Consider the following 115,343-nt stretch of genomic DNA (forward strand, 5'->3'; position numbering starts at 1 on the left):
TCTAACTTCGATGGCTGGGACTTAAAAGCAAGGCCAGACGTCAACAAGGCCACTTTGACCATATCACCATTAACTGCATACAAGAACTGCCCCAGCTGCAAACCGCCAAGATATGGGTCGACAATCAAGACCCGCGACCGTGCTTTTCTGATTTCACCTTGGACAAAACGCATAGCTTCTTCGCGGGAGCCATTTGAGAACCAACGTTGACCGTACTGTTTGGCGCTCGCTAATTTTTCGCGTCGAGACGCGGCAATGGCCACCCGAGCATTGACATTGGGAGAGCTTGGCTCCTCTCCTACAATACTGTTGGTTGAAAACTGCGAACGATTCGCTGCCGGATACTCCATGCGCGCCGAGTCTGGCGAATCGCCAGTGTGCACACTGACTGTGGCACCGCCGCTACCAACAGCATGGCTGCTGAAGTGTATTGTTCGCAGGAACCCGGTTAGGGGCATGTATGCCAGTATCCCATGTTCTGGATGCGTTACCACATAGCCATACGCCCCCAAGCAACTCCCCTTGTCCACGTCCAAAATGCCGTCAGCAGGTATGTCCTGTGTTTCAAAACTGGTGAGCAAATGGGCTTGTTCATCAAACGTCGTAATCTGCAAACCTTCAAGCGTCTGACAGGGTCTGGGGACAAAGCGGTAAAAAATCCGTTCGCCTCTCTCATTACTAGCGGGAATCATGAAGTTGTCAATTTGCTTGATGATGGGGTCGGGAACAACTAATGCGATGCTACCTAAATATTCGGGGTATTGTCGCAAGTCAATATGCAAGCGTCTGGCAACAAAAGCCAAGGCATCGTCATCGGCAAGCAATGCGTCAAACCCCTCATGACTGCCAAAACGGCGATGGATACGGGCAGGTACGCTGCCCATAAAAGGCGCAGGGTGACTATGCCCTGTGGGCTGGGAAAGCAATCCCTCTCCCATTGGCAGACCAATATGTGGCCAAATCGGGTCGTCAATCAAGTTGGAAACAGCGATCTTTACGCCATCGATTTTTTCAATATCTTCTGGGCGTGACGGCGTCGGCGTTTTTTCATCTCCGTTTCCAAGCGAGCGATACCAATCAATCGCAGCTTGTTTAGCCAACACTGTTCTACGAAAGAAAATGGTTGCGCCGCTTTTGCCAACTGCACGTCTGTCAGCAGAGTTCATTTTGGGTGGCGGTGGCCTGTCAGGCGAAAGCAGCGTTACCGTGGCAAATAGCAAACGCCCTGCTTGTCCCCTTTGTTGCAAGGTTGCCAGTCGTATAATGGCCCATTCATGGTGATCGATTGTTGTCATGAGTTTAAAATTTTATCGAATTGTCGCGGCTATACTGATTAAATTGCCACCGAGATTCTACAAGACTACCTCTGGTGTCTGCTAAGGGCGAAAATCGTTCACGTGGGTGATCTCTACAACTGACAGCGTCGGGTCGATAGCTATTCGTAGCTATTCAAATTTTTTCACTATTAGCGTTACAGATTCCGATATTTTTCATTATATGAAAAGCAACAGCGCGAAGGATGGGTAGAGCGGTAGCGACTCGTAAGAGCACGAAGTGAAACCCATCGAACAGAGCCTAATCATGATGGGTTTCGCGTTGCTCTACCTATCCACGGTCTTCGCGGTAAGAAACTTTTCTTTATTTACGAATCATCAACCTGATCGGCCAGCGCGGCCAGTTTCTTGACCAACTCCGATAATTGCTCAGGGCTTTCCGCCCGTACCGTAGCATGAGCCACTTTCCGCCCTTTGCGCGGGGATTTGTCGTAAAGATGCAAATGCGCATGGGGAATTGCCAATAGTTCTTCAGTCTTAGGCAGGCCGCCGATGAAATTCACCATGGCCGCGTTGCCTACCGGCGCTGTTGAGCCTAACGGCAGATCCAGGATCGCCCGCAGGTGATTTTCAAACTGGCTGGTTTCTGCGCCTTCTATCGTCCAGTGGCCGGAGTTATGCACTCGTGGCGCGAACTCGTTGGCAACCAGTTGGCCGCCCACTTCAAATAATTCCAGGGCCAGCACGCCGACGTAATCCAGCGCTTCCAGCAAGCGGGAAATATAGGTTTCGGCCTGTTGTTGCATCGGGTCATCGGCTCGGCATTCGGAAACGCGCAAGATGCCGCCGCGATGCAGGTTTTCCGATAACGGGTAGAAAACAACTTCCCCTGAAACACTGCGCACGGCGATGATGGACACTTCGCGGTTAAACGGAACGAAGGCTTCGACGACCGCCGGTACGCCTTGCAACAATTCCCAGGCTTCTTTTAAATCGTCCGGCGACTTGAGCAGCGATTGGCCCTTACCGTCGTAGCCTTGGGTGCAGCTTTTTAAAATAGCGGGATAGCCGAGGGTGATCATGGCTTGTTCCAGGCTTTCGAAGCTGTCTATGGCCGCATAATCCGGCGTAGGAATGCCGAGTCCAAAGAAAAAGCTTTTTTCGACTAACCGATCCTGGGCAACAGCCAGAGCTTTCGGGCAGGGATGCACTTGGGTGTGAGAGGCCAGAAACTCTGCGACTTCAGACGGAACATTCTCGAACTCGTAGGTGACCACATCGGCGCGCTCCGCCAGTTGCGCCAGCAAATTCGGATCGTTGTAGTCGCCGATCAAAGGTTCGCCCAGCTTGTTGGCACAGGCATCGGCGGAGGGATCGAGAAAAATAAAGTCCAGCCCCAAAGGTATGCCTGCCAATGCGATCATTCTGGCAAGCTGGCCTGCGCCCAATACACCAACTATCATAAATCGTCCTCGGCAACTGCTCCCTGCGTTGCTCTACCTCCTGCATCCATGCAGTCGTCTGTTCGTGGGTCCGAGTGCGCAAGTACCGATTCGGTTTGCTCACTCCTGAAATTTTGTAATGCGTCCTTATATTGGACATGTTTGTTACTGATGATGGCCGCAGCCAGCAAGGCCGCGTTGATTGCCCCCGCCTTGCCTATCGCCAAGGTGCCGACCGGAATTCCGGCGGGCATTTGTACGATCGACAATAAGGAATCCATGCCGTTCAGGGCTTTGGACTGCACCGGCACGCCCAACACAGGCACGGCGGTTTTGGCCGCGGTCATGCCCGGTAAATGAGCGGCTCCGCCTGCTCCGGCGATGATCACTTCCAGGCCTTTGGCCTCGGCCGTTTCGGCATAATGGAACAATTTATCCGGGGTACGGTGCGCCGAGACTACTTCTACTTCGTGCGGAATGCCGAGTCGTTCCAGCGTTTCCGCTGCAAAGCGCATGGTTTCCCAGTCAGAGGTCGAGCCCATGATGATGCCAACCAGTGCGGTCATGTGTTACTCCTAATTAAGCAGGTAATCATAAATGTCTAATGAATTGTAGGTTGGGTTAGTCATGTTGGCCGGAATAAGTCTGTTTGAGCGGGAGCGAAAACAGACGTTTCCGGCATATTGCATAACAAGCCGGAAACGCCTCCCTTGCGCTACGCTTGGGGAGGCCTTATTCCGGCCTACTGTTCTTATCAAAAAACCGGCCAACAAAACGGCGTAGTATCGCATAAATATTGGGGAAATGTTTCTTAAGATGCCGGTAAAAGCCGATAGTTTCTAGCTCTCGTCGCTATCGAGCCCCGCCCGTTCGGTGATAGTCTTAGGAAAGGCCTTTTTGACTTTAACGCCCAGCTCAACAAAACTGCCGGCCTGGCGGATCAGGTTGCCGTTGCCTTGGGTTAATTTGTTCATCACGCCGTCATACGTGGTGTTGACGGTGCTTAACTGTTTGCCCAGTTTATCCAGGTCATCGACAAAGCCCCGTATTTTGTCGTAAACGATTCCTGCCTTATCGGCGATAGCGCGGGCATTTTCGTTTTGACGTTCATAGCGCCAGATGTTTTCGATAGTGCGTAGCGTCGCCAGTAAGGTGGTCGGGGTGACCACGATGATCTTATGCTCAAAGGCATCGGTAAATAAGCGTTCGTCCGCCTGAAAAGCGGCGATGAAGGCCGATTCAATCGGCATGAATAACAGTACAAAATCCAGCGATCTTAGACCTTTTAAAGCGGAATAATCCTTGTTGCTCAAACCCTTGATATGCTCCCGCACCGCTTCGGTATGTTGTCTTAATGCGGTGACACGTTCCAGGTCGTCTTCGGTTGAGCAATAGCGCTCATAAGCGAGCAAGGAGACTTTGGAGTCAATCACCACATCCTTGTCCTCGGGCAAACGAACGATTACATCCGGCTTGAACAGCCTGTTATCTTCATCCCGGAACGCGCCCTGCGTTTCATACTCGATGCCTTTACGCAGCCCTGATTTTTCCAGCACTTTTTCCAGGATCATTTCGCCCCAGTTACCCTGAGCTTTCTTGTCGCCTTTTAAGGCGCGGGTCAGGTTAAGGGCTTCCTGATTCATTTGCGCGGTATCGCGCCGTAACGAAACAATTTCTTCGCGCAGGGAAATACGGTCCTTGTTTTCGTTATCATAAACCGTTTCTATGCGCTGTTTGAACTCGCCGAGCTGTTCCCGTAACGGCGTGACGATATGATCCAGGCTGGTTTTATGGTGTTCGGTGAATTGCTTGCTGCGGTCATCGAAAATCTTGCCTGCCAGATTTTCAAACTGGGTGTTCAGGCGCAGTTCCGCATCCAGCAATAATTTTAATTTTTCTGCGGTATTTTTGGCTTGTTCATCTATGCGGGTTTGCAATTCGGTATTTTGGGTTTTGGTATCTATAAACAGCTGTTGCAACCGATTAAATTCGGTTTCGCGGTTTTGAAATTGCTTTAGTTTTTCCTCCAAAACCGCCAGATCGGTTGAGAGTTGCCGGATCAGGATTTTATCCTTACCGTTCAGAAGGCGCGTTAGGAATGCGCCGATCAGAAGACCTGTTAACGCCCATATCAGCGGAGGAATGTTATTGATAAAATTCATGTGTATTAATTCAGATTTGATCTTCCGGCTTTAAAAAATAGTCTCAAGTGCCTGATGACCGGTTTCGACCCGCTCGTGCAAGTGGCGGTATGTTAAATCCTGTTTTATTAATATATAAACCGATAAAATTAATCAACAAAATTATAGGTATGCTACAGAAGCGTGTATTTTACTTTGGACAAAAGGCTATAACATGCAATCGTATTTGGGGAACAAGTGTGAGTAAATTATCGCTTGATTTAGCAGCGCTGCCCATCATTTAAGATCTTAAGAAAGCCACGCATAGCATCTGTGAAAACCTTCGATTGAACCACTTCTTTACGACGCTGGCTCCGCAGTTCCATAATTTGCTCAAACTCCACAGCATCGTTGCGGGCAATGACTCCCATAGACCAACCCACGAAGATTCGTTTGTCTGTCGGCGTGATGTAAATAATTTGAGAGTTTTTGTGCCTTTGATCGTCCAAGATCTTCACATACATACGGAGCGCTGCTTGTTCAGGCCCTTCCAGAACCTGCATAAATAGACCTCCACCGTGAACAAGAACGCCAGTAATGCCGATGGCTGGATTATTTCGTCGCGACGACTCCATAATGTTCCGCACTTGCTCATCAGATATTACATCCGTGGACTGGCTAAAGTAGAGAAGTCTAATCATGTAGTGTACCGTTTGGTCAGGGTAAACGCATTGTACCACTCATCCAAAAGGTCTCACTTGAACGGCCCCTAATGGTTGATAAACGGACAATTTATCGTTTCGGTTATTGTCCTGTAGAAAGCTGAACACTCAGGGCGCGCTCCAGCAACAAAAGAGCGTTTTAATAATGATCAAAATGTTGCTGCCTCAGCCAAAGGTTACAAGCGCTTGAATATGGCTTCTGCAATATCCAGTGTTTTTTCCAGGTCTTCATCGCTGTGCGCGGCCGAAACAAAACCGGCTTCAAACGCTGAAGGCGCCAAATAAACGCCCTGTTCCAGCATGGCATGAAAAAAGCGTTTAAACAGGCTTTGATCGCACTGCATGACTTGGGCGAAGCCGGTCACTTGCCTTTCTGTACTAAAAAACAGCCCGAACATGCCGCCGACGCTGTTGGTGGTCATCGCGATACCGGCCTGACCGGCGCGTTCTTTCAGGCCTGAAGTCAGCTTTTCGGTTTTTGCGGTTAACGTCTCGTAAAAACCGGGCTGAGCGATCAATTCCAGGGTTTTTAAACCGGCAGCCATCGCGACCGGGTTGCCGGACAGCGTACCGGCCTGATAAACCGGACCGAGCGGCGCAAGACATTCCATGATTTTACGCGAGCCGCCGAATGCGCCGACCGGCATGCCGCCGCCGATGATTTTGCCCAGCGTGGTTAAATCGGGATTAACATTATAAAGCCCCTGCGCGCCGGTTAAGCCAACCCTAAAACCGGTCATCACCTCATCAAAAATCAGTACACTATTATATTGGTCGCAAACTTGGCGCAAGCTTTCCAGAAAGCCGGGCACAGGCGGAATACAGTTCATATTGCCGGCGACCGGCTCGACGATAATGCAGGCGATTTGTTCACCTATTCCGGCAAACAGCGCTTTGACCGAATCGCTATCGTTGTAGGCCAGGGTGATGGTGTTTTCAGCGACTGAAGCCGGTACGCCGGGAGAACTAGGTACGCCGAACGTCAACGCGCCGGAACCGGCCTTGACCAATAAGGCATCGGAATGGCCATGATAACAGCCTTCGAATTTAACGATTTTATCCCGGCCGGTATAGCCTCTGGCCAAGCGAATGGCGCTCATGGTCGCCTCGGTGCCGGAACTGACCATTCGGACCAGTTCGATCGACGGCATCAGCTCGCAAACCCGTTTGGCCATCAGCGTTTCAATTTCGGTCGGCGCACCGAAGCTCAGGCCTTTTTCGGCAGCCTGCTTGACCGCTGCAATGACTTCCGGATGGGCATGGCCCAAGATCATCGGCCCCCAGGAGCCGACATAATCGATATAGCTATTGCCGGAACTGTCGTAGATATAAGCCCCCAGGGCATGATCGATAAAAACCGGTGTGCCGCCCACGCCGCTAAAGGATCGTACCGGCGAATTCACGCCGCCTGGAATTACAAGTTTTGCATCGGAAAATAACGCGGTTGCTTCAGTCATGGTTTTTTTTATCGCCAAGGAGGTTGTGTATGCCGTAAGCCTGCCGAGAGCGGGCGGGGCGTGAGTTAAATTTATCGCGTAAAGGATAGGATAACTTTGCAATGATTGAAAGTTTATCGTTTCCTATTCAACAATCGTCTTGAAAAATAACGCTTTTAAAGTTACGCTCTGATTTGAGTAGCGGATAATATCGAGTCGGTGGAAAACCGGTCATTATCCGATGACTGCCGGGATGATGTTTGCCCTCGTTTCACACCGGATCGACACAGACATTCAAGTTTAGTAACAGACAGAAAATAGCCGCTTTATCGCCGTCCGAAAAGAATGGTGATACCCTGCTAATCAGGCTATTATCCATGACCTCTATAGTGATAAACAGATAAAATCAAATCAGAGATTTATGTCAACTCCATTGTCGCCGCCGGAATACCCGAAATGTAATTTTCTGTTCTCGTTAGGGATCATCATTGCAGTCATTGGTGTTTGCGAAACGCTGGTTATATGGCTGCTTGATGCGACTCGGCAATGGGGAATTGTATTGTCACCATGGCAGGATAACGTTTTTAACATCACCTTGCTGACGGTACTCAGTTCACCGCTGTTGTGGTTTCTGGCGGTACGGCCGCTGGCCTTGCAGATCGTTCGGGACCAGACGACGTCCAATAGAGAGTTGCTGGAGGCTCTGGAGAATCACGTCCTGGTCAGTATTGCCGACGTTCAGGGGCGTATTGTCTATGCGAATGACATGTTCTGCAAAGTCTCCGGTTATACCCGGAATGAACTGGCCGGACAAGATCATCGTGTTGTGAACTCAGGCCATCATGATCGGGATTACATCCGCAACATGTGGAATACTATCGCCGGCGGCCAAGTATGGCGCGGGGAATTTTGCAATCGCAGTAAAGACGGGGAATTGTATTGGGTGGACAGCACTATCGCGCCTCTGCTGGATAACACCGGCAAGCCTAAGCAATATATTTCGATACGCCGGGATACGACCAAGCGAAAAGCGAATGAATTAAAGCTGACGGCGCTTAAACACGCGCTGGACGCCAGCAGCGAGATGATTCTTATCACCAATGCGGAGGGACTCATTCAATACGCCAATCCGGCGCTGTGCCTGTTCACCGGCTGGCCTGAGGATGCGCTGATGGGGCAAAAACCCTATGTGCTGGATAGTTCTACCGCCGATCGGCAAGCCCTGTCCGATATGCAAAGCAGGCTTCATTGTCGCGAGCCTTGGTCAGGTCGGCTGTTGTGTCGCCGTCGAGGCACCGCTTCCGCTCCTGACCTATATCCTGTAAGCAATGTTTCCGTAGTGGCGCGCGAAAATGATAACTGTAACTCCGGGCAAGCCGTTGACGACGCGCTGGAATACTGGGCCAAGACCAATATTACCCCGATTCTGGCCGCAAACGGCACACTGTCCGGCTACGTACAGATTCAGCATGATGTCAGCAAGCAGGTCGAAGAAGAAGCGGCTTTGCAAATCGAAAGCGACGATACCGCCGCCCGTCTCGCAATCTCCGAGGTGCTGCATCAACCCTTGGCGCTGGAACAACGATTCGTTCAGGTTCTGGATATTCTGTTCGGTCTCAAGTCTTTCGACCTGCAACGCAAGGGCTGCGTGTTTCTACGGGCGCCGGACGATGATTGTTTGGAGAAGTTCGTTGTGCACGGCAACTTTGACTGCATGGAACAGCGCATAGATTTTGGCGACGGCCTGTGTGGGCAAGTCGCGGTTTCAAGAAAATTTATTGTTTCCGATCATTGCTGCCTACAGGATATGGGTAAGCGTGAGCTTTGTTGCGACCATCAGCCCCACGGCCACTACATTGTGCCCATCGCTTCCGGCGAGGACATTCTCGGCGTATTGTTTGTTTTTACTGATGTCTACCCTGTGCAAAACGAGCCCCGAGTCGCAATGCTCAAGGAAGTAGGCGAAATGATGGCGCTCGCGTTGCTCCAGAATCAGGCCAATGCCTCGCTGGAAGCTGCGCGTGATGCCGCCTTGCAGGTCGCGCATACCAAGACCGAGTTTCTGGCCAATATGAGCCATGAGATTCGCACGCCGATGAACGGCGTATTGGGCATGCTGGATCTTTTACAGGATACGCAGCTGTCTCGCGAGCAATGGGACCTGATCGATATTGCGTCAAATTCGGCGGAATCCCTGTTAACCATCATCAACGATATTCTCGATTTTTCCAAACTGGAGGCCGGTAAAATCGAGTTGGAGCAGATTGAGTTTAATCTGCCCGATTTAGTGGAAGAAGTTTGTACCTTGCTGTCCAGTCGCGCCCACAGCAAGGGCTTGGAATTAAACTGCTTTCTGCCGACGAATTTACCGTTGCGTTGGCAGGGCGATCCCACCCGAATCCGTCAAGTGCTCACCAACCTGATTGGCAATGCCGTTAAATTTACCGAGCAGGGAGAAGTTTCCGTAACAGTGTGCGCGCCGAAAAATGACGATACCGGCGCCGCAGCTGTTTCCGATAAGTGCTCGACAGACACGCCATCCTTATTGCGTTTTGAAGTGGTCGATACCGGTATCGGCATTACCGCAGAGGCGCAAGCGCGCCTGTTTCAGGCTTTTTCACAGGCCGACAGTTCCACCTCCCGGCGTTATGGCGGTACCGGCCTTGGTCTGTCCATCAGCAAAGACTTGGTTGTGCTCATGGACGGCAACATCGGTGTTGAAAGCGTTTTGGGACAAGGGGCAAACTTTTGGTTTACCTTGCCTTTGGCGGCGGTGGATAACGAGGCTCCGGCCCCGCAGGCTAATTTTTGCGACAAGCGTGTTTTGATAGTCGACGATAACGCTACCAATCGCATGATTTTGACGCATTACTTAAGCAACTGGGGCTTTACTTTAAGCGAAGCAGACAACGGGCCCGCGGCGCTCGCTGAACTCGAAGCCGCCGCTTTGCGAAACGAACCTTATGATTTGTTGCTGTCGGATATGCAAATGCCGGACATGGACGGCTTCGCCCTGGCTCGGGCCATCATCGGGAAGCCCGCCATTGCCGATACGCCGCGCATTCTTTTATCCTCAGGCAGTATCGGCTCGCAAGTCGAAAGACTCGCGTCGGGATTTACGCAAAGCCTGTTAAAACCGGTACGACAATCGCAGCTTTTTGATGCCGTTATCGATGCATTACAGCTTCCCGGCCAGAAAACCGCTACAGCGGCCAAGATTCAAGAGGTTCTGCCCAATTACAGCGGCAAACGGGTGCTGGTGGTGGAAGATAACAAGGTCAACCAAAGAGTGATACTTTCTCAGCTCGCCAAGTTTCAGCTTAAGCCTGATTTGGCCAATAACGGGCAAGTGGCGCTGGATCAGCTGGAGCGTAAAGCTTACGATCTGGTGTTTATGGACTGTCAAATGCCGATCATGGATGGGTACGAAGCCACACGCATTCTGCGTGAGCGGGAAATAGCCGCAGATGACGGCAAACCAGGAACGTCAATCATCGCGCTCACCGCTCATGCATCGGCAGGAGAACGCGAAAAATGCCTGTCCGCGGGCATGACCGATTATCTTAGCAAACCCGCCAGTCGATCCGATTTGGCAGTGGTTTTGGCGCGCTGGCTGGGTGAACCATCCGCACCTGAAGTCCCGTCGATGGCGATGGATAATCCTGATCAAAGGGAAATCTCCCTCAGTCCCCCTTTGGCAAAGGGGGACGCCGGAGAAGACAGGGAGATTTCAACAGCCTGTTGGGATGAATTTTCAGCGCTCAAACGGCTGGATGACGACCATGATTTATTGTTCGAGATGATAGATTTATTTCTCGAGGAAGCGCCTGTGTTTATGGCGGAATTGGCTGACGCCCTGTCTCAAACCGATCTCCTCGCGTTGGCCGACGCCGCTCACGCTATTAAAGGCATGGCCGGACATTTTTGCGCTGAAAAAATAATCAGCCTTGCGGTAAAGCTGGAACACGCTGCCCGTAAAGCGTCCGCTCCTCGGCAATTGCCCCTGCATGGCTCTACCTCCTGCATCGATGACAGTCGTGCTCACGCCACTTACCTACATCCTGTAGGCAACGCCGCAGATACCGATTTTCAATTGATGGTTAATGACTTGACCCGGTCTACGGTAAATTTAGTCGAGATTCTGCTACAAAGAAAAGAACAAAATCAATGAATACCGAATTCAATCTTAATGAATTAAAAGCCGCCGACCGCTTGCCTTCCCCTTCGGGAACGGCATTAGCTATCATGCAGCTTGTGCAGCAAAGCGATGCCACCGTACAGCAGGTGAGCCAGCTGGTTAAAGTCGATCCTGCCCTGAGCGGGCGTATTTTGCGCTTCGCCAATTCGGCAGCTTTCGGGGCCAGGCGACCCATCGCCGATGTTCAAACGGCAGTCATGATGATGGGCATGCAGACAGTGCGCAACTTTGCGTTGAGCCTTTCGTTGATCGGCAGCAACAGTAAGGGGCATTGCCCGGAGTTTGATTATGAAGCTTACTGGTCGCGATCCCTGGCGATGTCGGTGTCGATCGCAGCGATCACTGCCAGGGAAGTCACCGTGGTTCCTGCAGAATCGTTTACGCTGGGACTGCTTAGCGATATAGGCGGTCTCGCTCTGGCAACCGCCTGGTCGGAGATCTATGGCGAATGTCTTAGTATGGCAGAGGGCAAACAGCTTCTTGCTTTGGAGCGCGAACGTTTCGCCATCGATCATAACGCCTTGAGCTTAATGTTGCTGGCCGACTGGGGGTTCCCGACGGTATTTCTGGACGCGCTGAAACTGAGCTTTGAGATGAAAGTAGCAGGACTTACTCGAACCGACCAGTTTGCCCGACAACTGATTTTCGCCCGACTGATCGGAAACTACTGTGTGGCCGATGAAGCCCATCGCGCCGGGTTGTTGCCGTATTTAACAGAGGAGGCCGATCTTCATGACCTGGACGAACCTGCTTTGCTTGCGTTTATCGACGAAACAATAGAACTTTGGCATGAGTGGGGAAAGTTAATTGACGTAAAAACGGATGCGCGCCAGCCTATGCTAAAAACCGTTGATACCGTGGAAGCGGAGTTGTTGGGTTTAAACCTGTTGCTGGTCGATGACGACCCGATGATGCTGGCGCGGCTTTCCAAGCAGCTTGCCGCGGCGGGGAATCAGGTTGCGGTGTGTCGCAACGGGGAATCCGCGCTAAAGTATGTCATTGAGCACAAGCCACAATTGGTGATTACCGATTGGCGCATGAAACCGATGGATGGTTTAGCCCTTTGCAAGGCGCTACGCGCGTCGGTTTTTGGTAAAAACATTTACCTGATTATGCTCACCTCCACGGAAGATGAAGATGCCCTGGTTGAAGCTTTTGATGCCGGTATCGACGATTATGTGACCAAGCCGATCAGCCTGCGCGTGTTGCTGGCGCGGCTCCGGGCCGGGCAGCGCATCATCACACTGCAAAATGAACTGGAAAAAGAGAGCCGGGATATCCAACGCTATACGGCCGAGCTGGCAGCAGCGAACCGGCGGCTTAAGTCTATGGCGAATACTGACGTACTGACCGGCCTGCCCAACCGGCGCTATGCGCTTAATCGGCTGGAACAGGAGGCGGCGACTGCGCTACGCTTCAAGCAGCCTTTGAGTGTTTTAATGCTGGATTTGGATCATTTCAAATCAGTCAATGATACCTTGGGTCACGACGTCGGCGATCAGGTACTGATCCATGCGGCCAACCTGATGCGAGCCACTGCACGTACCAACGATATAGCCTGTCGTTTGGGTGGCGAAGAGTTTCTGATCATCGCCCCCAACACCGATGGCAGCACAGCCTTATTGTTGGCCGAGCGCATCCGCAATTCCATCCAAAAAAACCAGCCTGATGGCGTCGTACTGCGTTATCCGGTTACCGTCAGTATTGGTGTGGCAGGCTCTATGGGAGCCAAGCCAAGTTGGAAAGAATTGATGAAAAGAGCGGATAATGCTTTATATCTCGTCAAACAAGGCAAGCGCAACGGCGTGCGGCTGGATTCATCGCCCTAAGCTGGCGATAAGGCGACAATGCAGGGCGAGGGTAGTCGGTAATGCATCCATTATGCAAAACCGGCTTGTCTTGCCAATAGTAGTGGTTGAGTTATCGTGACTTCAACCTTATTAGGATCAACACGGGACTATACAATGAATGTATTAGCTGTCTATAGCATCAAGGGTGGTGTCGGAAAAACTTCGAGCACGGTTAATCTGGCGCATACAGCCGCCCGTAGCGGTCACCGTATCCTGGTTTGGGATCTTGATCCGCAGGGAGCCAGCAGTTACTATTTTCGTGTCAAGCCCAAGATCAAAGGCGGCAGTAAAGACTTAATCGCCGGAAAACGCGAATTGGACGGCCTGATTAAAGGCACCGATTTTGAAAATCTGGATTTATTACCGGCCGATTTTTCTTTCAGAAATCTGGATTTGGTTCTTGATGCCAAGAAAAAGCCAACCCGACAACTTAAAAAACTCCTGAAGCCCTTGGCAGAAGAATACGATTTTATTTTTCTCGACTGCCCCCCCAATATTTCCTTATTATCCGAAGCCGTTTTTGAGGCCGCCGATATATTATTGTCGCCGATCATTCCTACCACGCTGTCGTTAAGGACACTTGAACAACTGGAAAAGTTTATCGAGGATAATGACTTGCATAAGCTAGAGCTCATTCCGTTTTTTTCGATGGTCGACCGGCGCAAAAAAATGCACCGGGACATTATGGTCAATCTGCTTGAGACGCATCCCGGGATTTTAACTACTGCCATTCCCTATGCCAGCGATATTGAACGTATGGGGCTGGAGCGTATGCCACTGGGAGGCTATACCAAAAAAAGCCAATCCACGGTCGCTTACGATGCATTGTGGCAAGAAATTCTGATTCGCGTTACCCACTCGAAAAGTAAAATATAACGGCAATAATGAAGCCCGCTTACACTACCTTATTCGCATCAACCTCTTGGAGTAAACCATGCCTGATAAACGATTTGTTATGAGCAAGCCTAAATCTTCAATCACTGATGTCGCTACGTTGGGAGTCATAAAAGAGGATTTTATTAATGATTTTAAACGGTATTATGTTCATTCATTGGGGCGGGACGAGAATTTCCGTTCATCGCCTTTCTATGCCTGCGAGGCGTTGTCGCTATCTATCCGCGACCGGTTGATGGAGCGCTGGAAAACCACTTATAAAACCTATAACAAAATGGACAGCAGGCGGGTTTATTACCTTTCAATGGAATTTTTGATGGGTAGAACCTTGAGTAATGCCATGCTTAATCTGGGGGTAACGGATGAAGCCACTCAGGCTATGCATGATTTGGGCATTGAAATCGAAGAGCTGGTGGACAGGGAGCTCGATGCCGGCCTGGGTAATGGCGGGTTGGGGCGATTGGCGGCCTGCTTTATCGACAGTTGTGCGACACTGCAATTGCCGGTTGTAGGTTACGGTTTGCGTTATGAATACGGCATGTTTACGCAAACTATCGTCAATGGCGAACAGGTCGAAAAGCCGGACCACTGGCTGCGCTACGGCAATGTCTGGGAAGTTGAGCGGCTGGAATATTCGCTACGTATCAAGCTTGGCGGTCATACCGAGATACAGACCGATGAACAAGGCAATCAGCGGGTATGCTGGATCAGCACTAATGATGTATTGGCCGTCCCCTTTGACACACCGATACCCGGGTTTAAAAACAATACCGTCAATACCTTGCGATTATGGAAAGCCGTAGCGACTGAGGAATTTAACCTGGACGAATTTAATGCGGGTGATTATGCCGAATCGGTGGCCGCAAAGGTCACCGCAGAGCACATTACCATGGTGCTGTATCCCAATGACGCCAACGAAAACGGCAAGGAATTGAGGCTGCGCCAGCAGTATTTTTTGGCCTCTGCCAGCTTACAGGACGTTTTCTCCCATTGGGTCAGGCAGCATGGGCATGATTTTAGCAATTTTGCCAAGAAAAGCTGTTTCCAGTTAAACGATACCCATCCGAGCATCGCCATTGCCGAACTGATGCGGCTGTTAATGGATGTGCATGGCCTGTCATGGACCGAAGCCTGGGGAATTACCCGGCAAACCATGGCTTATACCAATCATACCCTGCTTCCTGAAGCACTGGAGAAATGGTCGGTCAAACTGATGCAAAGCTTGTTGCCGAGATTGATGGAGATTATCTTTGAAATCAACGCCCATTTTATGTCGGAAGTTGCCGCGCATTGGCCCGGTGATAGAGCCAGATTGAGTAGAATGTCGATTATAGAGGAAGGCCCTGAACAGCAGGTGCGTATGGCTTATCTTGCCATCGTCGGCAGTTTTTCGGTCAATGGCGTAGCTCAATTGCATTCCCAGTTATTGCAACAAGGCCTGTTTCGCGATTTTTATGAATTGTGGCCGAACAAGTTTAACAATAAAACCAACGGCGTAACCCCGCGCCGCTGGCTGGCCTCTTGTAATCCCGAGTTAGCCGCATTAATAACCGAAACCATCGGAGACGGCTGGATAACTCATCTGGACGAATTAAAAAAGCTGGAGCCTTTTGCCGAAGATGTCGAGTTCAGGAATCGCTGGCGAGCCATAAAACAACGTGCCAAGCAGCGTCTGATTGAACACAAAAAACAATATCTGGACATCCATTTAAATCCCGATGCGTTGTTTGATATACAGGTTAAACGTATCCATGAATACAAGCGGCAGATTTTAAATGTCCTGCATGTGATTCATCTTTACGACCGTATTAAACGCGGTGAGACACTCGACTGGGTTACGCGTTGCGTGTTGATTGGCGGCAAGGCGGCGCCGGGTTATGCGATGGCAAAAAGAACCATTAAACTGATTAATAACGTCGCCCATGTTATCAACTCGGATCCCGATGTCGGCGACAAATTGACGCTGTTTTTTCTGCCCGACTACCGGGTTTCAGGCATGGAAATAATTTGCCCTGCGGCCGATCTTTCCGAGCAGATTTCTACTGCAGGAAAAGAGGCATCCGGCACCGGCAATATGAAACTGATGATGAACGGTGCATTAACTATAGGAACACTGGATGGCGCTAATATTGAAATAAGGGAAGAAGTCGGCGATGAAAATTTCTTTTTGTTCGGCCTGACCGAAGAGCAGATCGAGGCAAGGCGGGAGCATTACGACCCTTATGCCATCATTGATCAGGATGAAGATTTGCAACGAGTGATGAATCTACTGGAAAGCGGACATTTTAATCAGTTTGAACCGGGAATTTTCGACGACCTTATCGCATCGATTAAAAGCAAGTTCGATCCGTGGATGACCATCGCGGATTTTAGAAGCTATATCGACGCGCAAAAACGTGTGGAATCCGCCTATCAGGATAAAGACCACTGGGCCCGGATAAGCATATTAAATTGCGCAAACAGCGGCAAATTTTCCACGGACAGAACCATCAGCGACTATAACCGGGACATCTGGAAATTGGAGCCGGTGCCAGTACAATATCCCTAAGCCGGAACCAAAATTAAAAGCTTTTATTTACCACGAAGGCACGAAGAACACGAAGTTTTTATCTTTGCTTTTTCTTCGTGCCTCGGCAATTGCTCCTGCATTGCTCTACCTCCTGCATAACCCACAGGGATGTGGGGAATGCAGAGAAATGACTGGATCATTTCCTGTCCGTGCAGTCGTTCGTGGTGAATTAATCAACCTGTTTACATTCATATTATTGTTGATGACAGCCAAGCTCACGCTGTACTATGCAGATCCCGATTAACTACCTGTAGCCATCATGAAGCCAGACAGCATCGCCATTAGAAAACGATACGACCGGATCGCCCCGTATTTTGAGGGCATGGAGGCGGTCATGGAAGGGCTGTTTTTTAAAAACTGGCGGAAAAGACTATGGGCCAAGGTTGAGGGCCATCATATCCTGGAAGTGGGCGTAGGGACGGGCAAGAATTTCGACTATTATCCCAAGGATGCCAGAATAACCGCGATTGATTTTAGCGAACAGATGCTAAAGCAGGCGGCGCAGAAACGGGACAGGAAAAATGTCAATGTTGAGCTGGAGCTGATGGATATCCAGTCGTTATGCTTTGCCGATAACAGTTTCGATACGGTTATTTGTTCCTTTGTTTTTTGCTCGGTGCCGTCGGCGGTCAAGGGATTGAAAGAGCTTTACCGGGTCTGCAAACCGGGCGGACAGGTTTTATTACTGGAACATGTATTAAGCTCAAACCCTGTCATTGCCGCTGTCATGAATCTGCTTAACCCTGTCGTTGTCGCACTGGTTGGGGCAAACATTAACCGGAACACCGTTAAAAACGTTAAAGCCTGCGCTTTTACCTCCGTGCATGTCGATGAACGCAGCAGTGATATTATCAAGCTGATTGAAGCCAGAAAATAACGGACATTTGCAGCATTCGTTTTGTCAGCAATCAGAGTTCCAAAAAACCGGCATGAAACTTTTTAACTGGATAGCCGTTGAATTGGGTAAAATAGAATGAATTTTTGGATTAGTCATATTTAAGTGAAGCCACAATTAGAAAACCTGGTACAGACGCCGATCCCGACCAAACACGGCGAGTTTATCCTGCATTATTACAGCAATACCATTGATGACAAGGAGCATGTCGCCCTGGTTAAAGGCGATGTTGCGGACAAGGAAAATGTACCGGTACGTATTCATTCCGAGTGCTTTACCGGCGACGTATTAGGCTCAAGGCGCTGCGATTGCGGCGAACAGCTGGATATGGCGCTGCAAATTATTGATAAAGCCGGTTTCGGCGTATTGATTTATCTGCGTCAGGAAGGACGCGGTATCGGCTTGTTGAAAAAGTTACAGGCTTATAATTTGCAGGATCAGGGTATGGATACGGTTGATGCCAATATCCATTTGGGTCATCTTGCCGACGAAAGGGAATACAGCATTGCCGCTTTAATGCTGGAAAACCTGAGCATAAAGTCCATAGAATTGATTACCAATAACCCCAACAAGATAGAAGAGTTGAAAAAACTCGGCATTATCGTGGCAGGCCGCATTCCGGTCGAGGCCCTGGCTCACGATGACAATGTCGGTTATTTGAAAACCAAGGCAAAAAAAATGGCGCACATGCTGTTTGAGTCAAAAAAAGAGTAGGCTCCACTCCTACAGATTAGCCCAACACTGTTTCAACCAGTTTCACCCAGTAAGCGGTGCCGACCGGCAATATCTCATCGTTAAAATCATAATGCGGATTATGCAACAGGCAGCTGTTTTCGGAAGAGCCGTTGCCAATCCAGACATAGCAGCCCGGCTTTTCCTGCAACATAAACGCAAAGTCTTCCGAACCCATGCAGGGCGCCGGTTGTCGATCGACACAGCCTTCTCCGGCCACGGCTATCGCCGCTTGTAGCGCCAGTTCCGTTTCAGCTTCCGCATTAAAAGTCACAGGATAGCCGGGGTTTTCCGGGTTGAATTTGATTTTTGCACTGACTTCAAAACCCTCGCAGACCGCATTCACCAATCGGGCGATTTTATCGGCAATGGTTTTTTGAGTCGCACCGTTAAAGCAACGGAAAGTGCCTCTCAACACAACCGATTCCGGCAGCGCATTCCAGGTATTGCCCGCATGGATCTGGGTAATACTGACCACGGCCGGGTCGATGGGATTAACCGTTCGGCTGACAATAGTCTGCAACGCGGTAATCAGCTGGGCCGAGGCGACTATCGCGTCATTGCCCAAATGCGGCATTGCGGCATGCGTTGCCTGTCCGTCGATAATGATCTCAAAGCAGTCGAATGAGGCCATCATCGCACCGGCTTTAACCGCAAAATGTCCTGCCGGAATATCGGGAAAATTATGCAGCCCGAATACGCAATCGGCCGGAAATTTTTCAAACAAGCCGTCATCAATCATCCGCCCGGCTCCGGCGCGCCCTTCTTCGGCAGGTTGAAAAATAAAATACACCGTGCCGTTAAAGTTGCGATGCTCGGCTAAATAGCAGGCCGCGCCCAGCAACATCGCCGAATGACCGTCATGACCGCAGGCATGCATTTTCCCGTCGTGGCAGGATTTATGGGCAAAAGTGTTTTGCTCCTGAATGAACAAGGCATCCATGTCGGCGCGCAAAGCTATTTTTTTGTCACCGTTCCCGCCAGTAAGCGTAGCGACAACGCCGGTTCCGCCTAATCCCTGATGAACGTCCAGGCCGAAACTCGCCAACTTCCCGGCAATAAATTCAGCTGTTTGTATTTCCTCAAACGCGGTTTCAGGAAACCGGTGCAGATGCTGCCGCCACTCGCGCATTTGGGCGTGCAGCTGCGGTATATCGTTTGCTATAGACATAAAAACTCGCATGAATTTGATGATGATTACTATGCTACAACTAAGTTTTGATAAACAGTAAGCATTTTTACAGGGTGCTTGGTGACGAATAAATTCGACACTGGATGCCCCGGATGCTGCGTCTTATGGTTGATAAACGCAGTCCGGAAAACTGTTCTCTTTAAATTTCAACTTAAGTTTAGGCTTATATCTCCGAGCAAGTTTTTACGCAAGAGTATGGCGTTATTTTCTCGTACAATACTGTGTGGAGCAGGGTGTTTACCGGGTTAACTGCTGTCATTTTGGCGATTTCAGTATTCATGCAAGCAAATGACTCAAACGATGTACCTCGTTATTCAGAATATTCTGTGCGGACAGCATTTGATAATCGTGATGGGTTGTAGGGACGAGCATCATGACCGCGATGAAAAAGGGGGCGGATGCTACTGTCGCTATTCCGGCGGCCGAGGTTCAAGCCGCTCTTGAGTTGATTTTGGCAAGTAGTGTGTTTGTTAACGCACCGCGCATGTGCCGTTTGCTGCGGTTTCTCGGTGAGAAGGCACTCTTTGGGGAAGCTCAGAATACCAGCGAATATTTTATCGGTATCGAAGTCTTTGATCGCGACCCTTCCGCTTATCGCGCCGGTGACGATCCTGTGGTCCGGGTTCAGGTCGGTCGCTTGCGTGAAAAACTTAAAACGTATTATGCGACGTTGGGTGCCGGCGCCGACATTGAAATATTAATTCCGACAGGCAGTTACATGCCGGTTATTCAACGCAAAAGTGTTGCGGATATCGACCCCAAGCAGTCGGGTATGTTGGCAATCCATCCCTTTAAATGTATTTCGCATCATCGAGATGGCGTACATTTCACGCAGGGTTTGAATGAGGAACTTATGCATCAGCTGTTTAAAGCATTTGGAAAAATAATTGTAGCGCATTCATTTTTCACGTCAGGCAATGTCGATAACGAAAGCTGGACTTTAAAAGATATTTCCAGTGCTGGAGTAAACCACTTGCTTGAAGGAAGCGTCCAAATTGACGCAGAACGCATTCGAGTTTCAATCCGCCTGGTTGATGTTTCAGTTGGGTGTATCGCTTGGTCAGAACAATTTGATCGACGTGTTTTTTTTGCCATCTCGCATCAGGAAGAACTTGCCTCATCTATTTGCAGTGCATTGCAGCGTTTTTTTTGTCGCAAGTAACGGCGTCTGCGGGCATTGTATTTTAAATCACGCCGCCGTGTCCCATGCTACATCAAGGTTGATCAAACAGTTGTTACCGTAACACTGATGAAGGGTTACGGTAACGATACTTACGTTAGACGCCATTATAGCGTTATTGTTTGGCGCGTGATTTTAATTACTAACGTTTCTAAGGTCATTGTTTATTATAAGTTATTGTAAATAAACAACTAAAATCTGCATTTCATGCGCGCGTTACGTGTTTTGACTTGAAATGACGATATTTGCTTATACGCCTCTTAAATAAGCCGGGATAACTAATCAGCTTATTTTTTATTAAACCAATCAATATTCATGAGAATTAGTCATATTGTTTTAAAACAGCATGTCAAATTTAATGGCTTACTCAAATGAATTCCAAAATTTTAGATAATTATTGAATACACTAATTATGGGTATCGTATTTAGAAGTATGAAAGAACGTTCAAGTCTGCATTTCATAAACGTGATGGGCCGGTAATGAACATCATGACTGCGGTGAAAAATGGGAAGGATGATGTCGATGCTGTTCCAGCGGTTGATGTTCGGACAGCCCTTGAGACGATTCTGGCAAGTAGTGTATTTATTAATGCGCCACGCATGTGCCGTTTGTTGCGATTTCTTGTCGAGAAGGCGATCTCCGGGGCTGTTCGCGACACCAGCGAGTATGCCATCGGCATAGAGGTTTTTGATAGAGATCCTTCTTCTTATAGTGTCAGTGAAGATCCTGTGGTCCGGGTTCAGATCGGTCGCTTGCGTGAAAAGCTTAAAGTTTATTACGCGACGTTGGGGTTTGGCTCAGGCATCAAAATATTAATTCCAATAGGCAGTTACATGCCGGTTATCCAGAGCATGAAAGCAGTGGACATTGATTTCAAGCAGTGTTGCATGTTGGTAATCCACCCCTTTAAGTGTATTTCGCATCGTGGAGATAGCGTCCATTTCACGCAAGGCTTGAATGAGGAGCTTATGCATCAGCTGTTTAAAGCATTTGGAAAAATAATTGTACCGTATTCTTTTTTCACGTCAGGCGATGCCGACACTGGAAGCAGGACTTTAAGAAATGGTGCCAACACTGGAGCAAACCATCGACTTGAAGGCAGCATCCAAATTGACGCAGAAAGCATTAGAGCCTCAATCCGCGTGGTAGATGTCTCGGTGGGCTGCATTACTTGGTCAGAACAATTTGATCGGGATGCTTTTTTTGCCATTACGCTTCAGGAAGAGCTCGCCTCCTCTATTTGCGGCTCATTAAAGAGCTTCTTCGGTCATGAATAACGGTATTTTCGCGGATGCTGTGCTGCTTTATCCAGGGGCAGTCCGGCACAGCATGCTTGTTTGATAAAGCGGCTGATGCCTAATGTTACTGTAACGATACTTATGTTAGAGTCGGCAAGGTTTTATTGTTTAGCCGTGTGATTTTAATTACTAGATACGGTAACGATGTCGCACAGTAAGTTGACCTGGATAGCTTGAAAATAAACGCATACCGATCCTGCTTAGTCTGGTTCCATCAACAACAGGCAAAGTAACTAATAATTTTTCGTTAGGAAAAATATGACGGCATACGTTATCAAACGCTTTCAAAATAAAGGCTTAGCTTACAAATTTATTTGGTTTTTTATAATAATTACTTCGCCGTTATATTTGGCTGACCTTGAGCACTTGCCGGCCACCTGTGAATATTAGCGACATTAATGAAGTAAAACTCAACTTTAATTTTGGAGATAACAATGGCAACACCTTACGGCGTCACAATCACTATGAGTGCAAGCACCGTTACAAATCTTATAAACGGTACTTTCAACCTATACGGCTTCAAAGCCGTACAAACTACACAATCGGGGGGCGCGCCGCTCGTTTGGTTTAAAACGTTAAATTATTCAACAACTACTGCTGTTTCCTGGCAGGAGCAGTACCAAGCCTACACGTCCAACAGCAGTATCATTGCAAATGGCCAAATTATAGCGAGCAACTCCAACAATATTAACCTTGGCCAAACCATGAATGTTGCTACGGGCGGGATAGGTACCGTGGTTAATGACGGCACTGATTTGGCTATTTCAATTTTAAACCAAACAACAACTCAATACACATGCGGTATTTCACAAACAGCGACCGACGGCTCAATGAATCCTCTTTGTGCATTTCCGCTGTATGGCGGTAACATGGATGTTATAGCACCCATCGAGAAAATTTTACTTATGTTCTCCTCTAACCAGATCAACACCGGAACGGTAATCCAAAAAGCTTACAGCCCCGGTATTTTTATCGATCTGACGGCTAATAATAATGTAAATGTGGCATACGATCTTAACTCGGGTTGGTCGTGGGGCGGATATTCATGGGCGCAGTCAGTTACGGCTAACGCATCTATGTCTCCATTACTCATCCAATCATCGTAGACTGGTTATGCAAAAAACCTCTTTAATTTAGTACAAACGCTGAAGAGAATCATTCGGCTATGTTGAAGTAAGAAATCGAGCCAGATTATAAATCCAGCTCGATTGATTTTGCTCCTCTGGTGCTTATTGTAGATGTTATTTCAGAGTTGCCTATGTCCTCAGCCCCCTCATGGCGTAAGCCATGAGGGGGCTTCCTTATTCGGTTTTATCGCGCAAAATACATGCCCATAACCATTCTCTGCGTAGGTTGCAATCGGCTGGCGCGTTAATTTAATTTATTTTTAATGCGTTACATCAAACGGTTGCACAACCTGGCTTGGCGGATATTTGCGGATACGGCGAGTGCCGTGGCGGCAGGAGGAAACCGTTGTTTTTGTAAAAGCCCGCGTTGGACAACCCGGCTAAAAACCACGCAGCCGGTAATGCTTACGACGTCCCAGTCGTCCGGCTTCCACAACATTGACGACCCATTAACCCGACGCGATTTCGTAAAGCTTTGCATTTTAGCGACGCAAAAAACCCTACGTGTTAACTCTCAGTCTTATCTCTTCTGGGGACTGCTCGATTCCAGTCCGGTAGAGAGTGCCATGTCGAACTCGCCATATAATGTGACGATTAATATAAACATGAATGCGGATAGCATTCAAAAGCTACTAGCCAGCCAATACACTTTATACGGGTATAAAGCAGTACAAAGCACCGATAAAGCGGGTAGGCCGTTGGTATGGTTTGGCACCCAAAGCTACTCAACGACAACTGTCGTCAGCTGTTCTGATGCGTATCAGGTTTACACCTCCAGTAGCCCTATCGTGTCGGGAGAGCAAATAACCGTCGGCTTTTCAACGGGTATCTTGTGCGGACAAACATTGCAAGTTCTTGATGGCGGGGTTGGACCCGTTGTTAACACGGGAAATCCTGGCGATGTCTCTATTGCCAACCAAACGACAACAGAATTTACCTGCGGCATAATGCAGGAACAAATTATCAATGGGAATCCTTCGGCTTTTGTACCCTATTGCGCCTTTCCATTGAATGGGTTAAATCTCCAGGAAATCAGACCTCTTAATAAAATTCTTTTGATGTTTGCTACGGCAAAGACAAATACCGGCACGGTGGTCGCAGACAATGCAGAAAGTACAACGCCTCCCGGTGCTAATGGGCCGGGGATAATAATAGATTTTAGCGCGATGTCCTCGTGCACGGTAACGTACGATGTGAATCTGGGCTGGGACTGGGACGACTATGCCTGGGCACAACAGATTCCTGCAAATGAGAACCTTACCCCGTGGCTAATCGAATAGCATCGCACAGCTGCTTAAACCAACTTAAAGCGGGCAGGCTCTTTGATAGCTTGCAGCGGTTGATTATGGTTGTGGTGGGTTTCGGCCATTGCCTCTACCCACTCTACACGCCATCAAAATCGGTTGATGACCCCGGAAGACAGGCAACTAAGATTATTTACGCGGGTATTAGCACACCGGGCGCTAAAGGATTCATTTGCCATGGAAACGCATAAAAGCCCGCGCCGGCAATGAGTTGAGCCGCAAGCGTCGCAGAACATGCACTTAGGAACGCTTCTATTTCGGCAGCATTATTCGGATTATTTATGACGTTCTGTATGGCTACCAGACACGCAGGGTCGGCTAAATTATGCGCATTCAAATAATTGAATACCTGTACGTCAACTGCATTACCGGGATAGTTGCCTCGTTGCGCATCTACAGGCGCTCTACAGATATTAACCGGATTCCAGGTCATGATTGAAAAGAAGCCTCCGACTCTCGCTTCCGCATTAACCGCATTATTGAGTATAACTGGCGTCCCCCAGTCAAAAAAGGCGGCTTCCGGCGCGGCAACAGGATTAGCTTGAAGAGCATTGGCATAATCCAGGACCTGCTGAAGCCAAGGCCGAGGAGGGATTTGGTTGTTAATGAAATTAACGACATCGCCAACATTGTTACATGCTTCTGACATTGCAATCATTAAAGGATCCAACACGATATTCAGTATGTTTTGAGGAACGATGTGACCTTGATGATCTAATACATTAGTTCCTTCTACCAGTCTGTAATTAAAATTACCCGGTCGACCGTGATTAAACAAAAATGAATCGAAATTGTTTCCTGGTAGCGGATACGGATCCCTATCGCGGTAAAGCGGATTCCATCCGTGTATGTTGTCAGTATTGCCAGCCATAATTTAAGCCTCCAAAAAGTTTTAATATGTAATGAAAATGAGCGTCAGATACGGGAATATGGAAAGTGGGCTACTCTGCCATCTTGCCCCGTCCGAGCTGCCCCCAATCTCGCCTTAAACAATATTGCCTTACCGGCTTTAAAGTAAGTATCGTTACGGTAACAGTCTTTTTCCGCGATCAGGGCCGCCGTCCGACAAGCCAAGCTTGGCTGCCTAACCTGAACACTATTCTATTGCCGGTGGCTGGCGTGTTGCTCATTGCTCTGGTCGGAGGCAAGTTTATGCTGGAGTTTTTCGGTATCGGTAGTCCCTCGTTTCGGATTGCTGGCGGTATCGTCTGCCGTTACTCATTTTGATTTTCAAGGTTATCTATTTTTTTATAAAATTGAGCTTAGCGTTTACAGCTTTCTTAAGGCAATTTTTATTAACATGCAGTTAATTGCTTGATAACCGGTTTTACATGAGCGGCCGCTGTTGAAATCAATATAGCGCCGATTGAGCCGGGATTAATTCAAGCGTTTCCCCTGTAAGTTTTTACGAGGTGCTTTTATGAATAGTAAGTTTATTAGGTTGGTTATGATCTTGGTGTCGAGCCTTATGGCTCAGGCTGCATTTTCAAACACCTTTCATTCAGTGGATGCGCTATCGAAATTGGCGATTTATAAGGAGGTTGCCAGCGCGGATGCGAACATTGACGATCGCTATGCGTTGCCACCCAATAAGGTTTACATCGAATCTTGCCAACGGGAAGGGCTGCTTCGGCATCCTGGAGTGATTGAGAAACAGCAAATATTACGTCGGTACGGGGCTTTTTGGGTGGGGTTTGAGATACAGGCGCGTCGCGGCGGCGGTTCGGAGTGGTTTGCGCTGTGCAACTTGGAAACCGGGAAAATCATCCGTGAACACAAGCTGGTCGATGCTACATCCTGATGGGTTGGCACTGTTGAGTCACAGAATTCCCATCGTAGCTGATGCCGAACGGAGGACTTGATATTGCAATTAATCGAATAACAAACTAAAGAAGAGAGCAAAATAGATGTGTTGGGTAGCCGTTGGCTATAAGAACCTTAGGTGTCAGCTCGATAATATGATGACTATTTGGCGCGACGACTTAGCGGAGGGCATCTGCAACACTTAAACTCTAATTGAGCTTTCCGAACATTACCATTGCCAAATAACGGGGGACGCTTTTGACTGAAAAAATCGACAACAGTATGGTCATGAAATGCGTGGCCTATCAAAACGGCGTCAGTATCGGCGACGTGACCATCGAAGATATCAGCGACGTATTAAAACGGGAACATACCTTTGTATGGCTGGGGTTGCGCGAGGCAAACACCGAGTTGTTAGCCAAAATCCAGCAGGAATTCGGGCTGCATGAGCTGGCTATCGAAGATGCCTGCACGGCGCATCAGCGTCCGAAAATCGAGGAATACGGAGAATCACTGTTTATGGTGTTGCACACCGCCCATCTTGCGGAAAACCAGGTCGAGTTCGGTGAAACTCATGTTTTCCTCGGACCGCGTTTTCTGGTGACAGTCAGGCACGGCGCTTCGCATAGTCTCAGTAAAGTCAGGGAGCGTTGCGAGGCCATGCCGCAGCAATTGACCAAAGGGCCGGGATTCGCGTTGTACTCGATCATGGATTTTATCGTCGATAACTATGTGCCGATTATCGATGGCTTACAGGAACGGTTCGAGGTGCTGGAGTCGGCGATATTTGAATACCGTCCCAGTCGTCAGACCATAGAAGGCCTTTACGAACTAAAACGCGAACTGTTGCAGCTGGAAAGCGCCATTAATCCGGTCATCGACATCTGCAACGAGCTGATGCGCTTTCATAACGAAGTCATTCCCAAGGATGTGCGTGTTTATTTCCGCGATGTTGCCGATCACATCAAACGCATCGATCAGGCGATTCACGGCATGCGCGAGATGTTGTTAGCGGCAATGCAGGTGCATCTGACCTTTGAAACGGTGCGACAGAACGAAGTCGTCAAACGCTTGGCCGGTTGGGGGGCGATTCTGGCGATACCCACCATGGTATTCAGCTGGTATGGAATGAATTTCAGGCACATGCCGGAGCTGGATTGGGAATACAGCTATCCGCTGGTGGTCGGCGGTGTGACATTGTGCAGTATGCTGCTGTATTTGCGCCTGAAAAGGGCCGGTTGGCTATAGTTAAGATGCACACACGATGTCGTTAGACAATCATAAAGCCCCTTCCGATTAACCGCTAGCCGGCGGCCAGTATTAAGTGTTGCGTCTCTCTGGAACGTTGTTAGCGGTCACGACCGTGGAAGGAGCAACTTTCGAAGAAAGTTCCCCGCTCTCCCCGTCCTATAAACCATCGATGGCTTTAGCGGGATGACTTTGTCCGCAAATAAGTGAGGCACTATTTGCGACAAAACCATAACCTATTCACACAACAGCCATAGATTCAGGTGTATTGATGCGGATGCCGGAAAAATTTATCGCTGATTCACATCGCCGACGATTTCCCTGCAAATCATTAAAAACGGGTATTTGTACGAATTTATCATCGTTCGCAAACAGGCAATACTTCATGGCGCTACGATTGTTTGACCAGACTCCTGAGCGTAGCCGAAGGAGTCTCGCCAGCTTAGTTAGTGTTCGTTCGTGATGAGCCCTTTGTTCGCTCAGAAGCCCCCTGTCAAAGCAGGGGCATAACCAATTTCAAAGCAAATGCTACACAACAACCGAATTTGATGATCTGGGCGCTGTAAAGAGAGACCGCGATTTTTACAGTTTTTTTATAACAACAACGTTACATTAACCACTCGGAACATCCATAAAAAGAGGTAACCATGACCATTATCTACGGCTTGAGCGGCTTGCTCGCATTCGCATTATTCATTTATCTGCTGGTGGCGTTATTTTACCCGGAGAAATTCTGATGACCGCAAACGGCTTGTCGCAAATCACTTTATATTTTGTCGTCCTGTTGCTGTTGGCTAAGCCTTTGGGTGTTTATATGGCGGCGGTGTATGAAAATCGCCCGTTACTTCTTAAGCGCATCTTGGGGCCATTGGAAGCAGGGTTTTATCGTTTGAGCGGTGTTAACCCGGAACAAGAGATGGGCTGGAAAAGTTACGCCGCCGCTTTGCTCTGGTTCAATCTGTTCGGCGGGCTGGCGGTATTCGCATTGCAAATGCTGCAAGCCCATTTGCCGCTGAACTCGCAACAGATGGCTAACGTCACTATCGATTCGGCATTCAATACCGCGGTCAGTTTTGCCACTAACACCAATTGGCAGGGTTACGGCGGCGAAACGACGATGAGTTATCTGACCCAGATGCTGGGTTTGAGTGTGCAAAACTTCGTCTCGGCGGCCACCGGCATGGCGGTTTTGGTTGCGATGATACGCGGTTTTCAGCGCGCTCATGCGGACGGCATCGGCAACTTTTGGGCCGATTTGACCCGCGGCACTTTATATATCCTGTTGCCGCTGTCGTTGGTACTGGCGTTGGTATTGACCGGGCAAGGCGTGGTGCAAACCTTCAAACCTTACCAAACCATACCGTTGGTCGAACAAGTCAGTACCGCAACGGAAACTGCTACGCAAACCTTGGCCGTAGGGCCTGCCGCCTCGCAAATCGCCATTAAGCAATTGGGCACCAACGGCGGCGGCTTTTTTAACGCCAATTCGGCGCACCCTTTCGAAAACCCGACGCCGTTGTCCAATTTCCTGGAAATGCTGGCTATCTTGCTGATACCTGCGGCACTGTGCCATACCTTTGGCACGATGGTCGGCGACCCGCGTCAGGGCTGGGCCATTTTGTCTGCGATGACGCTGGTGCTGGTCAGCTTATTATTCGTCACGGTGGGTTATGAGCAAGGCGGCAATCCGGCGCTGACTGCGCTTGGCGTTGAACAAAGCGTTAGCGTTGACCAGTCAGGCGGCAACATGGAAGGCAAAGAAACGCGTTTCGGCATTGTCAATTCGGCGATATGGGCGACTGCGACGACAGCGGCATCCAACGGTTCGGTCAATTCCATGCACGATTCCTATACGCCGCTGGGCGGAATGATTCCGATGTGGCTGATTCAACTCGGTGAAGTCATTTTCGGCGGGGTCGGTTCCGGGCTTTACGGGATGCTGATTTTTGTACTGATTGCAGTGTTTGTCGCCGGTCTGATGATAGGCCGCACGCCGGAGTATCTCGGCAAAAAAATTGAAGCTTTCGAGATAAAAATGGCGGCTATCGTCATTTTAATTCCGGCTTTCTTTATTCTGGGTGGAACATCGTTGGCGATCATGGTGGAGGCAGGAAAATCAGCGGTTGCCAATCCCGGCGCGCATGGGTTTAGCGAAATTCTTTATGCATTTTCCTCCGCCGCAGGCAACAACGGCAGCGCTTTTGCCGGTCTTAGCGCCAATTCTCCGTTCTATAACACGGCGTTGGGTATCACGATGCTGGTCGGGCGCTATGGGATCATGATCCCGGTACTCGCTATTGCCGGTTCATTGGCGGCAAAAAAGACGGTGCCAACCACTGTAGGTACCTTGTCTACGCATACGCCGTTGTTTGTGATGCTGCTAATCGGCACCGTGGTTCTGGTCGGTGCGTTGACTTTCGTGCCCGCTTTGGCATTAGGGCCGGTGGTCGAGCATTTGGTCATGAATAGGGCTCATTAGGGAATAGAACGCGGATGACGCGGATTTGGCTGATAAACGCGGATAAAAAAGAAAGAATGGTATATGCGATTCTAAAGCCGGACGGGGTATGTTACCCCGTCCGCAGGGTTTCTCGCATGACTCAAAGATAGATAGCGGCGGCGTCAAAACGTTTGGGGCGGGGTTACAAACCCCGTTCCGCCTGGATGTAGGCCGGAATAAGACCACCCAAGCAGGCCCTGAGCTTGTCGAAGGGCGTAGCGCGAGGTGGCGTTTCCGGCCTACGACTGCGTTCCATTATATTAAAGCGAGAAATAATCAATGAGCACAAAAAGTCATAAGCAACAGCTATTTAGCAGCCAGATCCTGTGGGCTGCGTTAGGCGATACCCTGCGCAAACTGGCGCCTCAACAACAATGGAAAAATCCGGTGATGTTCGTGGTCTATATCGGCAGTTTACTGACCACCGGGCTATGGCTGTGGGAATTGTTTTCCGGAGACCACACGCAAACCGGCTTCATGTTCGCCGTGACCTTCTGGCTGTGGTTCACGGTGCTGTTCGCCAACTTCGCGGAAAGCGTCGCCGAAGGCCGCAGCAAGGCGCAAGCGGCGTCATTGCGCAGCGCCAAGCGCGATATCATGGCCAAGAAATTGGACGAACCGCATTACAGCACCGATTACGCCAAAGTCACCAGCGCATCATTGCGGCGCGGCGACATTCTGCTGATTGAAGCGGGCGACTTTGTTCCCGCCGACGGCGAAGTCATCGAAGGTGCGGCCAGCGTCGACGAAAGCGCCATCACCGGCGAAAGCGCGCCGGTGATTCGCGAGTCGGGCGGGGATTTCAATTCGGTAACCGGCGGTACGCGGGTATTGTCCGACTGGCTGGTGGTGCGGGTCGTGGTCAATCCCGGCGAAGCCTTTCTGGATCGGATGATTGCGATGGTGGAAAGCGCATCGCGGCAAAAAACGCCCAACGAAATCGCCCTGACTATCTTGCTGGTGGCATTGACGCTGATTTTCCTGCTGACCACCGTAACGTTGCTGCCGTTTTCGCTGTACAGCGTCGAAATCGCCCAATCCGGTACGCCGGTTTCGATTACCGTACTGGTGGCGTTGCTGGTTTGCCTGATTCCTACCACCATCGGCGGCTTGCTGTCCGCGATCGGGGTTGCGGGCATAGGGCGCATGATGCAGAAAAACGTCATCGCCACCTCGGGCAGGGCCATTGAAGCGGCGGGCGACGTGGACGTGTTGCTGCTGGACAAAACCGGCACGATTACGCTGGGCAACCGCCAAGCCTCGGCTTTTTTACCGATTGGTCTGACCACCGAAAAAGAACTGGCCGATGCCGCGCAACTGGCGACACTGGCTGACGAAACGCCGGAAGGCCGCAGCATCATTGTGCTTGCCAAGCAGAAATTCGCGATCCGGGAGCGCAATATTCACGAGTTGAATGCGACGTTTGTCGCCTTTAGCGCACAAACCCGGATGAGCGGCGTCAATATCGGCGAGCGCCAGATTCGCAAAGGCGCTGCCGATGCCATTCGCGGCTATGTCGAAGAGCAACAGGTGAAATTTCCGGAGGAAGCGACGCGCATCGCCGATATAGTCGCGCGCCGCGGTAGCACGCCGCTGCTGGTTGTCGACGGTGGACAGGTATTGGGCGTTATTGAGCTGAAAGACACGGTCAAGGGCGGGATCAAGGAGCGTTTTGTCGAGCTGCGCAATATGGGCATTAAAACGATCATGATCACCGGCGATAACCGATTGACGGCGGCGGCGATTGCGGCCGAAGCGGGCGTCGATGATTTCCTGGCCGAGGCGACGCCGGAAGCAAAACTCAAGCTGATCCGCGAACAACAAGCCGAAGGCCGTCTGGTGGCAATGACCGGTGACGGTACCAACGATGCTCCGGCATTGGCCCAGGCCGATGTGGCGGTGGCGATGAATTCGGGCACGCAGGCAGCAAAAGAAGCCTGCAACATGGTCGATCTCGACTCCAATCCCACCAAGCTGATCGAAATCGTTGAAACCGGCAAGCAAATGCTGATGACGCGCGGCGCGTTGACAACGTTCAGTCTGGCTAATGACCTGGCCAAGTATTTCGCCATTGTTCCGGCCGCGTTTGCGAGTACTTACCCGGAACTTGGCGCACTTAATATCATGGGGCTTAGCAGCCCTAACAACGCGATACTTTCGGCGGTTATTTTTAACGCCCTGATTATTGTCGTGTTGATTCCTTTGGCGTTGAAAGGCGTGACTTACAGGTCGCAAAGCGCGGAGGCATTGCTGCGCAAGAATTTGCTGGTTTACGGTGGCGGCGGTGTTATCGTGCCGTTTATAGGTATCAAATTGATCGATCTTGGCTTAACTGCGTTACCGTTCTGATTAAAGAAAGCCCTCTCCAGTGGGAGAGGGTTGGGTGAGGGGAATCAAAATAAGGGAAAAAGCTTATTTATCCCCTCATCCCAGCCTTCTCCCTGAGGGAGAAGGAGCGCACCATCATCATCAAAAGTACGCGAGACAAATAAAGGAGTCATCAATGACCAACCACATTAAACCCGCAATACTGATGCTATTGTTTTTTACCGTTCTGACCGGTGTCGTCTATCCATTGGCGGTCACGCTCTGCGCACAAATCGTATTCCCCAATCAGGCAAACGGCAGTTTGCTCGGCAGTAACGAACAGCCGCTCGGTTCCGAATTAATCGGCCAAGCGTTCAATCGTCCCGAGTACTTTTGGGGACGGCCTTCGGCGACTTCGCCTGTTCCCTATAACGGCGGAGCCTCCGGCGGTTCCAACCAAGGGCCGACCAATCCTGCATTGATAGATGCCGTTCAGGCGCGCATCAAAGCGTTGCGCGATGCAGACCCTAGCCATTCGGAAGCGGTCCCCGTGGATTTGGTGACCGCCTCGGCCAGCGGGCTTGATCCTCACATCAGCCCCGCGGCCGCCAGCTATCAAATCGGCCGCGTTGCCAAAGCTAGGCATATGTCGCCGGACAGTGTGGATGAACTGGTTGAGCGTTATACGGAGCCTCGGCAATGGGGCGTGTTGGGAGAGCCCCGGGTTAATGTGCTGAAATTAAATTTGGCGTTGGATCAGCGCTATGAATGATGGATTGGTATCGTTCCGGGGCTCTAGCGTGGGAACGCAGCTCGGGGCGCTCCAGCGTCGCGTTTGGCAACACGGGAGTGCGCTCTCGTTCCCACGCGCTGCGTGGGAATGCAGTCAAGGCGCGCTGCGCCGCAAGTTACGAACAACATATTACGTATACGGGACGCAGCGCGTCCAGCACTGCGTTCCCACGCGGCGCGTGGGAACGAGTAAACCCAGATTTATAGTTCCCACGCTCCCGCGCGGGAATTCAGTTTGCAACGCTCAAGCGTTGGGGGACGTTGGAGCGTCTACCACCGCATCCCCACGCCGGAGCGTGGGAACGATAAAGCAAACCGACCGGACTCACGCATGAACGACATCCGACCAGACCCCGACGCCCTGCTTGCCCGCGTAGAGCGCGAAGAAAACCGTCGACAACGCGGGCGACTCAAGGTTTTTTTCGGCGCGGCAGCGGGTGTCGGAAAAACCTATGCGATGCTGCTGGCCGCTCAAGCCAAACGGGCTGAAGGCGTCGATGTGGTGGTTGGGTTGGTGGAAACGCATGATCGGCAAGAAACCGTAGCGGTATTACAAGGCCTGGATGTGCTGCCGCCCAAACTGGTGACGCATCGGGGCACGGTGTTGCGGGAGTTCGATCTGGACGGCACATTGAAACGCCGCCCGACCCTGGTCTTGGTAGACGAGTTGGCGCACAGCAACGCCCCCGGCTGCCGTCACCCCAAACGCTGGCAGGATGTAGAGGAATTACTGAATGCCGGTATCGATGTGTACAGCACGCTCAACGTCCAACATCTGGAAAGCCTCAATGACGATGTCAGTCAGGTAACCGGGGTGCAGGTTAGGGAAACCGTGCCGGATACGGTATTCGAGCTGGCGGACGAAGTCGAATTGATTGATTTGCCGCCCGATGAATTATTGCTGCGGCTCAAGGAGGGCAAAGTTTATGTGCCGCAACAGGCGGAACGGGCGATGCATAATTTCTTCCGCAAAGGCAACCTGATTGCCTTGCGCGAGTTATCCTTGCGCCTGACCGCCGATCGGGTCGATGCGCAAATGCAAGACTACCGGGACGACCACGCGATACAAGACGTTTGGCCGGTCGGCGACCGGATATTGGTCTGCATAGGTCCTAACAGTATCGCCGAGCGGCTGGTGCGCGCCGCCAAGCGACTTGCTACCAGTCTTCATGCGCAATGGATCGTGACCTATGTGGAAACGCCGGAGCTGCAACGCCTGCCTGCCGAACGTCGCGATGAGGTATTGCGGGTACTGCGTTTTGCCGAACAATTGGGCGCAGAAACGGTGACCTTGTCAGGTCCCGATATGAGCAAAGAAATCCTGGGATTCGCCAAAAGCCGCAATGTCACCAAAATCGTGTTGGGCAAACCCCATCGCCGTGGATGGAAGCGCTGGCTGCTGGGTTCGGTCGTCGATACCCTGATTACCGAAGCGCATAACATTAATGTCTATTTGCTGGGAAGCCCGCGCGGCGAAGACACCTTGGAGCAAAAAGCGCCTAAAGCACGGGCAGGGGAAAAAGCGCTGCGTCCCGGTTATCCTTGGGGCCGCGTCAGGCGGCGCTGGTTAAATTGGGGGCGGGCGGCGGGTATGACCTGCTGCACGAGCTTGCTTGCCTGGGTAATGTCCGGGAAATTCGAATTGGCTAATCTGGTCATGGTCTATTTGCTGGGCGTGGTTTTTATGGCGGCCCGCTTCGGTCGCGAGGCATCCATTCTGACCTCGGTGCTGAGCGTTGCCGCGTTCGATTTTCTGTTTGTAAATCCGGTTCATACCTTTGCGGTTGCGGATGTCCAGTATCTAGTGACGTTCCTGATTATGCTGGTGGTAGGGTTGATTATCAGTCATCTGACCAGCAATATGCGTTCTCAGGCGAAAGTTGCCTCACATCGGGAACGGCGCGCCAATGTCCTTTACGCATTGAGTGAAGACTTGGCGGCCAGCCGTACCGTAGCGGATACCGCCAGAGTCGCTGCGCGGCATATTCAGGATGAGTTCGGCGGCGCCAGCGTCTTGTTGTTTCCCGACGATGACGGCCGGATAGCCTATCCTTTAGATCCGCCCGTCCCCGAGTCTTTGCGCGATTGCGATCTCAGCGTGGCGCAGTGGGTTTTCGATCATAACCAGATAGCCGGACAAGGCACCGATACCTTGCCCGGAGCCAATGCGGTGTTTTTTCCGATGTCCGGTTTTCGCGGCGTTATCGGTGTGCTGGTTTTACGCGCCGCCAATTTGCGCCGGGTGTTTCTACCCGAACAGCGTCGGCTATTGGACACCTTTATCAGCCAGATTGCCCAGACTATTGAACGGGTGCGTCTGGCCGAAGAGGCGCAACAGGCGCAGTTGCGCATGGAATCCGAGACCTTGCGCAATTCCTTGCTCAGTGCCATTTCCCATGACTTACGCACGCCTTTGGCATCCATCGTCGGTGCAGCCAGCACCTTGGTGGAAGAGGACGCCCAGCTTGCCCCTCAGGATCGGCACGAATTGAGCCTGACCATTTATGACGAAGCGTTGCGCATGTCGAACCTGACCAATAATATTCTGGACATGGCCCGTCTGGATGCAGGGCAAGCGTCGCTGAACCGGCAATGGTATCCGCTGGATGAAATTGTCGGCGGAACCTTGACGCGAATGCACAAGCGCCTTAAAGGACGTGTCGTCAAAGCTAAACTGCCGGATGAGCTTTGTTGGGTGCGCGTCGATGCGGTGCTGATCGAACAGGTGTTGGTCAATCTGCTGGAAAATGCCTGCAAATACACGCCGCCGGGCAGCCCCATCGACATCAGCACCGAACTCTCCGCCCATATGCTAAAGGTGACGGTAGCGGATCGCGGCCCCGGCATACCGCCGGGAGAAGAGGAAAAACTGTTCGATAAATTCTATCGGGTGCATCGGGAAGGTACGCAAAGCGGCGTCGGTCTGGGCTTGGCCATTTGCAAGGCTATTATTATCGCGCACGGCGGCGTTATCGGCGCCGCTAACCGGCAGGGCGGCGGGGCGCAATTCTTTTTTCTGCTGCCGGTAGACGAAGCACCGCCGCAACTGGCCGCGGAGCAGTTGCAAGATGAATAACGCCAAGGATGGTGTGTATGCCGCAAGACTGTCGGGAACAGGCGCGGCAAACGCCAAGCCTGTCATTGTGGTTATCGAGGATGATCCGCAAATCTGCCGGTTTTTGCGTACCAGCCTGAGCGTACAGGGGTTTCAGGTGATTGAGGCGGGAACCGGCGAGCGCGGCGTAGTGGAAATCGGCACCCGCAAACCGGAGCTGGTCATTCTTGATCTGGGTTTGCCGGGCATGGACGGCATTGCGGTGATCCGCAAGGTTCGCGAGTGGTCCGCGGTGCCGATCATCGTGCTGTCGGCCCGAAGCCAGGAAAGCAACAAGATTGCCGCGCTGGATGCCGGAGCGGACGATTACCTGACCAAACCGTTCAGCATCGGCGAACTGCTGGCGCGCATCCGCGTGTCGCTGCGCCACGCCGCACAGCTTGCAGGTGACGGCGTCGAAACGCTGTTTTGCGTCGGCGAATTGCAGGTTGATTTATCCCGTCGCAGCGTCCATATCGGCGAACAGGAAATTCATTTGACCCCGATCGAATACCGGCTGCTGACCGTCTTGATCCATCATGCTGGCAAGGTGCTGACGCATCGACAGTTATTATTGGACGTTTGGGGGCCTGCCTACGTGGAGCACGCCCACTATGTGCGGATTTATATGGGACAACTGCGGCGGAAACTTGAAGTTGATCCCGCTCAGCCGCGTTATCTGCTGACCGAAGCGGGCGTGGGGTATCGGTTGGCGGGCGGGGAGTGAATTGAAAAAAATTGGGAGTGCAATTACGCCGCGCAATTTATCCGGTTTTAAAGAAGGAAGCATTGCGGATAGTCATGTTTACAGTAGCCTGAAATGACATATCAAAAAGCAACACACATTCCCCTTGTCGGCATATAATCTTACTTCCTTACTTTGGAGGTTGGCATGTTAGCGAAATTAACCAGTAAAAACCAATTAACCTTGCCTAAATCGGTGGTGCAGTCGGTAGGCAAGGCGGAATACTATGACGTCTCGGTGGAATCGGGGCGGATTGTCTTGACGCCAGTTCGGATTCAGCAGGCGGATGCAGTTCGGGCTAAGTTGGAAGCCTTGGGTATTGATGAGCAGGATGTGAATGATGCGATTGCGTGGGCAAGGCGCGAATGAGCCGACGGGTTGTGCTGGACACCAATTGCGTGATTTCGGCGTTGTTATTTTCTCAACAAAAAATGGCGTGGTTACGGCATAGTTGGCAAAACGAACAGATTATTCCGTTGGCAAGCAAAGACACGGTAAGCGAGTTGATGCGTGTGTTGGCTTATCCTAAATTCAAGCTCAGTAAAGCGGAACAGGGCTTATTGCTTGCGGATTTCCTGCCTTATGCGGAAACCGTAGTGATTGGGCAAGTTCCCGATGGTTTACCGATCATTCGCGATACAGCGGATCAGATGTTTTTAATTCTCGCTGTCGTTGGCCGGGCTGAGGCGTTGGTAACCGGCGATGCCGATATTCTTGAGATTAAGGCAGATTTTCATACGCCACCGATTATGACGCTGGCGGAGTGCAGGGATTGGTTGAAATCAGCGGGAATTTAAATTTGCGTCTAAAGGCGTGTTGATTAACCCGTTACCGGCGAGCGATTGTGGCTCACAACAAGCCGCTTTTCAATTGAGCAATCACATCCACTGAAATACGATAGCCGACCTGATTAAGTTCAGCGATCAAAGCCTCGGCATCGGCAAGCAATCCTTTCCGTTGCGTGGCAAACAACAGCGCAGCCGTGCCGACAAGGGTCAACTCCCTGCGCAAGGCCTGTTTACGCGCTAACGCATCATCCAAAATGAACAAGGTTTTAGCGTCTGATTGTAAGGCATATTCAATGCTGGATTGTTCGCCCAGTCCCAGACTTCTTGATAAAGGGTGCTTAAAAACCGGGTTGTCCACACACTTCAACCAACCGGATTCCAAAGCTTGGTTGATTAAAACTGCATCGCTGGTTTGACTGCGCAAACACTCATCCGCTACGGCCTGGGTGATGGCGACGGTGGTAAACAGGGCGGACAATAAATGCAGCTGATTGATTTTCGCCAACGCGATTAAAGGCCCCGCATCGGCTATTACGACAGCCATGAATCCAGCGTTTCCAGTTCCTTAGGGGTTTGCCGGTCAGCAACCACCAAATCAATATCTAGTTGGGTTAAATGATCAATAAATTCGGACAGGCTTAAGCCGCTGATTTGCGCAGCCGCACCTAGTGACAACACTCTGTCTTTAAATAAACTGGCCGCCAAAGCGGGTTTTAATTGCTCGCCCATATCACCCAGTGAGCTTTTTAAATTTAAAATGATGGCATTCGGTTGATTGCCTTTTAGAATCAATACGGGTTCTTGTTCGGCATGTCTAAGTGCTTCTGAAGGGTTGCGCTTTAAATTTCTGACATTGGTTGCATACATGGTCAATCCCCGCAGTTAAAAAACTAAAGTGTAGTCCACGCTAAGGGTGAACGCAATGGTTTTCCTGCGGGATGAGTTCGGTATTTTATGGTTTCCAGTTGCTTAGCGTAGCCCGATTTCCTGTACTGCGTCTGCAATAAGGAATTCGAGGTTAAGTAACGGGTGTGTTTACGTTCGCCGCGAATGTAAAGCTGGAAGCCTGATGGGCGGGAAACGAAACCCAACATTGATGACATTGATTGTGGCGTTATTTTAGTCAAGCAAGCCGGTAAAAACTGTAATAAGATAGCCGCAGTTTTTATTTTTAAAAGAGTCACGTTATGCGACGTTTTATCCTACTGAGTTTATTGGCCTTTCCGGTCTATGCTGTCGATGCTGTCGATGCTGTCGATGAGCGGCCGCCGGAGCTGGAGGCTGTTCCGGAGGTTCCTGAGCCGCCTTTGCCGGTGCAAAACGGTGAAACCATGGAGCCGGACATTACCATTATTCGTAAAGGTAAGGAAACCATTCAGGAATACCGGCGCGGCGGCAGGCTTTATATGATAAAAGTCGTACCGGCTGTGGGGCCCCCGTATTATTTTCTTGATACCAACGGAGATGGCAAAATGGATGAACGCCGCAACAATATAGATAGAGAACTCGATATCAATATGTGGAAGTTGCTGGAATGGTAGTCGCTTAAAACCAGTGTCGGTATTTACTCGTATAACCCGCCAGCAACTCGATCAATTCTTTAGTGCTTATAGCCTCGGTGAAGTCGTCAGTTTTGAAGGAATAACGGACGGCATAGACAATACCAATTATTTCGTAACTACCCTGCAGGGCAGTTTCGTCTTAACACTATTTGAGTCGCTGACTGCCGATGAATTGCCGCATTTTTTAAAATTACTGGCGCACCTGGGCAAAAACAACTTGCCTTGCCCCAGACCTCAAAGCGACCGGCAGGAAAATTCGTTGCGTCAGCTTAATGGTAAACCGGCGGCGATATTCAAGCGTTTATCCGGCGCCGCAATGGTGTCGCCATCGATTTTACATTGTCAGGAAATCGGCTTGCAGCTGGCGAGTTTGCATCGCTGCACGCAAGATTACGTTTTTCCGGTAAAAAGCGGCAATGATTTGAGTTGGTGCAAAACGGCGCTGAGTAAAATAGGAGCTCATTTATCGGCAACCGATCGTGAGCTGATTAATGATGAGCTGGCTTTCCAGGCGGAAAACAATCCGGTTCATTTGCCCCGAGGCGTCATTCACGCCGACCTGTTCAGGGATAACGTATTGTTTGTTGATGACCGGCTCAGCGGGTTGTTGGACTTTTACAGCGCTTGCACCGATACCTTGTTGCTTGATGTTGCGATAACGGCTAACGATTGGTGTTGTGATAACGGCACGGTTAATGCCGAAAAGTTCACGGCGTTGTTAGCGGCTTATGAAAGCCTGAGATCATTGGAGCCGCTGGAAAAACAACACTGGCCGACGTTGCTCAGGGCTGCGGCGTTGCGTTTCTGGCTATCGCGCCTGGAGCATCAATGTTATCCCCGCCCCGGCGAAATAACCCAGCAAAAAGATCCGCTGATTTTTCGGCGTATACTGCTGCAGCATCGGCAACAGACATATTTATCGAGTAATGAAAATATTTTTAACCTTAGGAGCACAGCATGATTAAGTTTTTTCACATGATCTTTATTTTATTGTCCATCTCCAGTTTTATCGGCAGGGTTTATCTGGCGGAAAAGCGTCCGGGAATGCTGGAACAAAAATGGATAAAAATCGGGCCGCATATTGTCAATACCCTCTTACTGATTACCGGTTTTACGCTGGTTTTTCAAGGTCAATGGTTGTCAGGCGAATACGGCTGGATTATCGCTAAAATAATAGCTCTTTTGGGATATATCGGCTTGGGTATGGTGGCTATCAAGAGTCAGGGTACTCTGCGCTGGCAAGCCTTTGCCGGTGCGCTTGCCTGCTTTGTTTATATCGGGATAGTCGCGGTCAGCAAGAACGCATTTTTCTTTTTATAGCGGTTTGAAAAACGTTACAAGCAAAACTCAACTTTACTGATCTGTTGCTCCAGCCGGCATAAAACATCCTTGCCTTTTTGAAATCGCGTTTCGTCAAGATCAAGGACTTGGTTGCCGGTTAATATCACCCAGCGGGACAGCTGATTTTTTAACTGTCCCTGTTCGCTGACCGTAAAATGATAGCGTTGTATCAGCTGTTCAAACAGCTTGGATTGTTCCTGTGCCGTTATCAGCTTGGCCAGGCGGCTTAATTCTGTCAGTAGGGTTTCAATCATTGCACTATGCGCGGCTATTAATGCCGCAACCTGCTTGGGCTGAATGTTGTCGGCAGGCGATGACTCGTTATCGGAAATAACTTTCAGGCAGTGAATTAATTCACCCGACGAAAATCGCACAGCGGTTTCATAAAATGCAGACGCTTCCATATCGCAAAGATGTTGCTGATCATAGCCAAGCTGCGGCCTGGATACCGTTTGGATATTTGCAGTAGGACAGGGCGGCGTGAAAATCAGCGGCGGATAATAGTTTTTCCGACTGTCAAAATCGGTAATTTTGTCGATTAAAAACAGGCTGCCGATTGGATGGTCTTTATGTCCGGCGATACCGATATTAATCAGCACCGGATGTTCAGCTGAAGCAAACAAAGCCTGGGTGTAAGCCACACCGGCCGCCATCGCGCTTTTCCCCAGTCCGGTTACCGTCAGACAGATGTCCTGATTAAAATAAACCGCAAACGGCTGGATCGCAGTCGCTTTTTTTAAGCTGAAATATTCGACCAGCGGCTTGGCCTCGCAGGGCAGCGCGGCGTAGATAAAAATTCGGGGCGGGTTTGGTTGATTCATAAGGTCGATTGTCGCTTGCGATAAAGCAACATTGCCTTGTTGCAAGCTTGCTTATTTATTGCCCTGCAGCACATGAAACGCGTCTGTGTAAATATCAGCCATGGATGCGCCTTTCATAAATGCCATTTTTTTGGTCTGATTGACCATTTCCGGGTGACCGCACAGGAAAACGCGCCATCCGTTTAAGGTTTCAGTGGATGATAAGGCAATGTCATGGGCGCGGCCCCGGATATGGTCCGATTCAATATCTTCCCCTGAAAGACAGGGTGTGTAATGAAAATTATCGAACTGCTCGGCGAGTTCACGCATTTCATCAATAAAATACAGGCCGTTAAGATCGCGGCTACCATGAAACAAGTGGATCGGCCCAGAGTGCTCTTGCGCCAACGCGTCGGCAATAATGCCGTAAAGCGGCGCCAGACCGCTGCCGGTTCCGACCAGCATCAAGGGCTGTTCGGCACGTCCGGGCAGATAATGACAAGAACCTTGCGCTTCCGAGAGAGTTAATTGAGCGCCTAGCTCTAATTCATCATAGACCCAACTGCTGAATTGACCATTCGGTAAACGACGAATATGAAATTCCAGGGTGTTTTCATCATGCGGGATATTCGCAATCGAATAGCTGCGGGTTAAGCCATCGGGTCGTTTTAAATTAACAAACTGACCGGCGAAAAAATTAAACCGGGTTTGATATTCCAAAACCAAATGGACGATATCGGGCGTTAACAGCTGCTTTTTGACAACAACGGCTTCAATTGAAGCGCCTTGCCGGTTAGGCAAGGCAACAGTCATATCCTGCTCAGGATGGCAAACGCAAGCCAGAAAATAATTCTGCTTTTGCAAGGTATCTTTAAGGCCGGCTTGAGCGGAGACAGGTGGAGGGTTATCAAGGCTGCGCATCATGCAGGCTTGGCAAAGGCCTTGGCGGCAACCGTTAGGCACCTGCATGTTTTCCCTTAACAGGGTTTCCAGTACAGTCTCATCCGGTTGGCAGGAAAATGTTGATTCGCCAATAGTTATGCTTCGCATGGTCTCCACCTGCTATTTCAGTTATTTGCCCAATACGTCGTTGCGTGTGCTTTCCGCAATGGCTGCTGCTTGGGCGATCAGTTCTGCCGGTACATTTAGCTCAGTTAATGTCGCGCCAAGGTGCTCCATTACGGCATCGAAATGACTGGCATTTAAGCCCATTTTGACCAGATGCGCATGAGCATTGCGCATATCTTGGCCGCTATAGTTATTTGGACCGCCGAATGCCATAGTCAAAAAGGCTTTTTGTTTGGCGGCTTGCTTTTCCATGTCGGAATTGTCGAAAAAACGGTTAATGCGGTAATCCGCCAATACTTTACGGTAAAAAATATCTACAGCAGCATCAACAGCCGCTTCGCCGCCGAGTTTTTCATAGAGTGTTTGGCTTGAAGTTGTTTCTTGTGAATCGCTCATTATTGTCTCCAGTATGATTGTAGTGTCATTATTCTTATTTTAAGCAAACGTGCTCACACGGAAGTTTATAACAACAGGCGATTTTTTGCTATATAAAACTTTTACAAGTCATATGTGTCATAATTAGCTATTATCTGTATACTTAATAACAAAGTCATGACGAAAGGATGAATCCGCTAATGCTTCAAAAGATAAGTTCCCGCCAACATCAGATACTTGAACACTTGCTTGAAAGCAGGAATGGTTTGAGCGTTGATGAGCTGGCTAAAGCACTGGATATTTCCAGAACAGGTGTGCAGCAGCACTTTGTTGTTCTTGAGCGGGATGGCTATATCAAGAAAAGCACTCTTAATAAAACAGCCGGGCGGCCGGTGACTATTTACGTGATAACCGACAAAGGCAACAATTATTTTCCGAAGCAATATGCCTGGTTTTCAGAATTAATTCTTAGCGATTTGCAGCAGGAAATCGGTCCTGAACGATTTAAAGCCTATATGCAAAAACTGGGCAGCAAGCTGGCTGATAAACTGCGTGGCAAATTTGAAGGGAAAAATCTAACAGAACGCGTTGATGAACTGGTTATGGTCATGACAGATCTTGGTTTTCAAGTAAAAGTGGGCATGGAATCCGAAACTGAAAGCCCGAATATGCAAGCTTATAATTGTATTTATCATGATCTGGCCCAGAAACATCATGAGATTTGCGAGTTCGATTTGGCGCTTATGTCGTCATTGCTGGATAAAGAAGTCGAGCAGTTAAGCTGTATGGCCAAGGGCGATTGCAACTGTAGCTTTAGAGTCAAATAACTTAAGCAGCGTCTATTACATAGCGCTTGATGAGTTGTCGGTAATAATTGATTTCATCGGTTTTCCCGCGTTTTGTAACGCCGGCGAGATAAATATGGGCTTTTTTTACCAGCATAGTTATCGCCGCCTGCTGATTTTGCTCAGACAATTGATCGCTAGCTATGATTTTTTGCAAGGCGCTGATCCGGAACCGGTCCATACCCCAGAATGCCATAGATAACTGGTCTTCATGGCCGCCATGCTTGTTTATTTGCGCGTGTTCAATCAATAAAACCGGGTAATTGGCGGCGATTCTGAGCCACAGGTCATAGTCTTCGCAGGCTGGCAGCTGGGGGTCAAACAGGCCGATGTCGGTAAATACCGAGCGGTGTATCAGGACGGTAGACGGCGATATCGCGCATAACGGTAAGCAATGGGTAAAGATCCAGCCGCCTGTCTTCGCGTATTTTTTGGGTACATCAACCTGAGTGCCATTGCGTATCCAGTTTTCTTCGGTGTGGCAAACCTTGTATTCAGGGTTGGTCGCCAGTGCCGCTTTCTGGTTGGCCAGTTTTTCAGGCAGCCATTCATCATCAGAATCCAGAAAAGCCAGCCAGTCGCCGGTCGCTTGTTGTATGCCAAGATTACGTGCCGCACTGACTCCGAGGTTTTCCTGATGAAAATAACGGACCTGGGGAAATTCCCGGCGGAGCATGACTCCGGTATCATCGGTTGAACCGTCATCAATGACTACAACTTCTGCCGGTAATAAGGTTTGAGAATACACGGATAACAGCGTCCGTTTGAGCAGATCGCGGCGGTTGTAGCTGGGAATAATGACTGAAATATTTATAAAAATACCTTAGGTTTAATGGGTGTTGGGCTTTCCTGGTTCTGATAATCGACATCAATTAAAGCCGCTAACCAAACCCGGCACCCGGTCATTTTAATGATGGCGGATAAACGGCAGGTACGGTATCTGTCGGGTTGGAGCGGCGTCAGCAACAGCAGGCGCTTTAGGCGACGCAGGGAGCCGTTGCCGAGGCAACCGTAGCTTTGCTTAAACGGTCATTGATCGCCCGCCATGACTCTGTTTGAGGAGGCTGTTCCACCAGAATCAGATCCAGCTGCAAGCTATCCAGCTCGCGAAGCGCGGCATACAGCCGTTGGGCATAATCGCTGGCTTGTTTGGGTAAGCGCAACACGCGGATTTGGCCGGTTTCCGGTATTTGCAGTTGATAGCTCAACAGGCCAATCCTTTTGCCGTCGGCGACCAATTTCTGCATCCTATCCGGCAACTGTTCTGCCGGGCAACGCATAGCGGGCGTTGTCGGCGCATAATGTACGGCCATCATGCCCGGCGCGCGAATTTCCGCTGGTTTTGATGCCGGCGGAATCAGGAGCTCGGTCTGTAAAACGGCTTCAATCTCCTGACGGGTGATATGTCCCGGTCTGAGCAACCTCGGCTTACTGCCGCTTAAATCGATAATGGTTGATTCCACGCCGACCTGACAGGTACCTCCATCAAGGATCATATCAACCGCATCGCCCAGCTCCTCGCTGACATGGACGGCCTGAGTAGGACTAATCCGGCAAAAACGATTAGCCGATGGTGCCGCAACCCCGCCGCCAAAGCTTTTTAACAAAGCCAGCGCTACCGGATGATCGGGCATGCGCAAACCGACCGTTTGCTGGCCGCCGGTAACCGCCAGCGGTACTTCAGGTTTTTTGTTCAATATCATCGCCAACGGGCCGGGCCAGAAACGATGCGCCAGCGTTAACGCGGCATCAGGCACGGTGCTTGCCCAATCGTAAAGGCTGTCAATATCGGCGATATGCACAATTAACGGATGATCGGCCGGCCGACCTTTGGCTTTAAATATAGCCGCTACTGCAACAGGGTTACTGGCGTCCGCACCCAGGCCGTAAACCGTCTCGGTGGGGAAAGCGACCAGTCGGCCTTGGCGCAATAAATCAGCCGCATGGCTAATGGCGTCAGCGTCTGCAACAATCGGTTTCATATTTTTTCAATCAAGCAGAGGGTACGATTTCAATTAATACTTCATCCGGGTTAGCCGGTTCGCCTTTTACTATATGCACGGCTTTAACGGTTCCGGCTATCGGGGCAGTCACTTCCGTTTCCATCTTCATGGCTTCAGTAATCAAAACGGCTTGCCCCGCCGCCACATGCTGACCCACTTTAACCAAAACATCAAGAATATTACACGGCATACTCACCACCACGTCGCCTTCTGCTGAAGGCTTGGCGCGTTTGCTGGCAATGGTGCTTTTAACTGCACCCTGGGTACCGCCGTCCAGGACTATTTCATCCAGGGTTTCAACAACAATGTCCTCGGGAACGCCATCGACCATGAAATAAAAATGCCGCAGCGTCTGGTTTTTCGGGCCGGCGCCGGTGACTTTGACATGATAAGACTCGCCATGTAGCGCGACATTAAACTCGGTAGGCGCTTTTTTAACGGCGTCAGTCGCTCTTGATTCAAGTTCTAAAGGTTCAGGCACCAAGGTGTTGTTCGAGCGCTGCTCTAAAAACAGTCTGCCCACCTCGGGAAACATCGCATAACTCAGCACGTCTTCATCATCAAGCGCCAGCGCTCCGATGTCCTGGCGAAGACTATCAAATTCCGGTTTAAGCAAATCGGCAGGGCGGCAGTCGATGACCTCTTCCTTGCCAATCGCACGTTTTTGCAAATCCCTGTCAACCGCTGCCGGGGCTTTACCGTAGCCGCCTTGCAGGTAACGTTTCACCTCATTGGTAATGGTTTCATAACGTTTACCGGTTAACACATTCAGCACGGCTTGCGTTCCTACAATTTGCGACGTCGGCGTCACCAGCGGCGGATAGCCAAGGTCTTTACGAACCAGCGGGATTTCCTTATACACTTCGCCGATGCGATCCAGCGCATTGCGTTCTTTCAATTGGTTGGCCAGATTGGAAATCATGCCGCCGGGTACTTGAAATACATGCACCTGGGTATCGATACCGGTGAACTCGCTCTCATAGCGATGATATTTTTTCCGAACTTCGGCAAAATAACCGTTGACTGCCTGTAACTTATCCAAATCCAGGCCGGTGTCGTAAACCGTGCCGCGCAATGCCGTCACCATGCTTTCGGTCGGCGGGTGGCTGGTGCCGCCCGCCCACGATGATAAAGCGGTATCGATATGCTGACAGCCTGCTTCGATGGCTTTGATCTGGCACATTTCCGCTAACCCGGAGGTCGCATGGCAATGCAGATGCAGCGGCAGATCGACCGTATCTTTAAGCGCCTTTACCAGTTCGCTGGTCGCGTAGGGAGTCAGTAATCCGGCCATGTCTTTAATGGCAATCGAATCGCAACCCATTTCAGCCAAGCCTTTGCCCAGCGCGACAAAACCGGCCACATCATGCACCGGACTGGTGGTATAGCAAATAGTGCCTTGTGCGTGTTTACCTGCGGCCTTGGTCGCTTCGATAGCGGTTTTAAGATTGCGACTATCGTTAAGCGCATCAAAGATCCGAAACACATCCATGCCGTTTTCGGCGGCCTTGGTAATAAACGCCCGCACCACATCGTCGGAGTAATGGCGGTAGCCGAGCAGATTCTGCCCGCGCACCAGCATTTGTAAGCGGGTAAGCGGCAGGGCTGCTTTCAGTTTTGTTAAGCGCTCCCAGGGATCTTCTTTCAGAAAGCGCAAGCAGGCGTCAAAAGTAGCGCCGCCCCAGCATTCCAGCGACCAATAGCCGATATCGTCGAGCATGGCGCAGGCCGGTAACATGTCTTCGGTACGTAAACGGGTCGCGATCAAAGATTGATGGGCGTCTCGAAGAATAACGTCGGTAATATGAATTTTTTGCATCTGTTTTCCTTTAATTACAAGCCGGTATGTGCTGCCATGACGGCGGCGATAACGCTGGCCAGCTCTTCGGGCCGGAGTTTGTTGGAATAATTGACAAGTTCGGGATATTTATCAACAAAGCCGGTATTAAAGGTCGCGGCCCGAAACTCGGGATGTTTGAGAATTTCCAGATAATAAGGAATGGTGGTTTTAATGCCGAACAAGCCCATGTCTTTCAAAGCGCGTTCGCCGCGCTTGATCGTATCTTCCCAGGTCATCGCGCTAACGATCACTTTAGCCAGCATCGAATCGTAAAAAGGCGGGATTTCATAACCGGTATAAATCGCGGTATCGGTACGCACGCCGGGGCCGCCGGGCGCATAATAACGCGAAATCCGGCCAAAACTGGGCAAGAAACTGTTTTGGGGATCTTCGGCATTAATCCGGAACTGCATGGCATAACCGCGCCTGACAATCTCGTGTTGCTTGAAGCGCAAGGTCAATCCGGCCGCCACCCGTATCTGTTCTTCGACAATATCCACACCGGTCACCGTTTCGGTAATGGTATGCTCGACCTGTATGCGGGTATTCATTTCCATGAAATAAAAACGATCTTTATCATCCAGCAGAAATTCCACGGTACCGGCATTGGTATAGCCGACGGCTTTGGCGGCAAGCACCGCAAGACCGCCTATATATTGGCGCTGCGCCTCATCCAGTTGCGGGGACGGAGCTATTTCGATCAGCTTTTGATTGCGTCGCTGAATGGAACAGTCGCGTTCGTAAAGATGGATGGTATTGCCGTGATGGTCAGCCAATACCTGAACTTCAATATGCTTGGGATTAACCACGCATTTTTCTAAAAATACCTCGGCGCTGCCGAAGGCTTTAGTGGCTTCGGAAATAACCCGTTGATAATTTCGCTGCAAATCATCGGCATTATCGCAGCGCCGGATACCCCGGCCGCCGCCCCCCGAAGTTGCTTTAAGCATAATCGGATAACCAATGGTTTCAGCCACGGCAAGCGCGTGTTCAACACTATCCAGATTACCGTCCGAGCCAGGGGTTACCGGAATGCCTGCTGCAATCATGGCTTTTCTGGCCTCGGTTTTATCGCCCATGCGATGAATCACATCGGCATCGGGGCCGATGAAAATAATGCCGCGCTCTTTGCAGACTCGGGCAAACTGGGCATTTTCGGATAAAAAGCCATAGCCGGGATGAATGGCGTCACAGCCGGTCGCAGCCGCCAAATCGACCAAGCCATAGACATTGAGATAACCGGCTAGAGGTTCGCTACCGATGCAATAAGATTCATCTGCTTTTTTGACATGCAAGGCAAAACGGTCTGCATCCGAATAAATAGCGACCGAGCGTATGCCCATCTCGGCACAGGCGCGAATAATGCGCACCGCAATCTCGCCTCGATTGGCAATGAGGATTTTACGTAACATAAGTATTTATTTCTCTTCGTGGCTTATCGATTGCACTTATGAGTTATGTAAGCTGGAAAATACCAAATCTTCCAGAAACCTTACAATCTCTCCCTCATCTTTATTTTTACCAAAGTCAGTCAGCGACGGCAGATTATTCATAAAAAAATTCTGGAAATGCGCCATTTCAATAATGGTGGACGCTAATGATTTCGGGTATTTGTATTTGGGGTTACACTCCAAAATCATATTTCCGATAACGGCGCAAAGGTCTTTGTAAGGTTTAAACAAGTGGTCCTTGTTATCTTCGGATACCCGTTTGGTCAGATAGGCTTTGGAGCCTTCTGTAATAATGATTTGATGAAGGATGCTTTCATCGACATAACTGGTCCTAATATCGTCCTCGACGGTGGTGGCTAATAATTTAATGACCATTTTGAGTTTAACAACAGGGTCTTTAATATTATTGATCTTAAAAGTAACCCGATATTCAAGCCAGCTCCAATACCAGGCAGTAATATAGATCAGCAACCGGTGCTTGTTTTCAAAATATCGGTAAATACCGGCCTCGGTTGTGCCGATAGCTTCCGCCAGTTTTTTAAACGTGAACGCTTCAAACCCGTTAAGGTGAATTAACTGAATACTGTGCAGAATGATTTTTTTGCCCAGCTCGGATTGTTCCGGATCCCTGAGAAATAATTTTTCATTCATTTTAATTTGTAACTGTATTTCCATAACTTTATGATTTGGCTTTCTATCTGAATATTAATGCATTTGAACCGCTTGCTTTAACAAGGACTACCGCATGTCATGATAAAAATGATAACTGAAAGTATTACAACATGTAAAGATAGTGTTACTATTTTTTGTAAATATTTTTACTATTTTTAAAATTTATTCTAAAAGCATCCGATTATGGAAATAAAAAATATGTTTCAAGAACTAAAAAGCGATCTGCCGGCCAGTATTGTGGTGTTTTTTGTGGCTGTTCCGTTATGCCTTGGTATCGCGTTGGCATCGGGCGCGCCTTTGTTCGCAGGCATTATAGCGGGCATGATTGGCGGTATTGTGGTGGGTATTGCCAGTGGTTCACCTCTGGGGGTAAGCGGTCCTGCTGCCGGGTTAGCCGTCATTGTGTTAACCGCTATCGATACCCTGGGGTCCTGGCCTGCCTTTTTAACAGCCCTAGTTTTGGCCGGCATTATTCAGCTTGTCATGGGCTTTGCCAAGGCGGGTTTTATCGCTTACTTCTTCCCTTCCTCTGTTATTAAAGGGATGCTTACCGGTATCGGACTTTTGATTATTTTGAAACAGATACCCCATGCGCTAGGTTACGATAAAGATGTTGAAGGCGATCTTTCGTACTTTCAAACCGACGGAGAGACCACCTTCTCGTCGATTGTCAGTGCGTTTGATGCTTTTACATTAGGCGCTGTAATAATTGCAGCGTTATCAATTGCGATCCTTATATTATGGGATACGGTTTTAACCAAAAAACATAAAATCTTTCAATTGATACAAGGCCCGATTGTGGTTGTCGTTTTGGGCATGGTAATGAATTACTGTTATCAACAAGGGCTATTGAATTTTAGTTTGGCTGCTGATCAGGTGGTTAATATTCCCGTTCCTGAAAATTTAGTCGGCTTTTTCCGCCAGTTCACCTTTCCCGATTTTTCTGCAATAACAAACTTTGAAGTCTGGAAAACAGCTTTTGTAATGGCGATTATTGCAAGTTTGGAAACATTGCTTTGTGTTGAAGCCACCGACAAACTTGACCCATACAAAAGAGTTACGCCCACTAACAGAGAATTAAAGGCTCAGGGATTGGGCAATATTCTTTCAGGATTAATTGGCGGGTTACCTATTACGCAGGTTATTGTTCGCAGTTCTGCCAACATTTCATTTGGCGGTAAAACCAAACTGTCCGCAATACTTCATGGCGTATTTATATTAATCAGCGCTATTACCATTGCCGAATTGCTGAATATGATCCCGCTTGCCAGTTTAGCGGCTATATTGATTATGGTGGGATATAAGCTGGCCAAACCTGCTCTTTTTATACAGATGTACAAACTGGGCGGGGAGCAGTTTGTACCTTTTGCGGCTACTGTGGTCGGTATATTGTTAACTGACTTGCTAAGAGGAATTGCCATAGGCATGGCGTTCGGCATCTTTTACACTTTACACCACAGTTACTGCAACGCTTACTCAATGAAAGATGTAATGACTACAGAAGCGGGACATGAAGTTCATCATCTTGTTTTGGCAGAGGAAGTTTCATTTTTTAATAAGGCCAGCATAATGCAGGCTTTGGACGCTATTCCGGCCAATTCAACAGTGATTATCGATTGTGCTAAATCAAAATCAATTGCCTACGATGTCGTTGAATTCATACAGGATTACAGGAGTAACGCAAAACTGAAAAACATTACCGTTGAAACCATAGGATTCGTTGAGCCCGCCTAAATAAGAATTGATCTGGAAGAGCGGCTATACAAACTGGTGCAGCACAACGTGATGTGTTAAAGGCGATTAAGACCGGATCAGCGCGGCATAAACTCCGCTGATCCGGCGAAAGTCCGGCCTCTTAGTTCTTTATCCGTTCGATAGCGGGTTTGGGCGTTCCTGTTCCGTTACTTTCAGCGGCGCTTTTGATATAAATTTGTTTCAAGCGGTTAAAAGCGGACCATAAGGTTTTATCCATAACCACCTCGTTGCCGATAGAAACAATGACCCTGATTAATTGGGGTATTTTGTTTTTGGTTGAGACGATATAAACCGGTTGTACGTACAGAACATTGTTGCCCATCGGCAGAATAATCATACGTCCCATTTCAATTCGCGAACCGCTCTGATCCCATAAGGTAAATTGTTCGGAAATTAACGAATCCTGGTGAATCAGGGCTTCAACCTGTGCCGGGCCATTGACCTGAACATCCTTGCCAAACTTGTAAACGGTAATGCCGGGCTTGTAAGCTGCGCCGCAATTGGCGTTATCGAGTGTCCCTGCTACGCCTATCATGCTGAGATTGCCTCTGTTAAAGGGCGTCATCGGGTTAATCATGACAAACTCTTCGGCATCGTTACAGTTGCCAAAGTCCATGGTCTGGTAATAAGGCAATACCGGCTGTCCACGGACATTGGCGAACTGCCAGGTTTCTGCCTGCTCATAGAATAATGCAGGGTCAAGCTGATGATATTTGGCATACACTTTCATTTGCAGATAATAAAGATCGCGGGGATAGCGCAAGTGTTTCTTTAGTTCCGCGGGCATTTCCTCCAGATTTTTAAATACCCCTGGATACGCGCTGCTGTATGCCTGAATAATGGCGTCCGATGGGTCGGAAATATAAAAATCAACATCGCCGTCAAAGGCATCGACAACAATCTTAACCGAGTTGCGGATGTAGTTGAAGTCCTGTTTGCCTTCCAGGAAATCATCGGCAGCGGGTTTGGATACCGGGTACTTGTTAGACAGGGTGTAGGCATCTTGTATCCAGTAGAACCGGTCCTGGGTTATCACCAGATAAGGGTCTTTATCCAGGTGCAGGAACGGGGTCAGCGTATTAATGCGCTCGGTTAAATTCCTGCGCATCTTGAGCTTGCTTTCTCTGCTGATGCCGGTTGAAAAGAATATTTTTTCGTCTTTGAAATAAAAGGCAAATAATGCTTTTCTGAACAGCGATGGGATGGGTATCCCCCCCTCGCCGTGGTAAGGCTCTGCTAATTCGGGTTCGGTACGGGCAATGCCTACGACGTTTAACTTATTAGGTACTATGGCAAAGTGGAATTGTTCCTCACCGTAGTAGATGTCCGGGTGCTTGACACTGAAGCCGACATCGGAACTCATATTCAGATCGCGAAGATACCAAGCCAGCTGTTTATCGGCATCCTGCGCGGCGGGATTTGCAACAGCGCCATAGCCATGGGTATAGCGCAAGTGGATGTTTTCCCAGTTTTGCGCTTCGGACGGTAGCTTCGAAACATTGATTTCCCGTGCCGCAAGATTAACCTGCCGGATATGGTCGAGAATGAAATAACGGTCTTCATCGACAGACGAGAATTGGTAATAAGGTCTTATCTCCTGTAACTGCTTATAGTTGTCAATGATAAATTCTCTATCCCATACCGGAATATTATCGAAATGTTTTTGCGTGCTCCAGGTTTCAATGTCCTCGGTCGCATCCAGCTTGATAGTCATATCAACTGTCTTGATATTTTTTAAATCATAAGCCGCCAGGGTTGCATCGATATTGTGCTGCATCGGCGACTTATTGGTTTTGACCGGATTCGGGTTGACGATATATTTTTGGATTAAATCCGGGATAAATTGGATTTTCGGCAAACCTGTAACGCAGAGGAACAGCGCCAGCGATATTAAAAACGGCGATTTTACCCGATGCTTTTCCGAAAAAATAAACAGGCCTGCCGTTATTGCAGTCGCTACGAAAGTAACAATTTGCAGCCAGATCAGCGGCAAGTGGTAGCGTAATTCCACGAAACCGGGGCCGTAAAATACCGGCTCGTGCGAATCGGTGTACAGCAGGGTATAGCGATCCAGCATGAAACCCCAGACTACAAACGCAACGACAAAGCCGATTAAAATAGTTAAATGAATCTTGGCGCCCAACGGGAATTCCGAGCTTTCATCCGGTATAAAAACATGTTCCAGCCAATATAAAATGCCGACCATGCAGAAGATCAGCGAAGCGGTGGTCAGCAGTTCCTGCTGGATCAGCATGTAGGTCGGGTAGGACAGCATATAAAAACTGACATCATTGCCGTAAACCGTTTCGGTTACGCCCGAGTTGCGGCCGAAAAAATACAGCAGTGTCGATTCCCATTGATTATAAAAGGGGATGGCGATAAATATGGCCAAAATCAGGGAGATTGGCGTATACACGGCAGCCGAACCATTCATAAAGGTGTCGGCAAAACGCTGGAAGCGTCGGCGTTTATCGAGGTTGTTAAGCAGCTCGTCAGCCGGATTGATGCCCAGATAACGCGAGGCGATCCAGAAGTGAAAAAAGAAAATCGTAAAGAACGCCAGCGTTACTCCGCCGGAAAGAAAAAACTTGTAGAGCAGTCTTAGCCAGAAATAGGCTTCAAGTTTTAATGATTGGTACCACCATAAGTCGACAAACAGATCAAGAAATATGAAATAGAAAGCGACATATAAAGTGATAGCGATGACAAGTGTCGCTCCAATCAGCGCGGGTAGAAGCTTCAGGTTCGGCATAGCGTCCTCTTTAGAAAATGTTTTTAGCGTATTCTAACACCCAATAATAGGTTCGTAATGATTTAGACATTATGACTCATAAACAACAATGGTATGCAGGCCACTAAAGTGAATGGGCGGCTTACCATGACCATGAACCCAAAAAAGCTTGGGATCATAAAAATCATGAAAATATTCAGCGAGATACCAAGCAGTAGAGCAGCGTCTAAAGGGTGAATAGCAGTGCTTGGTCTATTTCGTGGCCCCTACTTTCGGCTTTCGTGCTTTTCGTGGACCAAACGCCAACTTTTTTAGTTGGCCGGCCTGATGCCTGCGGGCAATAACATGCTAATGACCTTGCGGCTCATGTCGGTAAATCCAGCCTCGGCGGCGCATCCACTTTTCGATTTCCACCACAAAGAACACGACTGAGGAAAGCGCCAGACAGAACAACAGCTCATCGCGGCTTAAGGCCTCGGTCTTGAAGATGGGTTGCAAAACCGGGACATACAACACCGCCATTTGCAGGCCGAATGTCAACAGTACCGCACCCAACAGCGGCTTGTTGGAAAACAGTCCCTGACTGAACAGCGATTCCCGTTCCGATCGGATCGCCAGCACATGCCCCATCTGCGAAAGGGTCAGCACGGTGAATACCATGCTCTGCCAATGGGCTGAACCCGTAAAATAAGCCCAGCCTTGAGCGAATAAGGAAACGCCGCCCATCAACAGGCCGATCCACAGAATGTGTTGCCACATGCCTTGCGCAAAGATACTTTCCTGGGGTGCTCGGGGCGGACGTTGCATGATGCCCCGCTCTTCCGGTTCGACGGCCAGAGCCAGTCCCGGCAGGCCGTCGGTGACCAGATTGATCCAGAGGATATGGATGGGCAGCAGCGGGATCGGCAAGCCCAGAAAAGGCGCAAGAAACAGCGTCCAGATTTCCGCCGAGTTGCTGGTCATCGTATATTTAATGAATTTGCGGATGTTGTCGAAAATCCGCCGCCCCTCGCGCACAGCCCTGACGATGGTGGCGAAGTTATCATCCAGCAGCACCATGTGCGCCGCCTCCCTCGCCACGTCCGTGCCGATCTTGCCCATCGCGATACCGATATTGGCGGTTCTCAGCGCCGGCGCATCGTTGACGCCATCTCCGGTCATCGCTACGAACTCGCCCTTATCCTGCAGTGCCTTGACGATTTTGATCTTCTGTTCCGGTGCCATGCGGGCATAAATACGAACGTCTTCGACTTCTTTCTCGAATTCCGCAAGACTCATCCGCGCCAGTTCCGACCCGGTCAGCACCTTACAGCCGTCATTGGCGATACCGAGCCGGATAGCGATTGCGAGTGCTGTTGCCGGGTGATCGCCAGTGATCATGACCGGCGTGATTCCGGCGGTTTTGCAAAGCGCCACCGCTTCCTTGGCTTCCGGGCGCGGTGGGTCCATCAGTCCTACCAAACCCAGAAAACACAGACCGGTTTCGACCGAGTCGGCGCTCAGCGGTTGCGGACGTTCAGAAAACTGTCGGTACGCTAAGGCCAGTACCCGCAAACCCTCCGCAGCCATTTTGTCGGCAGCGGCCAGTATCTTTTCCTTCGACAGAGGCTGCGGGCCGGCACCGGCCCATAAGTTAACGCAGCAGGACAGCACGCTCTCCGGCGCGCCTTTAGTGTAAGCGACAAGTTCGCCGTTTTCCTGATGCAACGTGGTCATCAGTTTGCGCTCGGAGTCGAAAGGAATCTCGTCCATTCTCGGTGCGTTTTTGGTTAGATCGGCTCCGACGTAGCCGGCGCTTTCGGCCGCTTCGTACAGGGCGATTTCGGTAGGGTCGCCCAGCAGTTGCCCGTCGTGGTTGCGGCGGGCGTCGTTGTTCAGGGCGAGCGCACGCAAAAACGGGACCGGAAAATCATCGGCTATGCTTTCCCTCAAGCTCTCCTCGACGTAAAACGCTTCGGCATGCATGCGGTTTTGCGTCAGCGTACCGGTCTTGTCCGAACAGATGAAAGTCACCGAGCCTAAAGTTTCCACGGCAGGCAGGCGGCGGATCAGTGCGTTTTTCGTGACCAGCTTGCGCGCGCCTATGGCTAAGGTCACCGTGGCCACAGCGGGCAGGGCCTCCGGGATAGCGGCCACCGCCAAGCTAACGGCGGTCATAAACATCAGCACGGGCGGTTCACCTCGGAGCAAACCCACCACGAAAATGATTGCGCAGATGGCTAAAACCAAAAGGGCCAGGCGCATGCCGAAGCTGGCAAGGCGTTGTTGTAGAGGGGTTTTGGTCTCTTTTCCCTGGCGCAGGAGTTCGGCGATTTTACCGAGTTCGGTGTCCATCCCCGTGGCGATGACTATTCCGACGCCACGGCCGTAAGTTGCGATGGTTCCCTTGTAAGCCATGTTAAGCCGGTCGCCGAGAGGCAAATCCAGCTCCCGTATCAGCGCTCCCGATTTTTCGACCGGCAGCGATTCGCCGGTCAGTGTGGCCTCTTCCACCTTGAGCCGCGCCACATCCAATAGTTTAAGGTCGGCCGGGACGATATTGCCGGCCTCAAGCATGACCATATCGCCGGGAACCAGCTCATGCGCCGCTATAGTATGGGATTTTCCCTCGCGCAGCACCTGTGCGGTAGGACTGGACAAGCGTTTGAGCGCGGCCACGGCTTTCTCCGCGCGGTACTCCTGGATAAAGCCGATGATCGCGTTCAACACGATGATCACGACGATGGCAATCGTATCCGTTAAGTCGCCGACCAAACCGGAAACGATACAGGCCAAAATCAGCACGATAATCATGAAATCGGCGAATTGCCCCAAAAACATCCGGACCGGCCCCCGGCGGCTTTGCTCCTTGATGGCGTTCGGACCGTAGGTTTCGAGACGTTCTTTTGCCTCCTGATCCGTGAGGCCCTTTTCGGGATCGACCTTGAGCCATGCGGTAGTCTGCCAAGACTCAAGGAGATGCCACGGAGGCGAGGAAGGTTGGTGTTTTTGAATCTTTGGTTGCTTGGTCAAAGTTTAACCTCCTGTAAATCAGACGCTACAAGTATCTCAATTTATATAATGATTGCAATATCGCTTAAAAAATGAAAATAAGATAGCGCAAACACATTAGGCGGCATTGGGTGTCGAAACCCAAGGGGAGATACCGTCTTTGAGGGGCTTAGAGCTGAAGGATAAAACAGGAGGCTAGTCCGATAATTCCGCCTGGAACCATTGGACTAGCCTCCTGTCTTGGGTGTTTCGCTTTGCGGCTGTATTTGCTTTTATCGCAAAAAGTTTGTGCTTTATTAAACAGGTGCGCGTACTTCGCAACCGGGTTTTGGGTAGAAACAATTTCTGTTCCTTTCGGATTTTTACGTTTTTTCATCATTTACCTCTTATAATAAGATAAGTTTGTGTGGCTTCACACATTAATAATATACCATTTTTTAAGAGTACATAGCGCTAGTGAAATTTAGAAGAGACTTTGATGTCATCGTAGTTGGCGGCGGTCACGCGGGTACGGAAGCCGCGCTGGCATCGGCCCGATGCGGTGCAAATACATTATTGCTGACGCAAAATATCGACACTCTGGGGCAAATGAGCTGCAATCCTGCCATTGGCGGGATAGGCAAGGGGCATTTAGTTAAAGAGGTTGATGCGTTAGGCGGGGCGATGGCTCAGGCTATTGACCATGGCGGCATTCAGTTTCGCACCCTGAATGCCAGCAAAGGCCCGGCAGTCAGGGCGACTCGGGCTCAGGCGGATCGTCAGCTTTACAAACAAGCGGTAAGAAGTGTGCTGGAAAATCAGCCTAATCTGGCTTTATTTCAGCAAACCGTGTCTGATTTGATTGTTGAAGGCGACAGGGTTGCCGGTGTTAAAACTCAAATGGGCTTGAGCTTTACGGCAAGAGCTGTGGTTTTAACCACAGGCACTTTCTTGGGCGGCAAAATACATATCGGTCTGGAAAACTACAGCGGCGGTCGAGCAGGCGATCCGGCTTCTATCGCCCTGGCTGAGCGCTTAAGGGAATTGCCGTTTAGAATTGACCGCTTAAAAACCGGCACGCCGCCGCGTATCGACGGTCGAACCATCGATTTTAGCAAGTTGGAAGAGCAGCATGGCGATGATCCGGTGCCGGTGTTTTCGTTTATCGGCAAACGGGAACATCATCCCCGACAAATTCCGTGTCATATAACCCGCACTAACAATAAAACTCACGATATTATCCGCTCCGGCTTGGATCGGTCGCCGCTGTATTCGGGGATTATTGAAGGCATCGGACCGCGTTATTGTCCGTCCATTGAAGATAAGGTCGTACGCTTTGCCGACCGGGATTCGCACCAGATTTTTGTCGAACCGGAAGGCTTGAATACCCATGAGATTTATCCTAACGGTATATCAACCAGTCTGCCTTTTGATGTGCAGTATGAGTTCGTACGTTCGATGTTGGGTTTTGAAAACGCTGAGATCGTGCGCCCCGGTTATGCGATCGAGTATGACTTTTTTGATCCCAGAGACCTGAAATCATCACTGGAAACCAAGCACATGGCTGCGCTGTTTTTTGCCGGGCAAGTGAATGGCACGACCGGTTATGAAGAAGCGGCGGCGCAGGGCTTAATCGCGGGACTTAATGCGGCGCGTTTGGTTCAGGGTTTGGACAGTTGGTGTCCGGGGCGCGATGAGGCTTATATCGGCGTGATGATTGACGACCTGATTACGCGCGGTACCCAAGAGCCGTATCGTATGTTCACCAGTCGAGCGGAATACAGATTACTTTTAAGGGAAGACAATGCTGATTTACGTCTGACCGAAAAAGGCCGGGAATTGGGCTTGGTTAATGATCAACGCTGGCAGGCATTTGAGACTAAACGGGCCGCCATTTCTCAATTGCAGGACGACTTGAAAAAGAAATGGGTCAGGACGGAAACGGAAGAGGCAGGTCAAGTTGAGCAATATTGGGGAAAGCCGCTAATGCGTGAAGCCAATTTGATGGATTTACTGCGTCGCCCGGAAGTGGATGTTAAGCAACTGCTGTCGTTTATGAATGATGTTGAAGATATGGATCCTCAGGTGGCCGAACAGGTTGAAATTCAGGCCAAATATGCAGGCTATATAGACAGGCAGCAAACCGAGATAGACAAGGCTTTGCGCTATGACCACCTGCGCTTGCCTGAAGTTATTGATTATAAGGGTATTCCCGGACTTTCTAATGAAGTCAGTGAAAAACTTAAAAAACAGCGGCCGGAAACACTGGGACAGGCATCGCGAATCCCTGGCATTACCCCGGCCGCCATTTCCCTGTTGCTGGTTTATTTAAAGAAGAAAAGCGCCTGATGGAAGCATGTCGAGAAATCCTGGTTTCCGGGATAGCATCATTAAATTTAAGCGTAACTGATGATCAAGTGGATCAGTTGCTTAGCTTTATAAAGCTGATTGAGAAATGGAATAAAGCTTATAATCTGACCGCGATACGGGGCAGGGAGGAGATGGCGCGGCTGCATATACTGGACAGCTTGGCGATTGTTCCTCATATTGAAGGCAAGCGGGTCATCGATATTGGCACCGGCGCAGGTTTGCCGGGTATCCCGTTGGCGATATGTCTGCCCGAGATTGACTTTACCTTGCTTGATAGCAATGCCAAAAAGACCCGGTTTGTGCAACAGGTCGTCCTGGAATTAAAGCTTAAAAACGTGGAGGTTCTCCACAGTCGCGTGGAAAATTATCATCCTGAAAAAGCGTATGACGCAGTTCTTACCCGAGCATTTTCCGGCTTGTCCGATATAGTGAAGCTGACTGCGCATTTGCTGGCCAAGGATGGCGTATTACTGGCAATGAAGGGCCAGAATCTGGATGCGGAACTGGCAGAGCTGACAGAGATCGCAGCAAAGAAATCTGTCATATCGGTTAGCGTTCCGGGAACTGATGTTGAGAGATGTCTGGTACGAATACAATTGCCTGAACAGGCCGAGGTAAGCTAGTGGGAAAAGTAATTGCCATAACCAATCAAAAAGGCGGTGTAGGAAAAACTACAACCAGCGTAAATCTGGCTGCCTCGCTGGCGGCGGCTAACCGGCGTGTGTTGCTAGTGGATCTTGATCCTCAGGGTAATGCGGCCATGGGCTGTGGTATCGATAAGCAGGAAGTAAAATACTCCAGTTACGATTTATTGATGGAGGAAGTGCCTGCGTCAGAAACGGTCATTAAAATGCCTGATATCGGTTTTTCGGTGATTCCCGGTAATTCCGATTTGACTGCGGCTGAAGTGGAATTGATGCATGCAGATCATAAGGAGCGGCGGCTGGCTGATGCCTTAATCCCGATAAAAGCGGAGTATGATTTTATTTTGATCGATTGTCCGCCTTCTTTGAATATGCTGACCTTAAATGCGATGGTTGCAGCCAACAGCCTGTTGATACCCATGCAATGCGAGTATTATGCGCTTGAAGGGCTATCCGCGTTAATGAGTACATTGAAGAATATTCAGGACTCCGTCAACCCGGAACTGCATTTGGAAGGTATCCTGCGAACCATGTATGACGACAGAAACCGCTTGACCAAAGACGTATCGGAGCAGTTGATCCGCTATTTCGGTGACAAGGTGTTTCGAACCTGTATTCCAAGAAATATTCGTTTGGCGGAGGCCCCGAGTCATGGTCTGCCTGTACTGAGTTACGATAAATCATCGCGAGGGTCTGTAGCCTATATTACATTGGCGGGTGAAATGATCAGAAAAGAAAAACATAACAGCACATGAATTTAAGAAAACGTGGGTTAGGTCGGGGGCTTGAAGCCTTGTTAGCTGATGAGTCGGCTAAAGAGCAAAAACAGCAGTCGCAAACTGTGCAATCGGTTGAATATCAGTCCTCTAAAGCTGTGAGTCAGGATGAAGCACAGGTCATCGAGGCGGTAGATGATCGTGCGGCAATAGTGGGCGCGTTATTTAAAAATATTCAAAAAGAGAATCTGTTACTGCTTGAAGAGGCAGAGACTTTAAGAAAATTGATAGCAGAATTTGAAGCAATAGTCCGCGCTGATCTGGCATAAATTAGCGGAATGGGCGGGTGAAATGACTAAATAAAGAGAAAATTAAAAGTTATGGCTGTGAAAAAGCGGGGATTAAATCGAGGGCTGGATGCTTTATTGGGCAACGTTGCCGGTAAAGACGATCACGGCGAGAGCGGGGAAGGTCATCAGTTGCAAACCCTGCCGATCGAACATCTGCAGCGGGGCAAGTATCAGCCAAGAAAAGATATGAACCCCGAGAAACTGCAGGAACTGGCCGACTCCATTAAAGCGCAAGGAATCATCCAGCCGGTTGTGGTGCGTAAGATTACGCCGGAAAAATATGAGATAGTGGCTGGAGAGCGGCGCTGGCGTGCTGCGCAATTGGCCGGGTTGCAGCAGGTACCGGTGGTTATCAAGGATATAGACGATCGTACCGCAATGGCGATAGCGCTGATTGAAAATATTCAACGAGAAGACCTGAATCCTTTGGAAGAAGCGGACGCATTAAGACGGCTGTTGGACGAGTTTGATATGACCCATCAACAAGTTGCAGATGCGGTTGGCAAATCGCGAGCTACGGTGACTAATCTATTAAGATTGATAGATTTGCATCCGGACGTGAAAAAGTTATTGATCAGCAGGCAGCTGGAAATGGGTCATGCACGAGCACTGCTGTCTCTGGATGGTCCAAAGCAAGTGGCTGCGGCTAATAAGATTGTCAAAGAGGGTTTAACGGTAAGAGCGGCAGAGCGTCTGGTTAAAGACAGTCAGGCAGAGCCTAAAATAGCTAAAATCAAGGAAATAGACAAAGACACCTTGCGTTTACAGGAAGACTTGACCGCAAAACTAGGTGCAAAAGTGTTGATTGAGCATAAAGAAAATGGTACCGGTAAGCTGGTCATCGCATATTCCAGTTTAGAAGAGTTGGACGGAATTCTCGGGCAAATTAAATAGTGTAATTAGGTAATGAGCCGGCAGATAAAAAACAATAAAAAATGTAAGTTAAATTTAATCTTCCTTGATTTAATGGAGGTCGATAGATATAATTCCCGAGCTGTTGAGTATGGAGTTGAGTGTGACAGTTAGAAATTACTCTGCTGTCAGTAAAATTATAAGTTATCAGATTCTTACGATAATAATAATGACAGCCGGGTTTGCCCTGATGGCAGGCAGATCTTACGCCTTATCGGCGGCTTTAGGTGGGGCTGCGGCATTTATTCCCAATCTGTATTTCGCGTTGAGAGTATATAAATCGGCCGGGCAGGAAGCAAGAAAGATTGTAAGGTCTTTTTACGCAGGGGAATCAGGCAAATTATTGTTAACAGCCGCACTGTTTTTTATGATTTTTCAGCTTCCCAACATAGAAATATTACCGCTACTGGCAGTATACATAGTAGCATTATCAGTTTTTTGGTTTGCGTTGTTAATGCGCTGACATTATTAATATTTAGAGAGGAACGATGGCTACCGAAGCTCATGCTGCCGAAGGTGCAACCGGTTATATTATTCACCATTTAACTCCGCTGACCGTGGGCGAGGGTTTCTGGGCATTAAATCTGGATACGTTGTTTTTCTCAGCAGTCTTGGGTGGCCTGTTTGTCTGGTTTTTTAAAAGGGCAGCAGAAAAAGCTACGGCAGGCGTTCCAGGTTTGGTTCAAAATTTCGCTGAAATGCTGATTGAATTTGTCGATAATCAGGTTAAGGATAGTTTTCATGGTAAAAATGAATTAATTGCTCCTCTGGCATTAACTATCTTTTGCTGGGTGTTCCTGTGGAACTTCATGGATTTATTTCCGGTTGATATATTGCCGTTGATTGGTTCACTGATGGGTATTGAATATCTGCGCGTCGTTCCAAGTACGGATTTAAATGCAACATTTGCGATGTCCATCTCTGTTTTCTGTTTGATTATTTTCTACAGCATCAAAATAAAAGGTCCTTGGGGCTTTGCCAAAGAGCTGATGTTTCAACCGTTTGGCCCTTGGTTGCTACCTTTCAACCTGCTGTTGAAATTAGTAGAGGAAATTGCAAAGCCAATCTCATTGGCGCTTCGTTTATTCGGAAACCTGTATGCAGGTGAGTTGATCTTTATTTTGATTGCTTTATTGCCTTGGTATATTCAGCCGGTGCTGAGTTTTCCCTGGGCAATCTTTCATATTTTAATTATCACGCTTCAAGCATTTATATTCATGGTACTAACCATTGTGTATCTGGGTATGGCACACGAAGATCATTAATGATTTTTTAACTTTTTATAATTAACTAACCGTTTGGAGGTTTCATGGAAATTGCAAAATTAATTGCTGATGTGCAAGGCATGACTGCTATTGCAGTAGGTCTGGTTCTAGGTATGGGCGCTTTAGGAACAGCGATAGGTTTCGGTCTGCTAGGTGGAAAATTCCTGGAAGGCGCTGCCCGTCAGCCAGAAATGGTACCGATGCTGCAAGTAAAAATGTTTGTTGTTGCGGGTCTGTTAGACGCGGTAACAATGATCGGTGTTGGTTTGGCGCTGTTCTTTACTTTTGCTAACCCATTCCTGTCTGCTGTACAAGCTGCGGCAGCGGGTTAATAAGCTGTTTAACTTTACTAGCAACAAGAGGAACGCATCGTGAGTATCAATGCTACTCTGATTGGGCAAATGATTACCTTTGCACTTCTGGTATGGTTTACCATGAAGTACATCTGGCCGCCTTTATTTGACTCTTTAGAAGAACGTAAGAAGAAGATTTCTGATGGTTTGGCTGCGGCTGAAAAAGGTCAGGAAGAAATGCATTTGGCAGAAAAAAAGGCCAAGGGCGTTTTAAAAGAAGCTAAAGAACAGTCTTCAGAGATTGTAAATCTGGCTCAAAAACGTGCCAATGAAATTGTTGAAGCATCAAAAGATACCGCCAAGAAAGAAGGCGAGCGTTTGATTCTTGTGGCAAAAGCGCAGATTGAGCAAGAAAAGCAACAGGCTAAAGAAAGTTTACGTAAAGAAGTGTCAGCCTTGGCTTTGCGAGCTGCAGAACAGATTCTGAGTGCGGAAATCGATAAAACCAAGCACCAGGACCTCCTGAGCAAAATCTCTAATCAATTGGGTTAAGCAAAATGAGCGAACTGGCAACATTGGCAAGGCCCTATTCAGCGGCGGTGTTCAAGCGATCCAAAGAAACCGGTACGACTGAACAGTGGTCGAAAAGTTTGGCGTTTGTGTCCGCTGTCCTGAATGATAAAGAAATTTCTGCGATAGTCGCTAATCCTAAAGTCAGCAAGGAGCGGTTATCGGCGCTGATGCTCGATATTTGTCAGGGACAGGTAGATGAAGAAGGGGCAAACTTTCTGAAATTACTTGTTCAAAACAACCGGCTAACCCTGGCGCCGACTATTGCTGAGCTGTTCGAAGCCTTAAAGGCGGAAAGTGAAGGTTATGTCGATGTTGAAGTTGCTACTGCTTATGCCTTCTCCAAAGAAGAAAAGCAAAGTTTTACTTCAACGCTGGAAAAAACGCTAAGCAAAAAAGTCCATATGAATGTGACCGTGGATAAATCATTAATCGGTGGCGTACTGGTACGTGCAGGCGATAGAGTGATTGACGGATCCATAAAAGGCCAGCTTCAACAATTAGCAAAACGACTCTAAACCAGAGCGAGAAACAGAATATGCAATTAAACCCATCTGAAATAAGCGATCTGATTAAAAAGAAGATCGAAAACTTCGACTTGAGCGCCGAGTCTCATACGGAAGGTACCGTAGTCAGTGTGACTGACGGTATTGTACGTGTACACGGTCTTTCGGAAGCGATGCAAGGCGAAATGCTGGAATTTCCCGGTAACACCTTTGGCATGGCGCTTAACCTTGAAAGAGATTCTGTGGGTGTGGTGGTATTAGGCGCATACCAACACATCTCTGAAGGCGACACCGTAAAATGTACCGGAAAGATTCTGGAAGTACCTGTCGGCGAAGCATTGCTAGGCCGCGTCGTTGACGCGCTGGGTAATCCTATTGACGGGAAAGGTGCTATTGAAACCACCGAAACTTCGCCGATTGAAAAAATTGCACCGGGTGTAATTGCCCGTCAATCAGTCGATCAACCCGTGCAATTGGGCTTGAAATCTATTGATGCGATGATTCCGGTTGGTCGCGGTCAACGGGAATTGATCATTGGCGATAGACAAACCGGTAAAACGGCTATCGCGATTGATGCGATTATCAATCAAAAAGGTACAGGCATTAAATGTATCTATGTCGCTATCGGCCAAAAGCGCGCTTCGATTGCCAACGTAGTTCGCAAGCTCGAAGAACATGGCGCAATGGCTCACACTATTGTTGTTTCAGCATCTGCATCAGAATCGGCAGCGCTGCAATTTATCGCGCCTTATACCGGCTGCTCGATGGGCGAGTTCTTTAGAGATCGCGGCGAAGATGCCCTGATTATCTATGACGATTTAACCAAGCAAGCTTGGGCTTATCGTCAGATTTCCCTATTGTTGCGTCGTCCACCAGGTCGTGAAGCATATCCAGGGGACGTGTTCTATTTACATTCCCGTTTGCTTGAAAGAGCTTCGCGCATTAATGCGGCAGAAGTTGAGAAGTTAACTGGCGGCAAGGTAAAAGGGAAAACAGGGTCATTGACAGCATTACCTATTATTGAAACCCAAGGTGGCGACGTATCAGCTTTCGTACCGACTAACGTAATCTCTATTACTGATGGTCAGATCTTTTTGGAAAGTAACTTGTTTAACTCCGGCATACGCCCGGCGGTGAATGCAGGTTTATCGGTATCGCGCGTAGGTGGTGCTGCTCAAACCAAGATCATCAAGAAATTAGGTGGCGGTACGCGTCTTGATTTGGCGCAATACCGTGAGTTGGCGGCTTTCGCACAGTTTGCATCGGATTTGGATGAAAACACTCGCAAGCAGATTGAACGCGGTCAACGCGTAACCGAATTGATGAAACAGAATCAATATTCACCAATGTCGGTCGCGCAAATGGCGGTTTCATTGTTTGCTGCTAACGAAGGTTTCCTTGACAGCTTGGAAGTGAACAAAGTACTTGATTTTGAGGCTGCCTTACAGTCGTACATGACGTCAGAGCATTCTGAATTAATGAACAACATTAATGCAACAGGCGATTTCAGTGATGACATAAGAAAGGGGATGCTGACTGCAATCCAGACTTTCGTCAAAACTCATAGCTGGTAAAAGGGTCTTAAGATGGCTGTTGGTAAAGAAATACGCAGCAAGATCGGGAGTATTAAAAATACTCAGAAAATTACTCGTGCAATGGAAATGGTTGCTGCGAGTAAAATGCGCAAAACAAAAGACAGAATGTTGGCAACACGTCCATACTCCAAAAAAATTGGCCAGATTATCAAACATCTGGCTCATGCCAATCCAGAGTATAAACATTCTTTTCTGGTTGAACGTCCGGTCAAGCGGGTCGGTATTATTGTGATTAGTTCTGATCGGGGGTTGTGCGGAGGACTGAATTCAAATTTATTCAGAAAAACGCTGACTCAAATAATGCAATGGGAAAAAGCAAATATTGAAGTCGATATTTGTACGATAGGTACCAAGGCGTTCGGTTTTTTTGGCAATCTGAAAACAAATTTGGTCGGACATGTTTCTAAATTGGGTGACACGCCGCATCAGCATGACATTATCGGCATCATTAAAATCATGTTGGATGCTTATGCGGAAAGTAGAATCGATGAATTGCATGTCGTTTACAATGAATTCGTTAATACCATGACCCAGAAGCCTACTATCGATAAATTACTGCCAGTCGTAGCCGGTGAGCTTGAGGAAGGTCTAAACGGTCATTGGGATTATATCTATGAGCCTGATGCCAAAGAAGTTTTGGATCATCTGTTAACTCGTTATACCGAGTCTATCGTCTATCAGGGTCTGGTTGAAAATAATGCCTGTGAGCAGGCTGCCAGAATGGTAGCGATGAAGAGTGCTTCGGATAATGCCGGGAATATTATCAGCGAGTTACAGCTGATTTATAACAAAGCCCGGCAAGCCGCTATCACTCAGGAAATTTCAGAAATTGTTGCCGGTGCCGCAGCTGTTTAAGCCCAAGTTAAAATGACACAACACAAGAGGACAACTCAATGAGTTCGGGTAAAATCGTTCAGATTATCGGCGCGGTCGTTGACGTGGAATTTTCACGTGCAGACCTGCCCAAAGTATATGATGCCTTAAATGTAGAAGGCAAAGGCTTGGTGCTGGAAGTTCAGCAGCAATTAGGTGACGGTGTGGTCAGAACGATTGCGATGGGTACAACCGATGGATTAAGCCGAGGCTTGGACGTCAGTAATACCAACGCACCTATTGCGGTACCGGTCGGACAGGAAACCCTGGGTCGCATTATGAATGTTCTGGGTGAGCCTATCGACGAAAAAGGTCCTATCGGCGAAAAAGTAAAATGGGGCATACACCGTGAAGCGCCAAGCTATGCTGAGCAAGCTGCGGCGACCGAACTGCTGGAAACCGGTATCAAGGTTATCGATTTGGTTTGCCCGTTTACCAAGGGTGGTAAAGTTGGCTTATTCGGTGGTGCGGGTGTAGGTAAAACCGTCAACATGATGGAACTGATCCGTAATATCGCGATTGAACACAGTGGTTACTCAGTATTTGCCGGTGTAGGTGAGCGTACTCGTGAAGGAAACGACTTCTACCACGAAATGACCGATTCAAACGTAATCGACAAAGTATCGTTGGTTTACGGTCAGATGAACGAGCCGCCAGGAAACAGATTGCGCGTTGCGTTGACCGGATTGACTATGGCGGAGTTCTTCCGTGATGAAGGTCGTGACGTTTTATTCTTTGTTGATAACATCTATCGTTACACATTGGCAGGTACCGAAGTATCTGCGTTATTAGGCCGTATGCCTTCTGCGGTAGGATACCAACCTACACTGGCTGAAGAAATGGGCGTATTACAAGAACGTATTACCTCAACCAAGACCGGTTCTATTACGTCTATTCAGGCGGTTTACGTGCCTGCGGATGACTTGACTGATCCGTCACCAGCAACAACTTTTGCTCATTTGGATGCGACTGTTGTACTGTCGCGTCAGATTGCCGAGTTAGGTATCTACCCTGCGATTGATCCTTTGGATTCTACCAGCCGTCAGTTGGATCCATTGGTAATTGGACAGGAACACTATGATGTGGCTCGTAAAGTTCAGGGTATCCTGCAACGTTACAAAGAATTGCGCGATATTATAGCGATCTTAGGCATGGATGAATTATCTGAAGAAGATAAATTAACCGTATCAAGAGCGCGTAAAATGCAACGGTTCTTGTCTCAGCCTTTCTTCGTTGCTGAAGTGTTTACCGGTTCACCCGGTAAGTATGTATCATTAAAAGATACGATTGCCGGTTTTAAAGGCATTATCGACGGTGAATACGATGCCATTCCTGAGCAGGCTTTTTATATGGTAGGTACCATAGACGAAGCGCTTGAGAAAGCAAAAGGCATGAAATAAGTTATAAAATTGGCAGGTAATAAATATGACCATGACCGTACATGTAGACATCGTTAGCGCAGAAAAGGAAATATTTTCCGGATTAGCGGAAATGGTATTTGCTCCTGCTGAACTCGGCGAAGTAGGCATTTCACCTCGGCATGCACCATTAATATCAAAACTTAAGCCCGGCGAAGTCCGGGTAAAAGTCAGCGATAAGGAAATTTATCCGTTTTATGTGTCGGGAGGTATGCTGGAAATACAGCCGCATCTGATTACCATCCTGGCTGATACGGCTATAAGAGCAAAAGATATTGATGAGGCAGCCGCAATTGAAGCGAAGGCCAGAGCAGAAGAAGCATTGACAGATAAGTCGGGCAAAATTGATTTTGCAACTGCTCAGGCACAATTGCAGGAAGCTGTTATGCAATTAAGAACATTAGATAGATTTAGAAAACGCGGCGGGTAGTTGGGATATCGCACGATATGCCTCTACCCTTGTTGAAAGCCCGATAACGTGTTAATACGCTGTCGGGCTTTTTTGGTTTAACGGGATATCATATGAAAATAACGACCATTATTCTAGCTGCGGGCAAAGGAACGCGTATGCGTTCAGAATTGCCCAAAATTTTACATAAAATTGCCAATAGATCTTTACTGCAGCATGTCTACGACATGAGCAGACAATTGGAAAACAATACCATCAAGATTATTGTAGGCCATGGTGCAGAGCAGGTTACAGAAGCCTTAAAAAATCTGGATGCCGACTGGGTAGAGCAAAGGCAGCAGTTAGGCACAGGACATGCTGTGCAACAGGTTAGCGATCAAATTGCCGATTCCGGTACTGTCTTGATACTGTATGGCGATGTGCCTTTGTTGAAATTAGCAACTGTCAAGCTGCTAATAAACAATGCCAATGACCAGTCTTTGGCTTTACTCACGGTGAATCTTGCCAATCCGAGTGGTTACGGCAGAATAATTCGAAATGCTACCGGCCAGGTTACAAAAATTGTTGAAGAAAAAGATGCGACATCCAATGAAAAGCAGATCAATGAAGTCAATACCGGCATTATGGCGGTGCAAGGCAAACAATTAAAAAAATGGTTGAGTCAGTTAAATAACAACAACGTCCAGGGCGAATACTATTTGACTGATGTGATTGAGATGGCGGTTGCCGATCAAGTCAGTATCATTACAAGCCAACCGGAGACTGAGGATGAGGTGCTGGGTGTTAATAATCGCATACAACTTAGTCACTTGGAGCGCGTTTATCAGTATGAGCAGGCCACTAGCTTGATGGAACAGGGTGTTACCTTAAAAGACCCGATGCGCTTCGATCAAAGAGGTTCAATTGAAAGCCTGGGTCAAGACATTGAAATCGATATTAACGTGATTTTAGAGGGGAAAAACAGTATCGGTAGCAATGTCAAAATAGGTGCTAATACTAATATAAAAAATTCCATTATTGGCGATAATGTAAAAATATTTGCAAACTGCATTATTGAGGATGCGGTGATAGGACAAAGCAGTAGAATTGGCCCCTATGCCAGGTTAAGGCCGGAAAGTGTGCTGGCCAATGATGTCCATATCGGTAATTTTGTAGAAATTAAAAAATCATCGGTAGCGGCAGGCAGCAAAATAAATCATTTAAGTTATATCGGTGATACTACAGTGGGTAGTAAAGTCAATATTGGGGCAGGAACGATTACCTGTAATTATGATGGCGTCAATAAGTTCAGAACTATTATTGAAGACGGCGCTTTTATAGGCTCAAACAGTCAGTTGGTAGCTCCGGTTACTATAGGTAAAAACGCTACGATAGGGGCAGGATCAACCATCACCAAAGACAGTCCTGAGAATCAGTTGACTTTAAGCAGAGCCAAGCAGATGTCCCTTGCAGGATGGCAACGACCCGTTAAGCACGACTGCATGGATGCAGGAGGTAGTGTAATGTCGGGAACAATTACCGAGGAGAAATAAATGTGTGGAATTGTAGGCGGTATCGCGCAACGAAATGTAGTACCAATTTTGCTTGAGGGGTTGAAGCGACTGGAATATCGCGGCTATGATTCGGCAGGCCTCGCGGTTATAAATAATCGGCAAATCTATCGGAAACGAGAACTGGGCAAAGTAAAAGGCCTGGAAACTCTGTTGGAGGCCGATCCCATTTCAGGACACATCGGTATAGCTCATACCCGGTGGGCTACCCACGGTAAACCCAGCACAGCTAATGCGCATCCGCATATTTGTCGACATAAAGTGGCTGTAGTCCATAACGGTATTATAGAAAACCATGAGCATCTAAAAGAAGTACTGGTGCAACAGGGTTACGAGTTCACTTCAGAAACCGATACTGAAGTTATCGTGCATGAAATTTATCACGCCTTGGAGTCTACTGACGGATTACTGAACGCCGTTAAAAAAGCCATCAAAAAACTGGATGGCGCCTATGCGCTGGGGATAATGAGTGTTGATAATCCAGATACTCTTATAGCGTGCAGAAAAGGCAGTCCGCTGGTTATCGGTGTTGGGATAGGCGAATATTTTATCGCCTCGGATGTAGCGGCATTGCTTCCGGTCACGCAACGCTTTATTTTTCTGGAAGATGGAGACATAGCTGAGATTACCATAAAGGGGTTAGTTATTTATGACGTGAATGACAAAGCAGTGAATCGTTTGATCATAGAGAGCCAGTTGACAGCAGATGCTGTCGATAAAGGCGACTATCGTCATTACATGCTGAAAGAAATTTATGAGCAACCTTTTGCTATCTCACAAACCCTGGAAGGCCGATTCATCAACAACCGCTTACAGGAAAATGCCTTCGGGCATAACGCCGCCAAAATATTTGATAGCATAAAAGTTATTCAGATTTTAGCCTGCGGAACGAGTTACCATGCAGGGTTGGTGGCACGGTACTGGTTTGAAGCGCTAGCCCATGTTCCTTGTAATATCGAAGTAGCCAGTGAATTTCGCTATAGAAGTCCGGTGTTAGCGCCGGACACCCTGATTGTCACCATTTCGCAATCCGGCGAAACTGCCGATACACTGGCAGCATTACTGGAAGCCAAGAAGCTGGGGGCAAAATATTCATTAGCCATTTGCAACGTACCGGAAAGCTCGCTGGTTAGAGAATCCGATCTGGTATTAATGACCCGCGCCGGCCCTGAAATTGGCGTTGCATCAACCAAAGCATTCACTACGCAACTGGTAACATTAATGCTGCTAGTCATCGCTATCGGCAGACGTTTTCAGATGGACGAAATAGTGGAGCAAAAAATCACCTCGGAATTATTCAGCTTGCCGAGCAAAATTGAAAAAGCTTTACAGATGGATGATGAAGTTAAGGATCTGTCCGAGCAATTTGCCGAAAAACAGCATGCCTTGTTTTTAGGCCGAGGTACCCATTATCCGATAGCCATGGAAGGCGCATTAAAACTAAAGGAAATTTCTTATATTCATGCCGAGGCCTACCCGGCAGGCGAGTTAAAACACGGCCCCTTGGCATTAATCGATGCCGACATGCCGGTTGTGACGGTGGCGCCAAACAACAGCCTGTTGGAGAAACTAAAATCGAATATGCAGGAAGTAAGCGCTAGGGGAGGGCAACTGATTGTTTTTATGGATGAAACACTAGCTACCGCAAATAATGAAAATGTACAAATCGTAAAAGTACCTCAAGTCGGTAATGAGATTTCGCCTATTGTGTACACCATCCCATTGCAGTTGTTGGCTTATCATGTCGCTGTTTTAAAGGGTACGGATGTTGATCAGCCCAGAAATCTTGCGAAATCAGTTACGGTGGAATAGTTGTGGCAAAATTATCACTACAAGTGTGGGAGAGTAATAAACTTATAAACTAAGTAATAAAGTCCTATACTAAGTAACAAAGTTGTATACCGAAGTCGGCTGGTCTAGACTCTTTTTGAGAGCAATGACTGGGCGACTTTTTTAATGGCGAGAAAAAATTATTCGAGATCGAAAATAAAGATCCAAAAATGGTTAAAAGATGGGCGCGGTACCGGACGGGGCTGTGAATACAAACCTTGGTTAACTGTTAGAGATGTGCCGTCGGAAGGCCGTTCGCATCGCATTTTTGGACACAAGACTCAGCGCACCCACCACTTTCTTTCTGACCTTGAGTTAGCTGTATTCTTTGCACTTGAGTGGCATTCGGATACCGAGGACATACGGGAGCAATTTCCGTTACGAATAGAGGATACCCTGGCACTGTCTGATGAATTAGGAATCTTGCATCCGTCTTACCAAGGCATACCGCAGATTATGACCTCCGATTTTCTGGTTAATACTAGAAATGCCCAACGTCCTAAATTTGTTCTGCAGGCCAAGTATTCGGAAGCATTACAAGATGCCAGGACTATTGAAAAATTGGAGCTTGAGCGTCGGTACTGGGTGCAAAAGTCAATACCGTGGATGTTGGTTACCGAAAAAGATATTCCTAACGTAATTTTCCAAAATATTAGTTGGCTATATTCAGCTCAGAGAGATGAATTAGATGCCGAGACTATTCAGGAACGCGTTGCAATGTATACGCATCATTTCAATCAAGCATCTGATAAATCTCTGATCGATATTGCCAAGCAATTAGATGCAGCTTATACGCTGTCGGCAGGACAATCTTTACTGGAAATAAGGCAACTAATGGCTAGACGCTGTTTCTTATTCGATATTTTCAAACCCTATACTGTATTAAAAGCCGGCGAATTGCGGGCAGAAAATATAATTGCTTTGACGGGGGGGCTTCGTGTTTCGAATCAATGAGGTGCTTTCGTTAGATAATCAGCTCTACCGCATTTTGGCAGACCTGTCGGAAGAGTTGGTATGGATATCCATAGAGGATAAAGCCGCACTTCCGTCAGTCGTTTCAAAAACCAATTTGGTGAATGCGATTGAGAGGGAGATATTAACGCGCGCTGAAGATCCTTTTCAAATATTGTCCTTTAGGGTGTTGGAAGACGATTCGTCTGCCAAAGTGATAAGAGATAAAAACTACGAGCTGATTAAACCGATTGTATTAGAGCCGAGATTTTATGTGCCAAAGGTAAGATCTTCTATTATCAACCGTGTCATTCTAGAGCAAGGAACAACCAAAAAGACGCTTTATTTTCTACTACGCAGATATTGGCAAAGAGGTCAGACGCCAAATGCTTTAATCCGTGACTACAAAAACTCGGGTGGCAAAGGTAAGGTCCGAGTTGCAAAAAATAAAAAATTGGGGCGCCCGAGATTACACAGTCCAGGCATAGGGGTCACTGTTAATGCGGGGGTTGAAAAATTGTTCCGAATCGCAATTGATCGGTACCTGCTCACCGAGAAAAAGCATTCATTTTCGTATGCTCACCGACGATTTCAGTCTTTATACGCAAATTATTACCCGGATAGTGAAGAATCAGCGATACCGACTAAGTGGCAGATGCTCCATTTTTTCAAACGCGAATACAGTCAGATAGAGAAAATCCAAAAGCGAAGTAACAAAATCGAATATAAAAAAGATGTTCAGCCTCTAAATGGAACCGCGAATATTCAGACGCTGGGACCCGGGTCTCGGTTCGAAATTGACGCTACGATCGCAGACATTTATTTGGTTTCGGATAGCGATCGGAAAAACATCGTGGGCAGACCTATCGTTTATATTGTTATTGATGTATTTAGCCGCATGATTGCCGGTTTGTACATAGGCTTCGAAAACCCTTCTTATGCCGCAGCCATGCAAGCGTTAGCAATGGCATTGACAGATAAGGTGGCCTATTGCAAACAATATGATTTCGATATTGAGGCACCAGATTGGCCGGCCACAGGTTTGCCTGACGCAGTTCTAGCGGATCGAGGCGAATTATTGGGTCATCAGATTGAATCACTGGAGCGCAGTTTTTCTGTTCGTATCGAAAATACACCCCCTTATCGAGGCGATGCTAAAGGCGTGGTGGAGCGCTATTTTCGAACGGTTCAAGCGGATTTCAAACCGTTTGCACCTGGCGTCGTTACAGAAAATAAGGTTAAAAAAAGGGGAGGCCGCGACTATCGATTGGATGCAGTGCTGACAGTTCGTGAGTTCAATGAAATAATTCTCGAATCTGTGCTTTTTCACAACCGTTTTCACGTGCTAAAAAAATATGATCGAAGTATAGATATGCCTGCCGATTTGGAGATGACGCCTTTGTCGTTATGGAACTGGGGCGTACAACATAGAACTGGACGGTTACGTACTGCCTCGGAAGATGCATTAAGAGTGAGTTTATTTCCTCGGGTAAAAGGCACATTATCCGAATTAGGGCTTTGCGTTTTTGGTCTCTATTACACATCGCAAGAAATACTCAAGCAGGGTTGGCTGCATCGCGGTAAAGGTATATCGAAACCGGAAGCTTTCGAGGTGGCTTATGATCCTGCTGTTGCTGATGTTGTTTATCTGCTGCCCACGAAAAACAGTATCGAGTATTGGCTCTGCAGTCTTACCGATCGATCACGAGAGTTTAGGGAATGTTCTTTTTGGGATGTTTGGCAAATACAAGCTATTCAGAAGTCGACTATCGCAAAAAGTAAGTTGGTTGCCGACGTAAAAAAACGTGAGCTTGAAGATAGGATTGCTGAAAAAATTAAAAATGCTCAAATACAGGCGCCTGAAACGGATACACTGTCGAAGTCAGAACGAATTACTGCCATTCGTAAGAATCGGCAACAGGCTAAGGACCAAGAGCGACAAACAGCAAAGGACTTACAACAACAGTCCAGTAAAGAAAAGAAATCTGCGAATATTATTCCCTTGACTCAACAGCCGGACGATTATAGTTATCCAGATTTTATCGACGAGCTTTTTGGAGATGACTGATGGGGTTACCCACTAATATGGCTAATGCCATTTATCGTGATCCAGGTGTCGAACATTATCGTGGCAATCCTTTGATAGAGGCTCTACCACCGATCATGACTACCAAGCAAATAAAACAAGCTTTGAGTGGTTCAATCAAGTTCGATCTTGGCGATATTTATACCGATGGTACTCACCGTGTTCACATCATCTCGCAATTGTTGGATGATTTTTTCCAGCCCTTAGCGAATCATCTGCAACTCGAGTCCAAAATATCCATCATGATACGGCAAGGGTATGTTGGGCGAAATTTGGGGGATGGATCGCTCAATACCCATTTGCAGAATGGCTACGAGCGGGTGATGACTGGCGAATTAGAGGTATTTCGATTTGAACATGTCAGATCCACTGCTCGTAGCCTTTCATTAATCGGATGTTCGGGATCTGGAAAAAGCAGTACGCTTAATCGCATTCTAGCCACCTATCCGCAGGTAATTTTCCACGAAAAATATAATTTCACCCAAATTGTTTATCTGAAATTAGATTGCCCGCTCGATGGGTCGCTCAAGAATCTATGCAATCATTTTTTTCGGGCTGTTGATATAGCATTAAATACAGATTATGAGAAAAAGTATGCATTGAAACGTCATACTGTCGAGACGTTGATGGCTTTAATGAGTCAGATTGCTAATGTCCACTCTATTGGAGTGTTGGCCATCGACGAAATTCAGCATCTGAGTACAAGCAAATCCGGTGGTATAGAGAAAATGCTGAATTTCTTCGTCACCCTGGTGAATGTGATCGGTTTGCCGGTCGTCATGGTCGGTACGCCCAAAGCGAGAGCTATTTTTGAGATGGATTTGCGGTCCGCCAGACGCAGTGCTGGTTTTGGTTCATTGTTTTGGGAGCCTATGAAAGCGCCCAGTCCTAATGCCGACAAAGATCAAATCAAGAAGGCTGAATGGGGAGCGTTTACCGATAAGCTGTGGCAATACCAATGGTTGCAAAAGCGTGATGAAGTACTGACGGAAGAAATGCGTAACTGCTGGTACGACTTATCTCAGGGTGTATTGGATATTGTCGTAAAGCTGTTTGTACTCGCGCAATTGCGGGCTATTGTTACTCGCACCGAGCGAGTTACGCCTAAATTGATGAAGAAGGTTTACGATGATGAGTTGAAGCCAGTCCATCCCATGCTTGCTGCGCTAAGGTCTGGAGATCCGGAGATGATTGTTAAATATTCGGATTTAAGCATTCCTGATATTGACAAAAAGATACTCGAGTTGAGTGCCAAAATTGATTCGGTGCAGGCCGGTGCTGAATTACAGCGATATAGCAGTAACGAACAAGCCATGCGACTATATAATTTATTGGTTGCAATGGATTGTGACTCTGATCTAATCGAACCTCTGATAGAAAGGGCTTTCAGTTTATACCCTAAAATTTCAGTTAGAGAGCTTATGCCAATTGTTCTGGAATGGTATGGTCTTGAAGAAAAAGAGCCTAAGAAGCCGCAAAACAAGCCAACGGTTATTAAACCGCCGGAGTGGCACACGTTGGACTCCGGTGATCTCAGGTTCAAATTTTCTCAATGTGGGAAGGGACAATCGGTCTATCATGAGCTTAAGCGTTCTGAAGTAATTTTCGATGTCGTCTTTTGGCTGAGAAATGCGAGTTAAACATGCTCAACTTTCCGCTACCTTATAAGGATGAGCTGATTTACAGTGTGGTAGCAAGAGCCGGAACACATATGGGAATCACTAGCCCAAAACAGCTGCTGGATACTGTTTTCGGAAGCCGATTGGTAATCGCGACGGTGGATTTGCCGAATCATCTTGATAGGCTTCGCAGTTTATATCAACCAAGTTTGGGGTATAGCGTCGAAAAATTAGCGTATGAGCATACCTTGTTTCCAGTTTATTCACCGTTCACCACCGAATGTCATCGAGAACAATGTTTGCAAAAAATGGCTGGAAACTCCCGTGGCGCTATTCATCTAATGCTGGGTGTGGCGGCGTCAAGACTCAAACAGCCGAAGTATTTGCGCTACTGTCCACTATGTTTACAACGACAGTTAATTGATCATGGTGAATATTACTGGAAGCGGCAGTGGCAAGTCGTTGGTGCCGACTGTTGTTTAGAACATGGCCATTTGAACGAAGCTAGCATTAATCGACACGAGTATCATCGCCACCAATTTTTTGCGGCGTCACCTTCAATTTGCCCCATTTCTTCGCAGCGTCGGGCAGAGCCGTCAGCCATTAAAGTTGCACGGCAGGTTAATCGCCTATTACATCATTACAATAAAAGTGCTGCATCCTTCGCGCAATGGGGTCTTTACTATCGCCAATTGGGCGGTAAAGCGAGTTGCCTAGCGGGGCGGAATATTCGACATGAAGCAGTCCGAGAGCGGGTATTGGCTCGTTGGCCTGTGAGTTGGCTGAATGAGCATGGATTAACGATCCCCGAAACAGACACTTCCTGGTTGCGTGCCATTTTTCGAAAACACCGAAAATCGTTCAGTTATCTCGAACATATCGTGGCGTTGGATAGCTTGTTGCCGGATAGCTGGCAAATAGATGATGTGCTAGCTGAAGTTATATCGATAAGGACTAGCCGGTATTTGCCGAATACCGATATGCCAATTTCTGACGAACATATAACCGAGCAACTAGCCGATAAAAGAGCGCAATGGTTGGCATTGATTAAAGGAGAGAATATCAAACGCGTACGATTGAAAAACGGAGCGCTGTATGCTTGGCTATATCGCCATGATAGAGTATGGCTTTTATCTATGAATCGCCAGTTTTACTTGCCAGCGGTTAGACAAAATCATCGTGTCGATTGGCGACAGCGAGATCTTTGCACCTGCCGGCAGCTGATCAAAATTCGCAATGCCTGTAAATCTTTACTTAATTGTCCTAGGCGGTCGAGAAACTGGTATTTATCGAAGCTCGACAAGAGCGCTACAGTTGAGAAAAACATTCGAAAGATGCCGTTATCAGCATCGTTTTTTAAAAGGCATTGCGAAGAGGTTTCAGATTATCAAATTCGTCGTCTGAACTTGGCATTACAATGCCTTGGGACGGAGTGTAATCAGAAATGGCGGTTGCTGAGGTTTGCGGGATTAAGCGAAGAGCGCTTGTCGCATGAAGCTAGAAGTTGGTTGGATAACATATTGGAGAACTAATTGATGGGGAACATTCATTTTGACGGATTGTCCGGCGATACTAAAATCCTGTCCGTCGGTTCGCTATTCAGAAAACTGAATGGCTCTCAGTGGGGAATCAATTTAGATTTTTCTCCCTCGCAAAATAAAACATCGTTGGGACTGTCCAACGCACCTGTTTTAGCTCGAAGGCGTGTTTTGAATCCATCGGCTGAAACGAAACCGGCGGGGTATCCTCTTTCCTTTACCATTGCGGACACCGAACACTGGCAGAACAAAATACTGGAAGATTATCCAATCCCAAAGGCTGTGGGAACCGTGGAGAGAAAAGAGTGGTGCTTTTATTTTCTGACGGACAAAGGCGTGCAGATTTTTCTTCCCCAGTTTGAGCTGGCTCGTGCTTTGTTTTTTCATAATGCCTATTTATCTCGCACGGCGTTGGAACCGGATTGCCTTAACGCTGAATTCGATATCCAAAGGTTCAACTCGGCGGCAGCTCGGATTAATATCCTTCCGTCATCCGGCTATTCGCCCAACTTGCTGAATGACTATGGATCCCGGCGACTGTTAAGCTGGCTGCTGATGGACCAAGATGCTAGAGCCTCATTCGAAAGCATTGGGATATACCAGAAGCTGAATGGGTATGATAAAAACGGTTATCGCTCCTGGCATTTTCAATTTGAACCGCCCAAACTGTTTGGTGCCCAATTCGAGGTCAGAGGACACTTCGACCGAGAGCAGAAATGTATGTTCGTCTACGAAATCGCCGGTATCCGTGATATTAAAGCGGATATTCCTGAGGTAGTTGAAATCTACCATCCGGATTTCAAGGAAAGCGTTCGTGGTCAAGGAACAGGTGGAGCGAGGTCTTTTTCCGAAAGACCGCCTGAACACACGGTTCATGATGACGCGGAAGCCAATGCCGACCATCACCCCGTACCGTTATCTGTGCCGTCCGTTGTTTTTGAATTTGCAAAAGCGTTCGAGGCACGTAAGGTGGCAAACAAGAAGCAACAAGCCGCTTCAGGTAAAGCAGACCAAGAGGCTGGCAATACGGCGTCCAACCACGTTAGCGTCGACGAGATGACCGTTTTCGGCGATTTTCCTGGTGCCGATTGGGACACAGTAGTGGACGAAACTGATGATGTGCATCTTTATGCCAATAAATTTGAATGCTTTCAAAACATGTTAAATGAGCTTAGCGCTCGATATGGATGGGTTATAGAATCAAAGCAGCTCAGAAAACTACCACAGCTGTCGCGTTGTAAAAAGCATCTTCTGAACAATGGCGACCCTAGATGTATGGCCGTCGTTAAGCTTATATCCAAGAGTAAGTCTTACCATATCCTTGAAGTGGATACTTCGGACGCTAGGAATTTACTATCGACACAAATATTACGGTTCAAGTCGCAACACAAGTTGGAGGACCAACTGCAGAGGTTGGAAATAAAACTATTGAAAGGCTCATTACGTTGGCCAAACAGTTTATTGGCGGAGCTGTGTGGCGAAGATGGCGTCGTAGGTGTGCCCCACCCCAAAACCGATTCGGCGGATAAAGGCTGCTTAAGGCCTGATTCCATATCGCATTGGGCAGCAAGGATTCATGCTAGGCTTATTGCGATGTAGTATTGTAAGTTGATTAAATCAAATTGAGATGTGGTTTGGTATTTTGTCTCGTAAGGTTTTGAAAAACATGAGCTTTATCAGCGAAGAGGAATTAAAAGATGTTATTGAGACTTTTATTAAGCGACACAATCAAATGGCTAAACCACTTGTGGCTCCGACGCGAAAGCCATTGTTAGCCAAATTTGATATGGTTTTGAAAGGTTTGAAAATCAAGGTCGACTTTCCTTTGTTAGCATTGTCAGTAATTCGTACCCTGGATCAAATCGTCGAGTGGCGTGGTCAACCGACTGTTCTCCTGCAACAATGGACAGAAATACTGCAGCTCCGATTTTCGCGATTGGGGTGGGGGATGCAACGGGGCATGTGTATTGAGCGCATCCTAACGGGTAAATCATATTAAAACGCCTATTTTAAACACTAGAGACGAACCATTTGCTATAATCGCTCGGCGTAGTATTTGCTTGAGTCGATTCAGTAGGTTCAGGATTGCCAACCTGCTGGTTATAGTCACAAGCATCAAGCTCAAAGAAATTAGCCTTGGCTGTTTAAGCTCTACTTCTGAGCTTGGTTAAAAAAGGGCGATTGCCCCATGTGAGATTGAAATAAGCGGCTGCTTTTAAGAGCCGACTCTGGGCGCGAATACGCAGTAACGGCTCTACTCTCAATTTCAACAGACTGATACAAACATATCTTCAAATATGACTGCGACAAACACACCTTGCGCCAACTCCGAAAAAAAAATAGGCATCTTCCAAGTTTTTGGTTACGCGAAAGATGAAAAGACGGTTTTTTTGTTGGCAGATATTGCCTTAGGAACCTCTGCATTATGGCTCCCTCTGCTGCTAGGCACCATTTTTTATACCAAGACTACTTTTTGCGCTGAATTAGTAAAACTCTTGGATGCCGGAAGCGGCTACACCTTTGCATTACCTTTCTTAGCCACTTCAAGTTCATTTCTGTACCTTGAGCGAAGAAAGAGAAATGTGAATGACCTTAGAAGTAGAGTAGCACCAAGCATTCTCACAGAGTGCATTGTGCTCGCCATTCTTGGTCTCATATTCGCAGGAGCTCACTTTACCGCCTTAATATTTGACAAGGACGCTGGCAGTTTCATTTTGAACTACATCCAATTTTCGTTTGTTGTCGCCACGATATTTACGGGCATACAGCTCTTTTGTTTAAGAAACATAAATAAGTTGCCTGACGAATTAACGAAATACAGATCAGGAGAGCAGGAAAAAGCAGCTCAAATTCGAAACCAAGCAAAGCAAAATGATTCTTTCTGATTCGGCATACAATATGAGCAACTTTACACTTAAGAGCATATCCATCACCCAAGCGATTGGTACCTTCTATGTCGCATCAATACCTGCTGGTACCTTATTGGCCTTAGTAGACATTCTCAGCCGTGACATGAGCGAGGAAGGTCGGCAACGTGTACAACGTGAGTACAATGAAGACCGAGGGAAGCAGATTGCGAAGTACTCTGCGGAAGACAACGCGACTTTTCCGACCTCAATTATTATCGCAACCTATCCAGACAAAGTCCGTGTTGAAGAAAATGGCTTGGCGTTTGGTCAGCTTGCTGATGGTTTAGATTGGCGGCCGATGACACAAGACGAACCTTTTAAAATAGGTGAGGTCATAGATGGACAGCACCGACTGCTCGGTTTAAAGCATGCTATCGAAACAGACGGTATTGAAAGACTAAGAGATTTTGAGTTGCCCGTTGTATTTATGCTGGATCTCGACCAGGGCGATAAAGCGTATGTTTTTTCGATTATCAATAGCAAACAACGCTCTGTTTCATCGTCACTCATCATGGATCTTTTCGGACTTCAAGAACAACGAAGCCCGTACAAAACCTGCCATGAGATCGCCCAAGCGTTTTATGATTGGGCGGATGATCAGAATGAAGGGACAGCCCCCCCCCAAGGTCCTTTTTATAAGGGACTGAAAATGTTAGGCAAGAAAGTCGCCGATGGGGAAATGCTCTCGCAAGGAAGCTTCGGAAAATATGTCCTGAGGTTAATCAGCAAAAATCCAGATGAAGATGCTAGAAGACTACGCGAAAATAAAATCCCGTTAGTTGATTACCCTAAGTGTGTACTTCGCTACCTTTTTATTGATGAAAAGGACTTTGCAATTGCTCGTATCCTGCATGAATATTTTTCCGCAATTCGCAACGAATTCCACGAAGAATGGGATGTAGAGCCTGAAAAATATCTCTTAAGAAAAACCGTAGGTTTTTCTGCCCTTATCACTGTTTTTGAAAAAATATGGAATAAGGACATCCGCAAGCCCGATGAAGCTGCGGATTACTTTGCTAAAAAGGCGGTTGAGTTTAAGAAAAATTTAAACGGAAAGCCATTAACAAGCGATTATTTTCCTTCAAGCGAAAAGGGAGCCTCTAAAATTGCCGCGATTATGCTAAATGGAGAACGGCCTGAAGAGCCGGTTACTCCATCAGGGGTGAACAACAAATGACTGAGCTAACAATCCAATATCTGCCCGTTTCCCAGATCATACTAGACCAGCGCAACCCGCGAGTTGCTCCGGCTTTAGAGTCAATCGAGGGCGATCCTCCTCAGAATTTCATCGAACTGGCACTGGGCCAGTTCGCTCCAGACGATGAAGATAAAGGTGCCTCCACTACTTTTTCGAGCCTGAAGGCTTCGATCCGAGCCTATAAGGGCTTGATTAATCCTATTGTGGTTACACCGCAAGCTGACGGCATGTACGTGGTTATTGAAGGAAACACGCGTGTTTCGATCTATCGTCAGCTTGCCGAAGAGAAGGCTCTTGGAGCTTGGGAGACGATTCCCTCAATCGTTCGGCATGATCTCGAAGAGAATGGCGAACACGCTATTCGACTTCAAGCTCATCTCGTCGGACCACGTCAGTGGCGTCCTTACGCGAAGGCCAAATATCTGCATTCGCTCTACATGGAGCAAAAGCTTTCCATCAACGAAATACTGGACTACTGCGGCGGCAATGCCAGAAAGCGAGAAATCGAAGAGTACATTGCTGCATACAACGATATGCAGAGCCATTACATGCCACTTGTGGGGCAGAACCAACCTGATTACACGCGTTTTAGTGCGTTCGTAGAGTTACAAAAGCCTCAAGTCAAACAGGCTGTTGTGAGGGCGGGTTTCACTATGGATGATTTTGCTGAGTGGGTAAATGATTCGAAGATCAGTCCCTCGAATACGGTTCGTCAGTTACCGCGCATTCTAGGAAATACAGAAGCTAAGAAAAAATTCTTATCTCTTAATGCAAGGGAAGCGATGAAGGTTCTGGAACAACCAAGCGCTAACGCCGCCATCAAGGAGGCTTCGCTTGAGCAACTAGCCAATGCGCTGGCCAGCAAGATTAGAAGTCTTAATTGGCCTGACGTAAAAGATCTCAGTGAGACACATGATTCTCAGCGCGCCCAAGCCCTTTCAGATTGTTTCGAGGAGCTACATGATCTCTGCAAGCAGACGGGCTTGCTTGCCGAGAATGAGTGAAAGTGACCACCATCGGCGTCTTGTTCAAGCATTGGCACGGGAGATTTCAGCTGATGCTATCTGGTGCAACCCTCCAATCGTCTATTGCGATATACAGAATGGTATTGCTTTAGACGTGCCCCCGATTATTGGAAACAATCGGCCAGATGTATTCGCACGTGACCTTGCCACCGCAGCATTGATTATCGGCGAGGCCAAAACTGCAAATGATATTGATAACCAACACACTTTTGACCAACTCGCATCGTTTTTTGATTATTTGCGCAGCCAGCAACAAGGAGAGCTTTGGATGGGCGTTCCATGGCTGAATGCAGGTACAGCTATTCGCGTATGTGCGCATATGCGTAAGAAAACAGCAGCACAGCATGTTCCCATCCGAGTGTTGTCTTTCATGATTGGCGATACCCACATAAGGAGAGCATGGCGTGAGTGATTTCCGATTCCGTCTACGAGTCGAACCTGTACTAGAACCTAAGTACAAAGCATTTCCTTATCAGGAAGAGGCGACCGATTTTGTTGCCTCACGTCAATATGCTGCCATCTTCCATGAACAGGGCCTCGGCAAGACAAAGATTGCTATCGATGTCATGCTACGCTGGCTCGAGCAAGAAGAAGTCGATACGGTGCTCGTATTCACCAAGAAGGGACTAGTCGCAAATTGGGTTCGCGAGTTTAATATGCACTGCCAATTAACGCCATTGGTGGTTAGCGAAAACTCAACAAATAATTACTATGTTTTCACAACGCCTACTCGTTTGGTGCTGAGCCATTTCGAAGCCGCGAAAAAGGAGATTCGTCGATTCAAGGCCTGGCTGTCCTCCAGGCGAGTCGGCGTGATCATTGATGAGTCAGCCAAAATCAAGAATCCTGAAGCCGAATTGACCCAGGCTTTTTTTGAATTGTCCCCTTTTTTCGAAAAGCGCGTCATCATGACCGGTACACCTGTTGCCAATCGTCCCTACGATCTCTGGGCACAGGTATATTTTCTGGATGGTGGTGCGTCTCTTGGCACCGACTTCAAAGGATTCAAGCGTGAGACAGACCTTACTGCTGATCTTCGACATGACTCACAAGCTTTTGAAACATATCAACGCCGTCTTGAGGGGATTAACGAAAGAATAAAATCGTTCTCGATTCGAGAAACTAAGGATGGAGGGCGTATCGTCTTACCCTCCAAAGAATTTAGGCGCATTGAATGTGACTGGGAGCCTGCACAGTTTGAGTTGTACCGACAAGTGCGCGAAGAGCTTCGTGCTTTAGTTGTTCGTGATGGGCAACTGATCGAAGACGATCAGGAATCGATTCTCAAACGTCTATTGCGGCTGGTTCAAATCGCATCTAATCCAGGGATCATTGACGAAAGTTATACGGCCGAACCAGGTAAATTCGAACCACTCTACGACTTAATTACTGATATTACACGTGCTGGTGAAAAGGCGATTGTCTGGACGAACTTCAACGATAACTGTGACTGGCTGGTCAAGAAATTAAAATCGTTTGGAGCTCATCCTCTTAATGGAAAAATGTCGATGGAGCGCCGTAATGCTGTTATAAAGTGGTTCTTGGAAAATCCGGAAGATCAAGTGCTGGTTGCAACACCTGGAGCAGCTAAAGAAGGATTGACTCTGACCGTAGCGAATCACGTTATCTTCTATGACCGTACCTATAGCCTAGATGATTACTTGCAGGCGCAAGATCGCATACATCGGGTTTCGCAAACGAGAACATGTTACGTGTACAACATGCTAATGGTCGACTCGGTTGATGAATGGGTAGACTGCTTACTTGAAGAAAAACGACTTGCTGCACAATTAACGCAAGGAGATATCGATGCTAGGGCTTATTCTGAAAGAGCTACGCTCGGTTTCTTTGAAATACTAAAAAGGGTACTTGGGGAGAATTAGGAATAATGGATTCGATATTTCAGGAAGACACGATCACGCTACGCAAGCGTGAGATCAAGGTAAAGACTGGATTTATTTCTCATGCCAATCTGTTGTTTTACGCAGAGAATCCTCGCATCTATTCGATAGTGTGGAAGGACAATGGGGCTGAGCCCTCACAGGAAGAGATTTTCGGTGCATTATCAAAGACGGATCATGTGCGCGAAACCCTGGTTCCGAGTATCAAGAGCAATGGTGGCCTGATAGAACCCGTTTTAGTTCGCAACAATGTTGTACTTGAGGGCAACAGTCGTCTGGCTGCCTATCGAGTTCTCGCCCAAAAGGATCCCAAAACTTGGGAGAATATTCGTGTCCGTATTCTCCCGCAGTCGATTTCAGACAGTGAGGTTTTCTCGCTGCTAGGCGAGTTCCATATCGTTGGTAAGAAGGACTGGGTGCCCTTCGAACAGGCGGGTTATCTATACCGTAGATTCAATACTCACGGTGTTGATGAAAAGCTGCTACACGTCGAGGTAGGACTTTCTTTAGCGAGGATTAGGCATCTAATTCGCGTATACGGTTACATGCTTAAAGTAGATGATCGTAACCCAGAGCGGTGGAGCTACTACGATGAACTTCTTAAAGGTCGTCGTTTCAACCATACGCGCGAACTCTATCCAGAGTTCGATAAAAAAATTACCGAGATGATCCAGAATGAAGAAATCGAGCGAGCAGTTGATGTGCGCGACGGACTTCCGAAGATTGTAAAAGCAGGGGGCAATACGCTCAAGAAATTTATGAATGGCGCACTCTCATTCCATAACGCTTTGCAGGAAGCGCACCAACGAGGAGCTGGCAATTTCTATACAAAGAAGTTTACAGACTTCAAAAATTTTTTGGCGGATGATCAGGTGGATGTTGAAATCATGAATGTTTCCGCCGATGAAAAAAAACAGCTTATCTATCTCATTAAAAGAATCGAAGTTCGGATCGGGCAGATATCAAAGAAGGTCAATGGGAAGTGCTAACTGCGGTGACAATATCTAGTGCTGTCTTGTTCCCAACTTTCGCTGAGCGTGCATTTGACAGCACAACCTTCAGGGCTTTAAGTAGCGCTGTTTCGGTTGCATCAGAGAACAGTGCTGTTTCTGAGTTATCAGTTTCTTGAATTTCTATCCCAAAGTCTTGGATTGTACCGGATAAGTCGTGAAGATGAGCTGAGGCCAATTGATAGTCATCAGTACTTTCCCCGAGCTTTTTAACCTCCTTTTCTGCTTTATGAACATGCTCTTCTGTCAGCTCAAGAAGTGCTTTTTTTAGCAGTAACGGCGTGTCGCTCTTCTGTGCAAGACTGAACCAATCATAAATCGCCTTAAAGTGAATCTGTGTATTACGTAAGCGTTGGCGTTGCTGAGACCGCGTTCGGATGCGATGCGCCAATTCTCCCACATGGACACTTAACTCTGACTGAAGCCATGAGTACGGAACCGTATGCTCGAAATCATCTCGGCGAGCATTCGGAATCATCTTTTCCGAAGAAACGTGAATGTCGCCGATAGTCCAGTTGGCAAATCGTTGCTCTGGATACAGAGAGGCCAGTAGCGACTCATCGCCCACCTGGATGTTGCCTGCGCGCAAGCGAATTCCACCCAAGCCGAGTCTCTTGGGAACTGCGCCCATGTAGTTGTGGTCTGCAACCCAGCCGAAGGCTGCTAGTTCACCATCGTCCCCCGTTATCTCCAAAAACTCAATATCACGCAATGAATCTTTGATTTTTGGGTTGAACTCGATGCTGTTTCGGGCACGATGATAAATAGGGCCTGCGTTATCGTTCAATTCGATACGAATCGGTGGTCGAATGCCGCGTTCGATCAGGAATGCTTGAATACTATGGCCAAAACTGAAGTCCGGATGAAATGGAACCGGTGCAACCTGCGACAGATAGGAGCGAATAGCCTGTTCATTCATCAATAGATCGTTCTTGAGACGGGTAACTTTGCGCATTTCCACTTCAAAAAATCGCTCTGCTTTGTCGGTTGCAGGCTTCTCGGTATAGGTCACAACTGCACGGATGACATCGGTCAGACTGCCTGCGTAGTCTGAGTCTCGCATTTTCTCCTTCATCGCGCGACCGCTCCAACTTACCTCAAAGACTTTCGTGTCACCTTCCGCCTTTCCCCGAAATAACAGTTCCTGACAATAGCCTAACCCTGCAAGTCTCCCAACGCCGCGAAAACCTCGAAGGTCTGTGCCTCGTTTATGACTCGCACCGATAGAGGTAATTCGCCTTACAAAGTCTGCATTCGGGATACCTTCGCCATTGTCGCGAATGCGAATCGCCCGTCCGGCATGATCTAATGTAATCATAATATGAGGATCATCCATGGACAGTCCTGCCATCCTGGCCTCATCGATGGAGTCAGCAGCGTTCTGTATGTATTCACGATAGACCGTCAGGGGGTCAATGTACATCGAGTTGGCTAGCAGTTCTAAGATATCCTTCCCAACGACTATGTCAGAGTCGATCAGGGTCTTAGGCTGTTTCGTAATGTTAATTGCAGAAAGAGTCATTTTTCAAACTACCAGTTATTGCTTTTAATTAGGCTGTTTCAGTGAGGCCAGCATCTTCAACCAATTCGTCCTCAGGAATGAGTGCGGCAATGGTCTTACTATCCTTTAGGCGTTGTCTCATTACTTTCCATATTTCCGCCTCCTCGTTTTGCGGGAGAGGCACGTAGTAACTGAGAATGTGATTAACCTTTGAACTGCTGGCCTTGCCAATCAGTCCAGCAAACCCTTTGGGTGTCGTTCCGGAAAGCAGATTTGCCAGTTCATGGCGCTCCTCCATCGTCAAGCGTTTAAAATCCGTTTCGAACGAGTCGAACTCAGCGCGGCCCTCATATTTTTCATACCAGAACCGATTAAACAGAAAATGCTGTGGTCGTAATAAAAGGCTTTCGAATTGTTCTTTATCTCCGCCAAATGCTGTCTGGAAGAATTCGGGGGAACCGCTGACGATCCCATGTGTCGCCTGCAGAATGATCTGGATTGAGCGAAGATAGTAGCGGTTCCAGTTTTCACTGACAAAAGATCGATTAGGTAAATCAGTAGGCTGATATCGCATCGGAAACGAGAAAATCCGGATATTCAGCTTCTCATTCAGGTCAATATTGAGTCGCATTCGCTCATACAGGTCCGCAGGAGTATCCTTAAAGTTGTATAGCATGTAATTGGACAAGTCATGCAGCCCGACTTCGTGTGCCATATGGATTGCCGTTTCATATGGCTTGCGAACCCCAAGATGGTCGAAAGCTATTCGTAGCGGACGAATGGCAATAGTAGCCATCTCTTCTAGATACATCTTGTCTTTACACAGAATTCGTGCGTCGACCCCTTGATTGAAATCAACACGCCGTTGGATAGCTTGTTTGCCTTGGCGGAGGAACATTGCCCCTTTCTGGAAGCCATTATCTCGAATTTCGGCGATGATGTTTTTGTAGTTCTTTGACGCAACAACGTTGTTGTCCATCAGCATCAAGTCCCGCTTCGGCCCATGACGCTCTTCGATCGCCTTAATCAAGCTGGTGATCGACTGTGCATCACGTTGATCACCTTCTAGTTTGGGCACCCCACAAAAGTGGCATTTACGCACGCAACCACGGGAAGCATATGCAAAGTAGGCATCGTGCACTGGATAGATATACTGATCCTGAATCTGGTCTAGAATCGAATAATCGGGTACTAAATCTTCAATCGGTGTGCCGCTAAAATCATCGGAATACAACTCCTCGGTAAAGTCATCGAGTTGAAGTGACTCAGAGGGGGACGATGATAGTAGGCCACTGATGAATCGAACGCCGCGCCAACGTGGCTCGGTAATGAAACGTTCGTGCATCAATGAAGCGGCGATTCCTCCAACGAATACTTTTGTCGTATCACCCTTAGCTATGGCAATCGCCGAGTCTATGGTTTTTGCAATTTCCACCCACTCAAAGGAGAAAAGCGTCGTCACATAAATGCGGTCCCAATTGCTATTAAAGACTGACCGATCCTTATCGCCCTTAATAAACTTTACGTTATCTTTCTTCCCATATGGCCCGTGATAGGCAGCAATCTTCATCAGTCCGAGAGGGGGGTACTTATTCTTATAGCCCGGCTCGATTAAGAGAATGTTTTTATTAGGCATACTGACTTATGCGCCGAAACGCATCCTCCCGAACTTTGAGAATCATCTTGAATGCCATATCAGCACCTTTAGCTCCGCCAAACCCCTCCAAGGAACCGTGGGTTGACCAGTCGATTTGATCGACGAAATCAGACAGCTTGGCGACAAAATAATCCACCGTAATTGCTTCGTTTAGTGACTCACGAACCAGATAGCCAGCTAGACTCATCATTGCATATACGCCAATTCCCTTGGTAAGCAGGTGATGCCGCTGATCTTTCCACTGGTCAGGGAGGGTAATCACGACAGCCTCCCAGTAAGCGATTGCGTATCCAAGCATTACCTCAGCAGTTACTGAGCCTCCGACCTTGGCCTCCTTGATAAATCTCTGCGTAGCCTGATGCATTGTACGAAGCGATGCAATTCGCTTAGTGCCAACTGTGCGCGCACCACCAAGGTCTAAATGACCCCGCCAAGGCGAGCTGGGATCGCTATTCAGTCCAAGTGCCACGAAAAGTGCAGGATCGACTTTTGCCAGGTCACTTCCCAAGGACTTTGCTTCAGTGAAATCAAGAAGACTGCCACTCAATCCTTTGGCTTTACCGTTAATCGTCCGAAAGACCTCCATCTCCTGATCTTCCGACAAACCGAGAAAAGCCATGAAGGCAAACTGAATAGGACTTCCTTGAAGAAACCCCAATCGGTGCTGTCCATCTACCTGCGTTAGGGCGGGCCCTTTTGAAAGTTCCAAGCGAAGTCGGGCTTTAGGTCTATCTTCGAGGCTCCAGCGATCTGCCAAAGATTCACGCAAATTAAATGTCAGGGGTATAGAAGTTGTTCCAGGCTGCTGGATGTAACGTTTGAACTCCAGACTGTGTTCTCGAGACATACGCCGCTGATAGCCTAACCCCGTAGACTCGTCAAGAACGTCGGCAAAGCTGGCACGAGCCAAGTCTCCGGCCGAAGCAAAGCCTGTGAATACCTTGCGATGCCCACAAAAGCCAACTAGACCTTCAATTTCGAGTACTGTGCAATTATTCATTTTGCAGTCTATGGCTGCATAGCCCGTTACGTTGTTTAGATGGCTTTATTATAGCAACTAACAACAGAAAAGTCGATCCAGATATTGTGTGGGTAATAATTTAAATAAACTGCAGTTTAATGCTGCAATATTGTGCGGTTAAATTGGCTGGTAATTGACATTGCTGGGCACAGCAGCATCGATAGTAACCGCGTCAAATAACGGATCAATCGCTACTTGGCTATCCGTAAAGCCAGTGAGGAAATGCTAGACCTGGAAGCTTACGAGGCAGATATGCGCCTGATCAATACATACTCCAGGTTGACGAACCTTAACGCGTTAGGCAAGCTGGAACCCGCGCACAATAATCGCTTTCTTATCCTGACGAAGCAGATCATGTCGAAATAGCGGTTCTACAACGATGATCTGAATAAACTACCGGTTAGGCATGAGGATTGGGTTTACTGACACACTCAACTAAACCGAGTGATTTGTGGATGCGAATTTGTTTATGCCAACTACCAAATCAAATCATCAGGAACCTGATACTCCGCATAAGCATCATCCACCATATCCGCGGATTTATTTTGCTCATTATAAACAATCACACTAGCTGCATCGCGCAATTGTATTTTTCTTGCCACCTCAGCTGACACCACTTCATATTGTTGCTCCAGCTTTACGATAGCCAGTCGTCCTTCGGCGATCTGATCGCGCATCGCCCCTGATACATAAAGCCGCTTGACCTTATTATTATCGGTAAAGTTATAGGCCAAGCCTTCCGCATCCTTGGGCAGGCGGTTTAATTCGATAATCTGTTTTATTTGCGCGGCCAGCTGTTTTTGCTCGTCCTGTTGTTGACGTAATTGGTTAAGCTTCCTGTCTCTTTCGATTTTTGCAGCCTGTGCTTTTTGAGCCAGTTCTTTAGCTTCATCTACCGCTTCGACTTTATTCTTGCGCTGCTGTTGGGTTTGCTTGCGCTTGTCGGATTTAACGCTTTTCGCTTGAGCAGCGCTGACTAAACCAGACTTTAGTAATTGTTCTTGTAGTGATAATTTCATTTTAGAATCTCCTTAACCCCGCATTCCATCGTTTAAAAAATATAATTTTTTATTAAAATTCCACTCTAGCTTTTTCTACCCATTTTTTCAAGCTCAATACATGGGCATAAAATATCACACGTCGACTATTATTCATTTGAACACAATGTAAAGGACTTAATGATGTTCGAGAATCATCAGTTCCGATACAAAACCGTCCAGATGTCGAATGACCGAGTCGTGCCATATTGAGACCATCGGAAATTTTCACTTAAAGACACCTCACCTTTGAAATTACTCGTAAGACTCGTCCAGTCTAAACCTACTACACTAAACGCCGGTTAAATTCTGGCGTAGTGACAAATTTACTACACGCAATAATAAGAAAAATTATGTGTTGGCACTAATCAACCATTTTTCGTTCCAACATTTCTCACAGATACAAAGCCAAGTACGAGCAGTAAGGTGTCGATCTTTCCTGCTCAAAAGTTATAGTAACCACACATTACACAAACCAACTCATGCTAATCGGCTGTTTAACGTCGGGACATTCGTTCCGCCATGGAGCGCCAGGTTGGTTTTAACAACGTCAGTGGTGATCATCAGTGAAATAGCATTGCTCAGGGGCGAAGTGGGTGGTGCAGTTTTGGTTGAGGCAGGGGGATGAAGGGGTGGAGTTGATATTTTCCGGTGGGGAGCGGAAAGGTTGAGACGTCAGAGGTGTTGTAGGGGATGTTTTGATAGTGCGTGAATCATGCTGCCTTCTTTTGCATAGAAATATTTCACTTTTTAGTGTTGAATATTTGAAAAATTTCATTATAATTTAGTTTTATTTCACAGGAGACGACTATGGAAGAGCAAGAAATCGGTGTAAGCCCAGCCGAATTAGGCCGCTATCTCATGCAGGTTCGTGACCGCGCCGGGTTAAAACAAGGGGAGTTAGCAAAACGTGTTGCACTGAGTCCTGCCGTGCTTTCAAGAATCGAAAGCGGTGAGCGCCAAGTGACACTTCAGGAGGTGCAGGATATATTGATACAAATAGGTAGCCCTGAAGCCACCGAACTCTCCGAGTCGCTTCAGCGAGTATGGAGGGTGTTGCCGAGGCCAAACCTGGACCATCCTGATCAGGAATTGTTTTGGGAAGCCGAGCAAGTTGCATGCGAATTGGTCGAGCTTCGTGACCAGCCTGAGACGCCACATGCCTTTGAACGCAGACTCTCCGAGTACATTGAGGAGTTAAAGCGTAGCGCCAACCTTCTTATGAAACGTGACCATCAAATCGCTTTTATAGGGAGTATCGGAGTTGGCAAGTCAACGGCCATTTGTCGTATGACGGGGCTTGAGACACCCAAGGAAGATGGAACCCTTGTTCCCGTGCTTGAGGTCGGAGGGGGCGGCATTACAGTGTGTGAAGTCCATTTGCGAACGGGGCCGGAATACGGACTCATTATTGAGCCTCGCAGCGACGACGAGATTCGCCTGGACGTCGCCGATTTGGCGGATCACGTCCTCAAGGGCAATCCGCAAGCCGAGGACGACGACCCAGGTGCATCAGCATCACAAGGTATTTCGAAGGAAGTAGCAAGAGCGTTACGCAACATGGCGGGACTCGCAGTGCAGAGACCGAGAGGCCATGATGGAAAGCGCACAACGGTTGACCCCGCCAAAACATTGGCGGAAAAGTTTCCATCGCCGCGTGAATTTGTCGTCGAGGTGCTCAGCAGGATGGAACTACATCGCCGCGACCGACGTGATATTTGGTACGACAGCGCCTCCGGTAAGGCACCAAAAGCCTGGCTGCGCGATACTTTCTCAGCCATTAACAATGGACGCCATCCAGAATTTACGCTTCCGAAGCGAATCGAGGTGGTTGTACCAGACCAATTGTTCAAAACCTCTGATCTAATGATTCGTATCATCGACACCAAAGGCATTGACCGTACAGCAGCCCGCGAAGATATCGAGACACATCTCGACGACCCTCACACGCTTGCGGTGCTGTGCTCAACTTTTAATAATGCTCCAGCTGCTGAGGCTCGACTCTTGCTAGAACGCGCCAAGGATGCAGGCGTTCGTGGCCTAGAAATCAACACCGCTTTGCTCGTGCTACCACGCCCCAGCGAAGCGCTTGCCATGAAGGACGATGCAACGAGCACACCAGTCGAAAGCTCGGACGAGGGTTACGAGCTTAAAGCCGAGCAAGTGGAATTGGCACTGCAACCGTTGGCCTTGCAGAACCTCGCCGTGGGCTTCTACAATGCCAACGAGGATCAGCCAATCCAAGCCCAAGAGTTTCTGATTGATCGATTGAACACTGCCAGAGAAGCTTTCCGCCTTCGCATTCAGGAGACGACGAACGGAGCACGTAATCTCCTAAATAATCATGGAGAGGAGCGCATCCGTGCAGTGCTACGCGATGCGGGTGAGAGCTTGTGGACCTGGGCTTCGCTAAATAAGGAAGTGCCCCCTGTTCACGCGCATGTACAGGAAAGCCTTCTCGAACAAATTCAGATTGCCTATGCAGCGACAGTCAGGGCTACCGTTAACCGTGAAGGAGAGTGGACCAATTTGAGCTACTCCTACCAAATTGGCTACGGTGCAAGACGAATCGCGGTTCTTGCTCTTGCCAAAGCAGTGGAGGAATTCATCGGCCACTGCAAAATTATGGCCGCAACACCGAGATACTCCGAAGCAGTTGATCTCATTACCCAAACTCAACGAGTTTTAACGGATTCATACGAGGAATTGCTTCGTAAAGCGCAATTGATGGGGCAAACCGTATTTAAGGATGCCCTCAAGGATGACCCAACATTCTGGCAAAGATGTATGGCTGAATGGGGACAAGGACCTGGTTACAAAACCCGTGTAGCTGATCACAATCGGAAATGGTTTGCCGATGAAGCCAGGAACCAACTTGAAGAGCAACTGAGAGCGCTTATCGAACGAGAATGGTCACGTGTGCTTGATAGCGTAACCGAACTACTGGAGCCTGTGGTATAACTCGTCTCGACTGTCGAGCGCGGTCTTGAGGTTGGGCACACGCTGTTGTTCCCGACATTACCCTCAACTCGCCACCACCCTGCCATTGGGAAACCTGGAGCCAATGTCGCTTTGGGGTCGAACTCGGTCTTTCGCGAATGACGCAGATGTGGCCTAACCAGCCAATCAAATTATTACTGTAAAAGACTGGTCTGGGTGTGCGCCGTGATAAGGCGGCGGAAGTTAGTATTATCGAGCATTCTTGCAATGCTGTTGACCTCTTTCAGTATGATACTTTATTGCCCTCTTACAACCACGGAGCTTTGTGATTCAGTATAGAACTTTATTACTCTGTTTTTCTGTGATGGCTGGATTTTGAGTTTAGTTAATATAGGACTTTATTTTTGATTGGTTGATTTTTCTGGAGATGGAATGCGACCTGTAGGACAATTGAGTATACATCTTTATTACTCTCTTACAACAAGAACAATTGTTAAAATCCGGTTTAGTCAGCGCCGCTCAAGCCAAAAGCGTGAAATCCGATAAGCGCAAGCAAACCCAGCAGCAGCGCAAGAATAAAGTCGAAGTGGTAGATGAAGCTAAAGAAATGGCTCAAAAAGCACAGGCCGAAAAAATCGAAAGAGACAAGGAGCTTAATCAATTACGCCAGCAGCAGGACGAACAAAAACAGCTGGCCGCGCAAATAAAACAGATTATTGAATTAAACCGGCTGCCCAGAGATTCTGAGGGCTTGGCCTACAATTTTACCGATAATAATAAGGTCAAGCGGTTGTATGTTTCGGAGGCGATGCGCGATCAAATTGCCGAAGGACGGCTGGCTATTGTAAAGCTTGGGCAACAATATGAAGTGGTGTCGGCGGAAGTGGCAAGAAAAATACAGTCGCGCGATGCAGCTGGCGTGATCGTTTTTAACGAGCAAAATAAAGCTACCGACGTGGTGGATGACGCTTATGCAGAGTATCAAGTTCCTGATGATTTGATCTGGTAGAAACTATGCACGTCTTTACAAAACGCAACATCGGTTGCGTCCTTGCTGTTTAGCCTGATAAAGCGCCTGGTCTGCGCGTTCAAATGCCGATTCATCGGTGTCATTCGGGGTAAACTCAGTAATACCGCAGGAAATGGTAATTGCAACGGACGCGCCGCTGGCATTGAAGCCTGTTTTTTCAATGGTTTGACGCAGTTGGTTGGCCAGTATCAAAGCCGATTTACTGTCGGTGTTTGGTAACAACATAGTAAATTCTTCACCGCCAAAACGGGAAATAAAATCGGTTGCGCGGGAATGATCGGATAATTGTTTGGCGATTAACAGTAGTACTTTATCGCCGGCTTTATGGCCATAGCTGTCATTGATATTTTTGAAATGATCAATGTCCCAAATGATAAGGCTTAATGGTGTGCGATAACGTTTCCAGCGAGCCAGTTCGGTTTCCAGGCGTTCGTTATAGGCATTGCGATTTGGCAGACCTGTTAAGGTGTCGCGTAATGCCTGGGTATTGGCAATTTTTAGTTTGGATTTAAGTTCACAGGATTCTGACTCCATATCTTTTATTTTATCCACTAAATCATCCAGTTGCTGCTGTGTTTTCTGACGTTGAATAGCTTCTTTCTGACTGTGTTCCTCAATTTCTTTGGCAATACTGGCTAGTCGACTGTTGATTATCCCTTTTAAAGGCTCAAGTTTGGTGGCGTTGGTTGAGCTTAACTGTAACTCTTCCATCTGTTCAGAAACGGGTTGATCGAGCTTACTTCTGTTTTCAGCCGATTTTTGAGCGGCCGTGCTGGCTCCCATTACACTTATATCCAGTGCGGCTAATTGTTCAGTGATATGGGAGAGAAACTTATCAATGTCTTGCTGTTCTGACTGGTTGTGCTGTTTGATTTTAAGCAGCAGCTTAAAGGACTTATCCAGAATAGATTCAAAAGCTATTGTGGTTTGGTTTGGAGCGGCGAGCAATTGTTTTGCGGTTTGCGCTTGTTGATCAAAAATGCTAGGTATTTCAATGCCTTCCAGAAAAAGAAATAACTGCCGACTGACAATTCCTATATCGATGTGGTTGGCGATGATAGTTGGCGCCGAGGTGTCGTTGTCAGATTCGATAGCTTCAAGTATGGCGATAAATAGTTGATTGGAGTTCTCGAATTTTGCAGACTCAGCTTTGTTCTTCAGTAGTTTTAGCAGGCTTTGTTGGTTTTCAGTTGTGTATCGCTGAAGCAGAAAATCAAATAACGGCTGGATTTCCACTGACTGGTTTTGATCTGGTGTATGCTTGATTTGGGCTACGGAAAGAGTGAATTTTTCAAGTTCATCTTTAAGTGCGTGGCTGTTTATGCCGCTTTTTAATTGCTCGCGGATACCCAGCAGATGGGGATCCAGATGTGGATCGAGTCCTGTCGTTGCGATAGTCAGGCGTATTATTGTTTTACAAAGCAGGTCCTCTTTTTCTTTGCAGGATTCCTCTGCTTTCTTGTAAGTAGCCTCGGATTGTTCCTGTTCATCAAGTAAATCTAAATATTTCTCTTTCCATTTATCCGGGTCGGTTGGCTTACTAAAAAAACTCATGAATAGACCTTGTCAATGATTAATGAGCGAAAACTAAATAGCTTATGCGTCTTGTGCAATGGGCGGCTTTGCAAGCCGCCGCATCGATTTATTGTTGGTTCAAATTAAAGAATATCTATTGAAGAAGGTAATCAGTTGGTGTGCGCCACAATTATTTTGCAGCGCTTTCTTGTTGAATCAGTTGATTGACAACCTTTATCATTTTTTCATGAGAACCGGCTATAGGACCATTGGTCTTATATTTGCCGTTAATAATGATGGCGGGAACGCCGGTTACGCCATAACGACCGGCCATGGTGGTTGCCTGGCGCATTTTGGCGTCGACCAGAAATGAGTTGTAAGCATTATGGAATTCGGCTTCGTTAACGCCGTGTGCAACAAAGAACTTAGCCAGCTGATCTTCGGTCTCAAGAGTTTGTTTTTTGTTTTGTATAGCGTCGAAAAAGTCGGCATGAACCTTATCGACTACGCTCAGTGCTTCAGCAGTAAAATAAGCTTTGGCGTGTTTGCCCCAAAGATCGCTGAATACAGCTGGTTGACGGATAAATTCAACGTTTTTAGGCAGGCTTTTTATCCATTGTTCCAGTAACGGTTCAAGACTATAGCAATGTGGGCAACCGTACCAGAAGAACTCAATGACTTCAATTTTATCAGGATTATGGGTAGGCTGCGCCGGAGACAGGGTTTCATAGCCAACGGATTCCGCTTTTAACAAGGCTGAGCAGGAAAATAATAAGATTAATAAGCTGGATTGAGCGATTTTTTTAAGCATGGCTAAAGTTCTCTGTAGGTTTTGTGGGGCAGCTTTGCTTTACGACGGCATGGCGCAGAGATCTGTCCATGCCGTCGTAAGGAGAGTCCGCTCTACACTTATTTCATCATGGATATACGATACGAAACGGCTTTTATTTCTTGATCCGTCATCTTCTTTGCAATCATGTGCATTATGTTTTCCGGATTATTGCTGCGCGCACCGGATTTAAAGTCAGTGAGTGCTTTTATTAAATAGTCGGCGTGTTGCGATTTTAATGCCGGAAATGAAGCTGGTTTATTGCCTTCGCCAAAAGGACCATGGCAGGCGATGCAGGCGGAGACTTCGCTTTTTAGGTTACCGTTGCGATACAGATCGCTGCCTTGAGCGATAATGGACTGGATAGTCTCTTTTTTGCCGGCCGGTTTTTCGTCTTCATCGTCAGTCTCCAGGACAGGCAAGGTATTTTCCGAAATCTTTTGTGTCGCGTAATAAGCGGAAATGTCTGTTATATCTTCATCCGTTAATGGCAGCGCCATAGCCGACATCATGGGATCGTTGCGGCTGCCGTCTTTAAATGCGTGCAGCTGGCTTGCCAGATAAGATGAATGTTGCTGTGCAAGCTTGGGGAATGTTGATACCATGCTGTTACCGTTGTCTCCATGACAACTGGTGCAGGACTCTGATTTTTGTTTTCCTGCGTTAATATTGCCTTCTGCATGTAAAATACTCGTAGCACTGGCCAATGCCAGAGAAATTGAAAGCACCTGCAATTTTTTCTTCATCAAATTCCCCTTCGGAATGGTTAATCATTTATGCCAGTCTTTTAGTTACTCAGGCTGCTGCGCATAACCGAATTTTACTCTAAATAGTAACTCTAAGCGAGACAACGATGAATCCAGTTTATCATCAAGCAAAATTTATTAACAGTTCGCCACATCTCAGCAATACCCCCCCGGATCAGGGGCTGGAAGTGGCATTTGCGGGGCGTTCGAATGCCGGTAAATCCAGCGCGATTAATACATTAACCAGGCAGAACGGATTGGCCAGGATCAGTAAAACACCGGGCAGAACCCAGATGCTCAATTTTTTTGAAATTAATGAGCGGCAACGGTTTGTTGATTTGCCGGGTTACGGCTATGCCAAAGTGCCTTTAGCGGTGAAGAAAAAATGGCATGAGTTGATGGAAACTTATTTAACCAGTCGCAAGTCATTATGTGCCATTATTCTGGTAATGGATGTGCGCCATCCCTTAACCGAATTTGACTGGCAGATGATAGAGTGGTGCGAACATACCGGGCTGCCGCTGCATATCCTGTTAACCAAGGCGGATAAATTGAATTACGGCGCGGCTAAAAATACCTTGTTGCAAGTGCAAAAGGAACTTAAGGATGCTAGTTTTCCTGTGACGTTACAGTTATTTTCGGCATTGAAAAAAACCGGTATTGATGAAGTGCATTTTGCGCTTGATCAGTTGTTTAGTCCTGCGGATCAAGATCAAAGTGAAATATCAACACCTTCTTGAGCGAGCAATAGCTCGAAACCGGTTGCAGGATTGTTTTGCAACAAGTTTTGATAAATAGCTTCAAGACTTGCATCGCTACGGGTAGGTTCATGGTGGGTGAAAAACAGTTTCTTTGCCTTTGCGGCGGTAGCCAGTTTTATTCCCGAATCATAAGTGCCGTGCCCCCAACCTTGCTTGGAGGCATATTCCTCGTTGGTATAGGATGAGTCGACAATCAACGCATCGACATCTTTCATGGCCAGCACGACTTCGTCCCATTTTGCGTCGACAAAAGACTGGAATTCAGTATATTCATCATCTTCCGGATCATAGATGTTGAGCTGCGGTTCGTAATCGCCGGTAAAAAAGACCGATTGTCCATCGCAATCGATTCGATAGCCGAAATTCAACACCGGATGACTAAGCACAATCGGGGTGATAGTGGCGCTGCCTACCTTGACCGGTTCGCCCGGCTTTACTGTGGCATACTCAATCCGGGCATTGAGTTGAGCTTCGCGTATCGGAAAGAAACTGTATTGCAACTGTACGGAAAGCGCCCGGTTGATGGTTTCATTGGTTACCGGATCGATTCCGCCATAGATTTTAATCTGGTTGTTCGGGATAAAAATGGGGATGAAGAAGGGTAGGCCCTGTATATGATCCCAATGGGTATGGGTAATGAAGATATGCGCCTGAATGGGCATTTCTTTCAGCAGTGTTTGTGCAAGCGCGTGGATGCCGGTACCGGCGTCAAGAATGATCAAATCATTGTCATTGGTTCTGATTTCAATGCAGGTAGTATTGCCGCCGTATTTAACGGTGTTGGGTCCCGGTGTGGGTATGGATCCTCTAACGCCCCAGAATTTAATTTTCATTGTTGTCCTTCGACTGCATGGATGTAGGAGGTGAGGCACCGAAAGTAGGCGCTTTTAGGCGATGCAGGAGCACAAACCGAACACTACACGTTAATAAAAGATTGAGCTTCTATTTTGATGGATTCTAAATCCCCCAAATCGTCGCACATGGCAGAGAGGTTCGCGCCAAAGCGGATGACAATGGATTCCGGGAAGGCTTCTATCAAAGGATTGCCGCCATTGCCGAATTGCATGTGTTTACTGATTTGATTAGCGGCAAAAACGCAGTCTCGTAAGACATTTTGGTTGTGGTCAATATCATGATGATGAGCGATGGCATCAATTAACGGGTCTGACAGTTCCCATTTTTCAGCCAGTATTTTGCCTGCCTGCGAATGATTGATGCCTATAAATTCGAGCTCGGTTTGATGCAGTGGCAGCTGTTGTTCTTGGCTCTTTTCCAGCGCAAGTTTAAATTCATCAGGCATAAATTCAGCGAATACCACTTTCCCAAAGTCATGCAGTAACCCGGCAACAAAACAATCGCTGCATTCTGTTGACGATAAACCTATGCGTTCAGCAAGCAGTTTGCTGATTGCGGCGGTGGTCAAAGAATGCAGCAGAAAATTGGAGGTATTGAAATTGGCCTTGTTATTGGCACTCAACATACCCATTGCAGCAACACCCAAGGCTATATTTTTTATGGTATTAAGGCCAATATGTACGACAGCCCTCTGCACCGAGGTGATTTTTTGAGGTAGCCCGTAAAAAGATGAATTAATGGCTTTAAGAATTTTAACGGTCATAATCGGGTCGCATTCAATAACACGGACAATATCTTTTGCCGAGGCGTTGATGTCTGACGTTAACTGCACTATCTGTTGGACGCTTTTAGGAAAGGCGGGCATTTTCTCAACGAGGACGATGAGTTTTTCGTTTTTTGAATTTGGCATTGTGTGTCGTTAAGCAATAAGCAACAAGGAGAGCATAGTTGAGAAAAGTATTTGTCAGTTATTAGTTACATAAGACCGAGGACATGCTGCCACTATAATACAATACCGTCATAATGCCGAAAAAAATAAAACTATCCGTTAGTGAGCTTCGTCCCAATTATTGCCAATACCTATATCGACAATCAGCGGCACATCAAGATCGGCAGCCGCACACATGATGGATCTGATCTTGGCCGCGCAGTCGTCTACCTGATCTTGTGCAATTTCAAACACCAGTTCATCATGTACCTGCATAATCATTTTGGCATCCGGGTTCTCTTTATATAGCCAACGGTCGGTGGATATCATGGCGCGTTTAATGATGTCAGCCGCAGTTCCCTGCATCGGTGCATTGATAGCGGTGCGTTCGGCGTATTGGCGACGTGCCGCATTGCGTGAATTTATTTCCGGTAAATACAAGCGTCTACCGAATAATGTTTCAATATAGCCTTGCTCGCGGGCTTGCTCCCTGATCCTGTCCATATAGTTTTTGACACCCGGATAACGGGCAAAATATAAATCGATATACGATTGCGCCTGGTTGCGCGACAAGCCCAGTTGCTGCGCCAGGCCAAATGACGACATGCCGTAAATCAGTCCGAAATTGATGGCTTTGGCAGAACGGCGCAAATCAGTGGTGACTTGCTCCGGAGCAACGCCAAATACTTCAGCCGCTGTGGCCCGATGTACGTCTTCGCCGTCGGTAAAGGCTTTTAGCAAGCCCTCATCAGCCGATAAATGCGCCATGATGCGCAACTCAATTTGAGAATAATCGGCAGCGACTATTTTTCTGCCTTCGGGAGCAATAAAGGCCTGCCGGATTTTTCGGCCTTCTTTGCTGCGTATCGGAATATTTTGCAGATTGGGATCGGAAGAAGACAGCCGGCCTGTTGCGGCTACCGCCTGGTGATAAGAGGTATGAATCCGCCCCGTTTGCCCGTCAACCTGTTGCGGCAGTTTGTCGATATAGGTGGATTTTAGCTTGCTTAAACTACGGTGCTCCAGAATCAGCTTGGGCAGCGGATAATTGAGAGCTAATTCCTGCAGTACCGATTCTTCAGTCGACGGCTGGCCTTTAGGCGTTTTCTTTAACACCGGCAGATTTTGCCGGTCGTATAGAATATCCTGGATCTGTTTGGGCGAGCCCAGGTTGAATACCTGTCCGGCCAGATCGTGAGCGTGTTGTTCAAGGGAGATAATCTGGCTGGAAAGTTCAAGACTTTGTTGCGCGAGCATGGCGGTATCGATTAATACGCCATTGTTTTCAATTCGGGCCAGCACACTGATCAGCGGGATTTCAACGTCTGTATATAACTCAAGCAACTTTGGCTGTTGTGTCAGTTTTGCGTTGAGCACTTGATGCAGTTGTAAGGTAATGTCGGCATCTTCCGCTGCATAAGGTGCCGCCTGTTCTATCGACACTTTCTGAAAGCCTATGTGTTTTGCGCCTTTTCCGGCCACGTCTTCATAATGGATGGTTTCAACATCCAGATATTCCTTGGCCAGATCGTCCATGTTATGTTTGGTTGCGGTACTGTTTAACACATAAGATTCAAGCATGGTGTCGTGCGCAATGCCGTCTAATGCAATGCCGTGATTTGCCAGTACATGCATATCGTATTTCAGGTTTTGCCCTAGCTTGGGCTTGTGCGGATTTTCCAGCAGAGGCCGCAGTTTTTCCAGTATTTCGGATCGGTCCAGCTGATCCGGCACGTCTGCATAGTCATGGGCTAAAGGCACGTAAGCGGCAAAGCCCGGGGTAACCGCAAAGGACACACCGACTATCCGTGCCTTGCTGTAATCCAGACTGGTGGTTTCGGTATCGAAAGCAAACAACTCGGCTTTGTTCAATTGCTCAAGCCAGTCGTTAAAATGCGGCTCGGTTAGTATGGTTTCATACGACGGTGCCGGTGCAGAAGGTTGAGCAACGCATGGAGCGGCTTGTGCCGGACTCGAATTAACGACAACAGGGCCGGCGCTGTTCACTACTGGAGGGTTTGTCCTGGGTGGGGCCGAAGCATCCAGCATTTTTAACCAGGACGAAAATCCCAGATCAGCCAATAAATGTTTTAGTTCTGCCGTATCCATCGGCTGCTGTTTCAAGTCTTCCATGCTGTAGGGTAAGTCAAGGTCGCACTTAATGGTGGTGAGTTGTTTGGATAAAGGTAGATAGTCCAAGCTGGCGCGCAGGTTTTCGCCGATTTTGCCGGTGATTTCATTCGCATGGGCCATCAGGTTTTCTAAAGTCTGGTAGTGTTCAAGCCATTTTGCCGCTGTTTTGGGACCCACTTTGGGTACGCCGGGAATATTGTCGACAGTGTCGCCTATCAAGGCCAGATAATCGACAATCTGTTCCGGCTTGACCCCGAATTTGTCGATAACGCCCTGAATATCCATGCGGATATTGGACATGGTGTTTTCCAGGATAATGTGCTCGGTGACCAGTTGCGCCATATCCTTGTCGCCGGTGGAAATAATAACGTCATAGCCTTGTTGTTCGGCATGTTGAGCCAGCACGCCCAGAACGTCGTCGGCTTCTACACCGGATTCGATAATTAACGGCAAACCCATCGCCCGGATCAGGTTGTGCAGCGGGGCAATCTGGACCCGCAAATCGTCGGGCATCGGCGGGCGATGGGCCTTGTACTGGTCGTAAAGCTCGTTGCGAAAGGTTTTGCCCGGGGCATCGAAGACCACGGTGATGTAGTCGCTGTGATAGTCGGCGATCAACTTGCGCAGCATATTGCTGACGCCGTAGATGGCGTTGGTGGGTTCGCCGCTAGCATTGGTTAGCGGCGGAATGGCATGGTAAGCGCGGAATAAAAAAGATGAACCGTCAACCAGGACCAGGCGTTCTCTGACGCCCCCCTTTGACAAAGGGGGGGCAGGAGGGATTTGTGTTTGTTGGGACATAGGATTTTAGGTGAAAGGTTAAAAGATGCAAGGCATCAGGTTTTACGCTTAACATCGACGATATTAGGCAATTGACTTATTTTATTAAGCACTTGGCTTAACTGATCGGTATTTTCAATTTGAATGGTCAAATTGAGTAGCGCTGAAAAGTCGGGATGCGTATCCAGTGCCGCATTGGAAATATGAATTTTAGCCTGGGCCAAAATCTGGGTCACGTCATTGAGTAAATTTTGCGAGTTAAAGGCATGGATAACAATAGGGACAGCATAGCTGGCTTTTTTTGCGCCCCAGTTAACCGAAATAAGTTGGGCCTGTTTTTCGGGACCAAGGTGCAAGATGTTTTCGCAGTCTTTGCGGTGGATCGTAATGCCTTTTTTGTGGGAAATATAGCCGATAATGTCATTGCCCTGAATCGGGGAGCAACAGTGAGCAAGAGAAGTCAGGACATTATCGATGCCTTCTACGGAAATGACTGATTTAGTCTCGGGCTTTTTGCGTTGAATGGGTGTCGGTTGAGCTTCCAGTTCAGGAATCTTGAAAAACGCCGCAAGCTGGCGGCTGTTAATGTCGCTACGGCCTATCGCTTCGAGCAGCTTGTCGGTATCCGGTTGATGAAAATGTTTAGCCAGCTCCGCCAGATTGAGCATTTTTAAGCCCAGTCGCTGGCTTTCCTTGTCTAAAATAGCCTTGCCTGTGGCCATATTCTGGGTTTGTTGCTGATTTTTAAACCAGCTTTTGACTTTGCCGATCGCGGCCGATGTCTTTAAATAGCCCAGGTTGAGATCGATCCAGTTATGATTGGGGCCGCCCTCTTTTGCCGTTAAAATTTTTACCTGTTCGCCGGATTTTAAGGTGTAAGTCAACGGCGCAATGCGACCGTTGACTTTTGCCCCACGGCAGCGGTGTCCAACTTCGGTATGGATGGCGTAGGCAAAATCCAGCGGTGTAGAACCTTTAACCAGATCGATTAATTTCCCGGCGGGTGTCAAAACGTAGACGCGATCATTGAATAATTCGCTACGGAAATTTTCCGACAGCGCTTCGTCGCTGCCCTCCTTTCGGCTACGCTCAGGACTGGTTTCGTCCAGCAGCTTGCGCAACGAGGCGATGTTTTTTTCGATGGCCGCATCATGCTTGCCGCCTTCTTTGTAAGACCAATGTGCAGCAACCCCGAGTTCGGCAAAGTCGTGCATTTGCTGGGTGCGGATTTGCACCTCGATACGATTGCCGTCAGGGTCGATAATAACGGTATGCAAAGACTGGTAGCCGTTCTCTTTGGGATTGGCGATGTAATCGTCAAATTCCTTAGGGATAGTTTGCCAAAGGCTATGTACGACACCTAAGGTGGCATAACAGGACGTCAGGTTGTCGACAATAACGCGCACCGCCAGCAGGTCGTAAAGTTCGTCTATGTCCAGTTGCTTGCGGCGCATCTTTTTCCAGATGCTGTAAATGTGTTTAGGCCGGCCGTAAATGTCCGCAGAGATCCCCTGTTCGGCGAGCTTGCCCTGCAACAGGGCAATAAAGTTATTGATGCAGTTTTCCCGCTGCACGCGGTTATCGGTCAGCGACTTGGCGATACGGCGGTAGGATTGGGGTTTCAGATAGCGGAAGGCCATGTCCTCCAGTTCCCATTTTAACTGGTGAATGCCCATCCGATTAGCAATCGGCGCATAAATGTCCAGCGTTTCCTGGGCAATAAAGCGCCTGAGTTCATAAGACTCCCTGGGCAAGACCTTAAGCCGTTGAACCCGGTAAGCCAGCTTTATTAATACGGCGCGGACATCCTGAGTCATGGACAGCAGCATGCGGCGCAAGGTTTCGGTTTGACTCGGCTGGTCGGTCATTTCCAGCGAATAAACGGTTAACTTATTCAACCAGTTAACATCGTCAACCAATGTTGCAACCGTTTCGCCGAATTGCTCTTTAATGTCAGGCTTTGGATTTAAATGAGCTAAGCGTGGATCGCTTAATATCGCGGCGAGGATAGTTTTCAGATCGACGTTAAAATCCATCAAAATTGCCGCTACCTCAACGCCTTTGGGGCGGAAATAATGGGGATCTTCAGGGATTTGCGCGATAATCGCCAGCGCCCTGTTTATCTGTTCGGTATCGGGAGCGGAAAATCCGCTAAAAAGTTGTTTATTGGGCTCGGTGTTTTTTTGCATCAAACGATAGTCAATAATTTGAAAACTTGGCGGTTATGATAGGTCAATGCCGTTAAATGTAACAAGCAATCATTGCCTGTATGGATGTAGATAAGGTGCGTGAGCAGCGTAGCAGTGTGTCGAAGCGCGCAAGCTTCGCCTAACGTGCCTGCTTTTGGTACAAGGTGCTGGATGTCAATCTGTTAAGTGCCCACTTAACAGATTGACATTAAAAGGAATGAAACAATAATGCTTATGACTGCTAATGGTAGCAGGAGTATGTTTTTACCAAATAATTAAAGTTGAAAAAATGAAAATTACAATATTCGGAAGTGGTTATGTGGGTTTGGTGACAGGAGCCTGTCTTGCGGACGTTGGTAATGATGTTATCTGTGTCGATATTGATGAGGTCAAAATTGCCAGGCTCCAGCAGGGCGTCATTCCGATCTATGAGCCGGGGCTCGAAGCCATGGTCAAAGAAAATCAATCGGAAGGGCGACTGAGATTTACCACCGATATTAAGGAGGCTGTAGATCATGGCGTTTTTCAATTCATCGCCGTGGGTACGCCGCCGGATGGCGACGGCTCAGCTGATTTACAGTACGTGTTGGCGGTTGCCAAGAGCATAGCCGAGAATATGAATGAGTATCGGGTGGTGATTGATAAGTCGACGGTGCCGGTGGGTACGGCGGATAAGGTTAAGGCGGTCATGCAGCAGACTTTGGCAAATCGCGGCAAGGAACTGGAGTTTGATGTGGTTTCAAACCCCGAATTCCTGAAAGAAGGCGCGGCGCTGGATGATTTCATGAAACCGGATCGGATCATTATCGGTACCGACAATCCCAGAACGGCAGAATTGCTTAAGGCCCTTTATGCGCCGTTCAATCGTAGCGTTGACCGGGTCATCACCATGGATATCCGTTCGGCTGAATTGACCAAGTATGCCGCGAATGCGATGTTGGCGACCAAAATCAGTTTCATGAACGAGCTGGCAAATCTGGCCGAGCATTTGGGTGCGGATATTGAGCAGGTAAGGCACGGCATAGGCTCTGATAGCCGTATCGGCTACAGTTTTATTTACCCCGGTTGCGGTTATGGCGGTTCCTGTTTTCCCAAAGACGTAAAAGCGCTGGAAAGAACGGCAAAGGAACAGGGTTATCATGCCGAATTGCTCAATGCGGTAGAGAATGTCAATAATCGACAAAAACACCGCTTGTTCGAAAAAATTAACAAACATTACCAAGGTAATTTAACCGGTAAGGTATTCGCCCTGTGGGGGCTTGCGTTTAAACCCAACACCGATGACATGCGCGATGCGCCAAGCCGGGTTGTGCTGGAAGCATTGGTTAAAGCAGGCGCAACGGTTCAAGCCTTTGATCCTGAAGCGCAGGAGGAAGCGAGACGGCTTTATGGCGACAAGCCGGGATTGAGCTACTGCGACTCGCCCAAGGACGCCTTAAAGTACGCCGATGCTTTGGTAATTGTTACGGAATGGAAGCAATTTCGCAGTCCTGATTTTGATGAGTTGAGTCAACAGCTGCAAGATAAGGTGATCTTTGACGGCCGTAATATGTATGAGCCGAACAGGGTTAGACGTAGCGGATTAACCTATTACGCAATAGGGAGATAAAAAAGTTGTATTTATAAGGCAAGCGTCTAAACTAAGCGGCGAATGGTTAATAATAATTTTGGTTGGCAACTATAAGACTATTCGAAAATCATAAATCATATAATTTTTTATAATAGGAAAATAAAGATGCTTAGATTATTAGTCGTGTTATTTGCCGCCTTTTGCTCGTTTAATGTTATTGCCTCGCCTGTAAACATCAATACCGCCGATGCAAAAACGATAGGGGAAGCCCTGTCGGGTATAGGCCTGAAAAAAGCCGAAGCCATTGTCAAATATAGAGAGGTAAAAGGTGAATTCAAAACAGTGGAAGATTTGGTCAATGTTGATGGAATCGGTGCGAAAACCATCGAAAAAATCAAAAATGATGTGTTGTTAAGCGATGCGGCGGCAGTCGCGGATCAAAAAACTGATAAAAAGATAGAAGAAAAAACCAAGTAGATTATCGGTAGTTATTTCAAGCGACCGGCAGTCTCTAATCGTATAGAGACTGTCGGTTTTTTGTTGTCTGAGGATGTTGAGCTTTTTTGGGTAACTGATCCTTTGCATTGTCATATACAATTCCAAAAAACCGAAGAATGCAGACATTGCGAAAGCAAATAGCTGACATTGTAAGCCGCGGGCGTCATTTAAATCGAGTTTCTTAAAAGCGAAAAAGATATCCCTTAACCGTTAACTGAGTGCCAATAGGTACGGCTATTGAATGCGTACGGGTAATAAAATCCGCAATCATTGCCGAGCAAAAAACAGGCTGATTAAAAATACTGTAAAATGACCAAACAGGCCTGATTCAAGCAATTGTCGACGACTGCATGGACAGATTTTTGCGCCATGCAAAATCTGCATTCCCCACATCCTTGTGGATTATGCGGGAGGTAGAGCAATTGCCGAGGAGCGCTGGTGTTATTTGTTGTTTTTTAATTGCAATGGTTTGATATGAAATGAGTGAAGAATACGAATACGATGATGAGGCGGAAGAATATTACGCAATCCGGCCTAATAAAACACAAATCAAAAAAGATATGGCAGTTCTTTTTGCTTTAAGCGAAGAAATGTCTGAGTTACCGGCGGGGCAATTAAAAACGCTTGAGCTTCCTGAGATTATCAATAAAGCCGTTGTGGAAGTATCGGGGATGCCGCATAAAGGCGCGAGAAAACGGCTGTTGAAATTTATTGCCGGTCAGCTCAATAAGATAGATATAGAGCCTATTTTAGAGAAACTGTCGCGCATCAAAAATAAAAGCGCCCACGCCGTCAGGGAGCACCATATTGTTGAGCGTTGGCGGGATCGGCTGATTGCGGAGGGCAATGATGCCTTGACGGAATTGCTGGATGAGCAACCTCATGCCGATAGGCAATTATTAAGACAATTATTGCGTAATGCCCAAAAAGAAACTGAAACCGGTAAGCCGCCCAAATCTTCCCGCCTGCTATATCGCCAACTGAAAGAATTGTTTAAGGTTGAAGGCGAACCGGATGATGAATCAGGGTTTGAGGATGAGCAGGAAGACGATTAATTGTCCGTCGCTCCATCTGCCTAACAATCGCTAAACAGGTCCATTTGTCGGAAATGAGTCTGGCCGGACTTATTTTCCAGCGATGACAGCGTGATACCTAACAAGCGGACATTGCGCCAGCCTATGTCGGTGTCTTTCAATAAGTCTTCAAAAATGTCGACTGGGGTCGATGCCGCCGTAATGATATGGGGCAGTGTCCGGCTACGGGTGATTTGTACAAAATCGTGATATTTGATTTTTACGGTCAGGGTATGGGCGACCAGCTGCCTTTCGGCGACTTTGCTGCGTGCTTTTTCCAGCAGGCTTTGCAACTGCGCAATGACGTCTTGTTTAGTCTTAATATCCTGCTGAAAGGTGATTTCCACGCCCACCGATTTCCTGATACGGCAGTTGTTGACCGGGCGGTTGTCTATGCCCCTTGAAATGCTGTAGTAATGCAGGCCGGCTTTACCAAAATATTGCCGCAACATTTCCAGCGGCAATTCCTTTAAGTCTTTGCCGGTTTTGATGCCCAATGAGTGCATTTTTATCGAAGTGGCTTTGCCTACGCCATGAAACCTTTCGATCGGAAGCTGTTCGACAAAGTCTGCGCCCTGTTCCGGGGCGATTAAATAAAGTCCGTCCGGTTTATTGATGTCCGAGGCGATCTTGGCGAGGAATTTGTTATAAGAGATGCCCGCCGAAGCGATCAGCTGGGTTTCCTGCTTGATCGCTGCCTTGATGGCTTTGGCGATTAATGTGGCAGAACCTTGATGCAAGCTCACATTACTGACATCCAAATAGGCCTCGTCCAGAGAAAGGGGTTCAAAAAGATCAGTGTAGTCGGCAAAGATTTTTCGAATGGCCCTTGACGCTTCTTGATAAGCATCGAAGCGGGGTTTTACAAAAATAGCCTGCGGACATAAGCGGTATGCATGAGCCGAAGGCATCGCGGAATGGATACCGTATTGTCTCGCTTCATAGCTGCAGGTTGCCACCACGCCGCGAGAGTCCGTGGCGCCGCCGACGATCAGCGGTTTGTTGCGGTATTGCGGGAAATCGCGTTGCTCTACAGCCGCAAAAAATGCATCCATATCGATATGAATGATTTTGCGGGTAGAGCTCATCGGCGACTGCAGGGATGCAGGAGCGATTGCCGAGCGTTATTTTGTGGAGTTTTTCGCTTCCGGCAGTTGCAGATCTGCGGTCATATTCCAGTCGGAGAAAGGAAAGGGCAGGGTTTCGGTATTGAAAGTCAGGAACAGCAAAATATGGTACGTATAAATAGAAAGACTGCGTCCGAAATTAAGAATGTTGACGTTAGCTTTGCCGGTGAGCAGCGTTGATGCCACCTGCAATATAATAACGGCCCAAAGTAGCATTCTGACCAGTCCGCCGATAGCCGCAAAAATCAGCATAAAGAAAATTCTTTTCCAGGTGCTGATTTGGGTCAAGTTGTAGTTTATTTGTTCATCCATCGTAATTAACCTCGGTTCATAATGTCGCGTAAATCAAGGGCCGCCGCATTCGCGCGAGCGATATAGTTTGCCATTGACAGGGAGTAGTTGGCGAAAAGACCGTAGCCGCTACCGTTTAAAATCATCGGGCTTAGAATAGGGGTTAAGGCATTTTCCAGCGCCTTAATCATGATATCAACGGTACGCATGGCCCGTTTGTCCAATAAAATATCCTCAAAATCATGTTTGATGGCTCTGAGTATATGCAACAACGCCCAGCTTGCACCGCGCGCTTCATAGAAAACGTCGTCAATCTCCAACCAGGTTACTCTGGCTATGGAGGTGCCTTTTTCATCAGCGGCTTCCCGCTCCAGTTCGGTCAATCCGGGGCCGTAGTTGCCGCTGGCACTGTTTGCGGTCAAGCGGGTGGAAAGTCCGCCCAGACGCTTAATCACAACTTCGGTGTATTGCCACAGATTGTCGGCACGTGAATAAAATTGAGCTTTTTTTACGGGGCCGCCGTATTTTTGCAGGCGAGCCATGTATTTATGCAGCGCCTCAACGCCTTTTTGATACTCGGCTTCCGTTGACGGTAGCGCCCAGGAGTCGTTTTCGTAATAGAAATAAGGCTCGGCAATAGCAAGATCAGGATCTTCGGCCGATTGGGATTGGTCCCTGGCAAAGTGGTTTCTTAGTGCCGATGTGGCGTCTCGCAGCATGACTAATGCGCCATATTCCCAGTTGGAAACGTTGTCCAGGAATACGCCGGGAGGAGCAACGTCGTTAGTAATATAACCGCCGCTTTTATGCAATAGAACCTCGGCGATGTGAGCGAGAGTGTTTGTATAGACATAGCCGACAGGCATACTTTCAGTGGAGTGGGTTTCTTCGGCGCGTTTTACGGCTTCGTCCATGACATTAAACTGCCCTGGTTCTCTGCCCCACCAGGCTCCCAGGAAGACCAGAATGACCACCACAATGAGGACAAAAACACCAAAGCCCCATAGTATCCCTTTAGATTTTATATCGTTCAGTGTATCGTTTGCCGCCATTTTTGAAATCCCGTAAAGAGGTTTTTTCGTAGGATCGAAAAATATTTCATCCTATTGCTTTTTTATATGAAAAATTAACTACATGGTAGCAGGTTTTTTTGTTATTTGCTTATGGCGCAAGCGGCTATAACGGTTTTTTTTTGGCTCTTGGGTGCGCTTTATCATAGATTTCAGCTAGATGCTGAAAGTCCAGATGAGTGTATATCTGGGTCGTGCTGATATTGCTGTGTCCGAGCAGTTCCTGAACGGCTCTTAAGTCCTGACTGGATTCAAGTAAATGGCTGGCGAAGGAGTGTCTCAGCATGTGCGGGTGTATATGTTCGGCAATACCTTTTTTTTTGCACCACTGTTCCAGTCTTAATTCAATGCTGCGTTGACCGAGCCGGGTTCCGCGCGTTGAAACGAATAAAGCGGGCTCAGTGACGGCGGTTTTTACGGCCCGCTGTAGCAACCAGTTTTCGATAGCCGTCACAGCTTTACTGCCTACCGGTAATACTCTGGATTTACCGCCCTTGCCTATGCGCACAGTCAAGGTGCTGTCCGGCAAGTCAAGGTCGGTTAAATTAAGCGCCGCTAATTCACTCAGCCGCAGGCCGGATGAATAAAATAATTCGAACATGGCCAGATCGCGTATTTCGAGCAGTGAACTTGCCCCGGCTTCCAGCAATCCGGATAACTGATCGACATCCAGTGTTTTAGGCAGCTTCCTGGCTTGTTTGGGCGCTTGAATATGCTGGGCGGGATTAGTGCTGCATTGACCTTTTTTTAGCAGGTAGTTATAAAAACTGCGAATAGCGGACAGCTCGCGTTGCAGACTTTTGCTGCTTAGGCCTTTCCGGTGCCGACTGGCTATATGGGAGCGAACGTCAGTGAGCTTCAGGTCGGCCCAATGGCTTATGGCCTTGTCCGTGCAATAGCGGGATAGATGTTTAAGATCCCGCTGATAACTTTTTACGGTGTGTTCCGAGGCGCGAACTTCAATGGTGAGTTGCTTGAAAAAATCAGCCAGCATCAGTTCGGCATCAGCATCCATAGTGCTAACGCTGCTGCAACAAGGTGATTAGCCGGGTACCGATGATTTCGCTCATTTGGTTTAAAAACAGATTGCCCATGCTGTAATGGAACCGGCCTTCTTCCCGACTGCCGATGGCTAATATACCTTCCAGTTCGGTAAAGGCCAGAGGGATAATGGCGCAGGATTTTACTTCAAACGCCAACTCGCCGAATAATACTCTTGCCTGAGCTATAGTAGGTCGACCGCATTTGGGCTGACTGCTGGCCAGTTCACTGGCAAACGGTTCCAGGTCTTTGCTGTCCGGTTCAATAAACAGATTGGTAATCGCGGTGTCCTGATTGTATTTGATGATGCGCACCGCAACAAAATCGATCAAAAAGTATTCCGACAGCACGACATCCAGATTGGCGACGGCTTCTTCCAGCGTTGTTGAATCCAGCAACGCCAGAGTCAGTTTGTGCATACGGTTCAAAGAAGTATCGTTATCCCTGGCTATTTCTATCAGCGCAGTGAGCTGGTTTTCCATGTCATGATGCCGGCTTCTAAACAGTTCCAGCTGTTTAGAAATCAGAGAAACCGCACTGCCGGTGGGATGAGGGATGCTCATGTGTTCCAGCAAATTCAAGTGCTCGTGAAAGAACTCGGGATGCTTTCGCAGATAGTCTTCAACCTGGGTTGAAGTGAGCTCAGACGACTTCATGGTCGCCTCTGCTCCCGACAGTATTGGAGTCTTTTCTTCATCCATGCAAGTCAGGTCGGGAGGTAGAGTCATTACCGGAGGGTGTTCGTTCATAGCGTTATTTGTCCTTCAAAAACAGAAATGGCAGGTCCTGTCATTAAAACCGGTTCGCCACGTCCGGGCCAGTTGATGGTCAGCGTTCCGCCGGGTAGGTCGACACTGACAGTATGATCCAGCAGATTGTGTTCAATGCCGATGACCACGGCGGCACAAGCGCCGCTGCCGCAAGCCAGGGTTTCAGCCGCGCCGCGTTCAAACACGCGCAGTTTAATGTGTTGGCGATCTACGACTTGCATAAAACCGACATTAACCCGCTCCGGAAAAAAAGCGTGGCTTTCCAATGCCTTGCCCAATTCAGCTACCGGTGCGGTTTTAACGTCAGTAACTTGAATGACAGCGTGTGGGTTGCCCATTGAAACAGCACCGAAGGCTTTTTCAGTATCGTTGACTTGTACCGTATAAAACCGGGACTCTTCTTCCGCCAGCAACGGGATTTCAGCTGGAGCGTGCTTTGGAATGCCCATATTGACCGTAATCAGGTTATCGTCATCAAAACGCAGCAATAATTGACCTGAGTTTGTATCGACGCGGATTTCATCTTTGTCCGACAGCTTTTTATCGCGTACAAAACGGGCAAAGCAGCGCGCACCATTACCGCATTGCGCGACTTCGCCGCCATCCGCGTTAAAAATTCGGTATTTGAAATCGGCATTGGCATTTACCGCCTTTTCGACCAGTAACAGCTGGTCAAAGCCTATGCCAAAGTGCCTATCAGACAGCAGCCGGATTTGCTCGGACGTTAAGGCGATGGGTTGATTGATGGCGTCAATAACCACAAAATCATTACCGAGGCCGTGCATTTTAGTGAAGTTGATCATTTATATTAAATGTAATGGATTTAATTGTTCACCGCGAAGACACGAAAAAACAAGATATAAACCTCGTGCTCTCGGCAACTGCCCCATCCTCCGGTATATATGCAGTCGCTCGTGTCTTGGTGGTGATTTTTTAAAATTTCATGGCAACAAATGCTCGCCCACCCAAAGCTGTGCAATCGTTTCCCTTTCCCTGATCAAGTGCAGGTTGCTGCCATCAACAATCAGCTCAGCCAGGCGCGGTCTGGAATTATAATTTGAACTCATGGTAAAACCGTAAGCACCGGAGGAGCGGATCGCCAGCAAATCACCCTGAGCAATTTTAAGCGCACGGTCTTTGCCCAGGAAGTCACCGGTTTCACAGACCGGGCCGACTATATCCCAGATCGTTTCTGTTGCGTTATTTTGCCGGCTCACCGGAATAATGTTCTGCCAGGCGCTATATAAAGAAGGCCGCACCAAGTCATTCATGGCCGCATCAACGATAGCAAAATTTTTATTGGCGGTCGGTTTAAGGTATTCAATCTGGGTCACCAGAATACCGGCATTGCCGACAATAGCGCGGCCCGGTTCCAGTAAAATCTCAAAATCGGTTTTGCCAAGTCGCGCCAAAATTGCCCCGATATATTCGGCAGGTTCAGGCGGCTGTTCATCTTTATAACAAATGCCCAAGCCGCCACCCAGATCCAGATGATGCAGCTTAATCCCTTCGGCTCCAA

The 115,343-nt window shown here is 48.0% G+C and carries 99 protein-coding genes (2 of these 99 running past the window's edge); 60 read left to right on the forward strand and 39 right to left on the reverse strand.

Annotated elements, in window-relative coordinates; all coding sequences use genetic code 11:
• From Q8L79_RS03515 to hemL, 6 genes are all read right to left on the reverse strand, one after another.
• Nucleotides 1-1,295, reverse strand: partial view of a VPA1262 family N-terminal domain-containing protein gene (locus Q8L79_RS03515; protein ID WP_305268056.1) — the 5' portion only. It extends 286 nt beyond the left edge of the window; only the first 1,295 of its 1,581 coding nucleotides appear in the window; its start codon is at nt 1,293-1,295; its stop codon lies off the left edge, out of view.
• Between the two features lie 347 nt (nt 1,296-1,642).
• Nucleotides 1,643-2,737, reverse strand: a complete 1,095-nt coding sequence (locus Q8L79_RS03520) for a 5-(carboxyamino)imidazole ribonucleotide synthase (protein WP_305268057.1) — start codon at nt 2,735-2,737, stop codon at nt 1,643-1,645.
• Entirely contained in the window at nt 2,734-3,282 is a 549-nt protein-coding gene (gene purE, locus Q8L79_RS03525; protein WP_305268058.1) for a 5-(carboxyamino)imidazole ribonucleotide mutase, read from the reverse strand. Before purE ends, Q8L79_RS03520 begins: the two co-directional genes overlap by 4 nt.
• A gap of 273 nt (nt 3,283-3,555) precedes the next feature.
• Nucleotides 3,556-4,878, reverse strand: coding sequence for a DNA recombination protein RmuC (locus Q8L79_RS03530; protein WP_305268060.1), 1,323 nt, complete (start codon nt 4,876-4,878; stop codon nt 3,556-3,558).
• 239 nt (nt 4,879-5,117) lie between these two features.
• Nucleotides 5,118-5,537 (reverse strand): BLUF domain-containing protein, encoded by a 420-nt coding sequence (locus Q8L79_RS03535; protein ID WP_305268061.1) that lies wholly within the window; start codon nt 5,535-5,537, stop codon nt 5,118-5,120.
• 197 nt (nt 5,538-5,734) lie between these two features.
• Entirely contained in the window at nt 5,735-7,015 is a 1,281-nt protein-coding gene (hemL, locus tag Q8L79_RS03540) for a glutamate-1-semialdehyde 2,1-aminomutase (RefSeq protein ID WP_305268063.1), read from the reverse strand.
• Nucleotides 7,016-7,415: 400 nt separating this feature from the next.
• Between hemL and Q8L79_RS03545 the strand changes: the two genes are divergently transcribed.
• The 6 genes from Q8L79_RS03545 (at nt 7,416) to ribA (ending at nt 18,114) form a co-directional block, all read left to right on the forward strand.
• Nucleotides 7,416-11,165, forward strand: coding sequence for a response regulator (locus Q8L79_RS03545; RefSeq protein WP_305268064.1), 3,750 nt, complete (start codon nt 7,416-7,418; stop codon nt 11,163-11,165).
• On the forward strand, nt 11,162-13,021 hold the full coding sequence (locus tag Q8L79_RS03550; RefSeq protein ID WP_305268065.1) for a diguanylate cyclase: 1,860 nt from the start codon (nt 11,162-11,164) through the stop codon (nt 13,019-13,021). The genes Q8L79_RS03545 and Q8L79_RS03550 overlap by 4 nt, the downstream gene beginning before the upstream one ends.
• Nucleotides 13,022-13,156: 135 nt before the next feature.
• A complete protein-coding gene (locus Q8L79_RS03555; RefSeq protein ID WP_305268067.1) occupies nt 13,157-13,918 on the forward strand; it encodes a ParA family protein in 762 nt (253 codons plus the stop codon).
• Nucleotides 13,919-13,976: 58 nt separating this feature from the next.
• Nucleotides 13,977-16,484, forward strand: a complete 2,508-nt coding sequence (locus Q8L79_RS03560; RefSeq protein ID WP_305268068.1) for a glycogen/starch/alpha-glucan phosphorylase — start codon at nt 13,977-13,979, stop codon at nt 16,482-16,484.
• A gap of 280 nt (nt 16,485-16,764) precedes the next feature.
• Nucleotides 16,765-17,382, forward strand: coding sequence for a class I SAM-dependent methyltransferase (locus Q8L79_RS03565; RefSeq protein WP_305268069.1), 618 nt, complete (start codon nt 16,765-16,767; stop codon nt 17,380-17,382).
• A gap of 123 nt (nt 17,383-17,505) precedes the next feature.
• Nucleotides 17,506-18,114 (forward strand): GTP cyclohydrolase II, encoded by a 609-nt coding sequence (ribA, locus tag Q8L79_RS03570; protein WP_305268070.1) that lies wholly within the window; start codon nt 17,506-17,508, stop codon nt 18,112-18,114.
• A 16-nt stretch (nt 18,115-18,130) separates the two neighbouring features.
• On the opposite strand, the gene Q8L79_RS03575 is transcribed toward ribA, so the two are convergent.
• A complete protein-coding gene (locus Q8L79_RS03575; protein WP_305268072.1) occupies nt 18,131-19,303 on the reverse strand; it encodes a M20 aminoacylase family protein in 1,173 nt (390 codons plus the stop codon).
• 394 nt (nt 19,304-19,697) lie between these two features.
• Between Q8L79_RS03575 and Q8L79_RS03580 the strand changes: the two genes are divergently transcribed.
• From Q8L79_RS03580 to Q8L79_RS03595, 4 genes are all read left to right on the forward strand, one after another.
• The gene (locus Q8L79_RS03580; RefSeq protein WP_305268073.1) at nt 19,698-20,486 is read left to right on the forward strand and encodes a hypothetical protein; all 789 of its coding nucleotides are present in this window, start codon (nt 19,698-19,700) and stop codon (nt 20,484-20,486) included.
• A gap of 498 nt (nt 20,487-20,984) precedes the next feature.
• Complete coding sequence (locus Q8L79_RS03585; protein ID WP_305268076.1) at nt 20,985-21,782, forward strand: hypothetical protein; 798 nt, start codon at nt 20,985-20,987, stop codon at nt 21,780-21,782.
• 455 nt (nt 21,783-22,237) lie between these two features.
• A complete protein-coding gene (locus tag Q8L79_RS03590; RefSeq protein WP_305268078.1) occupies nt 22,238-22,909 on the forward strand; it encodes a hypothetical protein in 672 nt (223 codons plus the stop codon).
• A gap of 284 nt (nt 22,910-23,193) precedes the next feature.
• A complete protein-coding gene (locus Q8L79_RS03595; RefSeq protein ID WP_305268080.1) occupies nt 23,194-24,210 on the forward strand; it encodes a hypothetical protein in 1,017 nt (338 codons plus the stop codon).
• Between the two features lie 157 nt (nt 24,211-24,367).
• Here the strand turns inward: Q8L79_RS03595 and Q8L79_RS03600 are convergent, their stop codons facing one another.
• Nucleotides 24,368-25,105 (reverse strand): hypothetical protein, encoded by a 738-nt coding sequence (locus Q8L79_RS03600; RefSeq protein WP_305268081.1) that lies wholly within the window; start codon nt 25,103-25,105, stop codon nt 24,368-24,370.
• A gap of 65 nt (nt 25,106-25,170) precedes the next feature.
• On the opposite strand from Q8L79_RS03600, the gene Q8L79_RS03605 reads away from it, so the two are divergent.
• The 11 genes from Q8L79_RS03605 (at nt 25,171) to Q8L79_RS03655 (ending at nt 37,520) form a co-directional block, all read left to right on the forward strand.
• Nucleotides 25,171-25,461 (forward strand): MarC family protein, encoded by a 291-nt coding sequence (locus Q8L79_RS03605; RefSeq protein ID WP_305268083.1) that lies wholly within the window; start codon nt 25,171-25,173, stop codon nt 25,459-25,461.
• 193 nt (nt 25,462-25,654) lie between these two features.
• Nucleotides 25,655-26,035, forward strand: coding sequence for a hypothetical protein (locus tag Q8L79_RS03610; protein WP_305268084.1), 381 nt, complete (start codon nt 25,655-25,657; stop codon nt 26,033-26,035).
• 260 nt (nt 26,036-26,295) lie between these two features.
• Entirely contained in the window at nt 26,296-27,285 is a 990-nt protein-coding gene (gene corA, locus Q8L79_RS03615) for a magnesium/cobalt transporter CorA (protein WP_305268086.1), read from the forward strand.
• A 647-nt stretch (nt 27,286-27,932) separates the two neighbouring features.
• Nucleotides 27,933-28,022, forward strand: coding sequence for a K(+)-transporting ATPase subunit F (kdpF, locus tag Q8L79_RS03620; protein WP_081466901.1), 90 nt, complete (start codon nt 27,933-27,935; stop codon nt 28,020-28,022).
• The gene (kdpA, locus tag Q8L79_RS03625) at nt 28,022-29,764 is read left to right on the forward strand and encodes a potassium-transporting ATPase subunit KdpA (protein ID WP_305268089.1); all 1,743 of its coding nucleotides are present in this window, start codon (nt 28,022-28,024) and stop codon (nt 29,762-29,764) included. The genes kdpF and kdpA overlap by 1 nt, the downstream gene beginning before the upstream one ends.
• A 300-nt stretch (nt 29,765-30,064) precedes the next feature.
• Nucleotides 30,065-32,134, forward strand: coding sequence for a potassium-transporting ATPase subunit KdpB (gene kdpB, locus Q8L79_RS03630; RefSeq protein ID WP_305268091.1), 2,070 nt, complete (start codon nt 30,065-30,067; stop codon nt 32,132-32,134).
• A gap of 154 nt (nt 32,135-32,288) precedes the next feature.
• Nucleotides 32,289-32,864, forward strand: a complete 576-nt coding sequence (gene kdpC, locus Q8L79_RS03635) for a potassium-transporting ATPase subunit KdpC (RefSeq protein ID WP_305268092.1) — start codon at nt 32,289-32,291, stop codon at nt 32,862-32,864.
• 351 nt (nt 32,865-33,215) lie between these two features.
• Nucleotides 33,216-35,960 carry a sensor histidine kinase KdpD gene (locus tag Q8L79_RS03640; RefSeq protein WP_305268093.1) on the forward strand — a complete coding sequence of 915 codons (2,745 nt, stop codon included), beginning with the start codon at nt 33,216-33,218 and terminating at the stop codon, nt 35,958-35,960.
• Nucleotides 35,953-36,705: a response regulator gene (locus tag Q8L79_RS03645; protein WP_305268094.1), complete on the forward strand. Its 753-nt coding sequence runs from the start codon at nt 35,953-35,955 to the stop codon at nt 36,703-36,705. The genes Q8L79_RS03640 and Q8L79_RS03645 overlap by 8 nt, the downstream gene beginning before the upstream one ends.
• Before the next feature lie 165 nt (nt 36,706-36,870).
• Nucleotides 36,871-37,092, forward strand: a complete 222-nt coding sequence (locus Q8L79_RS03650) for an AbrB/MazE/SpoVT family DNA-binding domain-containing protein (RefSeq protein ID WP_305268096.1) — start codon at nt 36,871-36,873, stop codon at nt 37,090-37,092.
• On the forward strand, nt 37,089-37,520 hold the full coding sequence (locus Q8L79_RS03655) for a putative toxin-antitoxin system toxin component, PIN family (RefSeq protein WP_305268098.1): 432 nt from the start codon (nt 37,089-37,091) through the stop codon (nt 37,518-37,520). The genes Q8L79_RS03650 and Q8L79_RS03655 overlap by 4 nt, the downstream gene beginning before the upstream one ends.
• Before the next feature lie 52 nt (nt 37,521-37,572).
• Here the strand turns inward: Q8L79_RS03655 and Q8L79_RS03660 are convergent, their stop codons facing one another.
• On the reverse strand, nt 37,573-38,055 hold the full coding sequence (locus Q8L79_RS03660) for a hypothetical protein (RefSeq protein ID WP_305268100.1): 483 nt from the start codon (nt 38,053-38,055) through the stop codon (nt 37,573-37,575).
• Complete coding sequence (locus Q8L79_RS03665) at nt 38,043-38,378, reverse strand: UPF0175 family protein (RefSeq protein ID WP_305268102.1); 336 nt, start codon at nt 38,376-38,378, stop codon at nt 38,043-38,045. Before Q8L79_RS03665 ends, Q8L79_RS03660 begins: the two co-directional genes overlap by 13 nt.
• Nucleotides 38,379-38,698: 320 nt before the next feature.
• On the opposite strand from Q8L79_RS03665, the gene Q8L79_RS03670 reads away from it, so the two are divergent.
• Genes Q8L79_RS03670 through Q8L79_RS03680 form a run of 3 tightly spaced genes read left to right on the forward strand, consistent with a single transcriptional unit; the run spans nt 38,699 to nt 40,393 of the window.
• Nucleotides 38,699-39,052 carry a DUF2782 domain-containing protein gene (locus tag Q8L79_RS03670; protein WP_305268104.1) on the forward strand — a complete coding sequence of 118 codons (354 nt, stop codon included), beginning with the start codon at nt 38,699-38,701 and terminating at the stop codon, nt 39,050-39,052.
• A 13-nt stretch (nt 39,053-39,065) separates the two neighbouring features.
• Nucleotides 39,066-40,034, forward strand: a complete 969-nt coding sequence (locus Q8L79_RS03675) for a homoserine kinase (protein ID WP_305268106.1) — start codon at nt 39,066-39,068, stop codon at nt 40,032-40,034.
• Nucleotides 40,031-40,393, forward strand: a complete 363-nt coding sequence (locus Q8L79_RS03680) for a SirB2 family protein (RefSeq protein ID WP_305268107.1) — start codon at nt 40,031-40,033, stop codon at nt 40,391-40,393. Before Q8L79_RS03675 ends, Q8L79_RS03680 begins: the two co-directional genes overlap by 4 nt.
• Before the next feature lie 14 nt (nt 40,394-40,407).
• On the opposite strand, the gene Q8L79_RS03685 is transcribed toward Q8L79_RS03680, so the two are convergent.
• The 3 genes from Q8L79_RS03685 to Q8L79_RS03695 are packed head-to-tail and all read right to left on the reverse strand — an operon-like array spanning nt 40,408 to nt 42,678.
• On the reverse strand, nt 40,408-41,235 hold the full coding sequence (locus Q8L79_RS03685; RefSeq protein ID WP_305268108.1) for a hypothetical protein: 828 nt from the start codon (nt 41,233-41,235) through the stop codon (nt 40,408-40,410).
• Between the two features lie 51 nt (nt 41,236-41,286).
• Entirely contained in the window at nt 41,287-42,264 is a 978-nt protein-coding gene (locus Q8L79_RS03690) for a 2Fe-2S iron-sulfur cluster-binding protein (RefSeq protein ID WP_305268110.1), read from the reverse strand.
• A 21-nt stretch (nt 42,265-42,285) separates the two neighbouring features.
• A complete protein-coding gene (locus Q8L79_RS03695; protein ID WP_305268112.1) occupies nt 42,286-42,678 on the reverse strand; it encodes a group 1 truncated hemoglobin in 393 nt (130 codons plus the stop codon).
• A 179-nt stretch (nt 42,679-42,857) separates the two neighbouring features.
• Between Q8L79_RS03695 and Q8L79_RS03700 the strand changes: the two genes are divergently transcribed.
• Entirely contained in the window at nt 42,858-43,484 is a 627-nt protein-coding gene (locus Q8L79_RS03700; protein WP_305268113.1) for a metalloregulator ArsR/SmtB family transcription factor, read from the forward strand.
• Between the two features lies 1 nt (nt 43,485).
• On the opposite strand, the gene Q8L79_RS03705 is transcribed toward Q8L79_RS03700, so the two are convergent.
• From Q8L79_RS03705 to Q8L79_RS03725, 5 genes are all read right to left on the reverse strand, one after another.
• Nucleotides 43,486-44,322 carry a glycosyltransferase family 2 protein gene (locus Q8L79_RS03705; protein WP_370869876.1) on the reverse strand — a complete coding sequence of 279 codons (837 nt, stop codon included), beginning with the start codon at nt 44,320-44,322 and terminating at the stop codon, nt 43,486-43,488.
• 157 nt (nt 44,323-44,479) lie between these two features.
• Complete coding sequence (locus tag Q8L79_RS03710; RefSeq protein ID WP_305268114.1) at nt 44,480-45,484, reverse strand: L-threonylcarbamoyladenylate synthase; 1,005 nt, start codon at nt 45,482-45,484, stop codon at nt 44,480-44,482.
• A 10-nt stretch (nt 45,485-45,494) separates the two neighbouring features.
• Nucleotides 45,495-47,324 carry a sodium-extruding oxaloacetate decarboxylase subunit alpha gene (gene oadA, locus Q8L79_RS03715; RefSeq protein ID WP_305268115.1) on the reverse strand — a complete coding sequence of 610 codons (1,830 nt, stop codon included), beginning with the start codon at nt 47,322-47,324 and terminating at the stop codon, nt 45,495-45,497.
• 14 nt (nt 47,325-47,338) lie between these two features.
• Nucleotides 47,339-48,757, reverse strand: a complete 1,419-nt coding sequence (locus Q8L79_RS03720; protein WP_305268116.1) for an acetyl-CoA carboxylase biotin carboxylase subunit — start codon at nt 48,755-48,757, stop codon at nt 47,339-47,341.
• A 36-nt stretch (nt 48,758-48,793) separates the two neighbouring features.
• Nucleotides 48,794-49,447 carry a TetR/AcrR family transcriptional regulator gene (locus Q8L79_RS03725; protein WP_305268117.1) on the reverse strand — a complete coding sequence of 218 codons (654 nt, stop codon included), beginning with the start codon at nt 49,445-49,447 and terminating at the stop codon, nt 48,794-48,796.
• A gap of 219 nt (nt 49,448-49,666) precedes the next feature.
• Between Q8L79_RS03725 and Q8L79_RS03730 the strand changes: the two genes are divergently transcribed.
• The gene (locus Q8L79_RS03730; protein ID WP_305268118.1) at nt 49,667-51,202 is read left to right on the forward strand and encodes a SulP family inorganic anion transporter; all 1,536 of its coding nucleotides are present in this window, start codon (nt 49,667-49,669) and stop codon (nt 51,200-51,202) included.
• A 121-nt stretch (nt 51,203-51,323) separates the two neighbouring features.
• On the opposite strand, the gene Q8L79_RS03735 is transcribed toward Q8L79_RS03730, so the two are convergent.
• The 3 genes from Q8L79_RS03735 to Q8L79_RS03745 form a co-directional block, all read right to left on the reverse strand.
• Complete coding sequence (locus Q8L79_RS03735; protein WP_305268119.1) at nt 51,324-53,975, reverse strand: UPF0182 family protein; 2,652 nt, start codon at nt 53,973-53,975, stop codon at nt 51,324-51,326.
• Between the two features lie 327 nt (nt 53,976-54,302).
• On the reverse strand, nt 54,303-56,966 hold the full coding sequence (locus Q8L79_RS03740) for a cation-translocating P-type ATPase (protein WP_305268120.1): 2,664 nt from the start codon (nt 56,964-56,966) through the stop codon (nt 54,303-54,305).
• Nucleotides 56,967-57,114: 148 nt separating this feature from the next.
• The gene (locus Q8L79_RS03745; protein WP_305268122.1) at nt 57,115-57,324 is read right to left on the reverse strand and encodes a hypothetical protein; all 210 of its coding nucleotides are present in this window, start codon (nt 57,322-57,324) and stop codon (nt 57,115-57,117) included.
• Nucleotides 57,325-57,401: 77 nt separating this feature from the next.
• Between Q8L79_RS03745 and mnmG the strand changes: the two genes are divergently transcribed.
• The 28 genes from mnmG to Q8L79_RS03885 all read left to right on the forward strand — a co-directional run bounded on the left by mnmG (nt 57,402) and on the right by Q8L79_RS03885 (nt 86,441).
• Nucleotides 57,402-59,273, forward strand: coding sequence for a tRNA uridine-5-carboxymethylaminomethyl(34) synthesis enzyme MnmG (gene mnmG, locus Q8L79_RS03750; RefSeq protein ID WP_305268123.1), 1,872 nt, complete (start codon nt 57,402-57,404; stop codon nt 59,271-59,273).
• Nucleotides 59,273-59,917: a 16S rRNA (guanine(527)-N(7))-methyltransferase RsmG gene (rsmG, locus tag Q8L79_RS03755; protein ID WP_305268125.1), complete on the forward strand. Its 645-nt coding sequence runs from the start codon at nt 59,273-59,275 to the stop codon at nt 59,915-59,917. The genes mnmG and rsmG overlap by 1 nt, the downstream gene beginning before the upstream one ends.
• Nucleotides 59,917-60,693, forward strand: a complete 777-nt coding sequence (locus tag Q8L79_RS03760) for a ParA family protein (RefSeq protein ID WP_305268127.1) — start codon at nt 59,917-59,919, stop codon at nt 60,691-60,693. The genes rsmG and Q8L79_RS03760 overlap by 1 nt, the downstream gene beginning before the upstream one ends.
• Entirely contained in the window at nt 60,690-60,983 is a 294-nt protein-coding gene (locus tag Q8L79_RS03765) for a hypothetical protein (RefSeq protein WP_305268128.1), read from the forward strand. The genes Q8L79_RS03760 and Q8L79_RS03765 overlap by 4 nt, the downstream gene beginning before the upstream one ends.
• A 51-nt stretch (nt 60,984-61,034) precedes the next feature.
• Nucleotides 61,035-61,898 carry a ParB/RepB/Spo0J family partition protein gene (locus Q8L79_RS03770; RefSeq protein WP_305268129.1) on the forward strand — a complete coding sequence of 288 codons (864 nt, stop codon included), beginning with the start codon at nt 61,035-61,037 and terminating at the stop codon, nt 61,896-61,898.
• A gap of 121 nt (nt 61,899-62,019) precedes the next feature.
• Nucleotides 62,020-62,379, forward strand: a complete 360-nt coding sequence (locus tag Q8L79_RS03775) for an ATP synthase subunit I (protein WP_305268130.1) — start codon at nt 62,020-62,022, stop codon at nt 62,377-62,379.
• Between the two features lie 25 nt (nt 62,380-62,404).
• Nucleotides 62,405-63,181 carry a F0F1 ATP synthase subunit A gene (gene atpB / locus Q8L79_RS03780; protein WP_305268132.1) on the forward strand — a complete coding sequence of 259 codons (777 nt, stop codon included), beginning with the start codon at nt 62,405-62,407 and terminating at the stop codon, nt 63,179-63,181.
• A 44-nt stretch (nt 63,182-63,225) separates the two neighbouring features.
• Entirely contained in the window at nt 63,226-63,513 is a 288-nt protein-coding gene (atpE, locus tag Q8L79_RS03785; protein ID WP_027148646.1) for a F0F1 ATP synthase subunit C, read from the forward strand.
• Nucleotides 63,514-63,552: 39 nt separating this feature from the next.
• Complete coding sequence (locus Q8L79_RS03790; protein ID WP_305268133.1) at nt 63,553-64,026, forward strand: F0F1 ATP synthase subunit B; 474 nt, start codon at nt 63,553-63,555, stop codon at nt 64,024-64,026.
• A gap of 5 nt (nt 64,027-64,031) precedes the next feature.
• Nucleotides 64,032-64,562, forward strand: coding sequence for a F0F1 ATP synthase subunit delta (locus tag Q8L79_RS03795; protein ID WP_305268135.1), 531 nt, complete (start codon nt 64,032-64,034; stop codon nt 64,560-64,562).
• A gap of 20 nt (nt 64,563-64,582) precedes the next feature.
• Nucleotides 64,583-66,124 carry a F0F1 ATP synthase subunit alpha gene (atpA, locus tag Q8L79_RS03800; RefSeq protein WP_305268136.1) on the forward strand — a complete coding sequence of 514 codons (1,542 nt, stop codon included), beginning with the start codon at nt 64,583-64,585 and terminating at the stop codon, nt 66,122-66,124.
• A gap of 12 nt (nt 66,125-66,136) precedes the next feature.
• Nucleotides 66,137-67,000, forward strand: a complete 864-nt coding sequence (gene atpG, locus Q8L79_RS03805) for a F0F1 ATP synthase subunit gamma (RefSeq protein WP_305268137.1) — start codon at nt 66,137-66,139, stop codon at nt 66,998-67,000.
• A gap of 38 nt (nt 67,001-67,038) precedes the next feature.
• Nucleotides 67,039-68,418: a F0F1 ATP synthase subunit beta gene (atpD, locus tag Q8L79_RS03810; protein ID WP_305268138.1), complete on the forward strand. Its 1,380-nt coding sequence runs from the start codon at nt 67,039-67,041 to the stop codon at nt 68,416-68,418.
• Nucleotides 68,419-68,443: 25 nt separating this feature from the next.
• Complete coding sequence (locus tag Q8L79_RS03815) at nt 68,444-68,866, forward strand: F0F1 ATP synthase subunit epsilon (protein ID WP_305268140.1); 423 nt, start codon at nt 68,444-68,446, stop codon at nt 68,864-68,866.
• A 92-nt stretch (nt 68,867-68,958) separates the two neighbouring features.
• Nucleotides 68,959-70,377, forward strand: a complete 1,419-nt coding sequence (gene glmU, locus Q8L79_RS03820) for a bifunctional UDP-N-acetylglucosamine diphosphorylase/glucosamine-1-phosphate N-acetyltransferase GlmU (RefSeq protein WP_305268142.1) — start codon at nt 68,959-68,961, stop codon at nt 70,375-70,377.
• A complete protein-coding gene (glmS, locus tag Q8L79_RS03825) occupies nt 70,378-72,207 on the forward strand; it encodes a glutamine--fructose-6-phosphate transaminase (isomerizing) (RefSeq protein ID WP_305268144.1) in 1,830 nt (609 codons plus the stop codon).
• 144 nt (nt 72,208-72,351) lie between these two features.
• Nucleotides 72,352-73,179: a TnsA endonuclease C-terminal domain-containing protein gene (locus Q8L79_RS03830; protein ID WP_305268146.1), complete on the forward strand. Its 828-nt coding sequence runs from the start codon at nt 72,352-72,354 to the stop codon at nt 73,177-73,179.
• Nucleotides 73,163-75,244, forward strand: a complete 2,082-nt coding sequence (locus Q8L79_RS03835; RefSeq protein ID WP_305268148.1) for a DDE-type integrase/transposase/recombinase — start codon at nt 73,163-73,165, stop codon at nt 75,242-75,244. Before Q8L79_RS03830 ends, Q8L79_RS03835 begins: the two co-directional genes overlap by 17 nt.
• Nucleotides 75,244-76,902, forward strand: a complete 1,659-nt coding sequence (locus Q8L79_RS03840) for an AAA family ATPase (RefSeq protein ID WP_305268149.1) — start codon at nt 75,244-75,246, stop codon at nt 76,900-76,902. Before Q8L79_RS03835 ends, Q8L79_RS03840 begins: the two co-directional genes overlap by 1 nt.
• A gap of 2 nt (nt 76,903-76,904) precedes the next feature.
• Nucleotides 76,905-78,413: a TnsD family Tn7-like transposition protein gene (locus Q8L79_RS03845; protein WP_305268150.1), complete on the forward strand. Its 1,509-nt coding sequence runs from the start codon at nt 76,905-76,907 to the stop codon at nt 78,411-78,413.
• A gap of 3 nt (nt 78,414-78,416) precedes the next feature.
• The gene (locus tag Q8L79_RS03850) at nt 78,417-80,018 is read left to right on the forward strand and encodes a Tn7-like element transposition protein TnsE (RefSeq protein WP_305268419.1); all 1,602 of its coding nucleotides are present in this window, start codon (nt 78,417-78,419) and stop codon (nt 80,016-80,018) included.
• A gap of 67 nt (nt 80,019-80,085) precedes the next feature.
• On the forward strand, nt 80,086-80,418 hold the full coding sequence (locus tag Q8L79_RS03855; RefSeq protein ID WP_305268151.1) for a hypothetical protein: 333 nt from the start codon (nt 80,086-80,088) through the stop codon (nt 80,416-80,418).
• Between the two features lie 298 nt (nt 80,419-80,716).
• Nucleotides 80,717-81,304: a hypothetical protein gene (locus Q8L79_RS03860; protein WP_305268152.1), complete on the forward strand. Its 588-nt coding sequence runs from the start codon at nt 80,717-80,719 to the stop codon at nt 81,302-81,304.
• Complete coding sequence (locus tag Q8L79_RS03865; RefSeq protein ID WP_305268153.1) at nt 81,291-82,505, forward strand: DGQHR domain-containing protein; 1,215 nt, start codon at nt 81,291-81,293, stop codon at nt 82,503-82,505. The genes Q8L79_RS03860 and Q8L79_RS03865 overlap by 14 nt, the downstream gene beginning before the upstream one ends.
• Complete coding sequence (locus Q8L79_RS03870; RefSeq protein ID WP_305268154.1) at nt 82,502-83,530, forward strand: ParB N-terminal domain-containing protein; 1,029 nt, start codon at nt 82,502-82,504, stop codon at nt 83,528-83,530. The genes Q8L79_RS03865 and Q8L79_RS03870 overlap by 4 nt, the downstream gene beginning before the upstream one ends.
• Nucleotides 83,523-83,963 (forward strand): hypothetical protein, encoded by a 441-nt coding sequence (locus Q8L79_RS03875; protein WP_305268156.1) that lies wholly within the window; start codon nt 83,523-83,525, stop codon nt 83,961-83,963. The genes Q8L79_RS03870 and Q8L79_RS03875 overlap by 8 nt, the downstream gene beginning before the upstream one ends.
• The gene (locus Q8L79_RS03880; RefSeq protein ID WP_305268157.1) at nt 83,956-85,434 is read left to right on the forward strand and encodes a DEAD/DEAH box helicase; all 1,479 of its coding nucleotides are present in this window, start codon (nt 83,956-83,958) and stop codon (nt 85,432-85,434) included. Before Q8L79_RS03875 ends, Q8L79_RS03880 begins: the two co-directional genes overlap by 8 nt.
• A 5-nt stretch (nt 85,435-85,439) precedes the next feature.
• Nucleotides 85,440-86,441, forward strand: coding sequence for a ParB N-terminal domain-containing protein (locus Q8L79_RS03885; RefSeq protein WP_305268159.1), 1,002 nt, complete (start codon nt 85,440-85,442; stop codon nt 86,439-86,441).
• Here the strand turns inward: Q8L79_RS03885 and Q8L79_RS03890 are convergent.
• From Q8L79_RS03890 to Q8L79_RS03905, 4 genes are all read right to left on the reverse strand, one after another.
• Nucleotides 86,425-87,984 carry an ATP-binding protein gene (locus Q8L79_RS03890; RefSeq protein ID WP_305268161.1) on the reverse strand — a complete coding sequence of 520 codons (1,560 nt, stop codon included), beginning with the start codon at nt 87,982-87,984 and terminating at the stop codon, nt 86,425-86,427. The two genes, Q8L79_RS03885 and Q8L79_RS03890, sit on opposite strands and share 17 nt — an antisense overlap.
• Nucleotides 87,985-88,012: 28 nt before the next feature.
• Nucleotides 88,013-89,599: a hypothetical protein gene (locus Q8L79_RS03895; RefSeq protein WP_305268162.1), complete on the reverse strand. Its 1,587-nt coding sequence runs from the start codon at nt 89,597-89,599 to the stop codon at nt 88,013-88,015.
• Nucleotides 89,592-90,620, reverse strand: coding sequence for a DGQHR domain-containing protein (locus Q8L79_RS03900; RefSeq protein WP_305268164.1), 1,029 nt, complete (start codon nt 90,618-90,620; stop codon nt 89,592-89,594). The genes Q8L79_RS03895 and Q8L79_RS03900 overlap by 8 nt, the downstream gene beginning before the upstream one ends.
• 497 nt (nt 90,621-91,117) lie before the next feature.
• Nucleotides 91,118-91,660: a DUF2058 domain-containing protein gene (locus Q8L79_RS03905; RefSeq protein WP_305268166.1), complete on the reverse strand. Its 543-nt coding sequence runs from the start codon at nt 91,658-91,660 to the stop codon at nt 91,118-91,120.
• Nucleotides 91,661-92,488: 828 nt separating this feature from the next.
• Here Q8L79_RS03905 and Q8L79_RS03910 point away from each other — a divergent pair.
• The gene (locus Q8L79_RS03910) at nt 92,489-94,639 is read left to right on the forward strand and encodes a helix-turn-helix transcriptional regulator (RefSeq protein WP_305268168.1); all 2,151 of its coding nucleotides are present in this window, start codon (nt 92,489-92,491) and stop codon (nt 94,637-94,639) included.
• Between the two features lie 469 nt (nt 94,640-95,108).
• Complete coding sequence (locus tag Q8L79_RS03915; RefSeq protein WP_370869866.1) at nt 95,109-95,627, forward strand: DUF2058 domain-containing protein; 519 nt, start codon at nt 95,109-95,111, stop codon at nt 95,625-95,627.
• A 15-nt stretch (nt 95,628-95,642) separates the two neighbouring features.
• On the opposite strand, the gene Q8L79_RS03920 is transcribed toward Q8L79_RS03915, so the two are convergent.
• The 3 genes from Q8L79_RS03920 to Q8L79_RS03930 form a co-directional block, all read right to left on the reverse strand.
• Complete coding sequence (locus Q8L79_RS03920) at nt 95,643-97,202, reverse strand: GGDEF domain-containing protein (protein ID WP_305268170.1); 1,560 nt, start codon at nt 97,200-97,202, stop codon at nt 95,643-95,645.
• 151 nt (nt 97,203-97,353) lie between these two features.
• Entirely contained in the window at nt 97,354-97,974 is a 621-nt protein-coding gene (locus Q8L79_RS03925; protein ID WP_305268172.1) for a thiol:disulfide interchange protein DsbA/DsbL, read from the reverse strand.
• Nucleotides 97,975-98,072: 98 nt separating this feature from the next.
• Nucleotides 98,073-98,738: a cytochrome c gene (locus Q8L79_RS03930; RefSeq protein ID WP_305268174.1), complete on the reverse strand. Its 666-nt coding sequence runs from the start codon at nt 98,736-98,738 to the stop codon at nt 98,073-98,075.
• 107 nt (nt 98,739-98,845) lie between these two features.
• Here Q8L79_RS03930 and yihA point away from each other — a divergent pair, with 107 nt between their 5' ends.
• On the forward strand, nt 98,846-99,478 hold the full coding sequence (yihA, locus tag Q8L79_RS03935) for a ribosome biogenesis GTP-binding protein YihA/YsxC (protein ID WP_305268176.1): 633 nt from the start codon (nt 98,846-98,848) through the stop codon (nt 99,476-99,478).
• On the opposite strand, the gene Q8L79_RS03940 is transcribed toward yihA, so the two are convergent.
• The 4 genes from Q8L79_RS03940 to Q8L79_RS03955 all read right to left on the reverse strand — a co-directional run bounded on the left by Q8L79_RS03940 (nt 99,451) and on the right by Q8L79_RS03955 (nt 106,384).
• Nucleotides 99,451-100,332, reverse strand: coding sequence for an MBL fold metallo-hydrolase (locus Q8L79_RS03940; RefSeq protein ID WP_305268177.1), 882 nt, complete (start codon nt 100,330-100,332; stop codon nt 99,451-99,453). The two genes, yihA and Q8L79_RS03940, sit on opposite strands and share 28 nt — an antisense overlap.
• A gap of 83 nt (nt 100,333-100,415) precedes the next feature.
• Entirely contained in the window at nt 100,416-101,264 is an 849-nt protein-coding gene (locus Q8L79_RS03945) for an HDOD domain-containing protein (RefSeq protein WP_305268179.1), read from the reverse strand.
• A 138-nt stretch (nt 101,265-101,402) separates the two neighbouring features.
• A complete protein-coding gene (gene polA / locus Q8L79_RS03950) occupies nt 101,403-104,216 on the reverse strand; it encodes a DNA polymerase I (RefSeq protein ID WP_305268181.1) in 2,814 nt (937 codons plus the stop codon).
• Between the two features lie 35 nt (nt 104,217-104,251).
• Nucleotides 104,252-106,384, reverse strand: a complete 2,133-nt coding sequence (locus tag Q8L79_RS03955; RefSeq protein ID WP_305268183.1) for a bifunctional (p)ppGpp synthetase/guanosine-3',5'-bis(diphosphate) 3'-pyrophosphohydrolase — start codon at nt 106,382-106,384, stop codon at nt 104,252-104,254.
• Between the two features lie 289 nt (nt 106,385-106,673).
• On the opposite strand from Q8L79_RS03955, the gene Q8L79_RS03960 reads away from it, so the two are divergent.
• From Q8L79_RS03960 to yjgA, 3 genes are all read left to right on the forward strand, one after another.
• Entirely contained in the window at nt 106,674-107,993 is a 1,320-nt protein-coding gene (locus Q8L79_RS03960) for a UDP-glucose/GDP-mannose dehydrogenase family protein (RefSeq protein ID WP_305268184.1), read from the forward strand.
• A gap of 126 nt (nt 107,994-108,119) precedes the next feature.
• Nucleotides 108,120-108,431: a helix-hairpin-helix domain-containing protein gene (locus tag Q8L79_RS03965; RefSeq protein WP_305268185.1), complete on the forward strand. Its 312-nt coding sequence runs from the start codon at nt 108,120-108,122 to the stop codon at nt 108,429-108,431.
• 500 nt (nt 108,432-108,931) lie between these two features.
• Nucleotides 108,932-109,507, forward strand: coding sequence for a ribosome biogenesis factor YjgA (gene yjgA / locus Q8L79_RS03970; protein ID WP_305268187.1), 576 nt, complete (start codon nt 108,932-108,934; stop codon nt 109,505-109,507).
• Nucleotides 109,508-109,527: 20 nt separating this feature from the next.
• Here yjgA and dinB read toward each other — a convergent pair whose 3' ends face one another.
• From dinB to lysA, 7 genes are all read right to left on the reverse strand, one after another.
• Nucleotides 109,528-110,613, reverse strand: coding sequence for a DNA polymerase IV (dinB, locus tag Q8L79_RS03975; protein WP_305268188.1), 1,086 nt, complete (start codon nt 110,611-110,613; stop codon nt 109,528-109,530).
• 36 nt (nt 110,614-110,649) lie between these two features.
• Entirely contained in the window at nt 110,650-110,964 is a 315-nt protein-coding gene (locus Q8L79_RS03980) for a DUF4389 domain-containing protein (protein WP_305268189.1), read from the reverse strand.
• Between the two features lie 5 nt (nt 110,965-110,969).
• The gene (locus Q8L79_RS03985) at nt 110,970-111,995 is read right to left on the reverse strand and encodes a DUF2333 family protein (RefSeq protein ID WP_305268190.1); all 1,026 of its coding nucleotides are present in this window, start codon (nt 111,993-111,995) and stop codon (nt 110,970-110,972) included.
• A 124-nt stretch (nt 111,996-112,119) separates the two neighbouring features.
• On the reverse strand, nt 112,120-113,028 hold the full coding sequence (xerC, locus tag Q8L79_RS03990) for a tyrosine recombinase XerC (protein ID WP_305268191.1): 909 nt from the start codon (nt 113,026-113,028) through the stop codon (nt 112,120-112,122).
• Between the two features lie 4 nt (nt 113,029-113,032).
• Nucleotides 113,033-113,710, reverse strand: a complete 678-nt coding sequence (locus Q8L79_RS03995; protein WP_305268423.1) for a DUF484 family protein — start codon at nt 113,708-113,710, stop codon at nt 113,033-113,035.
• 89 nt (nt 113,711-113,799) lie between these two features.
• Entirely contained in the window at nt 113,800-114,627 is an 828-nt protein-coding gene (gene dapF / locus Q8L79_RS04000) for a diaminopimelate epimerase (protein ID WP_370869872.1), read from the reverse strand.
• Between the two features lie 138 nt (nt 114,628-114,765).
• Nucleotides 114,766-115,343: the final stretch of a diaminopimelate decarboxylase gene (gene lysA, locus Q8L79_RS04005; RefSeq protein WP_305268192.1), read on the reverse strand. The gene runs 670 nt beyond the window's last position; 578 of the gene's 1,248 nt are visible here — the last part of the coding sequence; the start codon falls outside the window, past its right edge; its stop codon occupies nt 114,766-114,768.

The organism is Methylobacter sp. (assembly GCF_030680395.1).
In the GTDB taxonomy this organism is placed as follows: domain Bacteria; phylum Pseudomonadota; class Gammaproteobacteria; order Methylococcales; family Methylomonadaceae; genus Methylobacter_A.

Bases quoted from the DNA above. Each gene is read 5' to 3' on its own strand.
- Q8L79_RS03520 (WP_305268057.1), bottom strand. From the start codon at position 2,737: ATGATAGTTGGTGTATTGGGCGCAGGCCAGCTTGCCAGAATGATCGCA.
- purE (WP_305268058.1), bottom strand. From the start codon at position 3,282: ATGACCGCACTGGTTGGCATCATCATGGGCTCGACCTCTGACTGGGAA.
- Q8L79_RS03530 (WP_305268060.1), bottom strand. From the start codon at position 4,878: ATGAATTTTATCAATAACATTCCTCCGCTGATATGGGCGTTAACAGGT.
- Q8L79_RS03535 (WP_305268061.1), bottom strand. From the start codon at position 5,537: ATGATTAGACTTCTCTACTTTAGCCAGTCCACGGATGTAATATCTGAT.
- hemL (WP_305268063.1), bottom strand. From the start codon at position 7,015: ATGACTGAAGCAACCGCGTTATTTTCCGATGCAAAACTTGTAATTCCA.
- Q8L79_RS03545 (WP_305268064.1), top strand. From the start codon at position 7,416: ATGTCAACTCCATTGTCGCCGCCGGAATACCCGAAATGTAATTTTCTG.
- Q8L79_RS03550 (WP_305268065.1), top strand. From the start codon at position 11,162: ATGAATACCGAATTCAATCTTAATGAATTAAAAGCCGCCGACCGCTTG.
- Q8L79_RS03555 (WP_305268067.1), top strand. From the start codon at position 13,157: ATGAATGTATTAGCTGTCTATAGCATCAAGGGTGGTGTCGGAAAAACT.
- Q8L79_RS03560 (WP_305268068.1), top strand. From the start codon at position 13,977: ATGCCTGATAAACGATTTGTTATGAGCAAGCCTAAATCTTCAATCACT.
- Q8L79_RS03565 (WP_305268069.1), top strand. From the start codon at position 16,765: ATGAAGCCAGACAGCATCGCCATTAGAAAACGATACGACCGGATCGCC.
- Q8L79_RS03575 (WP_305268072.1), bottom strand. From the start codon at position 19,303: ATGTCTATAGCAAACGATATACCGCAGCTGCACGCCCAAATGCGCGAG.
- Q8L79_RS03580 (WP_305268073.1), top strand. From the start codon at position 19,698: ATGACCGCGATGAAAAAGGGGGCGGATGCTACTGTCGCTATTCCGGCG.
- Q8L79_RS03585 (WP_305268076.1), top strand. From the start codon at position 20,985: ATGAACATCATGACTGCGGTGAAAAATGGGAAGGATGATGTCGATGCT.
- Q8L79_RS03590 (WP_305268078.1), top strand. From the start codon at position 22,238: ATGGCAACACCTTACGGCGTCACAATCACTATGAGTGCAAGCACCGTT.
- Q8L79_RS03595 (WP_305268080.1), top strand. From the start codon at position 23,194: ATGCGTTACATCAAACGGTTGCACAACCTGGCTTGGCGGATATTTGCG.
- Q8L79_RS03600 (WP_305268081.1), bottom strand. From the start codon at position 25,105: ATGGCTGGCAATACTGACAACATACACGGATGGAATCCGCTTTACCGC.
- Q8L79_RS03610 (WP_305268084.1), top strand. From the start codon at position 25,655: ATGAATAGTAAGTTTATTAGGTTGGTTATGATCTTGGTGTCGAGCCTT.
- kdpF (WP_081466901.1), top strand. From the start codon at position 27,933: ATGACCATTATCTACGGCTTGAGCGGCTTGCTCGCATTCGCATTATTC.
- kdpA (WP_305268089.1), top strand. From the start codon at position 28,022: ATGACCGCAAACGGCTTGTCGCAAATCACTTTATATTTTGTCGTCCTG.
- kdpB (WP_305268091.1), top strand. From the start codon at position 30,065: ATGAGCACAAAAAGTCATAAGCAACAGCTATTTAGCAGCCAGATCCTG.
- kdpC (WP_305268092.1), top strand. From the start codon at position 32,289: ATGACCAACCACATTAAACCCGCAATACTGATGCTATTGTTTTTTACC.
- Q8L79_RS03640 (WP_305268093.1), top strand. From the start codon at position 33,216: ATGAACGACATCCGACCAGACCCCGACGCCCTGCTTGCCCGCGTAGAG.
- Q8L79_RS03645 (WP_305268094.1), top strand. From the start codon at position 35,953: ATGAATAACGCCAAGGATGGTGTGTATGCCGCAAGACTGTCGGGAACA.
- Q8L79_RS03650 (WP_305268096.1), top strand. From the start codon at position 36,871: ATGTTAGCGAAATTAACCAGTAAAAACCAATTAACCTTGCCTAAATCG.
- Q8L79_RS03655 (WP_305268098.1), top strand. From the start codon at position 37,089: ATGAGCCGACGGGTTGTGCTGGACACCAATTGCGTGATTTCGGCGTTG.
- Q8L79_RS03660 (WP_305268100.1), bottom strand. From the start codon at position 38,055: ATGGCTGTCGTAATAGCCGATGCGGGGCCTTTAATCGCGTTGGCGAAA.
- Q8L79_RS03665 (WP_305268102.1), bottom strand. From the start codon at position 38,378: ATGTATGCAACCAATGTCAGAAATTTAAAGCGCAACCCTTCAGAAGCA.
- Q8L79_RS03670 (WP_305268104.1), top strand. From the start codon at position 38,699: ATGCGACGTTTTATCCTACTGAGTTTATTGGCCTTTCCGGTCTATGCT.
- Q8L79_RS03680 (WP_305268107.1), top strand. From the start codon at position 40,031: ATGATTAAGTTTTTTCACATGATCTTTATTTTATTGTCCATCTCCAGT.
- Q8L79_RS03685 (WP_305268108.1), bottom strand. From the start codon at position 41,235: ATGAATCAACCAAACCCGCCCCGAATTTTTATCTACGCCGCGCTGCCC.
- Q8L79_RS03690 (WP_305268110.1), bottom strand. From the start codon at position 42,264: ATGCGAAGCATAACTATTGGCGAATCAACATTTTCCTGCCAACCGGAT.
- Q8L79_RS03695 (WP_305268112.1), bottom strand. From the start codon at position 42,678: ATGAGCGATTCACAAGAAACAACTTCAAGCCAAACACTCTATGAAAAA.
- Q8L79_RS03700 (WP_305268113.1), top strand. From the start codon at position 42,858: ATGCTTCAAAAGATAAGTTCCCGCCAACATCAGATACTTGAACACTTG.
- Q8L79_RS03710 (WP_305268114.1), bottom strand. From the start codon at position 45,484: ATGAAACCGATTGTTGCAGACGCTGACGCCATTAGCCATGCGGCTGAT.
- oadA (WP_305268115.1), bottom strand. From the start codon at position 47,324: ATGCAAAAAATTCATATTACCGACGTTATTCTTCGAGACGCCCATCAA.
- Q8L79_RS03720 (WP_305268116.1), bottom strand. From the start codon at position 48,757: ATGTTACGTAAAATCCTCATTGCCAATCGAGGCGAGATTGCGGTGCGC.
- Q8L79_RS03725 (WP_305268117.1), bottom strand. From the start codon at position 49,447: ATGAATGAAAAATTATTTCTCAGGGATCCGGAACAATCCGAGCTGGGC.
- Q8L79_RS03730 (WP_305268118.1), top strand. From the start codon at position 49,667: ATGTTTCAAGAACTAAAAAGCGATCTGCCGGCCAGTATTGTGGTGTTT.
- Q8L79_RS03735 (WP_305268119.1), bottom strand. From the start codon at position 53,975: ATGCCGAACCTGAAGCTTCTACCCGCGCTGATTGGAGCGACACTTGTC.
- Q8L79_RS03745 (WP_305268122.1), bottom strand. From the start codon at position 57,324: ATGATGAAAAAACGTAAAAATCCGAAAGGAACAGAAATTGTTTCTACC.
- rsmG (WP_305268125.1), top strand. From the start codon at position 59,273: ATGGAAGCATGTCGAGAAATCCTGGTTTCCGGGATAGCATCATTAAAT.
- Q8L79_RS03765 (WP_305268128.1), top strand. From the start codon at position 60,690: ATGAATTTAAGAAAACGTGGGTTAGGTCGGGGGCTTGAAGCCTTGTTA.
- Q8L79_RS03770 (WP_305268129.1), top strand. From the start codon at position 61,035: ATGGCTGTGAAAAAGCGGGGATTAAATCGAGGGCTGGATGCTTTATTG.
- atpB (WP_305268132.1), top strand. From the start codon at position 62,405: ATGGCTACCGAAGCTCATGCTGCCGAAGGTGCAACCGGTTATATTATT.
- atpE (WP_027148646.1), top strand. From the start codon at position 63,226: ATGGAAATTGCAAAATTAATTGCTGATGTGCAAGGCATGACTGCTATT.
- Q8L79_RS03795 (WP_305268135.1), top strand. From the start codon at position 64,032: ATGAGCGAACTGGCAACATTGGCAAGGCCCTATTCAGCGGCGGTGTTC.
- atpA (WP_305268136.1), top strand. From the start codon at position 64,583: ATGCAATTAAACCCATCTGAAATAAGCGATCTGATTAAAAAGAAGATC.
- atpG (WP_305268137.1), top strand. From the start codon at position 66,137: ATGGCTGTTGGTAAAGAAATACGCAGCAAGATCGGGAGTATTAAAAAT.
- atpD (WP_305268138.1), top strand. From the start codon at position 67,039: ATGAGTTCGGGTAAAATCGTTCAGATTATCGGCGCGGTCGTTGACGTG.
- Q8L79_RS03815 (WP_305268140.1), top strand. From the start codon at position 68,444: ATGACCATGACCGTACATGTAGACATCGTTAGCGCAGAAAAGGAAATA.
- glmU (WP_305268142.1), top strand. From the start codon at position 68,959: ATGAAAATAACGACCATTATTCTAGCTGCGGGCAAAGGAACGCGTATG.
- glmS (WP_305268144.1), top strand. From the start codon at position 70,378: ATGTGTGGAATTGTAGGCGGTATCGCGCAACGAAATGTAGTACCAATT.
- Q8L79_RS03830 (WP_305268146.1), top strand. From the start codon at position 72,352: ATGGCGAGAAAAAATTATTCGAGATCGAAAATAAAGATCCAAAAATGG.
- Q8L79_RS03840 (WP_305268149.1), top strand. From the start codon at position 75,244: ATGGGGTTACCCACTAATATGGCTAATGCCATTTATCGTGATCCAGGT.
- Q8L79_RS03845 (WP_305268150.1), top strand. From the start codon at position 76,905: ATGCTCAACTTTCCGCTACCTTATAAGGATGAGCTGATTTACAGTGTG.
- Q8L79_RS03850 (WP_305268419.1), top strand. From the start codon at position 78,417: ATGGGGAACATTCATTTTGACGGATTGTCCGGCGATACTAAAATCCTG.
- Q8L79_RS03855 (WP_305268151.1), top strand. From the start codon at position 80,086: ATGAGCTTTATCAGCGAAGAGGAATTAAAAGATGTTATTGAGACTTTT.
- Q8L79_RS03860 (WP_305268152.1), top strand. From the start codon at position 80,717: ATGACTGCGACAAACACACCTTGCGCCAACTCCGAAAAAAAAATAGGC.
- Q8L79_RS03865 (WP_305268153.1), top strand. From the start codon at position 81,291: ATGATTCTTTCTGATTCGGCATACAATATGAGCAACTTTACACTTAAG.
- Q8L79_RS03870 (WP_305268154.1), top strand. From the start codon at position 82,502: ATGACTGAGCTAACAATCCAATATCTGCCCGTTTCCCAGATCATACTA.
- Q8L79_RS03875 (WP_305268156.1), top strand. From the start codon at position 83,523: ATGAGTGAAAGTGACCACCATCGGCGTCTTGTTCAAGCATTGGCACGG.
- Q8L79_RS03885 (WP_305268159.1), top strand. From the start codon at position 85,440: ATGGATTCGATATTTCAGGAAGACACGATCACGCTACGCAAGCGTGAG.
- Q8L79_RS03890 (WP_305268161.1), bottom strand. From the start codon at position 87,984: ATGACTCTTTCTGCAATTAACATTACGAAACAGCCTAAGACCCTGATC.
- Q8L79_RS03895 (WP_305268162.1), bottom strand. From the start codon at position 89,599: ATGCCTAATAAAAACATTCTCTTAATCGAGCCGGGCTATAAGAATAAG.
- Q8L79_RS03900 (WP_305268164.1), bottom strand. From the start codon at position 90,620: ATGAATAATTGCACAGTACTCGAAATTGAAGGTCTAGTTGGCTTTTGT.
- Q8L79_RS03905 (WP_305268166.1), bottom strand. From the start codon at position 91,660: ATGAAATTATCACTACAAGAACAATTACTAAAGTCTGGTTTAGTCAGC.
- Q8L79_RS03910 (WP_305268168.1), top strand. From the start codon at position 92,489: ATGGAAGAGCAAGAAATCGGTGTAAGCCCAGCCGAATTAGGCCGCTAT.
- Q8L79_RS03920 (WP_305268170.1), bottom strand. From the start codon at position 97,202: ATGAGTTTTTTTAGTAAGCCAACCGACCCGGATAAATGGAAAGAGAAA.
- Q8L79_RS03925 (WP_305268172.1), bottom strand. From the start codon at position 97,974: ATGCTTAAAAAAATCGCTCAATCCAGCTTATTAATCTTATTATTTTCC.
- Q8L79_RS03930 (WP_305268174.1), bottom strand. From the start codon at position 98,738: ATGAAGAAAAAATTGCAGGTGCTTTCAATTTCTCTGGCATTGGCCAGT.
- yihA (WP_305268176.1), top strand. From the start codon at position 98,846: ATGAATCCAGTTTATCATCAAGCAAAATTTATTAACAGTTCGCCACAT.
- Q8L79_RS03940 (WP_305268177.1), bottom strand. From the start codon at position 100,332: ATGAAAATTAAATTCTGGGGCGTTAGAGGATCCATACCCACACCGGGA.
- Q8L79_RS03945 (WP_305268179.1), bottom strand. From the start codon at position 101,264: ATGCCAAATTCAAAAAACGAAAAACTCATCGTCCTCGTTGAGAAAATG.
- polA (WP_305268181.1), bottom strand. From the start codon at position 104,216: ATGTCCCAACAAACACAAATCCCTCCTGCCCCCCCTTTGTCAAAGGGG.
- Q8L79_RS03955 (WP_305268183.1), bottom strand. From the start codon at position 106,384: ATGCAAAAAAACACCGAGCCCAATAAACAACTTTTTAGCGGATTTTCC.
- Q8L79_RS03960 (WP_305268184.1), top strand. From the start codon at position 106,674: ATGAAAATTACAATATTCGGAAGTGGTTATGTGGGTTTGGTGACAGGA.
- Q8L79_RS03965 (WP_305268185.1), top strand. From the start codon at position 108,120: ATGCTTAGATTATTAGTCGTGTTATTTGCCGCCTTTTGCTCGTTTAAT.
- yjgA (WP_305268187.1), top strand. From the start codon at position 108,932: ATGAGTGAAGAATACGAATACGATGATGAGGCGGAAGAATATTACGCA.
- dinB (WP_305268188.1), bottom strand. From the start codon at position 110,613: ATGAGCTCTACCCGCAAAATCATTCATATCGATATGGATGCATTTTTT.
- Q8L79_RS03980 (WP_305268189.1), bottom strand. From the start codon at position 110,964: ATGGATGAACAAATAAACTACAACTTGACCCAAATCAGCACCTGGAAA.
- Q8L79_RS03985 (WP_305268190.1), bottom strand. From the start codon at position 111,995: ATGGCGGCAAACGATACACTGAACGATATAAAATCTAAAGGGATACTA.
- xerC (WP_305268191.1), bottom strand. From the start codon at position 113,028: ATGGATGCTGATGCCGAACTGATGCTGGCTGATTTTTTCAAGCAACTC.
- Q8L79_RS03995 (WP_305268423.1), bottom strand. From the start codon at position 113,710: ATGAAGTCGTCTGAGCTCACTTCAACCCAGGTTGAAGACTATCTGCGA.
- dapF (WP_370869872.1), bottom strand. From the start codon at position 114,627: ATGATCAACTTCACTAAAATGCACGGCCTCGGTAATGATTTTGTGGTT.